This is a genomic window from Cupriavidus sp. UME77 (assembly GCF_014170355.1).
Lineage (GTDB): Bacteria > Pseudomonadota > Gammaproteobacteria > Burkholderiales > Burkholderiaceae > Cupriavidus > Cupriavidus basilensis.
The window spans coordinates 1-112,915 of sequence record NZ_LZZU01000043.1 but is presented as its reverse complement, the minus strand read 5'-3'; the positions used below and the strand labels follow the sequence as shown (position 1 = coordinate 112,915).

The 112,915-nt window shown below is 66.1% G+C and carries 105 protein-coding genes and 1 riboswitch (1 of these 106 cut by a window edge); of the genes, 37 read left to right on the top strand and 68 right to left on the bottom strand.

The genetic code is table 11. The features are described 5' to 3' along the window. Positions 1–597, top strand: the 3' portion of a protein-coding gene (locus A9975_RS15670; RefSeq protein ID WP_006160846.1) for an ABC transporter ATP-binding protein. Its footprint begins 102 nt before the window's first position; only the last 597 of its 699 coding nucleotides appear in the window; the start codon falls outside the window, past its left edge; its stop codon occupies positions 595–597. Positions 598–609: 12 nt separating this feature from the next. On the opposite strand, the gene pgi is transcribed toward A9975_RS15670, so the two are convergent. The 8 genes from pgi to A9975_RS15630 all read right to left on the bottom strand — a co-directional run bounded on the left by pgi (position 610) and on the right by A9975_RS15630 (position 10,873). Next, on the bottom strand, positions 610–2,244 hold the full coding sequence (gene pgi, locus A9975_RS15665) for a glucose-6-phosphate isomerase (RefSeq protein ID WP_183033609.1): 1,635 nt from the start codon (positions 2,242–2,244) through the stop codon (positions 610–612). A 238-nt stretch (positions 2,245–2,482) separates the two neighbouring features. Then, positions 2,483–3,445, bottom strand: a complete 963-nt coding sequence (locus tag A9975_RS15660; RefSeq protein ID WP_183033607.1) for a DMT family transporter — start codon at positions 3,443–3,445, stop codon at positions 2,483–2,485. Further along, positions 3,442–5,067: an NAD(P)H-hydrate dehydratase gene (locus tag A9975_RS15655; RefSeq protein ID WP_183033605.1), complete on the bottom strand. Its 1,626-nt coding sequence runs from the start codon at positions 5,065–5,067 to the stop codon at positions 3,442–3,444. The genes A9975_RS15660 and A9975_RS15655 overlap by 4 nt, the downstream gene beginning before the upstream one ends. Positions 5,068–5,069: 2 nt before the next feature. Further along, on the bottom strand, positions 5,070–6,359 hold the full coding sequence (locus tag A9975_RS15650; RefSeq protein WP_183033603.1) for a D-amino acid dehydrogenase: 1,290 nt from the start codon (positions 6,357–6,359) through the stop codon (positions 5,070–5,072). Between the two features lie 22 nt (positions 6,360–6,381). After that, positions 6,382–7,692, bottom strand: a complete 1,311-nt coding sequence (locus A9975_RS15645; RefSeq protein WP_150985769.1) for a TRAP transporter large permease — start codon at positions 7,690–7,692, stop codon at positions 6,382–6,384. Then, a complete protein-coding gene (locus A9975_RS15640) occupies positions 7,692–8,243 on the bottom strand; it encodes a TRAP transporter small permease subunit (protein WP_183033601.1) in 552 nt (183 codons plus the stop codon). Before A9975_RS15640 ends, A9975_RS15645 begins: the two co-directional genes overlap by 1 nt. A 178-nt stretch (positions 8,244–8,421) precedes the next feature. Continuing rightward, complete coding sequence (locus tag A9975_RS15635) at positions 8,422–9,384, bottom strand: TRAP transporter substrate-binding protein (protein WP_150985914.1); 963 nt, start codon at positions 9,382–9,384, stop codon at positions 8,422–8,424. A gap of 145 nt (positions 9,385–9,529) precedes the next feature. Beyond that, on the bottom strand, positions 9,530–10,873 hold the full coding sequence (locus tag A9975_RS15630) for an amidase (RefSeq protein ID WP_183033600.1): 1,344 nt from the start codon (positions 10,871–10,873) through the stop codon (positions 9,530–9,532). A gap of 306 nt (positions 10,874–11,179) precedes the next feature. On the opposite strand from A9975_RS15630, the gene A9975_RS15625 reads away from it, so the two are divergent. The 7 genes from A9975_RS15625 (at position 11,180) to A9975_RS15595 (ending at position 22,816) form a co-directional block, all read left to right on the top strand. Next, positions 11,180–11,824, top strand: coding sequence for a winged helix DNA-binding protein (locus A9975_RS15625; RefSeq protein WP_183033598.1), 645 nt, complete (start codon positions 11,180–11,182; stop codon positions 11,822–11,824). 106 nt (positions 11,825–11,930) lie between these two features. Continuing rightward, on the top strand, positions 11,931–15,581 hold the full coding sequence (locus tag A9975_RS15620; RefSeq protein WP_183033596.1) for a hydantoinase B/oxoprolinase family protein: 3,651 nt from the start codon (positions 11,931–11,933) through the stop codon (positions 15,579–15,581). Between the two features lie 59 nt (positions 15,582–15,640). Next, positions 15,641–15,814: a hypothetical protein gene (locus A9975_RS15615; RefSeq protein ID WP_183033594.1), complete on the top strand. Its 174-nt coding sequence runs from the start codon at positions 15,641–15,643 to the stop codon at positions 15,812–15,814. Positions 15,815–15,844: 30 nt separating this feature from the next. Beyond that, positions 15,845–17,785, top strand: a complete 1,941-nt coding sequence (locus A9975_RS15610) for an alkyl/aryl-sulfatase (protein WP_183033592.1) — start codon at positions 15,845–15,847, stop codon at positions 17,783–17,785. Positions 17,786–18,017: 232 nt separating this feature from the next. Continuing rightward, entirely contained in the window at positions 18,018–22,064 is a 4,047-nt protein-coding gene (purL, locus tag A9975_RS15605) for a phosphoribosylformylglycinamidine synthase (RefSeq protein WP_183033590.1), read from the top strand. Positions 22,065–22,265: 201 nt separating this feature from the next. Beyond that, complete coding sequence (locus A9975_RS15600) at positions 22,266–22,535, top strand: CopG family ribbon-helix-helix protein (protein WP_183033588.1); 270 nt, start codon at positions 22,266–22,268, stop codon at positions 22,533–22,535. Positions 22,536–22,540: 5 nt separating this feature from the next. Further along, positions 22,541–22,816 (top strand): type II toxin-antitoxin system RelE/ParE family toxin, encoded by a 276-nt coding sequence (locus tag A9975_RS15595; protein ID WP_183033857.1) that lies wholly within the window; start codon positions 22,541–22,543, stop codon positions 22,814–22,816. An 11-nt stretch (positions 22,817–22,827) separates the two neighbouring features. On the opposite strand, the gene A9975_RS15590 is transcribed toward A9975_RS15595, so the two are convergent. From A9975_RS15590 to A9975_RS15575, 4 genes are all read right to left on the bottom strand, one after another. Further along, positions 22,828–23,130 (bottom strand): hypothetical protein, encoded by a 303-nt coding sequence (locus A9975_RS15590; RefSeq protein WP_183033586.1) that lies wholly within the window; start codon positions 23,128–23,130, stop codon positions 22,828–22,830. A 255-nt stretch (positions 23,131–23,385) separates the two neighbouring features. Beyond that, positions 23,386–24,138 (bottom strand): molybdopterin-dependent oxidoreductase, encoded by a 753-nt coding sequence (locus A9975_RS15585; RefSeq protein WP_183033856.1) that lies wholly within the window; start codon positions 24,136–24,138, stop codon positions 23,386–23,388. Between the two features lie 29 nt (positions 24,139–24,167). Then, positions 24,168–24,815: a cytochrome b/b6 domain-containing protein gene (locus tag A9975_RS15580; RefSeq protein ID WP_183033584.1), complete on the bottom strand. Its 648-nt coding sequence runs from the start codon at positions 24,813–24,815 to the stop codon at positions 24,168–24,170. A 61-nt stretch (positions 24,816–24,876) separates the two neighbouring features. Next, the gene (locus tag A9975_RS15575; protein ID WP_183033582.1) at positions 24,877–25,518 is read right to left on the bottom strand and encodes a hypothetical protein; all 642 of its coding nucleotides are present in this window, start codon (positions 25,516–25,518) and stop codon (positions 24,877–24,879) included. 147 nt (positions 25,519–25,665) lie between these two features. Here A9975_RS15575 and A9975_RS15570 point away from each other — a divergent pair, with 147 nt between their 5' ends. Both A9975_RS15570 and A9975_RS15565 read left to right on the top strand, forming a co-directional pair. Continuing rightward, entirely contained in the window at positions 25,666–26,337 is a 672-nt protein-coding gene (locus A9975_RS15570; RefSeq protein WP_183033580.1) for a heavy metal response regulator transcription factor, read from the top strand. Beyond that, positions 26,334–27,758: a heavy metal sensor histidine kinase gene (locus A9975_RS15565; RefSeq protein WP_183033578.1), complete on the top strand. Its 1,425-nt coding sequence runs from the start codon at positions 26,334–26,336 to the stop codon at positions 27,756–27,758. The genes A9975_RS15570 and A9975_RS15565 overlap by 4 nt, the downstream gene beginning before the upstream one ends. 96 nt (positions 27,759–27,854) lie before the next feature. On the opposite strand, the gene A9975_RS15560 is transcribed toward A9975_RS15565, so the two are convergent. Then, positions 27,855–29,066, bottom strand: coding sequence for a globin domain-containing protein (locus tag A9975_RS15560; RefSeq protein ID WP_183033576.1), 1,212 nt, complete (start codon positions 29,064–29,066; stop codon positions 27,855–27,857). A gap of 301 nt (positions 29,067–29,367) precedes the next feature. Between A9975_RS15560 and A9975_RS15555 the strand changes: the two genes are divergently transcribed. Beyond that, positions 29,368–29,892: an Rrf2 family transcriptional regulator gene (locus tag A9975_RS15555; RefSeq protein ID WP_183033575.1), complete on the top strand. Its 525-nt coding sequence runs from the start codon at positions 29,368–29,370 to the stop codon at positions 29,890–29,892. 61 nt (positions 29,893–29,953) lie between these two features. On the opposite strand, the gene A9975_RS15550 is transcribed toward A9975_RS15555, so the two are convergent. The 6 genes from A9975_RS15550 to A9975_RS15525 form a co-directional block, all read right to left on the bottom strand. After that, a complete protein-coding gene (locus A9975_RS15550) occupies positions 29,954–30,391 on the bottom strand; it encodes a carboxymuconolactone decarboxylase family protein (RefSeq protein ID WP_183033574.1) in 438 nt (145 codons plus the stop codon). A 22-nt stretch (positions 30,392–30,413) separates the two neighbouring features. Beyond that, positions 30,414–31,979 carry a DHA2 family efflux MFS transporter permease subunit gene (locus A9975_RS15545; protein WP_183033573.1) on the bottom strand — a complete coding sequence of 522 codons (1,566 nt, stop codon included), beginning with the start codon at positions 31,977–31,979 and terminating at the stop codon, positions 30,414–30,416. Between the two features lie 110 nt (positions 31,980–32,089). Continuing rightward, a complete protein-coding gene (locus A9975_RS15540; protein ID WP_183033572.1) occupies positions 32,090–33,355 on the bottom strand; it encodes an HlyD family efflux transporter periplasmic adaptor subunit in 1,266 nt (421 codons plus the stop codon). Between the two features lie 66 nt (positions 33,356–33,421). After that, positions 33,422–34,948 carry an efflux transporter outer membrane subunit gene (locus A9975_RS15535; protein WP_183033571.1) on the bottom strand — a complete coding sequence of 509 codons (1,527 nt, stop codon included), beginning with the start codon at positions 34,946–34,948 and terminating at the stop codon, positions 33,422–33,424. 41 nt (positions 34,949–34,989) lie between these two features. Next, positions 34,990–35,427 (bottom strand): MarR family winged helix-turn-helix transcriptional regulator, encoded by a 438-nt coding sequence (locus A9975_RS15530; protein ID WP_174428401.1) that lies wholly within the window; start codon positions 35,425–35,427, stop codon positions 34,990–34,992. A gap of 139 nt (positions 35,428–35,566) precedes the next feature. Next, positions 35,567–36,433, bottom strand: a complete 867-nt coding sequence (locus A9975_RS15525; RefSeq protein WP_183033570.1) for a helix-turn-helix domain-containing protein — start codon at positions 36,431–36,433, stop codon at positions 35,567–35,569. A 114-nt stretch (positions 36,434–36,547) separates the two neighbouring features. Between A9975_RS15525 and A9975_RS15520 the strand changes: the two genes are divergently transcribed. Both A9975_RS15520 and A9975_RS15515 read left to right on the top strand, forming a co-directional pair. Beyond that, entirely contained in the window at positions 36,548–36,688 is a 141-nt protein-coding gene (locus A9975_RS15520; protein WP_183033569.1) for a hypothetical protein, read from the top strand. Between the two features lie 49 nt (positions 36,689–36,737). After that, positions 36,738–37,985, top strand: a complete 1,248-nt coding sequence (locus tag A9975_RS15515) for an NAD(P)/FAD-dependent oxidoreductase (RefSeq protein WP_255503274.1) — start codon at positions 36,738–36,740, stop codon at positions 37,983–37,985. Positions 37,986–38,168: 183 nt separating this feature from the next. Here A9975_RS15515 and A9975_RS15510 read toward each other — a convergent pair whose 3' ends face one another. After that, entirely contained in the window at positions 38,169–38,492 is a 324-nt protein-coding gene (locus A9975_RS15510; protein ID WP_150985789.1) for a hypothetical protein, read from the bottom strand. A 574-nt stretch (positions 38,493–39,066) separates the two neighbouring features. On the opposite strand from A9975_RS15510, the gene A9975_RS15505 reads away from it, so the two are divergent. Continuing rightward, positions 39,067–39,579 carry a copper resistance protein CopQ gene (locus A9975_RS15505; RefSeq protein WP_183033567.1) on the top strand — a complete coding sequence of 171 codons (513 nt, stop codon included), beginning with the start codon at positions 39,067–39,069 and terminating at the stop codon, positions 39,577–39,579. 258 nt (positions 39,580–39,837) lie between these two features. Further along, the gene (locus A9975_RS15500) at positions 39,838–40,404 is read left to right on the top strand and encodes a TetR/AcrR family transcriptional regulator (RefSeq protein ID WP_183033566.1); all 567 of its coding nucleotides are present in this window, start codon (positions 39,838–39,840) and stop codon (positions 40,402–40,404) included. A gap of 88 nt (positions 40,405–40,492) precedes the next feature. Here the strand turns inward: A9975_RS15500 and A9975_RS15495 are convergent, their stop codons facing one another. Then, positions 40,493–42,199, bottom strand: a complete 1,707-nt coding sequence (locus A9975_RS15495) for an MBL fold metallo-hydrolase (RefSeq protein WP_183033565.1) — start codon at positions 42,197–42,199, stop codon at positions 40,493–40,495. A 140-nt stretch (positions 42,200–42,339) separates the two neighbouring features. Next, positions 42,340–43,773: a flagellar filament capping protein FliD gene (fliD, locus tag A9975_RS15490; RefSeq protein WP_183033564.1), complete on the bottom strand. Its 1,434-nt coding sequence runs from the start codon at positions 43,771–43,773 to the stop codon at positions 42,340–42,342. A gap of 607 nt (positions 43,774–44,380) precedes the next feature. On the opposite strand from fliD, the gene A9975_RS15485 reads away from it, so the two are divergent. Beyond that, positions 44,381–44,644: a hypothetical protein gene (locus tag A9975_RS15485; RefSeq protein ID WP_183033563.1), complete on the top strand. Its 264-nt coding sequence runs from the start codon at positions 44,381–44,383 to the stop codon at positions 44,642–44,644. 135 nt (positions 44,645–44,779) lie between these two features. Here the strand turns inward: A9975_RS15485 and A9975_RS38110 are convergent, their stop codons facing one another. From A9975_RS38110 to A9975_RS15450, 8 genes are all read right to left on the bottom strand, one after another. Next, positions 44,780–44,923 (bottom strand): hypothetical protein, encoded by a 144-nt coding sequence (locus A9975_RS38110; protein ID WP_255503249.1) that lies wholly within the window; start codon positions 44,921–44,923, stop codon positions 44,780–44,782. Further along, the gene (locus A9975_RS15480; protein WP_255503248.1) at positions 44,911–45,192 is read right to left on the bottom strand and encodes a hypothetical protein; all 282 of its coding nucleotides are present in this window, start codon (positions 45,190–45,192) and stop codon (positions 44,911–44,913) included. Before A9975_RS15480 ends, A9975_RS38110 begins: the two co-directional genes overlap by 13 nt. 154 nt (positions 45,193–45,346) lie before the next feature. Next, the gene (locus tag A9975_RS15475; RefSeq protein WP_183033562.1) at positions 45,347–45,799 is read right to left on the bottom strand and encodes a MarR family winged helix-turn-helix transcriptional regulator; all 453 of its coding nucleotides are present in this window, start codon (positions 45,797–45,799) and stop codon (positions 45,347–45,349) included. Next, positions 45,796–46,020 carry a hypothetical protein gene (locus A9975_RS15470; RefSeq protein ID WP_183033561.1) on the bottom strand — a complete coding sequence of 75 codons (225 nt, stop codon included), beginning with the start codon at positions 46,018–46,020 and terminating at the stop codon, positions 45,796–45,798. Before A9975_RS15470 ends, A9975_RS15475 begins: the two co-directional genes overlap by 4 nt. A 14-nt stretch (positions 46,021–46,034) precedes the next feature. Continuing rightward, a complete protein-coding gene (locus A9975_RS15465; RefSeq protein ID WP_183033560.1) occupies positions 46,035–47,693 on the bottom strand; it encodes an FAD-dependent oxidoreductase in 1,659 nt (552 codons plus the stop codon). 81 nt (positions 47,694–47,774) lie between these two features. Continuing rightward, positions 47,775–48,200, bottom strand: coding sequence for a rubredoxin (locus A9975_RS15460; protein ID WP_183033559.1), 426 nt, complete (start codon positions 48,198–48,200; stop codon positions 47,775–47,777). A 58-nt stretch (positions 48,201–48,258) separates the two neighbouring features. Then, complete coding sequence (locus A9975_RS15455; RefSeq protein WP_183033558.1) at positions 48,259–48,963, bottom strand: alpha/beta hydrolase; 705 nt, start codon at positions 48,961–48,963, stop codon at positions 48,259–48,261. A 40-nt stretch (positions 48,964–49,003) separates the two neighbouring features. Next, on the bottom strand, positions 49,004–49,834 hold the full coding sequence (locus A9975_RS15450) for a dioxygenase (protein WP_183033557.1): 831 nt from the start codon (positions 49,832–49,834) through the stop codon (positions 49,004–49,006). A 153-nt stretch (positions 49,835–49,987) separates the two neighbouring features. Between A9975_RS15450 and A9975_RS15445 the strand changes: the two genes are divergently transcribed. After that, on the top strand, positions 49,988–50,884 hold the full coding sequence (locus A9975_RS15445; protein WP_183033556.1) for a LysR family transcriptional regulator: 897 nt from the start codon (positions 49,988–49,990) through the stop codon (positions 50,882–50,884). Between the two features lie 18 nt (positions 50,885–50,902). Here A9975_RS15445 and A9975_RS15440 read toward each other — a convergent pair whose 3' ends face one another. Continuing rightward, on the bottom strand, positions 50,903–51,760 hold the full coding sequence (locus tag A9975_RS15440; protein WP_183033555.1) for an IclR family transcriptional regulator: 858 nt from the start codon (positions 51,758–51,760) through the stop codon (positions 50,903–50,905). A 102-nt stretch (positions 51,761–51,862) separates the two neighbouring features. Here A9975_RS15440 and A9975_RS15435 point away from each other — a divergent pair, with 102 nt between their 5' ends. The 6 genes from A9975_RS15435 (at position 51,863) to A9975_RS15410 (ending at position 60,491) form a co-directional block, all read left to right on the top strand. Continuing rightward, the gene (locus tag A9975_RS15435; RefSeq protein WP_183033554.1) at positions 51,863–52,858 is read left to right on the top strand and encodes a tripartite tricarboxylate transporter substrate binding protein; all 996 of its coding nucleotides are present in this window, start codon (positions 51,863–51,865) and stop codon (positions 52,856–52,858) included. Between the two features lie 22 nt (positions 52,859–52,880). After that, positions 52,881–54,434, top strand: a complete 1,554-nt coding sequence (locus tag A9975_RS15430) for a class I adenylate-forming enzyme family protein (RefSeq protein ID WP_183033553.1) — start codon at positions 52,881–52,883, stop codon at positions 54,432–54,434. Then, positions 54,431–55,228: a citryl-CoA lyase gene (locus A9975_RS15425; protein ID WP_183033552.1), complete on the top strand. Its 798-nt coding sequence runs from the start codon at positions 54,431–54,433 to the stop codon at positions 55,226–55,228. Before A9975_RS15430 ends, A9975_RS15425 begins: the two co-directional genes overlap by 4 nt. 1 nt (position 55,229) lies before the next feature. Further along, complete coding sequence (locus A9975_RS15420; protein WP_183033551.1) at positions 55,230–56,084, top strand: SDR family NAD(P)-dependent oxidoreductase; 855 nt, start codon at positions 55,230–55,232, stop codon at positions 56,082–56,084. 355 nt (positions 56,085–56,439) lie between these two features. Continuing rightward, positions 56,440–58,029 carry a methyl-accepting chemotaxis protein gene (locus A9975_RS38455; RefSeq protein WP_304523883.1) on the top strand — a complete coding sequence of 530 codons (1,590 nt, stop codon included), beginning with the start codon at positions 56,440–56,442 and terminating at the stop codon, positions 58,027–58,029. Positions 58,030–58,115: 86 nt separating this feature from the next. Next, a complete protein-coding gene (locus A9975_RS15410) occupies positions 58,116–60,491 on the top strand; it encodes a DNA polymerase II (protein ID WP_183033550.1) in 2,376 nt (791 codons plus the stop codon). A 43-nt stretch (positions 60,492–60,534) separates the two neighbouring features. Here A9975_RS15410 and A9975_RS15405 read toward each other — a convergent pair whose 3' ends face one another. The 10 genes from A9975_RS15405 to A9975_RS15360 form a co-directional block, all read right to left on the bottom strand. Beyond that, a complete protein-coding gene (locus tag A9975_RS15405) occupies positions 60,535–61,533 on the bottom strand; it encodes an NADP-dependent oxidoreductase (RefSeq protein WP_183033854.1) in 999 nt (332 codons plus the stop codon). A gap of 57 nt (positions 61,534–61,590) precedes the next feature. After that, on the bottom strand, positions 61,591–62,400 hold the full coding sequence (locus A9975_RS15400; protein ID WP_183033549.1) for an oxidoreductase: 810 nt from the start codon (positions 62,398–62,400) through the stop codon (positions 61,591–61,593). Between the two features lie 116 nt (positions 62,401–62,516). Then, entirely contained in the window at positions 62,517–63,125 is a 609-nt protein-coding gene (locus A9975_RS15395) for a TetR/AcrR family transcriptional regulator (RefSeq protein ID WP_183033853.1), read from the bottom strand. 193 nt (positions 63,126–63,318) lie between these two features. Then, positions 63,319–64,329, bottom strand: coding sequence for a tripartite tricarboxylate transporter substrate binding protein (locus A9975_RS15390; protein WP_255503247.1), 1,011 nt, complete (start codon positions 64,327–64,329; stop codon positions 63,319–63,321). An 86-nt stretch (positions 64,330–64,415) separates the two neighbouring features. Next, positions 64,416–65,273, bottom strand: a complete 858-nt coding sequence (locus A9975_RS15385; protein WP_183033548.1) for an SDR family NAD(P)-dependent oxidoreductase — start codon at positions 65,271–65,273, stop codon at positions 64,416–64,418. Continuing rightward, on the bottom strand, positions 65,266–65,808 hold the full coding sequence (locus A9975_RS15380) for a carboxymuconolactone decarboxylase family protein (protein WP_183033547.1): 543 nt from the start codon (positions 65,806–65,808) through the stop codon (positions 65,266–65,268). Before A9975_RS15380 ends, A9975_RS15385 begins: the two co-directional genes overlap by 8 nt. Before the next feature lie 74 nt (positions 65,809–65,882). Next, positions 65,883–66,659 carry a citryl-CoA lyase gene (locus tag A9975_RS15375; protein ID WP_183033546.1) on the bottom strand — a complete coding sequence of 259 codons (777 nt, stop codon included), beginning with the start codon at positions 66,657–66,659 and terminating at the stop codon, positions 65,883–65,885. Then, positions 66,656–67,375, bottom strand: coding sequence for an SDR family oxidoreductase (locus A9975_RS15370; protein ID WP_183033545.1), 720 nt, complete (start codon positions 67,373–67,375; stop codon positions 66,656–66,658). The genes A9975_RS15375 and A9975_RS15370 overlap by 4 nt, the downstream gene beginning before the upstream one ends. Then, positions 67,372–68,940 (bottom strand): class I adenylate-forming enzyme family protein, encoded by a 1,569-nt coding sequence (locus A9975_RS15365; RefSeq protein ID WP_183033544.1) that lies wholly within the window; start codon positions 68,938–68,940, stop codon positions 67,372–67,374. The genes A9975_RS15370 and A9975_RS15365 overlap by 4 nt, the downstream gene beginning before the upstream one ends. 49 nt (positions 68,941–68,989) lie before the next feature. Further along, positions 68,990–69,997, bottom strand: coding sequence for a tripartite tricarboxylate transporter substrate binding protein (locus tag A9975_RS15360; protein WP_183033543.1), 1,008 nt, complete (start codon positions 69,995–69,997; stop codon positions 68,990–68,992). A gap of 294 nt (positions 69,998–70,291) precedes the next feature. Here A9975_RS15360 and A9975_RS15355 point away from each other — a divergent pair, with 294 nt between their 5' ends. Further along, positions 70,292–71,311: a LacI family DNA-binding transcriptional regulator gene (locus A9975_RS15355; protein ID WP_183033542.1), complete on the top strand. Its 1,020-nt coding sequence runs from the start codon at positions 70,292–70,294 to the stop codon at positions 71,309–71,311. Positions 71,312–71,368: 57 nt separating this feature from the next. Here the strand turns inward: A9975_RS15355 and A9975_RS15350 are convergent, their stop codons facing one another. The 3 genes from A9975_RS15350 to A9975_RS15340 form a co-directional block, all read right to left on the bottom strand. Continuing rightward, positions 71,369–72,001 carry a LysE family translocator gene (locus A9975_RS15350; RefSeq protein ID WP_183033541.1) on the bottom strand — a complete coding sequence of 211 codons (633 nt, stop codon included), beginning with the start codon at positions 71,999–72,001 and terminating at the stop codon, positions 71,369–71,371. 20 nt (positions 72,002–72,021) lie between these two features. Then, positions 72,022–72,105, bottom strand: a riboswitch (ZMP/ZTP riboswitch). Positions 72,106–72,175: 70 nt separating this feature from the next. Beyond that, positions 72,176–72,673, bottom strand: a complete 498-nt coding sequence (locus A9975_RS15345; RefSeq protein ID WP_183033540.1) for a VOC family protein — start codon at positions 72,671–72,673, stop codon at positions 72,176–72,178. A gap of 64 nt (positions 72,674–72,737) precedes the next feature. After that, positions 72,738–73,622 (bottom strand): LysR family transcriptional regulator, encoded by an 885-nt coding sequence (locus A9975_RS15340; protein ID WP_183033851.1) that lies wholly within the window; start codon positions 73,620–73,622, stop codon positions 72,738–72,740. 151 nt (positions 73,623–73,773) lie between these two features. Between A9975_RS15340 and A9975_RS15335 the strand changes: the two genes are divergently transcribed. Next, entirely contained in the window at positions 73,774–74,805 is a 1,032-nt protein-coding gene (locus A9975_RS15335) for an NAD(P)H-quinone oxidoreductase (RefSeq protein WP_183033539.1), read from the top strand. A gap of 161 nt (positions 74,806–74,966) precedes the next feature. Here A9975_RS15335 and A9975_RS37810 read toward each other — a convergent pair whose 3' ends face one another. From A9975_RS37810 to A9975_RS15285, 10 genes are all read right to left on the bottom strand, one after another. Next, on the bottom strand, positions 74,967–75,131 hold the full coding sequence (locus A9975_RS37810) for an aldo/keto reductase (RefSeq protein ID WP_370564708.1): 165 nt from the start codon (positions 75,129–75,131) through the stop codon (positions 74,967–74,969). A gap of 250 nt (positions 75,132–75,381) precedes the next feature. Further along, positions 75,382–76,785, bottom strand: a complete 1,404-nt coding sequence (locus A9975_RS15325; protein WP_183033538.1) for an MATE family efflux transporter — start codon at positions 76,783–76,785, stop codon at positions 75,382–75,384. Positions 76,786–77,125: 340 nt separating this feature from the next. Continuing rightward, positions 77,126–78,274, bottom strand: a complete 1,149-nt coding sequence (locus A9975_RS15320) for a hypothetical protein (protein WP_220810778.1) — start codon at positions 78,272–78,274, stop codon at positions 77,126–77,128. A 176-nt stretch (positions 78,275–78,450) separates the two neighbouring features. Further along, complete coding sequence (locus tag A9975_RS15315) at positions 78,451–79,524, bottom strand: 2,3-butanediol dehydrogenase (RefSeq protein WP_183033849.1); 1,074 nt, start codon at positions 79,522–79,524, stop codon at positions 78,451–78,453. 344 nt (positions 79,525–79,868) lie between these two features. Further along, positions 79,869–81,917, bottom strand: coding sequence for a sigma-54-dependent Fis family transcriptional regulator (locus tag A9975_RS15310; protein WP_183033537.1), 2,049 nt, complete (start codon positions 81,915–81,917; stop codon positions 79,869–79,871). Between the two features lie 263 nt (positions 81,918–82,180). Continuing rightward, positions 82,181–82,894, bottom strand: coding sequence for an orotate phosphoribosyltransferase (locus A9975_RS15305; protein ID WP_183033536.1), 714 nt, complete (start codon positions 82,892–82,894; stop codon positions 82,181–82,183). Positions 82,895–82,958: 64 nt separating this feature from the next. Then, a complete protein-coding gene (locus tag A9975_RS15300) occupies positions 82,959–84,212 on the bottom strand; it encodes a hydantoinase/carbamoylase family amidase (RefSeq protein WP_183033535.1) in 1,254 nt (417 codons plus the stop codon). A 73-nt stretch (positions 84,213–84,285) separates the two neighbouring features. Further along, positions 84,286–85,236: a dihydroorotate dehydrogenase gene (locus A9975_RS15295; protein WP_183033534.1), complete on the bottom strand. Its 951-nt coding sequence runs from the start codon at positions 85,234–85,236 to the stop codon at positions 84,286–84,288. After that, positions 85,229–86,077 carry a dihydroorotate dehydrogenase electron transfer subunit gene (locus A9975_RS15290; protein WP_183033533.1) on the bottom strand — a complete coding sequence of 283 codons (849 nt, stop codon included), beginning with the start codon at positions 86,075–86,077 and terminating at the stop codon, positions 85,229–85,231. Before A9975_RS15290 ends, A9975_RS15295 begins: the two co-directional genes overlap by 8 nt. Positions 86,078–86,130: 53 nt before the next feature. After that, on the bottom strand, positions 86,131–87,402 hold the full coding sequence (locus tag A9975_RS15285) for an MFS transporter (protein WP_183033532.1): 1,272 nt from the start codon (positions 87,400–87,402) through the stop codon (positions 86,131–86,133). A 439-nt stretch (positions 87,403–87,841) separates the two neighbouring features. Here A9975_RS15285 and A9975_RS15280 point away from each other — a divergent pair, with 439 nt between their 5' ends. Beyond that, positions 87,842–88,540 (top strand): TetR/AcrR family transcriptional regulator, encoded by a 699-nt coding sequence (locus A9975_RS15280; protein ID WP_183033531.1) that lies wholly within the window; start codon positions 87,842–87,844, stop codon positions 88,538–88,540. A 66-nt stretch (positions 88,541–88,606) separates the two neighbouring features. Here the strand turns inward: A9975_RS15280 and A9975_RS15275 are convergent, their stop codons facing one another. From A9975_RS15275 to A9975_RS15265, 3 genes are all read right to left on the bottom strand, one after another. Next, positions 88,607–90,028, bottom strand: coding sequence for a carotenoid oxygenase family protein (locus A9975_RS15275; RefSeq protein ID WP_183033530.1), 1,422 nt, complete (start codon positions 90,026–90,028; stop codon positions 88,607–88,609). A 282-nt stretch (positions 90,029–90,310) separates the two neighbouring features. Continuing rightward, positions 90,311–90,874, bottom strand: a complete 564-nt coding sequence (mug, locus tag A9975_RS15270) for a G/U mismatch-specific DNA glycosylase (RefSeq protein WP_183033529.1) — start codon at positions 90,872–90,874, stop codon at positions 90,311–90,313. Between the two features lie 13 nt (positions 90,875–90,887). Continuing rightward, on the bottom strand, positions 90,888–91,877 hold the full coding sequence (locus A9975_RS15265) for an SLAC1 anion channel family protein (protein ID WP_183033528.1): 990 nt from the start codon (positions 91,875–91,877) through the stop codon (positions 90,888–90,890). A 174-nt stretch (positions 91,878–92,051) separates the two neighbouring features. Between A9975_RS15265 and A9975_RS15260 the strand changes: the two genes are divergently transcribed. From A9975_RS15260 to A9975_RS15250, 3 genes are all read left to right on the top strand, one after another. Next, on the top strand, positions 92,052–92,960 hold the full coding sequence (locus tag A9975_RS15260; RefSeq protein WP_255503246.1) for a LysR family transcriptional regulator: 909 nt from the start codon (positions 92,052–92,054) through the stop codon (positions 92,958–92,960). A 358-nt stretch (positions 92,961–93,318) separates the two neighbouring features. Then, a complete protein-coding gene (locus tag A9975_RS15255; RefSeq protein ID WP_183033527.1) occupies positions 93,319–94,317 on the top strand; it encodes a hypothetical protein in 999 nt (332 codons plus the stop codon). Between the two features lie 511 nt (positions 94,318–94,828). Further along, positions 94,829–95,311, top strand: a complete 483-nt coding sequence (locus A9975_RS15250) for a GNAT family N-acetyltransferase (RefSeq protein WP_183033526.1) — start codon at positions 94,829–94,831, stop codon at positions 95,309–95,311. Positions 95,312–95,551: 240 nt separating this feature from the next. Here A9975_RS15250 and A9975_RS38560 read toward each other — a convergent pair whose 3' ends face one another. Further along, positions 95,552–95,818, bottom strand: a complete 267-nt coding sequence (locus A9975_RS38560; protein ID WP_220810777.1) for a DUF6228 family protein — start codon at positions 95,816–95,818, stop codon at positions 95,552–95,554. A gap of 216 nt (positions 95,819–96,034) precedes the next feature. On the opposite strand from A9975_RS38560, the gene A9975_RS15245 reads away from it, so the two are divergent. Beyond that, the gene (locus A9975_RS15245) at positions 96,035–96,187 is read left to right on the top strand and encodes a hypothetical protein (protein WP_183033525.1); all 153 of its coding nucleotides are present in this window, start codon (positions 96,035–96,037) and stop codon (positions 96,185–96,187) included. Positions 96,188–96,593: 406 nt separating this feature from the next. Here the strand turns inward: A9975_RS15245 and A9975_RS15240 are convergent, their stop codons facing one another. The 9 genes from A9975_RS15240 to A9975_RS15200 all read right to left on the bottom strand — a co-directional run bounded on the left by A9975_RS15240 (position 96,594) and on the right by A9975_RS15200 (position 104,428). After that, positions 96,594–97,409 (bottom strand): shikimate dehydrogenase, encoded by an 816-nt coding sequence (locus tag A9975_RS15240; RefSeq protein ID WP_183033524.1) that lies wholly within the window; start codon positions 97,407–97,409, stop codon positions 96,594–96,596. A gap of 44 nt (positions 97,410–97,453) precedes the next feature. After that, the gene (locus A9975_RS15235) at positions 97,454–98,431 is read right to left on the bottom strand and encodes a D-glycerate dehydrogenase (RefSeq protein WP_183033523.1); all 978 of its coding nucleotides are present in this window, start codon (positions 98,429–98,431) and stop codon (positions 97,454–97,456) included. A gap of 20 nt (positions 98,432–98,451) precedes the next feature. Then, complete coding sequence (locus A9975_RS15230) at positions 98,452–99,396, bottom strand: sugar kinase (protein ID WP_183033522.1); 945 nt, start codon at positions 99,394–99,396, stop codon at positions 98,452–98,454. Next, positions 99,393–100,181, bottom strand: coding sequence for a sugar phosphate isomerase/epimerase (locus tag A9975_RS15225; RefSeq protein ID WP_183033521.1), 789 nt, complete (start codon positions 100,179–100,181; stop codon positions 99,393–99,395). Before A9975_RS15225 ends, A9975_RS15230 begins: the two co-directional genes overlap by 4 nt. Next, a complete protein-coding gene (locus A9975_RS15220; RefSeq protein WP_183033520.1) occupies positions 100,178–100,912 on the bottom strand; it encodes an amino acid ABC transporter ATP-binding protein in 735 nt (244 codons plus the stop codon). The genes A9975_RS15225 and A9975_RS15220 overlap by 4 nt, the downstream gene beginning before the upstream one ends. Continuing rightward, the gene (locus tag A9975_RS15215) at positions 100,899–101,549 is read right to left on the bottom strand and encodes an amino acid ABC transporter permease (protein WP_183033519.1); all 651 of its coding nucleotides are present in this window, start codon (positions 101,547–101,549) and stop codon (positions 100,899–100,901) included. Before A9975_RS15215 ends, A9975_RS15220 begins: the two co-directional genes overlap by 14 nt. Next, positions 101,546–102,304: an amino acid ABC transporter permease gene (locus A9975_RS15210; protein WP_183033518.1), complete on the bottom strand. Its 759-nt coding sequence runs from the start codon at positions 102,302–102,304 to the stop codon at positions 101,546–101,548. The genes A9975_RS15215 and A9975_RS15210 overlap by 4 nt, the downstream gene beginning before the upstream one ends. A 55-nt stretch (positions 102,305–102,359) precedes the next feature. Continuing rightward, complete coding sequence (locus tag A9975_RS15205; protein ID WP_183033517.1) at positions 102,360–103,163, bottom strand: transporter substrate-binding domain-containing protein; 804 nt, start codon at positions 103,161–103,163, stop codon at positions 102,360–102,362. A 209-nt stretch (positions 103,164–103,372) separates the two neighbouring features. Further along, positions 103,373–104,428 (bottom strand): substrate-binding domain-containing protein, encoded by a 1,056-nt coding sequence (locus A9975_RS15200; protein WP_183033516.1) that lies wholly within the window; start codon positions 104,426–104,428, stop codon positions 103,373–103,375. 181 nt (positions 104,429–104,609) lie between these two features. On the opposite strand from A9975_RS15200, the gene A9975_RS15195 reads away from it, so the two are divergent. Both A9975_RS15195 and A9975_RS15190 read left to right on the top strand, forming a co-directional pair. Beyond that, entirely contained in the window at positions 104,610–106,172 is a 1,563-nt protein-coding gene (locus A9975_RS15195; RefSeq protein ID WP_183033515.1) for a tetratricopeptide repeat protein, read from the top strand. A gap of 34 nt (positions 106,173–106,206) precedes the next feature. After that, entirely contained in the window at positions 106,207–107,220 is a 1,014-nt protein-coding gene (locus tag A9975_RS15190) for a serine hydrolase (RefSeq protein WP_183033514.1), read from the top strand. Here the strand turns inward: A9975_RS15190 and A9975_RS15185 are convergent. Then, positions 107,210–108,130 (bottom strand): sterol desaturase family protein, encoded by a 921-nt coding sequence (locus A9975_RS15185; RefSeq protein WP_183033513.1) that lies wholly within the window; start codon positions 108,128–108,130, stop codon positions 107,210–107,212. The genes A9975_RS15190 and A9975_RS15185 overlap by 11 nt on opposite strands. Positions 108,131–108,394: 264 nt before the next feature. On the opposite strand from A9975_RS15185, the gene A9975_RS15180 reads away from it, so the two are divergent. The 5 genes from A9975_RS15180 to A9975_RS15160 all read left to right on the top strand — a co-directional run. After that, complete coding sequence (locus A9975_RS15180; RefSeq protein ID WP_183033512.1) at positions 108,395–109,315, top strand: hypothetical protein; 921 nt, start codon at positions 108,395–108,397, stop codon at positions 109,313–109,315. Between the two features lie 79 nt (positions 109,316–109,394). Then, positions 109,395–109,688, top strand: a complete 294-nt coding sequence (locus A9975_RS15175; protein WP_183033511.1) for an EF-hand domain-containing protein — start codon at positions 109,395–109,397, stop codon at positions 109,686–109,688. 46 nt (positions 109,689–109,734) lie between these two features. Then, the gene (locus A9975_RS15170; protein ID WP_183033510.1) at positions 109,735–110,448 is read left to right on the top strand and encodes a response regulator; all 714 of its coding nucleotides are present in this window, start codon (positions 109,735–109,737) and stop codon (positions 110,446–110,448) included. Then, on the top strand, positions 110,448–111,839 hold the full coding sequence (locus A9975_RS15165) for an ATP-binding protein (protein WP_183033847.1): 1,392 nt from the start codon (positions 110,448–110,450) through the stop codon (positions 111,837–111,839). The genes A9975_RS15170 and A9975_RS15165 overlap by 1 nt, the downstream gene beginning before the upstream one ends. A 224-nt stretch (positions 111,840–112,063) precedes the next feature. Continuing rightward, a partial coding sequence (locus tag A9975_RS15160; RefSeq protein ID WP_183033509.1) for a DUF4410 domain-containing protein occupies positions 112,064–112,915 on the top strand: 852 nt, incomplete at its 3' end.

Genomic DNA, 112,915 nt, shown 5'->3' with positions numbered 1-112,915 from the left:
GGCGAAACGCTGGCCATTGTGGGCGCATCCGGCTCGGGCAAGTCAACCCTGCTGGGCTTGCTGGCGGGCCTGGACCTGCCCACGACTGGCACCGTCAAGCTCAACGGGCAGGACCTGTTCCAGCTCGACGAAGACCAGCGGGCAGCGCAGCGCGGGCGCCATGTGGGCTTTGTGTTCCAGTCGTTCCAGCTTGTCGGGCACCTGAGCGCCCTGGAAAACGTCATGCTGCCGCTGGAGTTGCGCGGGGAGACCGCGGGCGTGCGCGAGCGCGCCGCCGACATGCTGGCCCGCGTGGGGCTGAGCGGGCGCCTTTCCCACTATCCGCGCACGCTCTCCGGCGGCGAGCAGCAGCGCGTGGCGCTGGCGCGCGCGTTTGTGGCCCGTCCCGACATTCTCTTTGCCGACGAGCCTACCGGGAGCCTGGATACGGCCACCGGGGAGGCCGTCATTGCGCTGATGTTCGAGCTGAACCGCGATGCCGGTTCCACCCTGGTGCTGGTCACGCACGATCGCTCCGTGGCGGCACGCTGCGGGCGCATCCTGACCATCGAAGCCGGCCGGGTTGCCAGCGACGAGTGGATGACCGCGCCGGTTTGATAAACCGCTGTGTCAGGCGTTGCCGAGCGCCGCGCGCGCGCGCGCAATCAGGCTGCCGGTAGATGCATCGTGCTGCCCGGCGGCGGCACTTTCCGCATGGTTAAGCTCGCCCTCGATCGGCTTGGCCAGGATCTTGCCGAGTTCCACGCCCCATTGGTCGAACGAGTTGATGTTCCAGACCACGCCTTGCACGAAGGTGCGGTGTTCGTAGAGCGCGATCAGCGCGCCGAGGGTATGCGGCGTGATGTCTTCCATCAGCAGCGTGTTGCTCGGCCGGTTGCCCTCGAACACCATGTGGGCGATACGGATCTCGTCGGTGAGGCCCGTGGCGCGCAGTTCCTCGGCCGTGCGCCCGAGCATCAGCGCCTCGGCCTGGGCAAAGCAGTTGGCCAGCAGCTTGGCATGATGGCCGGGCAGCTGGCGCGGCGGGCGCAGCGGTGCCACGAAATCCACCGGCACGATCTGCGAGCCCTGGTGGATCAGCTGGAAATAGGCGTGCTGGCCGTTGGTGCCGGCGGAGCCCCAGACCACCGGCGCGGTATGGGCACGCACGTGGCGGCCGTCAAGCTGCACCGATTTGCCGTTGCTCTCCATTTCCAGTTGCTGCAGGAAGGCAGGGAACAATTCGAGCGAGGTGGAGTACGGCGCCATGCAACTGGTCGGCATGCCGAAGAAGTTGCGGTACCAGATGCCGAGCATGCCCAGCACCACGGGCATGTTCTGCGCCAGCGGCGCGCTGCTGAAATGCGCATCCATGGCGCGGCCACCGATCAGCAGGTCTTCGAAGGCATCGAAGCCCACCGCCAGCGCAATCGACAGGCCGACCGAGGACCACAGCGAGAAACGCCCGCCGATCCAGTCCCAGAATTCGAACATGTGCGCCGGGTCGATGCCGAAGGTGCGCACCGCCTCCACATTGGTCGACACCGCGGCAAAATGGCTGGCCAGCTGGTCCAGGGCCACGCCTTTGTCGAGGAACCACTGGCGCGCGCTGCAGGCATTGGCCATGGTCTCGAGCGTGGTGAAGGTCTTGGAGCAGACGATCACCAGGGTTTGCTCGGGGTCGAGCCGCTCCAGGCATTCGGCCAGTTCGGTGCCATCCACGTTGGAGACGAAATGCATGCGCGGGCCGTTGCCGGCCAGGTGCGAGAGCGCGCGGCACACCATGCGCGGGCCCAGGTCCGAGCCGCCGATGCCGATGTTGATGACGTCGGTGATGCGCTTGCCGGTGAAGCCGGTCCAGTCGCCGCTGCGCACGCGCTGCGAGAACACGCGCATGCGATCCAGCACGGCGTGGATGGCGGGCATGACGGGCTCGCCGTCGACCTTGAACGTTGCGCCGGCGCCGGCGCGCAGCGCGATGTGCAGGACCGCGCGGTCCTCGGTGGCGTTGATGTGGTCGCCGGCAAACATGGCATCGCGGCGTTTCTGCACGCCGGCTTCATCCGCCAGTTGCATCAGCAATGCCATGGTCTGCGGCGTGATGCGGTTCTTGGAGTAATCGAGATACAGGCCTGCGGCTTCCAGCGAGAACTGCTCGACGCGTTGTTCCGCGGAGCCAGCGACAAACCACTCGCGCATCGGCGTTTCGCGAATGGCGTCGTGGTGTTGCAGAAGTGAGTGCCAGGCGTGGAGGTCTGTGGGCATGCGTACGGAAATCTTTGAAGGACAGCGCGGAAGTACCGTTTCAAGCTTGGTTTTTCGGCTAGATATCATTGCTCCCCGGCAGCCAGCCCGGCTGGCCTTGCGCGACGGTCAGGAGCCTCTCAAGTATAACGCGCCCATCTGGCACGACTCGGCGTTTTGGCGGCAAAAGACGGCATTAGTGCTTCCGAGGGGATCGATCGCCGGGCGCATGCCTTTGCGCGCCGGCGCTGTTCTTCCGTCAGCCGGGGCGCCCGAGCCGGCGCGCGACCGCCCGCAGCGCTGACTCGCCCCCCGCCACGCACACACCGCCCACGCAGATCACCGCCACGCCGAGCGCGGTGATCCAGTCCGGCAACTGGCCGAACGCCAGGTAGCCGATGGTCGTCGCCGACAGGATCTGCAGGTAGAGGAAGGGGCTGAGGAATGACGCATCCGCGTACTGGAACGCGCGAATCACAAAATAGTGGCCAATCGAGCCAGTGATGCCGGTGCTCAGCAGGAGCACGGCTTGCAGCGGCGTGGGTGCCGCTTCGAACCAGAAGAAGGGCACCAGCAGCGTGGTCAGGACGGCGCCGGTCACGCCGCTCTGGATCAGGGTGGTCATGGGCGCGTCATGCGCGGCGATGCGCCGCGTCAGCATCTGCATCAGCGCGAACACCAGTGCCGACAACAAGCCCAGCGCAATGCCGGCCCCGCTCAGCTCGCCGCCGGGGCGCACCACGATCAGCATGCCGACGAAGCCGATCGCCACGCCGCTCCAGCGGCTGACGCGCGCATGCGCGCTCGGTCGCTCGCCCAGCAGCCAGGGCGACAACGCCACCACGAACAGCGGCGCGCAGAAATTCAGCGCCGTGGCCTCGGCCAGCGGCATCAGCTTGAGCACGCTGAAGAACACCAGCGTGGAGACCAGCATCATGCCCCCGCGCAGCCACTGCAGGCCCGGTTTCACGGGGCGCCATTGCTGGCGCACGCGCGCCGGCCCCAGCAGCAGGAAGATCGCGGCCACATGGCCCACGTAGCGTACCCAGGCCACGCCCACCACCGGCAGGCCCTGCTGGGTCAGCGTCTTGCTGCTGGCATCCAGCAGGCTGAGGATCCATTGGCCGAGCACCAGCAGGGCCACGCCGGTCAGCAGCTGGCGCCTGGCCGGCGAGCCGCTGGCGGCCTGCAGGCGGGCGCCGCCATCGGTCGCCTTGCTCATGCCTGCTGCGCCCGCAGCAGGGCATTGAACAGGTCGCGCACCGGCAGGTAGAGCTCGCTCGCGGTCAGGCCGGCGGGGCCGATGCCCTGTGCCACCAGGTGGTCGGCGGCGCGCCCGTGCAGCCAGACCGCGGCCTGCGCGGCCTGCAGCGCCGGCATGCCCTGGGCCAGCAGGGCGCCGATCATGCCGGCCAGCACGTCGCCGGTGCCGGCGGTGGCCAGCCCGGCATTGCCGGTCGGGTTGATCGATAACGACACGCTGCCGAGCGCATCCGGTGGCGACGCGATCACCGTGCCCGAGCCCTTGAGCACGACCACGGCCTGCCATTGGGCCGCCAGCGATCGCGCCGCCGCCAGGCGGTCGCGCTGGATCTCGGCCACGCTGATGCCGGACAGGCGCGCGGCTTCGAGCGGGTGCGGCGTCATCACGCGCACCGGCGGGCCGCCGCCAAGCATGGCGGCAAGCGCGGGGTCCGCGGCCAGCAGGTTCAGCGCATCGGCATCCAGCACCAGCGCGGGCGGCTCGGTGGCGGCCACGCTGGCTTGCAGCAACTGCGCCAGCTGCTTGCGCGCCGCCGTGCCCGTGCCCATGCCCGGCCCGATCACCAGCGCGGACATATTGGTCAGCTCGATCTCGGCGATCGGGTGCAGCATCAGCTCCGGGTGCACGGGGTCGATCAGCGGCGCGGGCTGCGCCAGGAAAGCGATGTGCACGCGCCCGGCGCCAAGGTGCTGCGCGGCACGCGCGCCAAGCAGCGGTGCGCCGGTCATGCCGATGCCCCCGCCGATCACGGCGAGCGAGCCGAATGTGCCCTTGTTGGTGGCATGGCGGCGCGTGGGCAGCGCCGCTGCAAACGACGCCGGCACGTTGACCGTGGCGCAGGCAGGCTGGGCCGGCGGGTAGAGCAGGCCCAGCGGGGCGATATCGACCTCGCCCGCGCAATCGCGCCCGTCGAGCGTGAGCAGGCCGGGCTTGGCACCGATGAAGGTGAGGGTGCGGTGCGCGCGCACCGCTGGCGCGCCGGCGCCGGTATCGGCGAACAGCCCGCTCGGGATGTCGAGGGAGAACACGGGCAGCCGGGACTCGGCAAGGTGCGCGATCCACTGCGCCGTGAAGCCATCGGCGGCGCGGTTCAGGCCAATGCCGAACAAGCCGTCGACCAGCGCGCAGGTGTCCGGGGGAAACGGCGGCAGGGTGCCATGGCAGGCGGATTCCGGTATGGCGTGCAGTGTCACGCCGGCCGCGCGCGCCTCCAGCCAGGCACGCCCGGCGTCGGCGGGCAGGCGATCGGGCTCGGCCGTCAGCCACACCTGGACCTGGCGCCCGGCCTGGTGCAGGCGGGTGGCGGCCACCAGCGCGTCACCGCCGTTGTTGCCCGGGCCGGCCAGCAGCAGTAGCGGGCCCGCGGGCGCGTGGTGCGCCAGCCAGGCCGCCGCCGCGGCGCCGGCCCGGGACATCAGCGCGAAGCCGGGCAAGCTGGCCATGGCGGCCGCTTCGATGCGGCGGATGGCCGCCACGTCGTATAGCGGGATTGCGCTGTCGCTTGCCGCGTCCAGGGGTAGCCACGCATCGTCGGGCAGGGCAGCGGCAAGCGTGGGAGAAGTCGGGGCAGAGCTTTGCATGGTCAGCGTGGGCCTAAGCCGTAGCGGTCGGGGGTCAGGCCATCCAGGTCGATGCCGGGGCGATCGCCTGCGATCAGGTCGGCGGCAATGCGCCCGGAGCCGCATGCCATCGCCCAGCCGGTGGAGCCGTGGCCCAGGTTGAGGTACAGCCCGGGCACGGCCGTGGCGCCGATCAGCGGCGGGCCATCGGGCAGCATCGGGCGGGCGCCGGCCCACAGCGTGGCCGTGCCATAGTGGCCTGCGACCGGGAACCAGTCGCGCGCCACCTTGAGCAAGGTGTTGATGGCCGCGGGGCGCAGGTCGAGCTTGCGCGAGCCGAGTTCGGCGGTGCCGGCAATGCGCAGGCGGTTGCCCATGCGGGTGATGGCGACCTTGTAGGACTCGTCCATCAGCGCGCCCAGCGGCGCCTGCAGCTCGTCGCTGACCTGCACGGTGGCGCAATAGCCTTTGACGGGGTAGAGGGGGATGCGCAGGCCCAGCGGGCGCAACAGCGCGGCGCTAGCGATGCCTGCACTGACCAGCACGCGATCGGCGGTGAGTGTTTCGCGCGCGCTGTGGGCATCGCCGGCAGCGGTGCTGCGCAGGTCAAGCGAGAGCTTGCCGCCCGGCAACGGCCGCAGCGCGCTGGCGTCGCTGTCCATGACAAAGCGCACGCCCGCGGCCTCGGCCAGCACGCGCAGCCGGCGCACGAACATCGGGCAATTGCCGGATTCGTCCTCGGGGAGATGCAGTCCGCCGGCCAGCGGCGTGTCGGTGGTCAGGCCAGGCTCGATGCGCCGGCAGCCGTCGGCGTCGACCAGCCGGTGCGGTACCTTGTGCTCGCGCAGCAGGGCCAGCGCGGGCTCGGCGAGATCCCGGTCGCGCTGGGAACGGAACAGCTGCAGGTAGCCTTGAGACTGCTCGTAGTCGATCTGGAGCTGGCCGCGCAGCGCATGCAGGCATTCCCGGCTGTAGAAGGCCAGGCGCTGCATGCGCAGCTTGTTGATGCGGTAGCGCTCCAGCGTGCATTCGCCTAGCCAGCGCGCGATCCAGCGCCACATGGCCGGATCGGCGCTAGGCCGGAACAGCACCGGCGAGGTGCTGGCGAAGAGGTTGCGCAGCACCTTGCCCGGCATGCCGGGCGCCGCCCAGGGTGTGACATAGCCCGGCGCGATCACGCCAGCGTTGCCGAAGCTCGACTCCTGCGCCGGCGCCGCGCGCCGCTCGACCACGGTTACGTCGAAGCCAGCCTCGCGCAGGTACCACGCGGCGCACACGCCGATGACACCGGCGCCGATGACGATCACATGCATGGCGCTCCGTAGGTTACTTCAGTTACTTCAGCTCTTTTTGCATCACCACATCGGGCAGCCAGGTGACGATCTGCGGCCACACGGTGACGATGCCGATGGCCACCACCATCATCATGAAGAACGGCAGCGAGACCCGTGCTATGTAGTTGCTGTCCTTGCCTGTCATGCTCTGCAGCACGAACAGGTTGAACCCCACAGGTGGCGTCACCTCGGCGATCTCCACCAGCAGCACGATGAATATCCCGAACCATACCAGATCGAAGCCCGCGGCCTGCACCATCGGCAGCACCGTGGCGGTGGTCAGCGCGATCATGGAAATGCCGTCGAGCGCGGTGCCCAGCAGGATGTAGATCACGGTCAGCACGGCGATCAGCGCCCAGGGCGACAGGTGCATCGAGGCCACCCATTCCGCCAGCGCGCGCGGAATGCCAGTAAAGCTCATGGTCACCGACAGGAACGAGGTTGCACCCAGCACGAACATGATCATGGCGGTCAGCCGGGTGGCCGACATCAGGCTTTCCCAGAACGCCTTGCGCGTGAGCGAGCCGCCCACCCACGCCAGCGCCAGCGACGCCACCACGCCATAGGCGGCCGCTTCCGTAGCGGTGGAGTAGCCGGTGATCATGATCCACGTGATAAAGGCGATCAGCACGATGCACGGCATCAGCTGGCGGATCGAGGCGAGCCGCGAGCGCCAGTTGAAGACTTCCGCCTTCGGCGTCTTGTCCGGATTCGACAGCGCCCACACCACGATGTAGCCGGAGAACAGCAGCATCAGCAGCAGGCCGGGCAGGAAGCCAGCCAGGAACACGCGGATGATCGACACATCGGCCGAGACCGCATAGACCACCATGGTGATCGATGGCGGGATCAGGATGCCGAGCGTGCCGGCGCACGACAACGAGCCCAGGGTCACGCGCTCATCGTAGCCGCGCCGGGTCAGCTCGGGCAGCGCCGACTTGGCGATGGTGGCGCAGGTGGCGGCAGACGAGCCCGACACCGAGCCGAAGATGCCGCAGCCCAGGATGTTGACGTGCATCAGGCGCCCGGGGAGCCAGTTCAACCACGGCGAGAGCCCGTTGAACATCTGCTCGGACAGCTTGGTGCGGAACAGTATCTCGCCCATCCACACAAAGAGCGGCAGCGAGGCCAGCGTATACGACGCGCTGGACGACCACCACGCATTGGCCAGGTTGACCAGCGCATCGCGATCGGCAAACACCACCAGCCCCACCCAGGAGGTGACGGCAATGGCCACGGGAATCCACGCGCCGATGACCAGGAAGCCGATCATCACCACCAGCAGGATCAGGGAAATGAGGACGGTGCTCATCAGACGGTCTCCCCGAAATCGCCGGCGGCCAGCTTGGCTTCCTGCGCCAGCTGGTAACGCGGCTTTTGCTTGCGCGCCACGCGTGACAGTTCGTCCAGCACCGCCAGCATGAAGCCGGCGCAGCCCAGCACCGCAAAGCTCTGCGGAATCCACAGCGGCACCACGATCTGGCCCTGCGACACATCGCCGATCTCCCAGCTCGCCCAGGCGAAGCTGAACAAGGCCCAGGTCGCGTAGGCGGCGAACACCGCGCAGATGGTCAGCGAGATCAGCTCCAGCCACCAGCGCACGCGCGGCTTGACGGCCTCCAGCAGCATTTCCACGCGGACGATGCCGCCGTGCTGGAAGGTCTGGCCGAGCACGAGAAAGGCGGAGGCGGCGCACAGCCACGCAACGATGTCGTCGCCGCCCTTGAAGATAAACGTGGTCTCGCGCGAGAACGACATCAGGATCATGATGAGGCAGACCCCGAGGATGCATAGCGCGCCGAGCACGGCAAACAGGTCAAGCAGCCGGTCCAGCCAGCGCTTGTTGACGGAAGTGGCTTCCATGGCGAGTGGGGAGGGTTGATGCGGTGAAAAAGAGGGAGCGGGAGACTTGCGGCAGCAGGGCCACGGCGGCGGGCAACGCCGCCGTGGCCGGATACGGATCGCTTGCTTCTCGCTAGGGCACTGACGGCGGCGCCAACTACAGCGCCAACGACGGCAACGACGGCAACGACGGCAACGCCTACTTCTTGTATGCGTCCAGGATGGCCTTGCCGTCGTCGCCGGCGCCCTTGGCCCATTCTTCCACCATCACCTGGCCAAGCTTCTGCATGTCCTGCTTCAACTGGGGCGAGGGCGGCTGCACCGTCATGCCGTTCTTGCCGAGCACGGCCAGGTATTCACGTGTCTTTTGCTCCGAGATCTGCCAGCCGCGCTTCTCGGCTTCGGCCACCGTCTTGAGCAGGGCGTCCTGGGTTGGCTTGTCCAGCGCGGCAAAGGACTTCTTGCTGACCACCAGCATGTTCTTCGGCAGCCAGGCATCGACGGTGTAGAAGTACTTCACGCTCTCCCAGACCTTGGTGTCCACGCCCGTGGCGCCCGAGGACATGAACGAATTGACGGTGCCGGTGGCGAGCGCCTGCGCCAGGTCGGCAGCCTGGATGGTCACCGGCTGCGCGCCCACCAGTTCGGCGATCTTGGAAGTGGCGGGGTTATACGCGCGCCACTTCAGGCCCTTCATGTCGGCCGCGGTGTTGATCGGCTTGTTGGCGTAGATGCCTTGCGGCGGCCAGGCCACCGCGTACAGCAGCTTCATGCCTTGCTTGTCCAGCACCTTGTCGGTGACCGCGCGCGAGGCCTGCCACAGCTTGTAGGAGTCCTGGTAGCTGGTCGCCAGGAAGGGCACCGCATCCACGCCGAATACCGGGTTCTCGTTGGCCAGCAGAGACATCAGGATCTCGCCCATCTGCACCTGGCCGGTCTGCACGCCGCGCTTGATCTCGTTGGCCTTGAGCAGTGAGCCGTTGGGATGGATCACGATCTTGAGCTTGCCGCCCGTGGCCTTCTCCACGTCGGTGGCCATCTGCTGCAGGTTTTCGGTGTGGAGGTTGCTCACCGGGTAGCCGGTTGGCAGGTCCCACTTGGTATCCGCCCGCGCGGCCGACGTCATCACGGCGGAGGTGGCAAGCACCCCGCCCAGCAACATGCACTTCAGTGTGGCCTTCCCTTGCATCGATCTCTCCTGGTTGGTCGTTGCGGCTACGTATGTCTTGGTTTTTGTTCTGAAGTCGTCTTGCCCGCACCACCTGGCTCAGGGGTGGCGCGGGTTACCTCGGTCTGGCCCCGGCGCCTCAGGCGGCCGGCTTGATGATGGATTCCAATGCAATTGCCGTGCCCAGCAGTTGCGCGTCGCGCAGTGCACCGTGCGAGAGCATCAGGCCCACGGGCAACTCGTCCGGCTGGTGGCAGGGCAGCGAGATGGAGCAGCCATCGAGGAAATTGAACGCTGAAGTATTGCGCAGCAGCAGGGCGTTGGTACGGAAGAACAGCGCGTCGTCCGCCACCAGCGGGGCGATCGGCGGCGCCACCATCGGCACGGTGGGGCAGGCCACGGCATCGAAGCCTTCGATGCGGGCCGCAACCCGCGCGATCCAGTCGAGGCGGGCGCGCATCAGGTCCACATAATCGGCCGCGCTCATGGCCGCGCCGCGGTCGATGCGCGAGGCGACGCGCGGATCGTATTGCTCGCGCCGCGTGGCCAGCACGTGGCGGTGGATGGCATGCGCCTCGGCGGCGGTGAAGCCGCCGCCGGCGTTGATGGTGGCCAGCTCGGCCAGCTCCGGCAGGTCGATGTGCTCGATCTGCACGCCGGCCGCGGACAGCCGGCCGAGGGCGCGGTCGAACGCGCGCGCCACGGTGTCATCGAGGTCGTCGAGCAGGACCTGGCGCGGGATGGCCAGGCGGATGCCCGCCGCGGCCTTGATGGTGGGGAGCACCGCCTGGTCGGCGATCACGCTGTCCACGAGCACGCAATCCTGCACCGTGCGCGCCATGGCGCAGGCGGTGTCCAGCGTATAGGAGAGCGGGAAGGCGCCATCCAGCGGCACGCGCCGGGCGGTCGGCTTGAAGCCGGTCAGCCCGCACAGGGCGGCCGGGATGCGGATGGAGCCGCCGGTGTCGCTGCCCAGCCCCGCCACCGCCAGGCCCAGCGCCACGGACACCGCGGCGCCTGACGACGAGCCGCCGGGAATGCGCGCGACCTGCTTGTCCGCGGGGTTCACCGGCGTGCCGAAATGCGGGTTGATGCCCACCCCCGAGAAGGCGAACTCGGTCATGTTGGTGCGCCCGACCAGCGCCGCGCCGCTCTCGCGCAACCGGCGCACCACCGTGGCATCGGTCGTGGCCGCCAGCGCGTCGCTGCGCACCGGCGAGCCGGCGCGCGAGGCTTCGCCGGCGATGTTGAACAGGTCCTTGACCGAGACCGGCAGGCCTGCCAGCGGATGCAGCGGCTTGCCCGCCCGGCAGGCCGCATCGGCGGCCCTGGCGACCTGCGCGGCGGTGTCGAAGGTGGTGTGCAGGAACACGGCGTGTGCGTCCGGCTGTTGGGCGTGCTGCGCAGCCTGCTCGATCACGTCGGCGCGGGAGGTCGCGCCATCGCGAAGTTTTGTCTGTAATGTATGGATATCCGTGGGCATGGGGCTCGCGATCAGTCGCGCTCAGGAGGGGTCCGATCGAGTCTATCCAGTGCGTCCGCGCTGCGCAACCAGCCCGAGGCGGGGCACGCCTGCGTCCCCGCGATAGTGCGCAACCCGCGCTCCCCGCCCTTTTTTCGTGCAGAATCCACGGTGACATCCCCGATGTTTTGCTTGGATTTATTTCGTGTTTATCCTCATAATTTGTTAATAAACTGTCAAGCCAAATATGGTGGCCGGGACATCGGGGATACACCTAGTCATCCTTGTCGTTCCGTGCGTACACCAACCCCTGAAAGGAGTGAAGACATGGCGCGTAGGCCAGCAACTCAGCCAGCAACTCAGCCAGCAACTCAGCCAGCAACTCAGCCATCAAGCGAGCCAGTAGCCGATCACGCCGAGGGTGGCCAAACGCCCGCCAGAGCCGCGGCCAGCGCGCTGGCGCATCCGTCGGGCCCCAATATCGTTTCGTCTTCGCACCTGGTGTCGGAGCGCAGCCCGGAGCTGTCGGAGTTCGAGTTCGGCCTGAACACGGCCTACAACGCATACAGCCGCTGGGTGGTGCGCTGCATGGGCGCCTCCGGCGTGCGCGACCTGACCTTCCTGGACGTGCTGGTGCTGCATCACGTCAACCACCGGGCGCGCCCCAAGCGGCTCGCCGATATCTGCTTCGTGCTCAACGTCGAGGATACCCACCTGGTCACCTACGCGCTCAAGAAGCTGCAGGGCCTGGCGCTGGTGGAGGGCGAGCGCATCGGCAAGGAGGCCACCTACATCACCACCCCAGCCGGCACCGAGGCCTGCGCGCGCTACCGCGAGATCCGCGAGCAATGCCTGACCAGCAATTTCTCCGCCGGCAGTGCCGAGAACGTGGAGATCGGCGAGCTGGCACGGCTGCTGCGTGTGCTGACCGGCCTGTACGAGCAGGCCGCACGCTCGGCAACATCCCTGTAGCAACAAGGACACCGCGCGCGGCCGGCCTGCACCCCGGCCGCGCTGCCGCATGACCGCCCGTTTTTTCCCCGACATCTCCATCACGCCCTAGAAGGAAGCCCCCCGTATGCCGCAGTCGCTGCCATCCTCCGCTGCCGTAGTTTCGGACCGTCGCCGCTGGCAATTCTGGATCGATCGCGGCGGCACCTTCACCGATGTGGTGGGGCTTCGGCCGGACGGCACGGTGGTCACGCACAAGCTGTTGTCCGAGAACCCGGAGCAGTACAGCGATGCCGCCGTGGCCGGCATCCGCCACCTGCTGGGGCTGGCGCCGGGCGAGCCGGTCACGCCGGCGCAGGTGGAAGTGGTGAAGATGGGCACCACCGTTGCGACCAATGCCTTGCTCGAGCGCAAGGGCGAGCCGGTGGCGCTGTTCATCACGCGCGGCTTTCGCGATGCGCTGCGCATCGCCTACCAGAACCGGCCGCGCCTGTTTGACCTGAACATCGTGCTGCCGGAGCTGCTCTACCGCGAAGTGGTGGAGGTGGGCGAGCGCCTGGATGCGCAGGGAGAAACGGTGACGCCGCTCGACCAAGCCGCGCTGCGCGCAGACATGCAGCGCGTATTCGGCAGCGGCATCCGCGCCATTGCCATCGTGTTCCTGCACGGCTACCGCCAGGCGGCCCACGAGCAGGCCGCCGCGCGGATCGCCCGGGAGACCGGCTTTACGCAGATTTCCGTTTCGCATCAGGTGTCGCCACTGATGAAGCTGGTCTCGCGTGGCGATACCACGGTGGTGGACGCCTACCTGTCGCCGATCCTGCGCCGCTATGTCGGGCAAGTGGAGCAGCAGATGCCGGGCGTGCGCCTGCAGTTCATGCAGAGCAGCGGCGGCCTGACCGATGCACACCGCTTCCAGGGCAAGGACGCCATCCTGTCCGGCCCGGCCGGCGGCATCGTCGGCATGGTGCGCTCGTCGCAGAGCGCGGGCTTCGGGCGCATCATCGGCTTCGACATGGGTGGCACGTCGACCGATGTCTCGCACTTCAACGGCGCTCATCCCGTTGATTTCGAGCGCGTGTTCGAGACCAGCGTGGCGGGCGTGCGCATGCGCGCGCCCATGATGAGCATCCATACGGTGGCCGCAGGCGGCGGCTCCATCCTGCATTTCGACGGCAGCCGTTTCCGCGTCGGCCCCGATTCGGCCGGTGCCAACCCGGGGCCGGCGAGCTACCGGCGCGGCGGCCCGCTGGCGGTGACCGACTGCAATGTCATGCTCGGCAAGATCCAGCCGCGGCATTTCCCCGCGGTGTTCGGCCCGCGCGCCGATGCCGCGCTGGACCGCGACACAGTGGCGGCCAGGTTCGCGGCGCTGGCGCAGGCGGTAACAGAGGCGACCGGCGATCAACGCAGCGCCGAGCAGGTGGCCGAAGGCTTCATCGAGATCGCGGTCGGCAATATGGCCAATGCCATCAAGCAGATCTCCGTGCAGCGCGGCCACGACGTGACCGGCTACACACTGACCACCTTCGGTGGCGCCGGCGGGCAGCATGCCTGCCTGGTGGCGGACGCCCTCGGCATGCAGACCGTGTTCGTGCATCCGCTGGCGGGCGTGTTGTCGGCGTACGGCATGGGGCTGGCCGACCGCACCGCCATGCGCGAGCGCGCCGTGGAGGCGCGCCTGGACGACAGTGCATTGCCCGCGTTGCAAGCTACGCTCGATGCGCTGGCAAGCGAAGCGCGCAAGGAACTGCTGGAGCAGGAAGTCGCCGAGGCGCAGATCGATGTGGTGCGCCGTGCGCACCTGCGCTACGAGGGCACGGATTCGGCGCTGGTGGTGCCATTCGGCACCTTGCCTGCCATGCAGGCGGCGTTCGATGCCGCGTACCGCCAGCGCTATGCCTTCCTGATGCAGGGCAAGCCCCTGGTCGTGGAAGCCCTCTCGGTGGAAGCCATCGGCAGCAGCGAGCCGCCCGAGGAGAAACTGCCCGACGCGCAGCCGCGCTCCGGTGGCCCCGTGCCGGCGGAACTGGTGCGCATGTTCAGCGGCGGTGCCTGGCACGACACGGGCCTGTTCCCGCGCGATACGCTGCGCCCCGGCGACGTGCTGCCGGGCCCCGCCATCATCGCCGAGCGCAACGCCACCACGGTGGTGGAGCCCGGCTGGCAGGCCGAGCTGACCGCGCGCGACCACCTGGTGCTGACCCGCGCCGTGCCGCGTGCGCAGCGGCGCGCCATGGGCACCGACGCTGATCCGGTCATGCTGGAAGTGTTCAACAACCTGTTCATGTCGATCGCCGAGCAGATGGGCCAGCGCCTGCAGAACACGGCGTACTCGGTCAACATCAAGGAGCGGCTCGACTTCTCCTGCGCCATCTTCGATGCCGGCGGCAACCTGATCGCCAATGCCCCGCACATGCCGGTGCACCTGGGCTCGATGGGCGAGAGCATCAAGACGGTGATCGCGCGCAACGCCGGGCACATGGCCGATGGCGATGTCTACGTGCTCAACGACCCGTACAACGGCGGCACGCACCTGCCGGACGTGACGGTGATCACGCCGGTCTTCGACGAGGCCGGCGAGGAGATCCTTTTCTACGTCGGCTCGCGCGGCCACCACGCCGATATCGGCGGCATCACGCCGGGCTCGATGCCGCCGGACTCCACGGTGGTGGAGGAAGAGGGCGTGATGATCGACAACGTTCCGTTGGTGAAGGCCGGCGTGCTTGACGATGCCGGCATGCGCGCACTGCTGGCGGGCGCGCGCTACCCGGCCCGCAATATCGACCAGAACATGGCCGACCTGCGCGCCCAGGTGGCGGCCAACGCCAAGGGCGTGGAGGAGCTGCGCAAGATGGTGGTGCAGTTCGGCCTGCCGGTGGTGCGCGCCTATATGGGCCATGTGCAGGACAACGCCGAGGAAGCCGTGCGCCGGGTCATCACCGCGCTGAAGGACGGCGCTTATCGCTACCCGCTGGACAATGGCGCGCAAATCCAGGTACGCGTGACCGTGGACCAGGCCAGGCGCGAAGCCGTGGTGGACTTCACCGGCACTTCGGCGCAACTGCCCAACAACTTCAACGCGCCGCGCGCGGTCTGCATGGCGGCCGTGCTCTACGTGTTCCGTACGCTGGTCAACGAGGACATCCCGCTCAACGCCGGCTGCCTCAAGCCGATCAACGTGATCATCCCCGAAGGCTCCATGCTCAATCCGCGCTATCCGGCCTCGGTGGTGTCGGGCAATGTGGAAACGTCCTCGTGCATCACCAACGCGCTGTATGGCGCGCTGGGCGTGGTGGCGGCCAGCCAGGGCACCATGAACAATTTCACTTTCGGCAACGCACGCTACCAGTACTACGAGACCATCTCCGGTGGCAGCGGCGCGGGACCGGGTTTCGACGGCTGCGACGTGGTGCAGACCAATATGACCAACTCGCGCCTGACCGATCCGGAGGTGCTGGAATGGCGCTTCCCGGTGCGGCTGGAAAGCTATGAGATCCGGCCCGGCTCGGGTGGCGCGGGGCAGTGGCACGGCGGCAACGGCGGCATCCGCAAGGTGCGCTTCCTCGAGCCGATGACGGCGTCGATCCTGTCCAACAACCGCTTGCACGCGCCGTTCGGCATGGCCGGCGGCGAGCCTGGCGCGATGGGCCGCAACTACGTGGTGCGGGGTGACGGGAGCGAGCAAGCGCTGGGCCATGTCGGGCGTTGCGAGATGAAAGCGGGCGATGTCTTCGTGGTGGAAACGCCGGGAGGCGGGGGCTACGGCAAGGTGTAAGGGCCCGCCTGGCGAGGGTTTTTACCGATAACGTGAACGCAGGGTGCGACAAAGAATGAATGCCCAATTCCTGTTCAGGTTATTCGCGCCATGCACATCGCGGCGAAGCCGCCCTTTGCGTTTACAAGCGGGTTGCGTTCGGTCATTCATGGCAGGGCGTGCCGATTCATGCTGTGCTGACCGATCCCGGCGCTGTTGATGCCGCGATTGGCGGCGCGGGTTGGCTTGCCTGAGCATCGTCAACGAGCCACCAAGGAGATCCCATGCCGGACAACGCAAGCTGTGCCCACGCGGCCACGGCTGACTTTCATCGCCTGCTGGCGCGCGAGTTGCCGGAGCACGACGAGCAGGACTGGGAAGACGCGCAGCGCGGCTTTGTCGGCACCATCCCCAATGCCAAGGTGGCGCGCGCCAACGGGCACGGCGTGTGGAACATGGAGGCCTACGGCTTTCTCGACGCCGCCGAGGCGCCGGATACCGTCAACCCCAGCCTGTGGCGGCAGGCGCGCCTGAACCGCATCCACGGCCTGTTCCAGGTCACGCCGCGCATCTTCCAGGTGCGCGGGTTCGATATCGCCAATATCACCTTTATCGAAGGCGACACCGGCGTGATCGCGCTGGACGCGCTGACCTGCCCGGAGACCGCCGCAGCGGCGCTCGCGCTGTACCGGGCGCATCGCGGCAACCGCACGCTGCACACCGTGATCTACAGCCATAGCCACGCCGACCACTTTGGCGGCGTGGCGGGGCTGGTGGACGAGGCCGACGTGCGCGCCGGGCGGGTCCAGGTGATCGCGCCCTCCGGCTTCATGCACCACGCTATCGCCGAGAACGTGATCGGCGGCGTGGCCATGGCGCGTCGCGCGCAGTTCCAGTTTGGCCACACGTTGGCCAAAGGGCCGGCCGCGCAGGTGGATGCCGGCCTGGGCAAGACGCTGCCCATGGGCCGCTCGACGCTGATCGCGCCAACGCTGTCGATCGAGGCCGAGCACGAGATCCACGTGATCGACGGGCTGGAGATCGAGTTCCAGCTCACGCCTGAGACCGAGGCGCCCTCCGAGATGCACCTGTTCATCCCGTCCGAGGGCGCGCTCAACCTGGCCGAGAACGCTACCCACAACTTGCACAACCTGTGCCCGCTGCGTGGCGCCAAGGTGCGCGACGCGCTGGCGTGGTCCAAGTACCTGCACCGCGCGCTGCGCCGCTACGGCCCGCGTACCGAGGTGGTGCTGGCCCAGCACCACTGGCCGACCTGGGGCGCGGAGCGCGCCCGGCGCTTCCTGTCCGAGCAGCGCGACCTGTACCGCGTGCTGCACGACCAGACCGTGCGGCTGATGAGCCACGGCCTGAAGGCCAGCGAGATCGCCGAAGGGCTGCAACTGCCGGAGTCGCTGGCCAGGCGCTGGCACACGCGCGGCTACTACGGCACCGTGTCGCACAACGTCAAGGCGATCGTGCAGCACTACCTGAGCTGGTACGACGCGCATCCGGCCAACCTGCATGCGCTGCCACCGGTGGCCGCCGCGCGCAAGCACCTGGAATACATGGGCGGCATCGACGCCGTGATGGCCAAGGCCCGCGCCGACTACGAGCGCGGCGAGTTCCGCTGGGTGGCCGAGGTGCTCAAGCACGCGGTCTACGCGCATCCCGCGCACGCCGAGGCGCGCGAGCTGGCGGCTCGCGCGCTGGAGCAGATGGGCTTCCAGGCCGAATCGGCGACGTGGCGCAATGCCTACCTGCTGGCCGCGCGCGAGTATCGCGAAGGGCCGCCGCAGGCCAATCCGCAGGGGCCGCCGGCCAACGCGCTGATGGGCTCGATGAGCAACGAGCTGTTGTTCGACGCGCTGGCGGTGCGCATCCACGGCCAGCGCGCGCAGGGCATGGCGTGCCAGATCGGCTGGCAGTTCACCGACAGCGGCGAGCATTGGGTGAGCACGCTGTCGAACTGCGCGCTGAGCAGCCTGCAGGTGGAGGCGGCCGATGTGGCGGACAAGGCGGACAAGGCGGACGTGGTCATCGAGACCAGCCGCGACACGCTCGACGCCATCCTGACCCGGCGCTGGACGGCGGCCGAGGCCGTGGCGCAAGGCCGGCTCACGCTGCGCGGCGATGTGTCGCTGCTGCCGCGCTTCATGGGCTTGCTGGACCAGTTCAGCGGCAGCTTCCCGGTGGTGGACGCGGCCCCTTGGCCGGATTGGGTTTAGGTGATTTAAGTGGCTTGTGAGGCGCAATTGGCCCGGATGTCGCCCGGCCCGCGTGATGGCTGCGGAGCTTGTCCGGGCCACCACCGCCTTTTGTCCGTCAAGCCACCTCTGCTGCAACGCGGGAACCCCCTCTCGACAAGGTATAATCCCGGTTTCCCGCCAGCACGGCGCCCCAACCAGCGGCGCCGGCCGGTAGCAGCCCCTACCTCCTGCCCTCCCGACCGCTCAGACCATGGCGCATTTCTCGTGCTTCCCCGGTGCATTGGCGCTTTCCGCCTTTCGCCAGCAACGCCTGCTCACCGCCCTCAAGCAGATCGACGCCGACATCGAGTCGGTGCACGGCCAGTTCCTGCATTTTGTCGACACCGACGTGCCGCTGTCGCAAGACGACAGCGCCCGCATCGCCGCGCTGTTGACCTATGGCGCGCCTTTCGAGGCACAAACCGACGGTGATCGCTTTGTGGTGATTCCGCGCTTCGGCACCATCTCGCCGTGGGCCAGCAAGGCGACCGACATCGCGCATAACTGCGGCTTCGAGCACGTGCACCGCATCGAGCGCGGCATCGAGATCACCGTGATCTGCAAGAAGGGCCTGCTGCGCGGGCGCAAGACGCTGGACGCCGGCACGCGTGCCGCGGTGGCAGCCCACCTGTTCGACCGCATGACCGAAAGCGTGGTGGCTTCGCGTGAAGACGCCGCCGGCCTGTTCCAGGAACTGCCGGCCAAGCCGCTGCGCTTCATCGACATCTCCGGTGGCCGCGCCGCGCTGGCGCAAGCCAATACCGAAATGGGCCTGGCCCTGTCGGAAGACGAGATCGACTACCTGGTGGACGCCTACGCCAAGCTGGAGCGCAACCCGACCGACGTCGAGCTGATGATGTTCGCGCAGGCCAACAGCGAGCACTGCCGCCACAAGATCTTCAACGCCACCTGGACCATCGACGGCGTGCAGCAGGACAAATCCCTGTTCGCCATGATCCGCAATACCCACCAGCTCAACCCGCAAGGGTCGATCGTGGCGTACTCGGACAACTCCGCGGTGATGGAAGGCGATGTGGCCGAGCGCTGGTTCCCGCGCGGCACCGAGCAGAAGTACGGCCGCCATGAGGCGCTGACCCACACGCTGATGAAGGTGGAGACGCACAACCACCCGACCGCCATCTCGCCGTTCCCCGGTGCCTCCACCGGCGCCGGCGGTGAAATCCGCGACGAAGGCGCCACCGGCCGCGGCGGCAAGCCCAAGGCTGGCCTGACCGGCTTCACGGTCTCCAACCTGATGCTGCCCGACGCCGTGGAAGGCTGGGAAAACGCGCGCGACGCCGCCCAGCCGGTGGCGCACCGCAACCCGGACGACAAGGTGAGCGTGACCGGCAAGCCGGACCGCATCGCCTCGCCGCTGCAGATCATGACCGAAGGCCCGCTTGGCGGCGCCGCGTTCAACAATGAATTCGGCCGCGCCATCCTGGGCGGCTACTTCCGCGTCTACGAGCAAAACGTGGGCGGCACCGTGCGCGGCTATCACAAGCCGATCATGATCGCCGGCGGCATCGGCAATATCGATGCCGGCCACACGCACAAGAAGGCGCTGCCGGCCGGCTCGCTGCTGATCCAGCTGGGTGGCCCGGGCATGCGCATCGGCATGGGCGGCAGCGCCGCCAGCTCGATGGCGACCGGCACCAATACGGCCGACCTGGACTTCGATTCGGTCCAGCGCGGCAACCCGGAAATGGAGCGGCGCGCGCAGGAAGTCATCAACGCCTGCTGGCAGCTTGGCGACGACAACCCCATCCTGTCGATCCACGACGTGGGCGCGGGCGGCATCTCCAATGCCTTCCCCGAGCTGGTGGACGGCGCAGGCCGCGGCGCGCGCTTCGACCTGCGCCAAGTGCACCTGGAAGAGTCGGGCATGAGCCCGGCCGAGATCTGGTGCAACGAGTCGCAGGAACGCTATGTGATGGCGGTGGCGCCGGAGTCCTTCCCGCTGTTCCAGACCATGTGCCAGCGCGAGCGTTCGCCGTTTGCCGTGGTGGGCATCGCCACCGAAGAGCAGCAGCTGCAGCTGGTCGATGCGCATGTCGACGCGGCGCTCAAGGAACACTATGCCGTGAACATGCCGATGGACGTGCTGCTGGGCAAGCCGCCGCGCATGCACCGCGACGTCAAGCACGTGGAGCAAAGCCTGCCCCCGGTGGACGTGACCGGCATCGCGCTGGACAAGGCCGTGCGCGACGTGCTGCGCCACCCGACCGTGGCCAGCAAGTCGTTCCTGATCACCATCGGCGACCGCACGGTTGGCGGCATGAACGCACGCGACCAGATGGTCGGCCCCTGGCAGGTGCCGGTGGCCGACGTGGCGGTGACCACGCTCGACTACAAGGGCCGCGCCGGCGAAGCCATGACCATGGGCGAGCGCACGCCGCTGGCCGTGATCAACGCCCCCGCCTCGGGCCGCATGGCCATCGGCGAGGCGCTGACCAACCTGGCCGCCGCGCCGGTCAAGGACCTGGGCAAGGTCAAGCTGTCTGCCAACTGGATGGCCGCCTGCGGCGTGGACGGCGAAGACGCCAAGCTGTACGACACGGTGCACGCGGTCGGCATGGAACTGTGCCCGGCGCTGGGCATCAGCATCCCGGTGGGCAAGGATTCGCTGTCCATGCGCACCAAGTGGCAGGACGATGGCGTCGACAAGGAAGTGGTCGCGCCGGTCTCGCTGATCATCTCGGCGTTTGCCGCCGTGGATGACACCGACCGCACCCTGACCCCGCAACTGCGCACCGATGCGGGCGACAGCGTGCTGATCGCCATCGACCTCGGCCGTGGCAAGAACCGTCTCGGCGGCAGCATCCTGGCGCAGGTGACGCAGCAGGTTGGCAATACCACGCCGGACGTGGACAGCGCCGAAGACCTGAAGAACTTCTTCAACGTGATCCAGCGCCTGAACCGCGACGGCAAGCTGCTGGCATACCACGACCGTTCCGACGGTGGCTTCATGGCAGCGCTGGCCGAGATGGCCTTTGCCGGCCATTGTGGCCTGTCGCTCAACGTCGACATGCTGGCGCTGGACCCCGTGCAGGAACAGGACTTCGGCGACGCCAAGAACTGGGCGCAGCAAATCTCCGGCCGCCGCGACGAGCAGACCCTGCGCGCACTGTTCTCGGAAGAGCTCGGCGCGGTGATCCAGGTCCGCCAGGAAGAGCGCGATGCCGTGTTCGCGGTGCTGCGCGAAGTTGGCCTGTCGGCCTGCAGCCACGTGGTGGGCAAGCCCAATGCCACCGACCAGATCGAGATCTACCGTGACGCCAAGAAGGTCTTCGGCGCCGCGCGCAGCGAGCTGCAGCGCACCTGGAGCGAAGTCAGCTGGCGCATCGCGCGCCTGCGCGACAACCCGGCTTGCGCCGACAGCGAATACGATCGCGTGCTCGACGCGGCGGACCCGGGTATCTCGCCTGTCCTGACCTTCGATCCGGCGCAAGACATCGCCGCACCGTTCGTGGCCACCGGCGCGCGTCCGCGCGTGGCGATCCTGCGCGAGCAGGGCGTCAACTCGCAGATCGAAATGGCGTACAGCATGGACCGCGCCGGCTTCGACACGCACGACGTCCACATGAGCGACCTGATCGCCGGGCGCGCCAACCTGGCTGACTTCTCCGGCTTTGTCGCTTGCGGCGGCTTCAGCTACGGCGACGTGCTGGGCGCCGGTGAAGGCTGGGCCAAGACCATCCTGTTCAACGCGCAGATGGCCGAGCAGTTCGCGGCGTTTTTCAACCGCCAGGACACCTTCGCGCTGGGCGTGTGCAACGGCTGCCAGATGATGAGCAACCTGGCCCCGATCATCCCCGGCGCGGGCGCATGGCCCAAGTTCACCCGCAACCAGTCGGAGCAGTACGAAGCGCGCTACGTCACCGTGCAAGTGCAATCCTCGCCGTCGATCTTCTTCGCCGGCATGGAAGGCAGCCGCATCCCCATCGTGGTGGCGCACGGCGAAGGCTTCGCCGACTTCTCGCAGCAAGGCGACAAGAGCCAGGCCCAGGTGGCGCTGCGTTTCGTGGACAACCACGGCGCGCCGACGCAAACCTACCCGCTGAACCCGAACGGCTCGCCGGACGGCATTACCTCGGTGACCACCACCGATGGCCGCTTCACCGTGCTGATGCCGCACCCGGAGCGCGTGTTCCGCACCGCCACCATGAGCTGGGCGCCGGACGCCTGGAAGCAGGTGGAAGATGGCGGCAGCCCGTGGATGCGCATGTTCCGCAACGCGCGCAAGTGGGTGGGTTGATCGGCCTGCTGTTTTTCGCGCTGTAGAAAGGAAAAGCCCGCTTCGCGCGGGCTTTTCCTTTTGTCGATGCGGGATTCACTGAGCGGGTTGGCTGCCTCAGATAAGTGCTGAAAAATACCCAAACAAGACCTTTGGTTTGGACAGGCCATCATTAATCGCTATGATTCACTGTGATTCAACCCGCATCGAAAAGGACTACATATGGCCCAGACCGAAACCAAGGTGCTGACCGTGCATGTGCCGTTGCCACTGGCCGAGAAGGTCGATCAGTTGGCGACCCGCCTGGAGCGCTCGCGCGGCTGGATCATGAAGCAGGCCCTATCTGCCTGGATCGATCAGGAGGAAGAGCGCAGCCGTCTGACACGTGAGGCTTTGGCCGACGTGGATGCAGGTCGCGTTATCGATCATCAGGCCGTTCAGGCTTGGGCCGATGGTCTCGGCACGGACACGCCCCCGCCGGTCTCGCGCTGATGCTGATGGACCTTAAGTGGACCAGCAAGGCGCTCTCCGACCTGACTCGCCTGTACGAGTTTTTGGCCCCTGTGAATAAGCAGGCAGCTGCACGAACAGTCCAGGCTCTCGCCGCAGCACCTGCAAGTTTTCTGGCTCACCCACGCATCGGTGAGCAGCTTGATGAATTCGAACCCCGCGAGGTGCGGCGGATTCTTGTGGGGCACTATGAGATGCGCTATGAGATTCAGGATTCGACAATCTACGTGCTGCGGGTGTGGCATACCCGAGAAGATCGCTAAGACGACTTGCCTCAAGCTACCCGCCGCGTACTCCAGGCCTGATAAACGTAATACAACGGCCGCTGCGGATCCGATTGCCTGGCCGATGCCGGCGCCGCGCCGCGGATCTGCATGGTGACCAGCACCATGCGGGCGGCTTTCACGGGGGAGTAGCGGTCGCGCAACGGCAGCATGGGCAGCACGGCGCGCCATTCCGGGGGCAGGCCATCGTGGCTGAAGGTGCCGAGCGCGCAGTAGCCCCATCCTTCGGATGTGAGGTGCCAGAGTTGCCGGTAGGGGCTGCCGCCTGATGCCGATGATGCCACTGAAGCCATGGTCTCCCTCGTTCGCGTGCCGGTGCCCGCGGCGGGAGGTCAGGCGGGCTTGCGCTATCCAGGCTGCGTGTCGGCCAGGGTGGCGGCGGCACGCATGGCCTTGATATTACCCATGTGCGGCGACCGTGGGAATGCTCGGCGCGCTTTGGGAGTGCGGCAGCGCGCACACCACACGCCGTGTTTGGTGCCCGGCATACAGTGCATCACCCGGAGTTCGTCACTTGCCGGCGGCGGGGCTTTGTTGTCCTAGTTGTCCTACAGCCCGCTGAACCAGTTATACCCCTGGTCTTCCCAGTAACCACCCGGGTTCTCGTTGGTCACGAAGAGCGCGGCGATATGCTTGGGGTTCTTGAAGCCGAGCTTGGTCGGCACCCGCAGCTTGAGCGGGTAGCCATACCGGGCGGGCAGCGGCTCGCTGCCAAAATCCAGTGCCAGCATGGTCTGCGGGTGCAGCGCGGTTTCCATGTCGAGGCTGGAGTAATAGCGGTCCGCGCATTTGAAGCCGATATAGCGGGCGGTGGTGTCCGCGCCGATGCGCTCCAGGAAGGTGCGCAGCGCAACGCCGCGCCATTCGCCGATCGCGCTCCAGCCTTCGATGCAGATATGCCGCGTGATCTGCCCCGCCTGCGGCAGCGCGCGCAGTTGCGCCAGGCTCCATGCGCGCTTGTCGGCGACCAGCCCGGAGACTTCGAGGCGGTAGCCGGCACCGTCGACCTCCGGCACGTCGTACTCAGGATAGAAGGCGTTGAACGGGAAGGGCTGCGTGATCTGGCTGCGCGCGTAGGTGGGTGCGAGCCGGTTGCGGTTGAACAGCCAGGCCTGCACGCGATCGTTCCAGCGCGACATCGACCACAGCACCTTGTCCACGGCGTCGCCATCCTGCAAGGTGCAGCCCGCCAGCATGGACAGGGCGCCTAGCGAGAGCGAGGAGCGCAGCAACAGGCGTCGCTGGAGCTGCACGAGCTGGGGCTTGAAATCAGCCGCGCTTGGCGGCTCCGAGGCCGGCATGACGATCCGCTTGTCATCGTTGGGGGCGCTCATGCTTGGACATCTCCATGGCCAGCGCGCCCGGCGCGTCCGGTCAACATTGGCAACAAGGTGGCCGGCACCAGGATGACCAGCGCCAGGTGAATTACCACAAAACCCACGATCCCCGCCATGGCGAGGAAATGCACGTGGCGCGCAGTGTCGAACCCGCCAAACAGCGTCGCCAGCCAGTCCAGCTGCACGGGCTTCCAGATGGCCAGCCCGGATGCCACCACCAGCACGCCCAGCAGCAGCACCGCCACATACATCAGCCGCTGCACCGCGTTGTAGGCGCCGGGCCGATGCGGCAGGCGCAGCCGGATGGCAAGCGACGCGTCACGCAGGACGCCGCGCGCGCTCAGCGGCAGGAAGTGGCGCCGGAAATGCCGCGTGGCGAGACCATAAAGCAGGTAGACCAGGCCATTGGCGGCCAACAGCCACATGGCCGCGAAATGCCATGCGATCGAGCCGCCCAGCCAGCCGCCCACCGTCGCCCAGGCCGGGAATTTGAAGGGAAACAGCGGCGATGCGTTGTAGATCGCCCAGCCGCTCATCACCATGCAGGCCATGGCGAAGGCGTTGATCCAGTGCGTGGCGCGCACGACCAGCGGATGGACGATGGCGCGCCGCGCGGGGGCGGAGGAGGGGAGCTTGCGCATGACAGGGAACGTTGGCGGGACAGCAAGGATCCAGGCCGGACGGCGCCGGCCCGGGCGGGTCTTACATCGGGGGCACCACGCCTTGCTTGCCGGCCGAGATAAAGCGCGCGGTCAGCCCGCCGTCGGCGCCCTTGCTGGCAAACAGCACGATATGCGCGCCAGGGACCAGCAAGGAGCGGTCGCCGGGTTCCAGGTTGACGATGGGCACGTCGTTGGGGATCACGATGCGCTTTTCGCCGTCGGGGTACTTCACGGTGATGGTACGGCCGTTGCTGACCACCACGTTGCCCACGGTGCCGTTGGTCATGCTGCTGTTCTTGCCGAGGTCCCACGCACGGTGGCCCTCGCCGCTGCCGCGCATGCTCGGCGGGAACACGTGCACCTCGAGCGCCTTGAGCGAGCCATCCGCCTGCGGCACGGCGGCCGAGCCGATATAGCTGCCGGGCTTGATCTCATCGACCTTCGCCAGCGTCACCGCGCGCACCGCCGTGTCCTTGGTCAGGCCCACGTCCAGGTCCTGTCCCGACCGCGTGCGCACCTTCAGCGTGTCGCCGGCGAAGGCGGTCACGGTGCCGCGCACGCCGGTCGGCGTGGCGGCGGGAGCGGGCTGCGCCAGCACTGCGGGCGCAGCGGCAAACATGGCGCCGGCGAGCAGCGCCGGGGCCACCAAGGTACGCGTCAACATGCTCGAAACGATCTTCATCCTGGAACTCCTGGTGCGTGGAAAGTGCTACCTAGGTTAGGGTGATGGCCGGGTCGCTCGGGTGACTTTTTGATGACAAAAAAGTCATAAATCAGGGCTCCGGCCACCGCTAGAATGGCGGCATATCGTTGAATGGCATTGCGCATCATGAGCATCCTCGTCATCGAAGACGACCCCAAGACCGGCGATTACCTCAAGAAGGGTTTGCGCGAAAGCGGCTACGCCGTGGATCTCGCGCGCACCGGTACGGACGGTCTGCACATGGCGCTGGAACACGCCTACGACCTCGTCGTGCTCGACGTGATGCTGCCGGGCATCGACGGCTGGGAAATCATGCGCGCGCTGCGCGCGCGGCGCGACCTGCCGGTGATCTTCCTGACCGCGCGCGACCATGTCAACGACCGCATCCACGGGCTTGAGCTCGGCGCCGACGACTACCTGGTCAAGCCGTTTTCGTTCATCGAGCTGGTGCTGCGCATCCGCACGCTGCTGCGCCGCGGCGTGGTGCGCGAGGCGGAGCTGTTCGAATTCGCCGACCTCAAGCTCGATGTCCTGCGCCGCAAGGTGACGCGCCAGGGCGTGGAGATCGTGCTGACCAACAAGGAATTCCTGCTGCTGCACCTGCTGGTCAAGCGCCAGGGCGAGGCGCTGTCGCGCACGCTGATTGCCGCCGAGGTGTGGGACATGAACTTCGACAGCGACACCAACGTCGTCGACGTGGCCATCAAGCGGCTGCGCGCCAAGGTCGACCAGCCCTTCGACAAGAAGCTTATCCATACCGTGCGCAGCATCGGCTATACCTTCGGCGAGGGCGCGTGAAAGCCTGGTCCTCGCGCTCGCTGACCGCGCGCACCACGTTGTCGTTCGCCGCGATTGCCTGCGTGGTGATCGGCGCGCTGGGCGCGTATTTCTACCAGTCCGTCAAGACCTCGATGGAGGCCCGCGCCGATCTGCAGCTGATCGGGCGCGTGGCGCATTTCCGCCGGCTGGCCAGCGATGTGTACACCGTCGGCGAGCTCAAGGACCGGCCTTTGCTGTTCGAATCCATGCTCGGCGCCGAGCGCGACGTGCTGATTTTCCGCAAGCCGGGCGAGCCGCCGTTTATCCACGTCAACCCGGACAACCTGCCGGTGCCGGCAAAGCTTGAGGCCTCTGCGCCGGGCGACGGCGCCGGCCCGAGCGCGGCCAGCATCTTGCGCACCCGGCTGGACAACGGCGTGCCGGTGCACTGGGCGGCCGCGATGGCGCGCTCCAGCGAGGATGGCGGCGTGGTCGAGGTGATTGCCGCGCATCCCATGAGCAACGAAGTGCGGATGCTCGCCGCTTACCGCGACCGCGTGGTGCTGGCCGCGCTGGTCGGCATGCTGGCGGCGACCGCGCTCGCCTTCTTCGCCATCCGGCGCGGGCTCAAGCCGGTTGGCGGCATCGCCGCGCGCGCCGCCGAGATCAGCCCGGCCAGCCTGGCGGTGCGCCTGGACGAGCGGGATGCCCCCGCCGAGCTGCGCGGCCTCGTCGGCGCGTTCAACGCCATGCTGGACCGGCTGGCCGACGGCTACGAACGGCTGTCCCAGTTCTCCGCCGACCTGGCCCACGAGATCCGCACGCCCGTGGGCGCGCTGATCGGCCAGACCCAGGTCACGCTGAGCCAGTCGCGCCGGCCGGAGGAATACCAGGACGTCCTCGAGTCCAACCTGGAGGAGCTGAACCGGCTCGGCCATATCGCCGAGAACATCCTGTTCCTGGCGCAGGCCGACCATGCCGGGCTGGTTATCGAGCGCGCCCCGGTGTCGCTGCCTGACGAGCTCAACAAGATCGCCGAGTATTTCGAAGGGCCGGCGGACGAGAAGGCGATGACGTTCGAAGTGGAGGCGCTCAGCACGGTCTGGGCCAATCCGCTGCTGTGCCGCCGCGCCATCAACAACCTGGTGGTCAATGCCGTGCGCTACGGCGCGCCGGGCAGCGTGGTGCGGCTCAGCAGTACCGAAGAGCCTGACGGCATCGTCGTTGCGGTGGAAAACCAGGGCGAGGCCATCCCGCAAGCCCAGCTCGACCGCCTGTTCGACCGCTTTTATCGCGGCGATGCGGCGCGCAGCCGGGTCACGGAGTCCAACGGCCTCGGCCTGGCCATCGTGAAGGCCATCATGGTGCTGCACGGCGGCGGCGTGAAGGCCAGTTGTCCCGCGCCGGGGCTGGTGCGGTTTGCGCTGCGGTTCCCGCGGCAGCAAGGGTTGGCTGCCTGAAATTGTGGCGGCTGGCGCCTGCCAGCCGTGCGCGCGGGATCCCCGCGCGCTTCATTGCCGCTTCGTTGCTAGCGCTACAACAGCGATGCAACAGCGTTACAGCAGCGTATCCAGCAGATCCGGCCCAAACACCTCCCGGTGCACCCGGTCCGCCTTCACGCCACGCGCCTGCAGCGCCGCGCGCTGTGCCTGCATGAACGGCAGCGGCCCGCACAGGTAGAAGTCCGCATCCGCAAGCTCATCGTCGGCCAGAATCACATCGATATCCATGCGGCCGGGCAGGGCGGGTTGCGCCAGAAATTCCGCCGGCTCCTCGGATTCCAGGAAAAAGTGCGTGCGCAGCTTGGGCAGCTTGCGGGCGGCATGCTTGACGTCCTTCAGGTGCGCCACGTGCGAGGCCATGCGCGCGGCGTGGCCGAATACGACCTTGCGTGAAGGATTGCGCTGCGCGACGGTGTTCAGCGCGCTGATCATGGGCGTGACACCGACGCCGGCCGAGAGCAGCACGATGGGGGTGCTGGACTCGATGCGCGGGGCGAAGTCGCCAAAGGGCTGGCTGACCAGCAGCACGTCGCCTTCAAGGGCGTTTTCGTGCAGCCAGTTCGAGACCGCGCCGGCGGGCAGGTCCTCGCCATTGCCGCGGTCGCGCTTGACCGAGATGCGCCAGGTCTTGCCGTTGGGCGCGTCGGACAAACTGTACTGGCGCTGCTGGAAGGCGCCGGGGGTGAGTTCCACCACCACGGAGATGTACTGGCCGGGCAGGAAGTCGGCCAGCGTGGTGCCGCCCACGGCTTCGAGCGTGAAGGCGGTGATGTCGGCGCTTTGTTCTTCGCGCGCGACGATGCGCACGGGCTGGCGGTGATCGGGGCCGGTTTGCGCGCGCTCGTAGAGGCGGGCTTCCGCGGCGATCAGTTCGGCGGCGAGCAGCCAGTAGGCTTCGTCCCATGCGGCGACCAGCGCCGGGGTGGCGGCATCGCCGAGCACTTCGCCGATGGCGCCGAGCAGGTGGCGCGCGACGATGGCGTAGTGGCTGGGCTTGATGCCGACCGATGCATGCTTGTGGACGATGCGGCTGACCACCGGAGCCAGGGCGCTGTTGTCGCCATGGTTGGCGGCGTAGGCGAATACGGCGGAAGCCAGCGACTGCTGCTGCGAACCGTTGGCCTGGTTGCCCATGTTGAACAGGTTGGTCAGCTCGGGCCGATCGGCAAACATGTTGCGATAGAACGTCTGGGTAATGGCCAGGCCATGTTCGCGCAGCACGGGCACGCTCGCGTCGATCAGGGGTCTCGATTGTTCGGACAGCACGGCAACCTCCAAAGATGTGCGTGAAATGCAACAAAAAAGAAAAATGACTCCGCAACGTGGTGCGGTGGCGGCGTACGGTCTGGGTGCAATCCCGGCTCTGCCTGGACGCGGTCAGGTGTCGACGCCTTGAAACCGATTTTATTAAACATGCATTTGCAATGCAACATAAAATTTGCGGCAGCGCGCAAAGATGCATCTTTGGTCCATGTTAGACTGCGGCAACCGTCACACTGAGGCGCAATGCCTGCCGGAGCGCCATCCTGGCGACCTCATACACCATCGCCGCAAACCGGACTTTTCCATGAGACTGACCGACTACACCGACTACAGTCTGCGGACCCTGATCTATGTGGCGGTCCATCCGGGCGAACTGGTCACCATCCAGCACATCGCGGATGCGTTCGGCATTCCCAAGAACCACCTGATCAAGATCGTGCAAAAGCTCGGCCAGGCCGGCTTCCTGCATACGGTGCGCGGGCGCGCCGGCGGCATCGCGCTGGGGCGGCCGGCTTCGGAGATCAATGTGGGCGAAGTGATCCGGACCATGGAGTCGGATTTCAACCTGGTGGAATGCTTCCAGGGCGACGATAACCACTGCATCATCACCCGCGTATGCGGCTTGCGCGGCGTGCTGTCCGCAGCGTTGCGGGCTTATTTCGAGGTGCTGGACGCGTATAGCCTGCAGGATCTGGTGGAGAAGCCTGCGGCGCTCACCCGGGCGTTTGGCGACGGCGGCGCGGCCACCCTGACCGGCATCCCGGTCAAGAACGTGACGCGCAAGGCCAAGGCCTCCCAGGCGACCGCCGAGGGCGCCGGCGAGCAGTAAGCCCGCGTTGCGCCGGTGTCCCGGTTGGCGGGAGCGGCGCCGGGGCGAGGCCGGCCCGGGTTCAGGCCGGCGTCTTGCGAAACGAGATGGCGAAGCGGTTCCAGCTGTTGATCGTGGCAATCAGCAGGGTCAGGTCGACCAGCTCGGCGTCGCCGAAGTGGGGGCGAACCGCTTCCCAGACAGCATCGGGCACATGATCCTGGGCGACCAGCGTGACGGCTTCCGTCCAGGCCAGCGCGGCGCGCTCGCGGTCGGTGAAGAAGGGCGCTTCACGCCAGACCGACAGGGTGGCCAGGCGGCGGTCATTCTCGCCGCCCTTGCGCGCATCGGTGGTGTGCAGGTCGATGCAATAGGCGCAGCCATTGATCTGCGAGGCGCGCAGTCGCACCAGCTCTACCAGCGGTTTTTCCAGGCCGCTCTTGCCGATGCGTTCTTCCAGGCCGAGCACGGCCTTGATGGCGGCGGGGTTGGCTTTGTAGAAGTCGAGACGTTGTTCCATGGTTTGCATTCTACGTATCCCTTCAATGCGCGGCCGCGCCAGCGGCAGCATTGCCGCCCTTGGCTGGCTTGGTGAACCAGATCAGCGGAATGATCACGATGAAGATCACGCCCGAGATCCAGAAGATATCGTTCAAGCCAAGCATGGCGGCTTGCGTGGTGAGGTTGCGTTCGAAGAACGCCATCGCCTGGTCATGGCTGAAACCGGCCGTGGCCTGCAAGGCTTCCAGCGCGTGCACAAAGGCCGGGTTGTGCCGGCTGGCCTGCTCCGCGAGTTGCGAGTGGTGCAGGACATTGCGGTCGTTCCAGGCCGTGCTGGCCAGCGATGTCCCTACCGCGCCGGTGAACACGCGAACAAAGTTCGACAGGCCGGCGGCGGCCGGAATCTTGTCCGGCGACAGCCCCGACAGGATGATCGCGGTCAGCGGCACGAAGAACAGCGCGGTGGGGATGCCTTGCAACAACGTGGGCAGCACCAGCGTCCAGGTGTCCACGGTGGTGGTGTAGCCCGAGCGCATGAAGAACACTGCGGCGAAGCCGGCAAAGGCCATGGTCGCCAGCACCCGCGCATCGGAGCGCGGCATGATCTTGCCCAGCGCCGGCGCCAGTATCACGGCGAAGATGCCCAGTGGCGCGGTCACCAGGCCGGCATTCACGGCCGGGTAGCCAAGGTACTGCTGCATCCATTGCGGCAGCAGGACCAGGTTGGCGAAGAATACGCCGTAGGCTACCGAGATCGCCACGGTGCCGCCCAGGAAGTTGCGCCCGGCAAACAGCTTGAGATCGACGATCGGATGTTCCTCGGTCAGTTCCCAGATCACGAAGAAGATAAAGCTGATCAACGCAACGACACCCAGGCCCACGATCAGCGACGAATGGAACCAGTCGAGATCCTTGCCCTTGTCGAGCATGATCTGCAGCGCTGCCACCCAGGTGATGAGCGAAGCCAGGCCAACCTTGTCGATCGGCAGCGCGCGCTTCGGCGTTTCACGCGAGCGGTAGATGATCCAGGTGACGGCGGCGGCGAACAAGCCTACGGGAATGTTGATGTAGAAGATCCAGGACCACGAGTAGCGGTCGGTCATCCAGCCGCCCAGCGCCGGGCCGGCAATCGGGCCCACGGTAGCCGTCATGGCCCACAGCGCCAGCGCGGTGGAGCTGCGTTGCTTGGGATACGAGCCTAGCAGGATGGCCTGCGAGAGCGGAATCAGCGGGCCGGCCACGGCGCCTTGCAGCACGCGCGCGGCCAGCAGGATCGGCAGGGTGGGCGCAATGCCGCACAGCCAGGATGACAGCACGAACAGCAGGATGGCGCCGACAAACAGGCGTATTTGCCCGATGCGCTGGGTCAGCCAGCCTGTGAGCGGGATCGATACCGCGTTGGCGGCGGCGAACAGCGTGATGACCCACGTGCCTTCGTCCACCGACACACCGAGGTTGCCGGAGATGGTGGGAATGGCCACGTTGGCGATCGACGAGTCGAGCACGTTCATGAAGGTGGCGAGCGCTACCGCGAAGGTGGCTAGCACCAGCTTGCCGCCGGTAAGCGGCGGGGGCTGGAGCGGTTCGGCTGTGTTGGCGTTTTCCATGGTGAACTCGACGGGTTTCTGGCTGGTGTCGGCCGGCTCTTGCCGGATTTAGTTGCCATTTAAGAATCTGAGTTATCAGATAAATAACGAAGAAAAATCCTGGCAAGGCATTACAGGACAGCGCCCTTGGCCGGCTTTTCAGCCGTCTTCGCGGCAACCGCGGTGGCCTGTGCGCCCTGGCTGGATGCGCCCGAGGTGCTGTTCAGCGCGATGATGCGAGCGATTTCAGCATCGGCTTGCTCCCCATAGCCACGGTAGACATTGGTGCTGTAGGTGGTCTTCTTGACCGCGCCGAGTTGCGCGCCGCTGCGGTCCCTGGTGTCCACGTCGACCTGCATCGACAAGCCGATCTGCAGCGGGTGGGCACGCAGCTCCGCCGGGTCGAGCTCGATGCGGGCGGGCAGGCGTTGCACCACCTTGATCCAGTTGCCGGTGGCGTTTTGTGCCGGCAAGGCCGAGAACGCACTGCCGGTGCCGGCGGAGAAGCCCACCACGCGGCCGTGATAGCGCACGCTGCTGCCGTACACGTCCGCGCGCAGCACAACCGGCTGGCCGATTCGCATGTGCTGGAGCTGGACTTCCTTGAAGTTGGCATCCACCCACACGCCATCCAGCGGGACGATGGCCAGCATCGGCGCGCCCGGGGCTACGCGCTGGCCGACCTGTACCGAGCGGCGCGCCACATAGCCCGTGACGGGCGCCGGCAGCGTGTTGCGCGCCAGGGCGAGATGCGCGTCGCGCAGCTTGGCGGCGGCGGCCTGTACGGCAGGATGCTCGGCGACCGTGGTCTGGTCGGTCATGGTGCGGTTGGAGGCAAGTTGCTGGCGGGCGGCTTCGAGCGCGGCCTCGGCGGTCTTGACCGCGTCGCGGGCGTGGGCCACGTCTTCCGCGGACACGGCCCCGGTTTCCGTCACCTGGCTGCGGCGCTGGAAGTCGTCGCGGGCCTTGGCCAGGTCGGCCTGGCGCTGCTGGATCGCGGCCTGGTAGACGTTGTTGTTGACGTAGAGGGCGCTGACCTGGCGCACCGTTTGCGCGAGCTGAGCCTGGGCGTTGCCCAGCGCGACCTGCGCATCGGCCGGGTCGAGGTTGACCACGGCTTCGCCGGCCTGGACGATCTGCGTGTCGTCGGCATTGACGCTGATCACGGTGCCGCTGACCTGCGGCGTGAGTTGCACGAGGTTGCCGTTGACGTAGGCGTCGTCGGTGTCTTCGTGATGCACGGCGTAGGTGAAATAGTAGGCACTGTAGCCGCCGGCGGCAAGCAAGGAGGCTAGGCCCAGCGCGGCAAGCAGGCGCCTGCGGGTGGCCATCTTGCCGGCGGGGGCGGTGTTGCTGTTGTTGTCGGCGGTGGATTCGGTCTGGGTAGCTTCGGTCATGTTGATCACCTTGGTCGCTGTATCGGTGGTGTTATCGGCGTTGAGCGGTTGTTATGGCAATTGCGGCTACTGCGGCTGTTCGGGAGCGCCCGGGGCGGCGGCGCGAAGGACTGGCGGCGTGGCGGCCACCGCGGTGGCCGCCACGCCGGACGTATCCGTGTAGCCGCCGCCAAGAGACGCCGCCAGCGCGATCTGGCGGTCGCGGCGCGTCATGCGCAGCTGGGCCACGGCCTGGTTGCGGGCCAGCGCGCTGGTTTCCGCATTCAACACGGTGAGCTGGGTCGTCAGGCCCTGGCGATATTGCGCAAGAGCCAGGTCGCGGGCACGGCGGCTGTTCTGCTCGGCGCGCAGTGCATCGACCAGTTGCGCATCGATCGTGCGTATCTGGGCCAGTTGCGTCGCCACGTCGGTCAGGGCGCCGATCAGCGTCTGGTTGTAGTTCGCCACTGCCATGTCGAATTCCGCGTAGCGGCCCTTCAACTGCGCGCGCAGCGCGCCGGCATCGAAGATCGGCAGGTGGATGGCCGGGCCGGCGCTGGCGGTGCGGCTGGCGGCGGTGAGAAAGCGGCCAAAGCCAAAGGCATCCAGGCCAATCGCGGCGCTCAGGTTGATGTCAGGGTAGAAGCCGGCCTTGGCCACCTTGATGTCGTGGGTGCTGGCATCCACGCGCCACCGTGCGGCAACGATGTCGGGGCGGCGCGAGACCAGGTCGGCCGGGAGGTTGTCCGGCAGGCGTACGGCATCGCCGGGGCTCAGCGTGGGCCGCGCGAGGGCCAGCCCGCGGTCCGGGCCGCGGCCGAGCAGGGCGCCCAGCTGGTAGCGGGCATTGAGGATGGCGCCGTTGAGCGCCGTGACCGCTGCGTTGCTGGCGTCGAGGTTGGCGTCGGCGGTGCGCTGTTCCACTTCGGTGTCCAGGCCGGAGGCGGCGCGGGCGTGGGTGATGCGGGCCAGCGCACTGCGCTGCCTGACTTCGTCCTGGGCGATGTCGAGCAGGGCGTACAGGCGGGCCAGTTCGTTATAGGCGCGGGCCACGGCCGAGCTGACGGACAGGCGGACCTGCTCCGATTCCGCCTCGGCGGCGCGGCGGGCCGAGACCGATGAGGCCAGCGCTTCTCGGTTCTTGCCCCACAGGTCGAGTTCATAGGTGGCGCTGATCACGCCACGGTTTTCGGTCTGCCAGGAGCCCGCGACGGGCGGTGGCACCATGGCCGTGGCCGAGTACTGCTGGCGGGTCAAGGCGTAACCGGCGTCCACGCGCGGCAAGGTGTTGGCATTGGCGCCTTCGCTGTAGGCAGCGGCGGCGGCCAGGCGCGCCTTGGCCATGTCGATCGACGGGCTGCCTTCGAGCGCCTCGGCAATCAGCCCGCGCAGCTGCGCGTCGCCGAACTGGGCGGCCCAGTCCGCCGCGGGCCAGTGGCCTTGCTCGGCGGGCAGGCTGGCGGTGGTTTCCAGCGCGGTGGGCTCGGCGACGTGCTTGTCGCTGGAGATGCCCGCGTAGCTGGCGCAGCCGGCCAGCCAGGCGCTGAGCAGCAGGGGCAGGACCTTGGCGGAGCGCAGGGCGCGGCCGGTCGTTCGAGAAGTCTGCGTTTTCATTTTCTGATTTGTCAGATAAATGGTTAAAAAAAGACGCGCGCTCAGGCGGCCGAGAATTTGTCGAGCAGGCGCAACAATTCGTTGAACTCGCTCTTGCTGAAATCCTTGAGGCGCGCATTGAGCACCTCGGGGGCGATCTCCGGGATCTGGTCGGCAACGCTGTGGCCCTTGGCGGTGAGCTCCAGGTTCACCACGCGGCGGTCATCCACGCTGCGCGAGCGGGTCAACAGGCCCTTGTGCTCCAGCTTGTCGAGGATGCGGGTCATCAGGCCGGTGTCGATCACCAGCAGCTTGCTCAACTCAAACGGGGTGGTGGCCGTGCCGCGCGACAGCGACAGCAGGATGCCCATCTGCTGGGCGGTGATATCCAGTTCCTTCAGAGCAGCGTCCATCTCCATCAGCACAAGATTGCGGGCCTTGTTGAGATAAAAGCCGACGCTCTCTGTCAGGTTGAAAGTCCCCTTCGTGTAGTGCTTCATGGCTGCCTCCTGTCTTTCGTCCGCTGGCTGGATAATATTTGATAAGTCAGATAAATTCAAGGTCAGAATCTACATTGTTTAGCGTGTGCGGAGAGGGCGGCCGGCAGGTTCCGAATGTGCCGCTTGCCGGCGCGGATGGCTACGCATTCACCCCGCGGCTGGCGAAATACCGGGCCGGGGAATCGCCAAACGCTCGGCGGAACATGGCGATGAAGTTGCTTGGCGTGGCGTAGCCCAGTGCCTGCGCAACCTCGCCCACGGCCTCGCCGCGCGCGAGCCGCTCCAGCGCCAGTGTGAGCCGGGCCTGCTGCCGCCAGTTGGCAAAGCTCAGGCCGGTCTCACCCAGGAACAGGCGGGAAAGCGTGCGCGCAGACAAGCCGGCCCAGGCCGCCCATTCCACCAGGCTGCGGTGGTCGTCGGGCTGTGCCAGGATGGCGTTGCTGATCCGGCAGGCGCGCCGGTCGGTCGGTAGCGGCAGGTGCAGGGGTTGTTGTGGCGCCTGCCGGATCTCATCCAGCAGCACCGCAGTGATTCGTTCTTGTGCGGCGTCCAGCGTGAATGGCGAAGGCCACGACGCAGCGCGGCTGATCAGCGCGCGCATCACATCGCTGGTCCCTACCACGCAGGGCATGCTGGGCAGGTCCTGCGCCGCGGCGGGCGCGATCCACACATTCCAGCCGCTCAGCACGCCGCTGATCGTGACGCGGTGCATTTCTCCCGGCGGCATCCAGCCAGCCCGCTGGGCGGGCAGCAGCCAGGAGCCGCGCCGTGTGCGGACATGCACCAGGCCGTTGTCGATGCAGAACAGCTGGCCGCGCACGTGGCTGTGCCAGCCCAGCTCACGCGTGCCGAGCCGGAATTCGTTGTCCGCCTTATCGGCGCCGCGCATGGCGATCAGGGCCGGGCCGTCCGGGCGCTCGCTGGTGTCGGCAAAGGCGGCCAGCAGGCTTGCCGTATCCGCCGCCACGCTGGCGTAAGACGCACGATGGGATGGATGCGATGACATGGCTGGAATTCATTATTTATCGGCAGGATAACGATATCGAGTCTACCTGTTTCCGCCGGATACTTGTTGCCAAGGCGCCGCCATCCACACTTTCCCGCGCCGCAGGAGATCCACATGCTGCAGACCGCAATCCCCCCCGTACGGGCTATATCCGCAATACCCAGCCGCCAGATTTCGCTGGCCGCGCGGGCGCTGGACGAGACTGCGCTGGATGCGTCCGCGGATGCGCAGGCACCCGGAGCAGCCGCGCGTTGAGCGCTTCAGAACCAGCGTCATGGCCCAAACCGCGAAATTTTCCGTGTCTATGAAACCACTGCACATCACCATCGTCGGCGCTGGCCTGGGAGGCTTATGCCTGGCGCAAGGGCTCAAGCAGCGGGGCATTGCCTTCGATGTCTACGAGCGCGATGCCGCGCTGGCCAGCCGTACGCAGGGCTACCGCCTCCGGATCGACCACGCGGGCCAGCAGGCCTTGAAGGGCTGCCTGCCGGCGGCGTTGTTCAGCGTGTTCCAGTCGACCAGCGCCATCCCCGCCGCCGGCGTCAACATAGTGAACACCGGGCTCGAGGCCGTCAGCGGCAGATGGGTGGAGTCGTGGCGGCGTGCCCGTGGCGATGCGCCCGCCGCAGCGCAAGCAGAAGCGCAAGCGCAAGCCGATGCGCAGGTGGAAGACCTGAGCGTGAATCGCCAGACGCTGCGCGAAGTCCTGATGCATGGCATCGAGGATCGGGTGCATTTCGGCAAGGCGTTCGTGCGTTACCGTGAAGGCGACGACTCGCGCGCGCAAACGGGCTTCTCCGATGGTTCATCCACCGTATCGGACCTGCTCGTCGCGGCGGACGGCGTTAATTCAAGGGTGCGCCGGCGGCGCCTGCCGGGCGCGGCACCGGCCGATACCGGATTTGCCTGCCTCTACGGCAAGACCCATCCCACGCCTGCCACGCTGGAGCGGCTCTCCGGCTTGCTGCCAGCCAGGACGTCGATCGTCTTTGGCGATGGCGTGGCCGTCATCATCGATCCGATGCGGTTCCGCCCGCCGCCCGCGGGGTACCGTCTGAGCATGCCCGGCGACTACCTCTACTGGGCCATCGTCGGCGCGCGCGAAACCCTTGGCATCGGCTGGGAAGCCGGGGATGCGTTGCAACAGGACGCGCTTGCCGCGCGCCTCGAACGCATCACGGCGGGATGGCATGCCGGGCTGCGCCCGCTGTTCCAGCAGAGCGATCGTGCCTCGCTGGCCATGGTGCCCGTCAGGACGGCGGATGTGCCCGCTGCCTGGCCAAGCAGTGCCGTCACGGTGCTGGGAGACGCCATCCATGCCATGAGCCCGGCCGGCGGCCTGGGGGCAAACACGGCGCTGCACGATGCGCTCCTGCTATCGCGGCAGTTGGGCGAGGCCGCCGCCGGCCGCCGCTCGCTGCGGGCGGCCATTGGCGGCTACGAAACCGCGATGCGTGCATACAGCGCGCACGCCATCCTGGCGTCGCAGCGCGGGACAGAGGTGTTGCTGGGCGCCAGCTGCCGGCAAGCGGAGCGGGTCCTGGCCGGCTAGGCATGGAGATCGGGCAAGGGGGCGGCGTGACCTCACGCGCACAAGCGCACCCCGCGCGGCCAAGCGAAGGGGCCGCGCGCGGTGGCCGCTGCAAAGGTCCGAACCCGGGGCGCTATTGCCCAGGCGCGAGCATTGCCACGCGGCGGCGCGGCAACGTGGGTGGCCGCGCCTTTGGGCTGCTCGCTACTTCGATTTCGCGCCGTCCGTGTACGGGTCGGCCTTGCCGGCCTTGGCGCCATCCGTATAGGGATCAGCCTTGCCGGCCTTGGCCCCGTCCGTATAGGGATCGGGCTTGCCTTGCGTGGCATTCAGGTCCATTTGCGTGGATTGCTTCGCACCATCCGTGTACGGATCGAACTTGCCGGTTTTCGCCCCATCCGTATAGGGATCGGCCTTGCCGGCCTTGGCCCCGTCGGTGTACGGGTCGAACTTCTTCTGCTGGCCATAGCTCAAGCCTGAAGCCGTTGCGGCGGCGACAAGTAACGTCAACGTGAGTACTCTGCGCATCTCTTGCTCCGGTGGTAAGGAGGTGGTCGCCTATGGTTCAGCGAGGAGCGCCCGGGCACAGGCTGGCTGGAATAGCCGGCATCTGCGCCACGCCAGGCAAGCTGGGGCGGTAACCTCGGTGGGCCAGCGGGGCACGCAAGTGGAGGCGGCCCAGGGCGCATGAGTGCCCGCCCCGCGTCTGCCTATGCTGCGTCCCGCACAGTTCATCCTAGGAGTGAATCCGGGGAGGCCGTAGTAAAACGTTGTAAATCCTTGTTGCGCTCTTTCCTTTCGGCCGCGCCCTGTCCCATGTGCGCTTTGCGCGGTATCTTGGCCTTCTGGCATCCGATCTGAAAAACTCCTTGACTATCTATCTACCAGTAGATAATATTCACGACATGGAAGCCGCTGCTCCGCCCCAGCGAGAAAGCTGAAGCAGGAAAGAGGATCCAGCGCATCACCCGGGGAATCCCCGTTTTTTTTGGCCGGCTTATCTATCTACTAGTAGATAACAGGCAAGAGAAGCGAAGGGTTCCAAAGCGTACCGATTCGATTCCGCCCAAGCGCGGGTCCTCAAATGCAAATGGAGAACATCATGACCTCGAACCTCTTCGCCAAGAGCCTGATCACCGCCGCCGCTCTGGCTGCCGCGTTCGTTGCCGGCACCGCCCAGGCTTCGGGCCCGAAGGACAGCACGTTCTCGGGTGACAAGTACGGCTACGTGTTCCGCACCACCACGCCCGACGCCTTCACCGACGGCGCGCGCAGCGGCAAGTTCGACCCGTTCACCGAAGGCGCACGCGTCGGCAAGGCTGACCCGTACACGGACGGTGCCCGCATCGTGGCCGGCCTGGATCGTAGCGGCGTGTCGGCCAGCCCGGCCCGCAGCGCGGATGCTTATACCGATGGCGTCCGCAGCGGCAAGTTCGACCCGTTCACCGAAGGCGCACGCGTCGGCAAGGCTGACCCGTACACGGATGGTGCCCGCGTCGTTGCCGGCCTGGATCGTAGCGGCGTGTCGGCCAGCCCGGCCCGCAGCGTGGACGCCTACACCGATGGCGCGCGTGGCGGCAAGTTCGACGTGTTCAGCGAAGGCGCCAATGCCTGAGTGCGGCAAGGGCATCCCGGCGATCGCCGCCTGGATGTCCGATGGCGGTTGGGAAACAGAGTGAGAGTGAAATAGAGTAGGGGTGCATCATGAGTTTACGGGACAGCTTCCTGATCCTGGCCGGCTGGGTGGTTCTCTGCGTTGCCAGTGGCTCTGCCATCACCGTGGTGGCGCAAGTGCTCCCGGCGTGAGCCGGCTTGTTGCGACTGCACACGAAATTGGCTTGAGGATCTATCGATAGATAGATAAGATCGCGCTATGAAAACGCAATCCGTACGCGAACAACTGCTCGAACACACGCTGGTGCTTATCCGCCGGCGCGGCTTCAATGGTTTCAGCTATCGCGACCTGGCCGAGCTGGTCGGCGTGAAGACGTCGAGCATCCATTATTACTTCCCCGCCAAGGGCGACCTGGTGCTGGAGGCGGTGAAGGAATACAGCGCCCGCATCTCCGAGCGGCTGCGCAGCGTGGATTCCTCGCTTTCCCCCGCCGCGCAGGCGGAGGGCTACCTCAACTTCCTGCGTACCGCGGCCTGCGGCGACCAGATCTGCCTCGCGGGCATGTTGTCCACCGAGACGCTATGCCTGCCAGAGGCGGTGCACGCCGAACTCAAGGCGTTCTACCGCATGAACGAGAACTGGCTGATGGGGCTGATCGAGCGCGCGCAGAAGGAATACGGCAAGGTCTATCCGGTGACGCCTCGCGCACTGGCGCAGGTGATCTACGGCGCGCTGCAGAACGGCTTGATCGTTGCGCGGCTGTTTGGGGCGCCTGAGCGGCTGGAGTCCGCCGCCGAGCTGCTGATGGCTTCGGTATCCGAGTAGGACGAACAAGCAGCGCGCTGCTGGCTCCCGGCATGTGAAAAAGCCGACCTGACGAGGTCGGCTTTTTGTTTGCATCGCGCGCTGCGATTCAGCCTGCTGCGCTCTCCAGCACCTGCCACTTCTCGTCGGACTCCTGCACGCGTTCGTCCTGCACCAGCTTGAGCAGGTGCGCCAGCATCGAGCGCTTTGCCACGGGGAGCATGCGCTGCGGCACGTCGTCGTAGACGCGCAGGAGCAGGGCGTCGATGCTGGTTTCGCCGAGCTCTCGCAGCGCGTTGAGCACCTTTGCCTCGCGCTGCATGCGATGGCGGATCAAGGTGCGGATGGCATCCGCGGGCCGGGGCATCAGGAAGCCGTGGCCGGGCGCGAGCCATTCCAGGTCTTCGTCCTGCAACGCGGTGAGCGAGGCCAGGTACGCGCGCATGTCACCGTCGGGCGGATTGATCACGACGGTGGATCCCTGCATCACGTGGTCGCCAGTGAACAAGGTCTTTTCTTCCTCAAGCAGGAAGCAAAGATGATTGGATGCATGCCCCGGCGTGTGGACGACGCGCAGCGTGCAGCCTTCGCCCAGCGCCAGGCGCTCGCCGTGCGCCAGGATGCGCTCGGGCTGGAAGGTCTGGTCCTGGCGTGGCGTCTGCGGCGCGGGTCGGCCCAGCACCGCCGCGCCGGTGGCGGCCTTGAGCCTGGATGTCGCCGGCGAGTGGTCGATGTGGGTGTGGGTGGCCAGGATCCAGCGGATCGGGCCGGGCGCGGCCGCCAGCACGGCGTCCACATGGGCTTCGTCGTCGGGGCCCGGATCGATCACGGCCCATTCGTTGCGCGCGGGATTGCCCACAAAGTACGTATTGGTGCCGGGCCCGGTCATCGCGCTGCCATTGCCGGCCGTGACGCGCCAGATGCGTTCAGACAGGCGCACCGCGGCGCCGGTCGCCAGCTCATAGCGCGCATGGCCCTGGCCTTGCGGGTCGATGCGCTCGATCTCGGCATAGGCGGGTTCGCTGGGCAGCACGGGCCGCAGGCCGCCACTGCCCTGGGCCAGGCGCGGCATGATGCGCGCAATGTCGCGCAACTGTGCCGCGTGGTCAAAGCAGGCCTGGGCGGTGTCGAAGCGGGCAATCGACGCCAGCGTGCGCCGCGTGACGGCCACCAGCTTCAGGCCGCGCGCCGGATCGATGGCATCGCTCGGGCGTATCCAGAGATGCTCCATGGCCTCGTCGCCATCGTGCGTGGCGGACTGGCCGGCGGGCGCCACGGCCACGAAAAAGCGCGTGTCGAAACGCTTGGGCAAGCCGGGTGGCGTCAACCAGTGGCTGTGATACGCCAAGCGGTCCACCGCCAGGCGCACACCAAGCTGCTCGCAGAGTTGCGCCATGCCCGGCCCACCGCTGCGCGCCGACTGCCGCAGCCATGCCTGCTGCGTGGCATCGAGCGTGTCCAGCGCGATCAGCTTGCCACCGGCATCGCTCGCAAACAGCAGGCCGGCTTCCTCGAAACACTCGCGCACGGCTGCCAGGTAGAAATCCAGGCCGCCATCCGGCAGCTTGAGGCGAGCGCTGGCCGCGGTATCGTCCAGGCCGGTGCAGGCATCGTGCAGGGTTTTGTCCTGGGGGTCGAGCGTGCCGCCGGGAAAGACGAAGGCGCCGCTGCTGCGGTCGTCGTTGCGCTCGGGGCGGCGCACCAGCAGCACTTCCATGCCGGCCGCGCCATCGCGCACTACCAGGATGCTTGCGGCCTGGCGCAGGGAGGGGGGGCGTGAGGGAGGCGGGCTTCCGCTCTGTTCTTGTTCGCGCATGTGGGGCGGTTCCTGATTGACTGGCTAGGATCAGGGGACAGTGTAGCGGCATCGCACGGTTATGCCACCAAGGGAAAGCGAGACGGTAAGCCGTTGGCGGGGCCGTCCCGCGCTTGCGGGCAGGACGGCTGCGGTGGTGCTTACTGGTTGGAGGTTGTTTTGTTCATCGCCGCGAATTGCTGCGTGAGGTAGGACTTGGTGGAGTTCATCCGGTTGATCATCAGGTCAAGCTGCTGGAACTGCGCGCGATAGCGCGACATCGTGGCGTCGATCCCCGCGGAGGTTCGGCTGTAGGCGCTGTCGAGGTCCTTCAGGTTGGTGTTGAGGCCTTCGGTGGCCGTCGTCAGCGCGCCCTTTGTGGCGCTGAACGATTTCACCATTTCCGTCAGTTGATTGCCATAGCCGGACTTGCCGTCGGCACCGCTGAACAGCTGCGCCACGCCGGTCCGGTTGGTGGCGAGCGCCTTGTTCAGCTTGGCGGTGTCGAGCCCCATGGAGCCGTCGGCCTTGAACGAGATCCCGATCTGGGTCAGGTTGACCAGGCTGGAGTCGCTGGTGGCGGTCTGCGGCGCGTTGAACACGGAACGCAACTGGTTCTGGACCGTGCGCAGCGTAGCGTCGCCCAGCAGCGGCGACTGCGTGCCCTTGTTGGTCTTGTCGAAGGCGGACAGCTTCGCGGCGGTGCTTTGCAGCGTGTTGTAGGCCGTGACAAAGCTCTGCACGGCGGCAGCCATCGTCCCGGTGTCGGTGACGGCGGTCACCGTGCTGTCGCCCTTGCTCAGCAGGTTCAGCGTCAGGCCCGGCGCGGCGCCTTGCACCGAGTTGGTCGGGCTGCTCACGTCGATGCCGTTGATGTTCAGCTTGGCATCGAGTGCTTCGATGTTCTGCTTCATCGCCTTGGTGCCGGCCGGGTCATACGCCAGCAAGCCGGCAATGGTGCTGGGGTCGCCGGCGCCGTTGCTGTCCACGGAGATGCGCATGCTGGACTTGGCGCCCGTGGTGTTGGACGTCAGCACCATGCGGTACGGCGTGCTGCCGCCATCGTTGACGATGCTGGCGGTCACGCCGGCATTGGACGCATTGATCGCATCGCGGATGCCGGTCAGCGTGTTGTTGGTGCCGTTGATGTTGATAGAGGCGGGCTTGCCGGTGCCGGGCGTGAAGACGGCGCCCTCGGTGGTGCCGAATTCGATCGTGATCTTGGCGCTGCCCAGCAACTGGCCCGTGCTGTCGGTGATGCCGTTGGACACCAGCGTCTGCGACTGCGCCAGCTGCGACACCTTGACCGCATAGCTGCCTGCCAGCGCGGACTTGTCCGCCACGACGCCCAGCACGCCGGTGTTGCTGGATGTGGTGGTGCTGCTGTTGTACAGGCTTGCCGTGCCAAGCGCGCTGGCGGCATTCTGGAACGAAGCCAGCGCCCCTTGCAGCAGACCATAAGCGGAGAGCTTGGTGGTATGGACGGTGGCCTTCTTGGTCAGGGCGGTGAGCTTGGTCTCTTCCGCCTTTTGCAGATTGTCCAGCAAGGTGCTCAGGTCCAGCTGGGACCCGACTCCTATCGAGGAAATAGCCATGATTGCAATCCCTTAATTGCATGTTGGAGGAGGCCGGCCCGCCGAAGCGGCCCGGCTGGTCAGGAGAGCCAGTTGCGCGCGGATGATACGGCCGGCACGCAGGGCTTCCTCGGGCGAGGTACTGATCGATGGCGTCGCCATAGGCGTGCGCTGTATTGCGACAAGCCGCTGGTTCCTGGCAGGAAATCCGGTGCCCGTGGCCTGGCTGTCGCGTCGCCCTTGAGGTTGTCGACACGAGGGTAGATACGGATACGCCGGGGCAGCCGTGGGACGCCACTGGCCATTAAGATGCTGCTGATTTGACCCCGGCTCGCTGATCTGTCGGCTGTGGGCGCCGATCTTGTCCTCGTTTCGCGCTGAAGATGTGCGCATCGACCGAAAACCAGGGGGTAATCCCGATCGTGTGCTTCACTCTTCACGCTCAAGATCGTAGCGGCGTGGGCCTGGGGCCAATTGAGTGAATAAGGGGTGAAAGTCCGCGCATATCGTTTGGGTCGGCGCCGCGCACGGCGTGTCGCCAACCGCAGCGAAACCCATCGACGAGCCTGCAAAAAAATGCACTGCGGGACCGTCCATTTGCCATTAAGTTTGAGAGGGAGATGCCGATATGGACCGCAAGGGTTTGCTCGACGCAGCGACGGTACTGGAAGACCTGGCCGCTGGCCTGCAGCCGGACCCGGCGCGCCTGGCGGCGGGCGCGCAGGCGCTGGAGGCCATGCACGCCGACCACCCCTCGTGGCGCGACATGACCGACGCCGCATTCGGCCTGCAGGCGCTGGCCGCGGGCGGCGCGCTTGGCCTGGACGCGAAGGGGCGCGCACGCGCGGCCCGCCTGGCGGAGGTCGTGCGCAGCCTGGTCGATCCTTTGTAGGGCCAACTGGCGGTGGTGCCTGAGAGGCGGTTTCGAGATGAAGCGAAGCGGTACTGGCCAGGCGCGCGGCCGCAGACAGTACAAGGGGATCGGCCAAGGCCGCGCAACGACGCCAGCATCTTTTGGAAATGGTCTCTAAGCCAGCGACAGGACGATGACCGCAGCGCCAATGACGGCAACCAGATCCTCGATGACCGCCGCCGGCAGGCCCCTGCCGAATATCGCCGCAAGGCGCGCGCGCACAGCCGCTCCGCCGAGCGTGCCGATCACCGCGCCCACGGCGCCAAGAACGCCCCCGATAGAACACGCGCGCCGAACTGTGGCGGCACCTTGCGGCTCGGCGTGCCGGGCAGCTTGTCGGTGATGAGCTCCACCCCCGCCAGCACGCTGAAGATCCAGGGCGTGAACCGATAGCCCATGAAGGCAAGCCAGCTGCCCGACAGGTCCAGCAAGCCCGTGTGGACCGCCCAGCTGACGGCGGCAGGCGCCGTCATGGCGCGCAGGCCAGCCACGATGCCGATAAAAAGCGAGAGCAAGTACAGGGTCATGGCGTCTGTCCTTAATCAAGGCCGACAACGGTGGCATGGCTGACGCGGTGAGCTTAAGGCAGTGCCGTGCGCGGGCACGTGCGCTAACCCACATGGCGAAGCAAGCGGCCGAGTGAGGGGGGGCGTGGGCCAGGACCTTGGCCCAGCGCTGGAGCTACAGCATCGCCTCCACCTGCGCCAGCAGCTTGCCCAGCGCGAGCTCCATCACCGCGCGCTCCTGGGGGGAAAGCGCGGACATCAGCGTCTCGTGCCGGCTGGAGGCGATCCGCATGATCTTCTCAAACAGCGGCTTGCCCTCGGCGGACAGCGAGATCAGCACCGCGCGGCCGTCGGTGGGGGATGGCTCGCGCCTGACCAGGCCTTGCTTGATGAGGTGATCGGCCGCGCGGCTGGCCTGGCTTTTGTCCAGGTTGGCGAAGCGCGCAAGGTCGATGACCAGGAAGGGGCCGAACTCGCCGATGGCGGCGAGCGTCCTGGCTTCGCTAAGCGACAGGCCCAGCGTTTCCGAATAGGCCTGCGCGATGCCGCGGTCGAACTGCTTGACGATGCGGTGCAGGCGGTATGTGGCGAAGTCGGAGAGGGAGAGGGAGAGCTTGGGGTTCGTCATGATGCGCGGCCCGGCGAGTTGTCCGCCTCCGTTGCTTCGAAGCTGTGCGAGACCTCTTCGAGCAATCGCGTCGCATCGGCAAAGCCGGCATGGCGGCTGAGTGCCAGCAGCGCCACGCGGGCCAGGTAGAGCGGCGTGTTGTGCTCGCCGAGCGCGGTCATGCGGTAGCACATCGCCGTGTAGATTTCATCGAGCTCGGTCGGGCTCATGGTCGTTTGCATAGGGTTCTCCGGCTTCAGTCGATCTGCATGGCAAGGGCGATGGCGTTTCGCACATCGCCGGCGCGGGCTTGGCGCCAGCGGCCGCTGACGTAGCCATCCGGGCGGACCAGGTAGAGCGTGCCGTCGACGGCGTCCAGTGCGCGCCGCACGGCATCCTGTGGATCGGCCAGCCGTCCCGCCGCGGGCGCCGTGCCCGCAATCAGGTGGCAATCCAGTTCGAGGCCGCTGTCGCAAAGCTGGCGCAGCCCGGGCACGACGTCGTCCAGATCCTGGCCGGCGCCGGCGAAACATAACGCGGTGAAGCCTTTGCCGATGCAGCGGACCAGCGAAGCCGGCGTGCCGTGCGGGCCGACCAGCGGCATGTCAGGCAGCGTGGCGCCTGGCGCCGGACCGGCCTTGAAGGCAGGGTCATCCGTGGCGGCAATGGGCGAGTCGGCAAAGACCGCCGGACTGGTCTGGCGCGGGTTGATCAGCGAGCGCAGTTCCGCGTGCGCCGCCGATAGCCCCAACACGGCTTCACGCATCAAGGCAAAGGCAGGCGAGGGCGGAGCCATGAACTCCGTGCTCTTCGCGCCGAAGCGCATGTTCTCGCGCGCCGCCGCCACGCGCTCCGTGGAGTAGGACGGCAGCAGGCCGGGGGAGGCCTTGCCGCGCACGGCAAGGGCGAGCTTCCAGGCGAGGTTGAAGGCATCGTCGAAGCCGCTGTTCAGGCCGCGCACGCCGAAGATGGGCACCAGGTGCGCGGCGTCGCCGGCAAAGAGCGCGCGGCCGTGCACGTAGCTATCCAGCGTGAGGCACTTCGCGTTGTAGATCGAGATCCACAGCGGCTCCCAAGTCGCGGTCACGCCCATCATCTTGAGGTGGCTCGCTACGCGCGGCAGCACATTCTCCGGCTTGACGGCCTGCTCCGCATCCTCGTGCTCGCCGACCTGGTAGTCGATGCGCCAGACCTGGTCCGGCTGCTGGTGCAGCAAGATGGTGGAGCCGGGGTTGGATGGCGGATCGAACCACGCCAGCCGCTCGACCTCGCGCGGGGCGTCGATAGCGATATCCACGATGACGTAGCGGCCCTCGTACTGCATGCCGCGCAACGACAAGCCTAGCGCTTCGCGCACGGTGCTGCGGCCGCCGTCGGCTGCCACCAGCCAGTCCGCGCGCACCGTGTAGGCATGGTCGCCCGCGGCTACTGCCAGCGTCACGCCGTTGCTGTCTTGCGCGACGGCGGTAACGCGGTTCTGCCAGCGGATTTCGACTAGGTCCGGGTAGCGCGCGATGGCGTCGAGCAAGTATTGCTCGATGTAGTACTGCTGGATATTGACCATGGGCGCAAAGGACTGCCCGGGCTCGTGCGGCATGGTGAAGTGCAGCACCTCCTCGTTGCGGTAGTAGCTGCGGCCGCCCGTCCAGGCGAGGCCTTTGTCCAGGACCGGGGCGGCAGCCCCGAGCGCGTCGAGGATTTCCAGCGAGCGCCGGGAGATGCAGATGGCCCGGCTGCCTTCACAGGTGCCGTCGTCCGCTTCCAGCACCACGCTGGGGATGCCGTGGCGGGCCAGGGCCAGCGCGACCGCCAGCCCGACTGGCCCGCCGCCGGCGATGACTACCTGGCGCGGGGCATCCGTGCCGCCGGGGTGCGGCACCGGCAGGGATGCGGCGTGGACTTCGCGCTGGTACATGTCTTGTCTCCTGGTTGTGTGCGCAACCAGTTCAAGATAGCCCAATCTGGTTGCGTGCGCAACCAGATTGCCTGGCTCCGGTCAGAATTCCACCATCGCAAAGTCTTCCTTGCCCACGTCGCACAGCGGGCAGCGCCAGTCGTCGGGGATGTCTTCCCAGCGGGTGCCGGGCGCGATGCCGTCTTCCGGAAGGCCCGCGGCTTCGTCATAGACCCAGCCGCAGATGATGCACACCCATTGCTTGAACGCATCGGTGGCGGCGGATGCGGCCTTTGCCGCGATGGGGGCCTCCGGCTGCGCGGCGGCCTTCGCTTGTTCCGGCTCGTCCAGGCTGAAGACAAGCGGCGCCGCCGTGGCTTCGCTGCCGGGCGCCAGGCGCGCCTGCAGCAGTGCAAGCAGCGCCTGCGCCTCTTCCGTGGTCAGGTCGATCCAGTACGGATCGCCCGCGCCGTCGTTCAGGCGCTTCGGGGAAAACTGGATCTCTACTGCGGTGCCTTTCTTGTACATGCGATCAGGGGGCGGGGTATTGGGGTTTTCGGTTTTTTGGTTTTGTGCAGGGTAAGGATTAGACAGGAAAAAGCACGCTGGCGAGCCATTGCTGGAAATCGGCTACCACGTCGGCGGTCAGTTCATGGCCAATGGGGTAGCGTCGCGACCGATGCGGCACGCCCAGCGCGCCTAGCCACTGGTCAGCGCGCTCGGCCCACGCGACGGGCAGCTTGTTGTCGAGTTCGCCGTGCGCGATAAAGGCCGATAGCCCGGCAAGGGCCTCGCGCGGGGCGAGGTGCGGCTCGATCTCCGGCAGGATGCGCCCGCTCAGCACGGCAAAGCCGGCCACGTCGGCCGGCGCGCTCAGGCCAACGCTGGCGCTGAGGATGCCGCCCTGGCTGAAGCCGGCGATCACCGTGCGCGCGGGCAGGGCGCCATCCTGCGCACGGAGGGCACGGACGAAGGCAATCAGCTGCTGGCGGCTGCGCTCCGCCTGGGCTGCGTTGATGGCGGGCGCGCCACCGGCGAAGCTGACCTCGAAAAAGCCATGCTGGCCGGGCCCGAAGGTGAGCGGGCCTTGCACCAGCACCACTTCCACGCGCGGGTCGATACGGGTGGCCACCGGCGCGAGGCTGGCCTCGTTGCTGCCTACGCCGTGCAGCAGCAGGAGCCGCGCGGCAGGCGCTGCGGCCGCGGCCGCTGACGCCTTTCGCAAGCGATAACGCAGGCCGGTCGCCGGGTCTTCGGCCAGCGGGCCGATTTCATTGTGGGTGGTGTTCATATCGTCACGCGTGGCTGTGAGCAAGGGATCAGGCAGGGGATCAGGCCGCAATGGGCTGCGCGGCTAGCGGCCGGAATTGGCCGAGCACATACGATTCCATCGACAAGATCCCGTAGGTGATGCCGCCGTCGATCACCGCCAGCGGCTCGCCCGCCCTGGCCGCGCCGATGGCCACCAGCAGCGGCAGGAAGTGCTCGTCGGTCGGGTGCGCGCGCTCCGCATGCGGGGCCAGACGGCGGTAATCGATCAGCGGCTGCAGGTCGCCGGTGCGCATGGCGCAGCGCACCGCCTCGCGCACCCACTGCGTGAATGCGGCCACGTAAGGGGCATCGCCGCCGCCATGGCCGCGGAATTCATGGAGGTTGTGCGTCATGCTGCCGGAGGCGACGATCAGCACGCCCTGCTCGCGCAGCGGCGCCAGCGCACGGCCCAGCGCCAGCGCGCCGGCCGGGTCCAGCGGCTGCGGCAGCGACACCTGGAACACCGGCACCTGCGCATCGGGATACAGGTGGCGGATCGGCACCCAGGCGCCGTGATCCAGGCCGCGCCGCGGATCCAGTCCGGCGTTGAACCCGGCCTGCGCCAGCTGCGCCACCGTGCGCTCGGCCAACGCGGGGTGCCCGGCCGCCGGGTAGCGGATCTCGTACAGGGCACGCGGGAAGCCGCCGAAATCGTGGATGGTCTCGGGCTGCGCGCTTGCCGTCACGCGCACGCCGCCGCGCGTTTCCCAGTGGGGCGAGACCACCAGCACCGCCTTGGGCGCCGGCAGCGCGCGGCCTAGCGCGGCGAGTTGCGGGCCGGCCAAGCCCGGCTCGATGGCGAAGGTGGGCGCGCCATGGGAGACAAACAGGACGGGAAGTGCGGTCGACATCTCGGATTCTCCGGTGGCCACGGCAAAACGCGCGGCGTGCAACGACATAGGGAATCTTGCTAGTCTATTGATTCATATGGCGACAATAAACTGCCATTCGTGTGATATATAGTCCCGATTATCGAGACAATCAGTCGGAGCCGAGGCAACCCCGTGGACCGTGCCCTGGAAATGACCGTATTCACCGCCGTGGTCGACGCCGGCAGCTTTGTCGGCGCGGTCGAAGGCCTGCGCATGTCCAAGGCCGCGGTCTCGCGCCATGTGGATGCGCTGGAACAGCGCCTGGGCGTGCGCTTGCTGCAGCGCACCACGCGCCGGCTGTCGCTGACCGAGGAGGGGCGCATTTTCTACCAGCGCGCGCGCGAAGTGCTGGCGGCGCTGGATGATGCCGAATCCGAGATCACGTCGCGCACGCAGGAACCCAGCGGGCTGATCCGCATCAACGTGCCGCTCACGTTTGGCGTCCTTCACCTCGCGCCGCTCTGGAGCGCCTTCATGGCGGCGTATCCGCAGGTTGATCTCGATATCACCCTCAATGACCGCGTGGTGGATCTGGTCGACGAAGGCTACGACCTTGCCGTGCGCATTGGCGACATGCCAAGCTCCGCACTGATCAGCCGCAAACTGGTCGCAACCCGCATGGTGCTATGCGCGTCGCCTGGCTATCTGGCGCAGCACGGCGCGCCAACCCATCCGCATGAACTGGCCGCGCATCGCGTGCTGGCCTATACCAACTGGTCCGGGCGCGACGAATGGCAGTTCGATGGCCCGCACGGCAAGGTCAGCGTGAGCACCCGCGCCCGCGTGTACTCCAACAATGGGGACACCTGCCGCGCCATTGCGCTGGCGCATGGCGGCATCATGCTGCAGCCGAGCTTCATGCTCCAGGACGACTTGCGGCGCGGTGACCTGGTTGAACTGATGCCCGAGTTCCGCGCGATCGAGATCGGCGTCTACGCCGTGTATCCGACGCGCAAGCAGTTGCCGCTCAAGGTGCGCCGGCTGGTGGATTTCCTGGTGGAGGCGTTTCGGGATGTGTCTTGGGGTTAGGGGGGGCACCCATCGCTTTCAGAGCCCCTTGGGCAACAACGCCGCCAGCGATTCCCGCATGGCCCGCGCAATCAGCTGCTGCCGCTCGCGCGGCATGCGGGCCAGCGTGGAGGCCACGCTGATGCCCGCCACCGGTTCGCCGTCCGTGCTGTGCACCGCCATGCCCACGGCCAGCACGCCGCTGGTGGCGTGATTGCCGATCACGGACCAGCCGCGCTCGCGCGTGGCGCGCACCAGGATGTTCATGCGCTCGGGTGTCATGCCGCCATAGTGGCCCAGCGCCGCGGCATTGGCGGCGATGGATCGCGCCACGTCGTCTTGCGGCAGCGCCGCCAGCAAGGCCAGCCCGGCAGCGCCGACGCCCAGCGGCTGGCGCGTACCGACCTGGATCACGAGGATCTGCACCGGATGCGTCCCGACATGGCGCGCGATGCAGTGCGAGATCGCGCCTTCGCGCACGACGGCGAACGCGGCATCCCCGCAAGCGGCGCTCACCCGCGCCAGCACTGGCTGTAGCCTCGCCGCCAGGCCATCGGTGGCGTGTGGCTGCGCAAGCGCCGCCAGGCGCGGCCCCGCCACGTAGCGAAAGCGCCCGCGCTGCGCCACATAGCCGCTTTCCATCAAGGTAGCCAGCAGCCGGTAGACGGTGGCGCGCTCCAGCGCCGCGATGCGGCACAGGTCGACCACGCGCAGGCCTTCGCGGCCGCTGGCCAGCACCGCATCCAGCAATTGCAAGCCGCGCCGCAGCGTGCGGCTGCCGCCGTCTTCGGCGGACTCCGCAGCATCTGCAGCGTAGGGAAGGGGGCTGAGAGCCGCCTTGCCTTTGGCAGAAACGTCCGGCAGGCGGACGTTTTGATTGGCGGAGCGGGCAGGCATGGGGAAGAATTTCTCGGTCGATGGAAGCCACCCGCAGTATGCCGCAGCGCGGCCAGAAGGGGGCCAGCGACGGCATTGCACTGCCAAAACAGGAGACAAACCATGACCTTGCATCACGCATCGCGCCGGCGCCTGCTGGCGTTCGCGGCGGCCTTAAGCCTGGCGGGCGGCCTCGCGCTGCCGCTTCATGCCCAGCCCACTGCCTGGCCCACCAAGCCCATCAAGCTCGTGGTCGGCTACGCCGCCGGCGGCGCCACGGACGTGATCGCGCGCATCATCGCGCTCAAGCTGGGCGAACAGCTGGGCCAGCCGATGGTGGTGGACAACCGGGCGGGCGCCAACAGTAACGTGGGCGCCGAAGTGGTGGCCAAGTCCACGCCCGATGGCTATACGCTCTACGTCTACACCATCGCCAACACCATCAACGCGTCGCTGTACGACAAGCTTGGCTACGACCCGCAAAAGGACTTCGAACCCATCGGGCTGATCGCCAGGATTCCCAACATCCTGGTGGTGAACCCCAAGCTGCCGGTGAAAACCCTGGCCGACTACATCCGCTTTGCCAAGGCGTCGCAGGACGGCATTACCTTTGCCTCGTCGGGCAGCGGCTCGTCCATCCACCTGTCGGGCGAGATGTTCAAGATGCAGGCCCGGCTGAACATGCTGCACATCCCGTATCGGGGCAGCGCGCCGGCGGTGACCGACCTGCTGGGCGGGCAGGTGCAATCGATGTTCGACAACACGCCTTCGGCGCTGCCGCACGTGAAGGCGGGGCGGCTGCGCGCCATTGCCATCACCAGCGCCCAGCGCTCGCCGCTGCTGCCCGAGGTGCCGACCGTTGCCGAGTCGGGCTTTCCCGGCTTTGACGTGCAATCGTGGTTCAGCCTGGCCGCGCCCGCCGGCACGCCGCGGCCGGTGATCGAGCGCCTGAATTCGGCCCTCAACAAGGTGCTGGCCGCGCCCGACGTGCGCCAGCGCTTGCAGGATCTGGCGGCCACCCCCGAGCCCGGCTCGCCAGAGCAGTTGCGCCGCCTGATCGCGGCGGAAACCAAGCGCTGGCACGACGTGGTGAAACAGTCCGGCGCCAAGGCCGAATAAGAAACAAGGAGCGTTGCCTACCATGTACCCGATCGATTTCTTCTGGCGCGCCGCGGCGCGCTGGCCCGGCAACATTGCGATCGACGCCCCCGAAGGCGCGATCCGCTACGACGCGCTGGCCGCCCAGGTGGCCGCGCTGGCCACGGCGCTCAATGCGCTCGACAACACCCTGCAGAGCCGCGTGGGCATTTGCGCGAAGAACAGCGCCGAGCACATCGTCGCGCTCTTGGCGGTGCTGGCCTGCGGCAAGGTCTGGGTGCCGCTGAACCCCAAGAGCACCCAGCCGGAGATCCGCCGCATCATCGACGCCACCGAGCCCTCCATCCTGGTGCTCGATACGGCCTGCGCTAGCTTGCTGGAGGGCGCGGCCGGCGCGCGCATCTATTGTGGCTCGCCGCCGCCCGGGGAGAGGTCGGTGGCCGCGTTGATCGCGCAGCATGCCGGCGCATCGCGCCCGGCCTTTGCGCTGCCGGAGGATGCCACGCAGGCGATCAAGTTCACCGGCGGCACCACCGGCTTGCCCAAGGGCGTGATGCAGCCGTACCGCGCCTGGATGACCAACGTCTCCAACCAGATCCACGCCTGGGGCTTTGATGAGCACGAGCGCTACATCGTGGCCGCGCCGATCACGCATGGCACGTCGACCTACCTGTTGCCCATCCTGGCGCAGGGCGGCTGCCACGTGGTGCTGGCCGAGGCCGGCGCCGAGGCGGTGCGCACGGCGTTTCGCGAGCGCGGCGGCACCGTGTGCTTCATGCCGCCAACGCTGGTCTACATGCTGATGGCGCTGCCTGGCGCCGCGCGCGCGGACTTTCCCTGCCTGCGCCGCCTGATCTACGGCGGCGCGCCGATGCCGCCCGAGAAGATCCGCGAGGTGCGTGCCTTTTTCGGCCCCGTGCTGGGCACCACCTACGGGCAGACCGAGGCGCCGCAGAGCCTGACCGTGATGCGCCCCGCGGATTTCGAAGACGAGCGCAACTGGGCCGCCGTCGGCCTGCCCACCTGGTTCAGCGACGTGGCCATCATGTCCCCGGACGGCCGCCTGCTGCCCCCGGGCGAGGTCGGCGAGGTGGTGGCGCGCGGCGACCTGGTAATGAGCGGCTACTGGCGCCTGCCGGAGAAATCCGCCGAGACGCTGGTGGACGGCTGGCTGCACACGGGCGACCGCGGCCTGATCGATGAACGCGGCTACCTGTACCTCAAGGACCGGCTCAAGGACATGGTCATCACCGGCGGCTTCAACGTCTATCCGGTGGATGTGGAGAACGCGCTGGGCCAGCACCCGGCGGTGCACGAATGCACGGTGTTCGGCGTGCCCGACGAAAAATGGGGCGAGGCGGTGCAGGCCGCCGTGCAGCTGCGCCCCGGCCAGCATGCCACCGAAGGCGAGCTGATCGCCTTTGTGCGCGAGCGCCTGGGCCCCGTGCAAGCGCCCAAGCGCATCCACTTCCATGCGAGCCTGCCGCGCTCGGCCGTGGGCAAGGTGCTCAAGACCGCGGTGCGCGAACGCGCCATCGCCCCTTCGGCCCCTTCGGCCCCGACCCCTGCCAACGAATCCACTGCGAACCCATCATGACTTCCTCCGCTTCCTCCAAGCCCGTCACCCGCCTTTGCACCCATACCCTTACCAGCCTGCATTACCGCGACGCGGACCTGGTCGAGGACCTGATGGGCAAGAAGACCTTCACCGAGGTCATGCTCATGCAGATCCTGGGCCGCGAGCCGCGCCCGGTGGACCTGCGCATCACCGACGTGGTGCTGATCGTGCTGATGGAGCACGGCCTCACGCCCAGCGCCATCGCCACGCGGCTGATCTACATGAGCGCGCCCGAAAACCTGCAGGGCGCAGTATCCGCCGGCCTGCTGGCGGTGGGCAGCTCCTTCGTGGGCACCATGGAGAACTGCGCGCAGCTGCTCGACCGCATCGGCGCGGCCGCCGATCCCGATGCCGAGGCCATGGCGATCGCACGCCACTACAAGTCCATCAAGAGCCATGTGCCCGGCTTTGGCCATCACCTGCACAAGCCGGTGGACCCGCGCGCCTACAAGCTGCTGGAAATGGGCCGCGCCGAGCCCGACCTGGCCGGCGACAAGATCCGCGCGCTGGAGCGCCTGTCCAGCGCGGTGGATGCCGTGGCCGGCCGTCCCATTACCATCAACGCCACCGGCGCGGTGGCTGCCTTGCTGGGTGAGCTGGGCGTGCCCACGGCGGTGATGCGCGGCTTTGCCGTGATCTCGCGCGCGGCCGGGCTGGTGGCGCATATCGTGGAGGAGCAGCAAAGCCCCTCGGGCCGCTTTATCTGGGACACCATCGAGCACGCGATTCCTTACGTGGGCGAAGGTGGGCAGCAGCCGGGGGAGGGTGCGTGACATGACGAAGCCATCGAACGCAGGCGACAGCGCGGCGGCGGCACGCCCGCCCGCGTTGCCGCTCGATCTTTCGGGCCGCACGGTGTTTGTCGCCGGCGCGGGCTCCGCGGGGCCGGGCTGGAGCATCGGCCGCGCGGCCAGCGTGACCTACGCGCGCCTGGGCGCGCAGGTCTGCGTGGTGGATCGCGACGCGGCCTCGGCCGAGGAAACCACGGCGCTGATCCGGGCCGAAGGCGGCATCGCCGAGACCTTCACGGGCGATGTGTCCGTCGAGGCCGAAGTGGTGCGGCTCTTTGCCGCAGCGCGCGAGCGCTTCGGCATGGTGGACGTGCTGCATCACAACGTGGGCATTGGCAAGACCGGTGGCCCGATGGAAACCACCGCGCACGACCTGGACCGCATCCACGCCGTCAACGTGCGCAGCCTGCTGCTGGCCAGCCAGCAGGTGCTGCCCGACATGGTGGCGCGCGGGCGCGGCGCCATCATCGCCATCTCGTCGGTGGCGGGCATGCGCTACGTGGGCTACCCGCACCTGGCCTACAGCGTGACCAAGGCCGCCGTGACGCAGTTCACGCGCATGCTGGCGCAGCAATATGCGCCACATGGCGTGCGCGCCAACACCGTGGTGCCGGGGCTGATCGACACGCCGCGCATCGCCACCACGGTGGCGAAGATGTTCTCCGGCACCAGCCTGGACGAGGCGCGCCGTGCGCGCGCCGCGCAAGTGCCGATGGGCCGCATGGGCAGCGCATGGGACGTGGCCCACGCCTGCGCCTTCCTCGCCTCCGATGCGGCGGCCTATGTCACCGGCACGGAGCTGGTGGTGGATGGCGGCATCACCGGGAAATTCGTGTGACACGCAATCCGTCGCCCCATGTGCAGTAGTTGCTTAAAAGAAGGGATGACCGGCTAGCCATGTCCGCAGCGCGGATATTCGCGCTACGCCATTGCGCGAGGGACTAAAGAGCCACTCAACCTTGCCGATATGTATTCATCGGCATGAAGAATGCCGGCATTCCTTGCCGGCACGAGCCGATGTCTTCCTCCCGAAGCCGACGCTCGATCGGTTGCCACGACAAGCGAAGATCAGGCATCCGTGCAGGCGGCGTTGCCACGCACCCGCCTGCCGGTCTCTCGCTTGCTTATCCGGGATGGCTCTGGCCGATTACCTCTTGCATTCCTCCTTTCTTTTTCCAGGACGACGGACAAACATGCTTTTCAGTGACATGAAAATATCGACCCGCCTTACTGCCGGATTCGGCATTCTGGTTCTGTTGATCGCCTTCATGGGCGGCACATCGATCATCAAGATTCATATGGTGGAAGGTGCATTGCACACCGTCTTGAGCGATCACTACAGGAAAATCGCCGAACTCAATGAGATCAAGGGAAACCTGAACCAGGTCGCGCGCTCGCTGCGCAATATGGCGATCATGACAGTGGCGGCGGATATCGAGAAGGAACGTGCGCAGACAGCCGCCACGCAAAAGACCATTGCCGCCCAATGGGCCCGGCTAGAGGCCAAGATCATCTCTGACCAGGGTCGGGCCGAGATGGCCAAGGTGAGCGAGGCGCGCGGTGCGTACGGTGCGCTGCAGGACAAGTTCCTCGGGCTGGTGGCGGCAGGCAATGCCGACGAGGCCAGGAACATGCTGCTGGGCGAGTTGCGCCCGGGCCAGCTGGCCTATTTCGCCGCCGTGGAAGGCCTGATCCAGCATCAGGACAAACTCATGGAAGCGTCCACCAGCGAGGCCATCGACGCCGTCGAGCGCATGAAAGCCACGATCTGGGCTTCGGGTGCCGTCGCGCTGCTGGTCGCCGTTTGCATGGCCACATGGATCATCCGCGCCATTACCCGGCCAATCAATCAGGCCGTGCGGGTGTCGGCGGCCGTGGCCGCGGGCGACCTGAGCCTGCAGTTCGATGCCAGCGGCAATAGTGAAACCGCCAGGCTGATGCGCGCGCTGAAGGACATGCAGGCCAACCTGGTGCGCGTGATCGCCCACGTGCGCGAGAACGCCGAGGGCGTTGCCAGCGCAAGCCAGCAGATTGCCGATGGCAACCGCGACCTGTCCGGCCGTACCGAGGAACAGGCCAGCGCGCTGGAGCAGACCGCGGCCTCGATGGAGGAGCTCAGCTCCACGGTCAGGCAGAACGCCGACAACGCACTGCGGGCCAATCAGTTCGCCATTGGCGCCACCTCGGTGGCGCGCAAGGGCGGCGACGTGGTCGGGCAGGTGGTGAGCACCATGAAGGAGATCAACGACAGCTCGCGCAAGATCGCCGACATCATCGGCGTGATCGACAGCATCGCGTTCCAGACCAATATCCTGGCGCTGAACGCCGCCGTTGAGGCCGCGCGCGCCGGTGAGCAGGGGCGGGGATTTGCCGTGGTGGCGGGTGAGGTGCGCAACCTCGCGCAGCGCAGCGCCGAGGCGGCCAAGGAGATCAAGACACTGATCACTGCCAGCGTGGAGCGCGTGGAGCAGGGCACGGCGATGGTGGATCATGCCGGCGCGACCATGACGGAGATCGTTACGGCGATCAAGCGCGTGACCGACATCATGGGCGAGATCAGCGCAGCCAGCACGGAGCAGAGCGCGGGCGTGGCGCAGATCGAAACCGCCATGAGCCAGATGGACCAGGCCACCCAGCAGAACGCCGCGCTGGTGGAGGAAAGCTCGGCGGCGGCGGAAAGCCTGCATGCGCGGGCGCGGCAACTGGTGCAGGCGGTGGCCGTGTTCAAGCTCCATCCGGAGCGTGGAGGGCATGGTGGGCCATGCGGCCTGAGCGGGGCTTGAATGGGGCTTGAGCGGGGCCTGAGCGGGACCTGGCTGGCCAAGGACCAGTAAAATAGCCGGCCAGGGTGGGTTTTCAAAGGCGGCAGGTGGCACAACGACAACAGGGTTTTCTTCTGACTCGGCACTGGCGGGATACGGCCGCCGGGACAGAAGTCGAGTTCTGGCTGGCGACCGACAGTGGCCCCCGGCATATCCGCCTGGCGCATCAGCCCTCGGTGGCATTTATCCCGGCCGAGCAGCGCGAGACCGCCGAGGCGGTCTTGCGCAGCGAGCGCAATGTGGCGTTGCGCGAACTCCCGCTCGCGGATTTCCATCGCCGCCCGGTGCTGGGCCTGTACTGCCAGCACTACCGCCAGCTCACCAAGCTGGAAAAACTGCTGAAGGAAGCCGGCGTCAGCGTCTACGAGGCCGATATCCGCCCCCCGGAGCGCTACCTGATGGAGCGCTTCATCACCGCGCCCGTCTGGTTTACCGGCGAGGCCAACGCGGCCCACGGCGGGGGCCCCCTGCTCAGCGGCCAGATGAAGCCAGGGCCAGCCTATCGGCCAACGCTCAAGCTGGTGTCGCTGGACATCGAGACCACCGCCCACGGCGACCTGTACTCGATCGCGCTGGAAGGCTGCGGCCAGCGCCAGGTGTATATGCTCGGCCCGTCCAACGGCGACGACAGCGCGGTCGACTTTGACCTGGAGTACTGCGCCAGCCACCCGCTGATGCTGCAAAAGCTGAACCAATGGCTAGCCCAGCATGATCCCGATGCCATCATTGGCTGGAACGTGGTGCAGTTCGACCTGCGCGTGCTGCAAAAGCATGCGGATCGCTATCAGGTCCCGCTGCTGTTTGGCCGGGGAGGCAATGTGCTGGAGTGGCGCGAGCACGGCTTCAAGGACAACCATTTCTTTGCCTCCGCCGCCGGCCGCCTGATCATCGATGGTATCGAAGCGCTGCGCTCCGCTACCTGGAACTTCCCGTCCTTCAGCCTGGAGAACGTGGCGCAGGCGCTGCTAGGCGAGGGCAAGTCCATCGATAACCCGTATCAGCGGATGGCGGAGATCGACCGCCGCTTTGCCGAGGACAAGCCCGCGCTGGCCCGCTACAACCTCAAGGACTGCGAGCTGGTGACCCGGATCTTTGCCAAGACCGAGTTGCTGACCTTCTTGCTGGAGCGGGCCGCCGTCACCGGCTTGCCCGCGGACCGCAGCGGCGGCAGCGTGGCCGCCTTCACGCACCTGTACATGCCGCTGATGCATCGCCAGGGCTATGTCGCCCCGAACCTGGGCGAGGTGCCGGAGGGTGCCAGCCCCGGCGGCTTTGTCATGGATTCGCAGCCCGGGCTGTACGATTCGGTGCTGGTGCTGGACTACAAGAGCCTGTACCCGTCCATCATCCGCACCTTCCTGATCGATCCGCTCGGGCTGGTGGAAGGGCTGCAGGATCCGTCCGACGAAAGCTCGGTGCCGGGATTTCGCGGCGCGCGCTTCTCGCGCACCCGGCATTGCCTGCCGGCCATCGTCAAGCAGATCTGGCAAGGCCGGGAAGCGGCCAAGCGCGAAGGCAACAAGCCCTTGTCGCAGGCCCTGAAGATCATCATGAATGCGTTCTACGGGGTGCTAGGATCCAGCGTCTGCCGCTTTTTCGACCCACGCCTGGCGTCGTCGATCACCATGCGCGGCCACGAGATCATGCACCGCACGCGCGAGCTGATCGAGGCGCAAGGCTACCAGGTGATCTATGGCGATACCGATTCGACCTTTGTCTGGCTGAAGCAGCCGCATGCCGAGGAAGACGCCGACAGGATTGGCCGCATGCTTGTCCAGCAAGTGAACCAGTGGTGGCAGCAGCATCTGCAACAACAATACGGCCTGGAGAGCGCGCTGGAGCTGCAGTACGAGACCCACTACCGCCGCTTCCTGATGCCCACCGTGCGCGGCGCCGAGCAGGGCAGCAAGAAGCGCTACGCGGGGCTGGTCGCCAGGGCGGACGGCAGTGAGGAGATGGTCTACAAGGGCCTCGAGACGGTACGCACGGACTGGACGCCGCTGGCCCAGCAGTTCCAGCAAGCGCTTTATCAACGCGTTTTCAAGAAGCAGCCGTACCGGGAATACGTGCAGGACTATGTCCGCCGCACCATGAGCGGCGAGTTCGACGCGCAACTGGTCTACCGCAAACGCTTGCGCCGCACGCTCGAAGACTATCAGCGCAACGTGCCGCCGCACGTGCGCGCGGCACGCATCGCGGACGAGTTCAACCGCAAGGAAGGCCGTCCGCTGCAATACCAGGACGGCGGCTGGATCAGCTATGTGATGACAGTGGCCGGCCCCGAGCCGCTGGAAACCCGGCGCTCGCCCATCGACTACGACCACTATCTCACGCGCCAGCTGCAGCCGGTGGCCGACGCCATCCTGCCCTTCCTGGGCGATGCGTTCGAGACGCTGGTGACGGGGCAAAAGGCGCTGTTTTGAGGGGCCCTCAGGCGTCGGAGTTAAGCAGGCACGGCGCCTTCTATCAGATCTTGATGACAACCTTGCCCTTTGCTCGGCCTGTTTCGACGTAGGCCAAAGCCTCTTTGGTTGACGCGAATGGGAAAACCCGATCGATCACGGGCCTTATCGCACCTGCGTCGATGAGCCTGGCGATCTGGCCTAGCTGGTCTGCGTTGGCACGCATGAAAACAAATGAATAGCTGACATCATGGCGTTTCGCGGCTTGTCTGATGCGATGGCTCAGAAAGTGCATTGCCGCTTTCAGGAACCAGGAGGCGCCCATCTCTTTCGCAAAATCGGGGTCAGGCGGACCGGCGATCCCGATGAGTTTGCCACCCGGCCTGAGCACTCGCAGCGACTTCTCGAGTGCATTGCCGCCCTGCGTATCCAGTACCACGTCGTAGTCCTTCAGGATGGCAGCAAAGTCGTCTTTCGTGTAATCGATGACGATATCCGCACCGAGGCGCTTCACCAGTTCGATATTCCGCGCGCTCGTTGTCGTCGCGACAGTCGCACCCACATGCTTCGCCAGTTGAATGGCAAGGGTGCCAACGCCGCCCGAGCCAGCATGTATGAGCACTTTCTGCCCTTTCCTGAGTTGCCCTTTTTCGATCAGCGCCTGCCAGGCAGTCAATCCCACCAACGGGATCGAAGCCGCTTCTTCCATTGTGAGTGCCGTGGGCTTGAGGGCCACGGCATCCTCTTTGACCGCGATGCATTCCGCGAAAGTGCCGATGCGATCCTTGTGCGGTCGCGCGTACACCTCATCGCCCGGTTTGAATCGTCGTACGCGAGATCCGACGCGGACAACAACCCCGGCCAAATCGTTGCCCAAAATCAATGGCAAACGATAAGGCAGGATCAACTTGAACTCTCCGTTCCTGATCTTGGCGTCGAGAGGGTTCACGCCAGCGGCGTGAATCTGGATCAATACGTCGTCCTCGTGCAGCGCCGGGACCGGCATATCGCCAGCGCGTAAGCCATGTTTGCGCCCATATCGATCGACGACGAATGCCTTCATCATGGTTCCTTGTCAGTTTCTCGTTGCATCAGGTTGTTTCGCAGGCAGTAGCGCCGTCTACATTGCGAGCCGCAGATCTTTGCGAATACCGGCGTCTACCAAGCCCGCAGGCGCAAACCTGCGTAGCAATCGCAGGCGGACGGCGAGTCCACCGGCCGCATAGCGGAGTTTCGGATGCGCCGCGGTGGCGGCCTGCAGTACGGTCTCGGCCACAACCTCAGGGCCGTCAGCGCCCTCGACTACCTCCTTCACTCGCTTATCCACGGCCGAGCGCACCTCGCGGTACGCGTCGAGGGGGGCGTCGGGCGCCATGAAGTTCGCGTCGAAAGGCGTCTTGATATAGGCAGGCTCAATGACCGATACCCGGATGCCCATCGTGCGCAACTCATGGTCGAGCGACTCCGAGTAGCCTGCGACCGCGTGCTTGGTGGCGGAATACAGCGCCATGTAGGGCATGGGCAAGAAACCCAGCACAGAGCCGATGTTGATGATGCGGCCGCCACCTTGTTGCCGCATATGGGGCAACACGGCACGCGTCATGCGGATGATCCCGAAGAAGTTCGTATCGAAGATCGCGCGGGCCTGGTCAATCGAACTCTCTTCCGCAGCGGCAGGGGCGACACCGAAGCCTGCGTTGTTCACCAGCAGGTCGATGCGCCCGTGCAGGCGCAGTACCTCTTTGACGGCGGCTTCGGCTGATTCTTCGCGAGTCACGTCAAGTGGCAGCATCTCGAACGTCCGCTGGCCGGCCTGCGCGCCGCGCCGGCTGGTGCCGTAGACCTTGTATCCGGCCTTGGTAAGCCGCTTTGCCGTGGCTTCGCCGATTCCCGACGAGGCGCCCGTAACGAGGGCTATTTTGGTTTCCATGATGTTCTTCCGATATTGAGTGATGTCTCTACGTGGCGGGTCGGGCATTCATCTCTAAAAAATATGATGTTCATCATATTTTAGGTCAAGCGAAAACCGGCACCAGGCCGGCGGATTTACGCGTCAGTGGGCGCAAGTTTTTTCAATGCGGCGTCAAGAAAATTCTCCGACAGCTTGGGGTCGTCCACGGCACGCGCCAGCACCATGGTGCCAACCATGGTGGCAACCGTCATCAGTGCCTGTTCGTGTGCACCCGGCTGGCCCCAATCGGGCAACTGGCGCGCAACGACATCGATCATCTCCTTGATGCGGCGGGTGGCCGCGCGCCGCACGACCGGCGCCTGGCGCGGCATCTCCGAACCGAGGGCGGAGACAGGGCAACCAGTCTCTATGTCTTCACAATGCGCTTTCGACAGATAGGCGCGCACCATCGCCGGCAATGCTTGATCTGGCGGCACGGAGGCGGCGATATGCTCAGACAGGGCCACGGCTTCGGCACCGGCGCGGTCAGCGGCTTCGGCAAGCAGCACCTCGCGCGATGGAAAATGGGCATAGAAGCCGCCATGCGTCAGGCCGGCCTCCTTCATGATGTCGGCCACTCCTGTGCCGTCGTAGCCACTGCGCCGAATCGCGCGCGCGGCAACCTCGACGATGCGCTCGTGCGTGAGTTCCTTGCGGCTGACGGTTTTTCGATTGATGGGTGGCTTCTTCATGACGGCCATCATATAGCATTTCGGCGCCGTTTGCTGTACTGAGCCATGTCGATGGAGATCAAGGCGCCCCCCCAGGGCAGCGCTGAGCAGTGCAACTGTCAGTTCGGCGACATGAGGGTGCCCGATCGTCGCTTGATGAAGCGCACGCAGCAACCGCAGACGCCGTTTGTCAGCGCGACCCTGCGGACGTCAGCGATAGGCCCTCTCAGTCCAAGCTGATGCCGTTTGCCTTGGCGATGCCCTGCCAGAGGGACAAGTCGGTACGTACCGTCTGGGCAAACTGCTCCGCGCTTTTCAATGGCGGATCGACCAGGTTGAGTTGGACGAACCGGTCACGCAACTCCGGGGCGGACAGCGTGTTCAGGATCTCCCGGTGCACCGCCGCTATCACGCCGGCCGGCGTGCCGCGTGGGGCGAACACGCCATACCAGGCATCCGTATCGAAACGATAGCCTTGTTCGGTCATGGTCGGCAGGTCCGGCAGCGCCGGTCCCCTGTGCGAACCGGTGATGGCAATGCCGCGAAGCTTTCCGGTCTTGATCAGCGGCACCGAACTGGTGGCGTCGACGAAGGCCACCTTCACCAGCCCACCCTGCATGTCCTGGTAGATCTGGCCGATCGTCTTGTAGGGCACATGCCGGATGTCGAGCCCTTCCTGCCGCTTCAGGTACTCCATCACGAGCTGCCCGGTGGAGCCTGGGCCCCAGGTGGCATAGTCGTACTTGCCGGGATTCGCCTTGACGAGGGCAACGAACTCCTTCAGGTTGCGCGCGGGAAAATCCGGCGAGGCGACCAGATGGATGCCCCCCGAGAAGATTTGCGCCACGGCCACAAGGTCGCGCGTCACATCGAACGGCAGCTTGTGCAGCAGGGCCTGGCTGATGACGGTGGACGACGAGCTGGCAAATAGCAAGGTGTAGCCGTCAGGCGGGGCCTTGGCCACCGCGTCGACGCCGATGACGCCATTGGCGCCAGGCCGGTTGTCAACCACGACGGGCTGGCCCAGCGTGCGCGACAAGCGTTCGGCAAAGATCCGTGCAATGGTGTCGGGGCCGCTGCCGCCGGCGCTGGGCAGGATCAGGCGAACCGGTCGCGCCGGCCACGGCTGCGCGCTCGCCGGCGCCGCGCCGAGCGCAAGGCCAAGCGCCATGCCGAGGGTGGGTGCCAGGGCCAGGAAGCGGCCGAGTCCCAGGGTGTTCCAGCAATTCCGCATCATGTTTGTCTCCTGCATATTGTTGTGATGACGGGCCTGGCCATGGTACGGCCCAGGCCCGCTTGACCTGTACGCCGCTGCGCCTGCCGTCAGGCCGCGGCGCGTACGGCACCGATCGACAGACCGCCATCGACGATGAGCATCTGTCCGTTGACGTAGGAGGACTCGGTGCTGATCAGGTAGAGCGCGGCGTGGGCAACCTCCCAGCCTGTGCCCTGCCGGCCGAACGGCAGCGGGCGGGCTGCGCGCGAGGGCCGGGCGCGCGAGGCGTCGCGGCCCATCGGTGTGTCGATCAGTCCTGGTGCCAGCACATTCGCACGCAAGCCGTTGGGCTGGCCGGCGAATGCCACCGCGCGGCCCAGCGCGGTCAAGGCCGCCTTGGACGTCTCGTAGGCCGGCAGGCCGCTCAGCGGCGAGATCGCCGCCGTGGAGGCCACGAACACAATGGCGCTGCCCGCGGGCATGACGGCGGCGGCCTCCTGGGCGCAGAACATCGGGGCGCGCAGGTTGATGTCCTGGACCCGGTCCCAGTCTTCGGGCGTCTCCGCGCCAAAGCGATTCTGGTTGCCGATCCCGACGTTGACCACCAAGCCATCGAGCCCGCCCAGCGCGGCCACGGCCTGGGCCACCATGCGCGAGATCTGAGCAGGGTCCGCAACGTCGGCCTGGACCGGCACCGCGCGGCCGTCCTCGCGCAGGATCAGGTCGACCGTATCCTGCGCGGCGCCGGCATCCATATCGGCGCACGCCACGGCGGCGCCCTCGCGGGCGAACAGGATTGACATGGCACGTCCGTTGCCGACCGACGGCACCGGATCGACGGTGCGGCGTTGGCCCGCGCCTACCACCAGGATGCGGCGCCCGGCGAGCCGGCCGTCACGGCGCGGCACCCCAAGCGCGGGTGCAAACAGTTGTTGGTCCGGACGGCTTTCCAGGGATTCAGTCATGACGCAGCTCCAGTTTTTCCAGCGGCGGGTTTTCGATATCGACTTCGAGGTTTTCCAGCAGGCGCGACACCAGCATGTAGAAGCCGATGGTTGCCAGCAGCTCGACCATCATCTGTTCGTCCAGGGCCGCCGCAACCTTGGCGTAGAGCTGCGCCGGTGCCTTGACGTCATGCACCACGGCATCGGTGAATGCGATGACAAGGCGCTCGAGTTCGCTGAAGTCGCCGTTGGCATCCGGCCTGAGCACGGCATCGATTTTTTCTTCCGGCACACCGGCGGCGCGCGCCACACGCCGGTGCTGATGCACTTCGTAACTGGCGCCGCTGAGCGCGCCCACCCGCAGGATGACCAGCTCGCGCAGCGCGGGCGGCAGCGACGCCTCCGTCAGAATGGCGCGGCCGAGACCGAGGAAGCCGAGCGCGATCTCCGGCGCATGCGGCAGGACCCTGTACAGGTTGAGGGCGGGACGCCCGCGCAGTTGCTCGCCAAGGCGGCCGGGCACGTTGTCCACGTCGAAGTAAGGCAGTCTGGCCATGTTGTGTTGTCTCCGTTTCCTGCCGCGCGGCAGGTGATGTCGTGGTGGGAATAATGTAAATAGGAGTTGGCCGCCTACGGCAGCGCGTTGCGCGGGTCTTGTCGCAAGACCAGGTTCCATACCTGTTGGCCGACCGGCCGCTCGCGTTCCTCGATCAGGTGGGCGACCAGTCCCGCGCAGCGTCCGATCAGTGCCAGTCCCCGGCCGAACAGCGGGTCCAGCCCCATCTCGGCGAGGATGGCGCCGATGGCGCCGGCGGCATTGAGCGGCAGGGCGCCGCGCTTGCCGTCGCCGCAGGCGTCGCCAAGCGCAAGCGCTAGCCGGCAGTATTTGCCGTGAAAGCCGTTTGACCTGGCTGCCTCCATCAGCGCTGGCACTCGCGGGTCGCCCCGCGCATGAATCGGATGGCCCACGCCAGGTATCGGCTTGCCGGCAGCGCGGCAGGCAGCAACGATGCGCTGTGCCTGCGCCGCGATGGTGGCTTCGTCGGCATCGGCCGCCAGGGGCGCACCTTCCTGCAACAGCATCTGCGCCATGTTCTGCACCGTGCCGAGGAAGCGTTCTCCGGCTCCCAGCAGCCCGGCTGCGACCGCGCCTTGCAAGGATTCCGGCGCGCCGAGCCAGGTCATGCGGGCGCTGATCGCGCTTGGTGTCAGGCCGTGATCGACCGCGGTCACCAGCAGCGTGTCAATCATCCGCGCCTGCGCCGCGCTGGGCTGGCGGCCGAGCGCGACCAGGCAGAGCGTTTGCACGAAATCCAGCTTGCCGATCACCTCGGTGGCCAGGTCGAGTCCGCGCAGCGTGATGCGATCGGGTGTGGTGTAGCCGATTTCGGTGCGTACGCCGTTCATGCGCCCAGCCCCACGGTGATGCCGCCGCAGACGTGCAGCACTTGGCCGGTGACGAAGGACGCGCGTTCGTCGAGAAAGAACTCGACAGCGTGGACGATGTCCTCAGGTTTGCCGAGCCGCCTGACCGGCACGCCGCTCACAATGCGCTGCGTCAACGCATCCTGGGCCGGGTTGACGGAGCCGAATGCCGCCGTGGCGATGGGCCCCGGCGCGACGGCGTTGACGGTGATGCCGTGCGCCGCGAGTTCCAGCGCCCAGGTACGCGTCATGGCGTTCAGGGCGCCCTTGCTGGCCGAGTACGCCGTGCGCAGTTCCTTGCCCAGCGCGGCACGGCTGGAGATATTAACGATGCGGCCGTGGCGCGCCGCGCGCATGCCCGGCACCAGTGCCTGGGTGCATTGCAGCGCTGCCCGGACGTTGACATCAATCTGCTTGTCGAAGTCGTCAAGACTGGTTTCCTCCAGGCTCGCCGGCCGCAGCGTCGCCACGTTGTTGACGAGGCCGGTGAAGGCGAAGGTGGCCGAGGCTTTGCCAAGCGCGGCGGCGAGTTGCGCCGTGTCGGCCATGTCGACTTCGACGAAATGCGTCACACCGGTCTCGGGAGGCGCCACCCGATCGAAGTTCACTACCGTGTGGCCGCGCTCGCGCAGCGTCTTGCACAGGGCCCAGCCGATGCCGCCGGATCCGCCGGTTACCAGGATATCTGTTGGTGTCATGATGAGAGAGGCTCCTTGCCTAGTGGGTCGTAGCTGGCGTAGTTGCTGGCGTAGTCGCTTGCACTGGCGGCGAGCCGGGTCCTGACCTCGAGCTTCGAGACCTTGCCGTTGGCCGTGAGCGGAAGGGTTTCCACAAAATGGATGCGCTTTGGTGCCTGCACCGAACCCAGGCGTTCCTTGACGAATGCCTGCAACTCGGCAGCGTTGGTTGTGGCGCCGGGATGCAGTTGCACTGCCGCATGCACGGCCTCGCCCCAGCGCGGGTCGTCCATGCCGAGCACGGCGCAGCGGCACACCGCCGGATGAGCGCCGAGCGCGTTCTCCACGTCGCTGGGGTACACGTTGAAGCCGCCCGTGATAATGACGTCGCGCAACCGGTCTTTCAGGTACAGGTAGCCTTGCGCGTCCAGGTAGCCGCCGTCGCCCGTATGCAGCCAGCCATCGGCCAGCGCCTCGGCGGTCTTGCCCGGCTGGCGCCAGTAGCCGGACATGACGAGGTCGCCGCGCACCACGATCTCGCCGGTTTCCCCAGCTGGCAGCAGCTTGCCATCGCGCCCCATGATGGCGAGTTCGGTCAGGCAGGTGGCACGGCCGACGCTGCCGTGGCGGGCGGGATCGCGCAATTCTCCGGCGGGCAGGAAGGCAATGATGCCGGGGGCCTCGGTTTGCCCGAAGGAGGTCTCCAGGGTGCCGAAAATTTCAATGGCCTGGGCAATCCGGTCTGCGCGCATCGGCGCTGCCGCATAGATCAAGTGCCGCAGCGCGGACCAGTCCCGTTCGCGTACGCCGGGCTCGTCCAGCAAATCGTAGATCAGCGTGGGCGGCATGAACACCGCGGTGATGCGCTCGCGCTCCAACTGATCGAGCAGGGCGCGCGGCCTGGTCGAATCCGCCAGCACGATGGTGCCGCCACGTGCGAACACGGGTAGCAGGAAAGTGGACGTGCCATGGGTGATGGAGGCCACGGCGAGATAGCGCTCGTCATCGCGCAACTGCATCGCGGTGAGGATGGAAACCACCGTGGTGTTCCAGGACCGCAACGACTGCATGACCCCCTTGGGCGCACCGGTGGTGCCGCCAGTGAACTTGATGGCCTGCGTTTCGCCAAGCTCGCGCTGCACGGGTAGCGGGACGTGGCCGCGCCAGGCACAGAGCAGCGCGGCGATACTGTCCGGGCCGGATGCCTGCGGCCCGCAGCTGATCACGCGGGTGCCAGGCGTGTTAGTGCCGGATTGGCCGTGGCTGCTGTCTTCCAACACCAGGATGGACGGCTCGGTGAAGTCGACGATGCGTGCCCGTTCGTGGACCGAGGCGCGCGGATTCAGCGGCACCCAGCATTTGCCTGCGGCCAGCGTAGCCAGCAGCGCCAACACATGCTGCATGCTATTGCCGGCGCAAATGCCTACGCGCGATCCGGGCGTGGGGTCCAGTGCCTGGAAGGCCGCCGCGAGCGCCAGTACCTTCTGCGTCAGTTCGCCGTAGGTCAGCGATTCACCGGCCGCCTGCAAGGCGATGCGCGCCGGCGTGGCGCTGGCGGTCCTCAGCAGGTGGTGGATTGGTTGCATGCTGCCTTCCGTTGCGTCTCGTTGATACCGCTCATTCCGCTCATTCCGCTCATTCCGCCCGCGCTCCAGATACCTTTACGATCCTTGCCCATTTGCTCATCTCCTCATCGACGAATCTGGTAAATTCCGCCGCGCTCATCGGCTGGTTGCCCGCGTTCTTGGTGGTGCCGAGGTCGGTGACGGTGTCGGCGCCCATTTCGGCATAGCGCTTGCGCAGCGTTGCGCTTGTCACAGCCTGGCCAACCGCCGCATTGAGCCGGTTCACAATGTCGGGGGGCGTATGCGCCGGCGCGAAGATGCCGCTCCAGTTGCTGACGAAGTAGCCCGGCACGCCGGCTTCGGCAACAGTCGGCACATCCGGGAGCGCGGGCGAGCGATGCGCCGAGGTCACGGCAAGCGGGCGTACCAGGCCCTTGGCGATCAACGGCAGCGAGGTGGGCAGGTTGTCGAACATCAGCTGCACCCGCCCGCCCATCAGGTCGGTCTGTGCAGGCGAGCCACCGCGGTAGGGCACGTGCGTCAGTTGCGTGCCGGTCATATGCTCAAAGAGTTCGCCGGACATATGAATGCTGCTGCCATTGCCGGACGAGCCCATCATCAACTGGCCCGGTTTGCTCTTGGCCAGCGCAATCAGCTCCTTGACATTGCGCGCCGGCAACGTCGGGTTGACGACCAGTACATTGGCGCCGGAGGAGACCAGGGCCACAGGCTGGAAGTCCTTCTTTGGGTCGTAGGGAAGGTTGGCGTATAGCGTCGGGTTGATGCCATGGGTGCCGATCGTGCCCAGCAGCAAGGTGTAGCCGTCCGCCGGTGCATTGGCGACGACGGCCGCGCCGATGTTTCCGCCCGCACCGGCGCGGTTCTCCACCAGCACCGGCTGCCCGAGGCTTTGCGTGAGCTGCTGGCTGAGCAGCCGGCCGAAAATGTCCGCAGCGCCGCCGGGCGGGAACGGCACTACCAGGCGAATTGGCCGTGAAGGATAGGTTTCGGCCAGTACCGGCCCCGCCGTATGCAGGGCGAGCGCGGCCGCGACCGCACAGATCAGTCTGTGAAGCATGGGTTGTCTCCGTTGTCGTTGTCGTTGGTTGCCAGCGGCATGCTCCGGATGGAGCCACGCCGGGCTTACTGCGCTTCGCCAGGCCGGCCGTTCAGGGATCCACATGTGGCCTCGCCCGCACGGTCGGCGCCGTGGGGCGCGGCGAGGGGGCGCGAAGGACGGTCTTGCTGCATGGGATAGTTTGGCGCTGTCCGGGTTAGGTGAGCGGAAATGTGAAAACGATTTCCGTTTGTGCTAACTTATCAGGCAACAAATTTGGCGTCCAACTGTGGAACGTTTTCATTAGGGAAGACCATGACGCAAAAGATTTCCGTCAGGGATGTGGCTGAGGCGGCGGGGGTTTCCATCGGCAGCGTGTCGCGGGTGCTGAACGGCACCGGCTATGCCAGCCAGGCGCTGCGAGCCCGGGTGCACGCGGCGGTAGAGGCACTGAACTATGAACCCAGCTTTGCCGCCCGCCACCTGCGTACCGGGCGCAGCAAGACGGTCGGCTACCTGGTTTCGAATATCGGCAACCCGCTGCTGGCGGCGCATTTCAGCGAAGTCGAGAAGCACATGCAGGCCGCCGGGTACTCCATGCTGGTCGGCAATACACTGGATCAGCCACGGCGCGACCGCGAGCTGGTTGCGCTGTTCGAGACCCGCCGGCTAGAGGGCATCATTGCCGCGCCGAGCCTGGAGAGCGCGGACCCCGCCGACAGCCTGTTCAGCGCTTGCAGCTTACCGGTGGTGATTCTGGATCGGGAAACGCCTCTACCAATGGACACGGTCTATCTGGACCATCGTAGCGGCGTGAAGCAGGCTATGGCGTATCTGATTTCATTGGGTCACCGCCGTATCGCGTTGTTCGGGCCTGGCGAGCACATTCGTCCAGGGCGCGAAAAGCTGCTCGGCTACCGGGATGCCCTTGCGGAGGCGGGTTTGGTGTTCGACCCCGCACTAGTCTGTATGTCACGCTCGGCGATCGATTCATCACGCACCCAAATGGCGGCCATGCTCGCTCTTTCCGCACCCCCCACCGCAATCATCGGCCTGGGAACGCGCCTGCTCTCCGGCGCCATTTATGTTGCGCGCAAGGCGGGGCTGGATATTCCCGGAGACCTTTCGGTGATCGGCATCGGTACGCCGGAGACGCTTGAGTTGATGTATCCCCCGCTAACCACTCTACGCTTTGACATCGAGCGCGCCGCAGAGGCTGCCGCACATCTGATGCTTGACCGCTTGGGCGGGGAGGGGGGGACACAGCCACGTATCGTGAATGTGCCGCTTGACTTGGTTTTGGGGGAGTCGTGCGCCACGGCAGCGCCCAGGTAGGCCGGTGGGCTGTACAGCCGGCTGCTGCGCCGGCGTATTGGCAAGGTGTTGCTATTTCTATTTCTTGGATTCGTAGGCCATCCGCACCGCCAGACCGGTCAGAACGCTTCCCATCAGCCAGCGCTGCACCAATAGCCACTGCGGGCGTCCTGACAGGAAGGTGGATATAGATCCGGCCGTCACGATGATCAGTGCATTTACAGCGAGGCTGATCGAAATCTGAACGCTGCCGAGCGCCAGCGACTGGGTAAGAACACTGCCATGTCCTTCCGTAATAAATTGGGGCAGCAGCGACAGATACATGACGGCGATTTTTGGATTCGCCAGGTTGGTGATAAACCCCATGCTGAAGAGCTTCCTTGGGGTATCGACCGGTAGGTCGCGCACTGCAAACGCGGACCGTCCGCCCGGTTTGACCGCTTGCCAGGCAAGATATAGAAGGTACAAAGCGCCGCCAAGGCGAAGCGTGTCGTATGCGTAAGGTACCGCAAATACGAAAGCCGTAATTCCGAATGCCGCGCACAGCATGTAGAACACAAAGCCCAGAGCAACGCCGCCCAATGAAATGAGGCCTGCGCGTCTACCTTGGCAAATGGAGCGGGAAATTAGATAAATCATGTTCGGCCCCGGCGTTAAAACCATTCCCAAGGCCACAAGAGCGAACATGAGCAACTGTGCAAAATCAGGCATAACCCATCTCCAAGGATAGTAGGTAATGCCCAGGCGCGCGGCGGCTAGCAACCTCACGCTCCCCGATAGTGCCCTATCTGTATGCGCCAGTCACATGAGTGCAGAAATCATAGCACAGGAGAAAATGCTCTAGGCTACGGGAAGAATCATTGGCAACGCCGGGGACACGCTCCTTCAACTTGCGGATAGATTTTGGCCCAGCCGTGCTGCTTCTATCGCGGCGATGTCGATCTTTTTCATGGTCATCATCGCGTCAAACGCGCGCCTGGCCACAGCAGGATCGGGGTCGGATATTGCCGCCATGAGGGCGCGCGGGGTGATCTGCCATGACAAGCCCCAGCGGTCCTTGCACCAGCCGCATGCGCTTTCCTGGCCGCCATTGCCGATGATTGCGTTCCACAAGCGGTCGGTTTCGGCCTGGTCGTCCGTCGCGATTTGAAAAGAGAATGCTTCGTTGTGCTTGAAATACGGGCCGCCGTTCAGCCCAAGGCAGGGGATGCCGACGACGGTGAACTCAACCGTCAGGACATCGCCCTGCTTGCCGCCAGGATAGTCGCCCGGTGCGCGGTGGACGGCGCCGACAGAGCTGTCGGGGAACGTCTGCGCATAGAAGTTCGCGGCGTCAACGGCGCCACCTTCGTACCACAGGCAGATCGTGTTCTTGCTGGTCATTTCGCATCTCCTGATAAGTTGGCCACCCGCATCCGCGCAGCAGCCGCAGTGACGTCGCGCGTGACTATTTTGTGTGGGTTGCGTGATCTTCGAACGCGGAGACGATGCCGTCAATCATTGCCGTGATGCGCGCGGTATGCCGAAGGTCTTGATGCGTGACGAGCCAGATTTCGTAGACCGCCCCACGTGCGGGTTCCGGCCATATCTGCACGAGGCCGTCGTGTTCAGCCAGATGTATCGGAAGTTCACCGATGCCGAGTCCGGCCTTTACCGCGGTGCGCAGCATGAGGCTGGAATTGAAGGTCGATACGATGCGCCCCGCGTGTATCGGTTCGCCAGCAAGCGTCGGTGATCGATTCCCGGTCCAGTTTCCCTGATAGACGACAAGATCGTGGCCCGCGAAGGCGGAGCCAGCGGCGGGCTTGCCGTGCTGCTCGAGATAGGCACTCGATGCAAAGAGCGCCATGGGCCAGCGAGCCAGGCGCCGCGCGACAAGATCGGGATTTTCCGGCCTGACCGACCGGACTGCGATATCCGCTTCGCGCCTTGCCAGGTTCAGCATGCGCGTCGACGTATCCAGCAGGATGCGCACTTCGGGATGCGCGGCATGCAGGCGTTCGATGGCGGGAAGCAGGAATTGGAGCGCGATCAAGTCGGTGCTGGTGACTCTTACGTCCCCCGCAAGCCGTGTATCCGTGCCTTGAGTTCGTCTGACGAGTTCGTGTGCGGAGTGTTCCATTTTCTCCGCCGATCTCAGCGCGGCCTCGCCTGCGGCGGTCAACGCGTAACCGTCAGAGGTGCGCAGGAAGAGCGTTGCACGTAGGGCGTGTTCTAGCGCCGCGATCCGTCTTCCGACCGTCGCCTGATCCAGGTTGAGCGTCCTGGCCGCGCCACGGAGCGTCTTTTCGCGCTCCACCGCGAGAAACACTCGCGCGTCATCCCAGTTCATCGTGCCGCCCTCCTGATGCAAATTTGCATCTGTCACCATGAATAATGCTGCACATATTCATCAGCGTCGAGGCCTAGACTGAACGCAAGAGTTCCTCGTTCAATGATCCGCCCGGATCAATCGAGCCTCATCTTTAGAAAGAGTGATATCCATGTCTGCTTCAGCTTATCGTGTGCCGTCGTCCATGACAGCCATTGAGATCAAACAGCCCGGTGGTCCTGAGGTCCTGGTGCCGGCTACGCGCGCGGTGCCGATGCCGGCCGCCGATCAGGTTCTGGTCCGCATCCACGCAGCTGCCGTGAACGGTCCCGATGTTTTCCAGCGCAAAGGGCTCTATGATCCGCCCCCCGGGGCTTCCGACATTCCGGGGCTGGAAGTGGCAGGTCAAGTGGTTGCCGTTGGCTCCGACGTGTCCCAATTCCGGATCGGCGAACTGGTGTGTGCATTGATTCCCGGTGGTGGTTACGCAGAATATGCGGTCGCGCACGCCTGCAACACGATGCATATCCCCAAAGGCCTGACGTTGGTGGAAGCCGGGGCCATGCCCGAAACGTTGATGACGGTATGGCTGAACCTGTTCCAGCGCGGCAAGCTGGTTGCCGGCGAATCGGTGTTGATCCATGGCGGCGCGTCAGGTATCGGTACCACGGCGACCATGCTGGCGAAGGCATTCGGCGCGGCGAAAATCATCACGACAGTTGGCTCGCAGGCGCACCGGGAGGCCAGCCTGGCGTTAGGCGCAGACCTCGCGATAGATTACCGCGAGGAAGATTTCGTCGCCGCGGCGAAGCGGTTTACCGATGGAAGGGGCGTCGACGTGATCCTTGACATCATTGCCGGCGACTACGTGGCTAGAAACTATGACGCCGCAGCCCTGGACGGACGAATCCTCCAGGTGGGCGTGATCAAGGGGCCGGCGAAGGATCTCAACGTCTTGCCGATGTTGACGAAACGTCTGACGCATATGGGCTCGACATTGCGATCGCGCACATCCGCGGACAAGGCGGCCATCATCCATGAACTCGAGCGGCAGGTCTGGCCGTACATCGAGAGCGGCAAGATCAAGCCGGTTGTCTACAAGACCTTTGCGCTTGCCGACGCTCGCGGCGCTCACGAGCTGATCGATTCCGGCACACACTTTGGAAAGATCGTCCTTACGACAGGTGCCGATCTCATTGGCTGAGGCCTGGCTTGCCGCGAAAGCGGCAAGCGGCTTGCCGGGCTCGTGATGGACGTGAGGAAAAAGCGCCATTTTTAAAGGTCGCGGACGTCTCACGATCTGCTCGGCGATCGGCCGAAGTCGGTTCGAGAACGCACGGAGGTGGATCGCGCCATTTGCAAGCGCTAGCGCCTGTTCATCGCAAACCGTCGAAGTCTCCTGGCGCTAGCGTGAGGGCTGCTGCGTGCCAGATCGAGCTGTGCGAGCGTCACGTTCGAGATGCCGATATGGCGGATCTTTCCTATGCGCTGTAGATCGGCCAGGGCTCCGACCGACTCGGCAAATGGCACGTTCCGGTCAGACGCATTGCGCCGAAGCCCAATCGATGGACAGTCATGTCGCCGAGGGCAATCGTTCCGGCGAGCCCTGCACCATTCTGTTCCAAAGCCGCCTCCATCTAGCCGGGGTCGTCAATCGAAGCGATTGGCCTGTGGTCGGTTGTGCTTTCGCGCTGTGCGGTCTTCAACGCTGCATGGATCAAACTGCCGATAGCCACACCGAGGCAGGATGCCGGGCACCGAAGTCCGGTGAAGTTCGACATCACGCCAGGCGGCTGGCCTCGATGCGCGGGAACACCCGCGCCAGCGTGGCCCCGCGCGCGGCCATGAACAGCAGCAGCGCCGCCCATAGGCCATCGTTGCCGAACGGGCCGGCCAGCGTCAGCGCGGCCACCATGAACGCCGCGAACGACAAGGCCATCGAGTGCATCAGGTCGCGCGTGCTGGTGGCGCCGATAAACACGCCATCGAGCAGGAAGCCCCACACGGAAACCAGCGGCAGGGCGACCGCCCACGGCAGGTAGCGCACCGCCGCGTCGTGGACCGTCCGCTGGTCGGTCAGGCAGGCGATGATCCATTCTCCGGCGCCGGCATACACCAGGGAGAAGCACAGCGCGCCCACCGCACCCCAGATCATCGTGACCTGGACTGCGCGGCGGAAGGCGTGCCGGTCCCGGGTGCCGATGGCGGCGCCCACCAGCGCCTCGGCCGCATGCGCGAAGCCATCAAGCGCATACGCCATGAAGGTCTGGAAGTTGAGCAGCAGCGCGTTGGCCGCCAGGATCACGTCGCCTTGCCGGGCGCCCGCATGGGCGAACCAGCCGAAGCTGGCCACCAGGCACAGCGTGCGGATGAAGATGTCGCGGTTGAGGGCAACCAGCCGCTTCAGTTCGTGCGCATCGGCGACCACCGCCCAGCGCAGGGGCGCCAAGCCGTGTGGGCGCAGCCGCCAGAGCAGGGCGGCGCCCAGCACGAAGCCGCATGCATCGGCGGTGGCGGTGGCGGCGCCGATCCCCGCGATGCCCCAGTCGAACACATAGACGTAGAGCAGCACCGCGGCAATGTTCACCGCGTTGATGAAGAGCTGGACAAGCAGGCCGAGCCGCACGTGCTGGCAGCCCAGCAGGTAGCCGAGCACCACGTAATTGCACAAGGCGAACGGCGCCGCCCAGATCCGCGCATGGCTGTAGACCCGCGCGTGGTGCTGGAGTGTGTCGCTGCCGCCGATCAGGCCCAGCGCGCCGTGGATCAGGGGCATCTGTACGGCCAGCACGCCGAGCCCGATGACGGTGGCCAACATCAGGGCGCGTGCCAGCGTGGCGCGCAGTGCCGCGCCGTCCTGGGCGCCGTAGGCTTGCGCGACGAGCCCGGTGGTACCCATGCGCAGGAACCCGAAGCCCCAGAACACAAAGCTGAAGAACAGGCCCCCGGCGGCTACGCCGCCCAGGTAGGCCGGGTCCGGCAGATGGCCGGCAACCGCGGTATCGACCGCCCCCAGGATCGGCTGGGTCAGGTTGGCCAGGATGATCGGGAACGCCAGCGCCAGCACGCGGCGGTGCCAGTTCGAAGCGGGGAGGGCCGGCGGTGCGCAGGAGGCGCTGCCGCCGGCGGACGAAGCGGACGAAGTGGACGAAACGGCAGAGAGGGGACTATCGGCGTCTGGCACGTTGTGCAGCAAGGGCTGGGTGTTTGGGGTCGACCGTCATTATGGTCGATCCACTGCTTTGCTGCCTCGCCGGGGATCAGGAACGATGCCGCTCACCCACGCCGTATGTGCCGGGGATCAGGCGTTCACGCTTCTTCCACGACCGAAGCCTTGTTGCTGGTTGGGTGCGACTATGCCGTAGCGCTCCATTTGACGGTAGACCGTGGCGCGCGCGATGCGCCAGAGCTCGCTCATGTCCTCGCGGAAGACTTTCGCTCAGCAGGTGGCCGCGCAGATCCTGGGGCTTCCCGCCAGGCCTTGCCGGGGGGCGGGGGGCCGGCCAAGCCTTGCGGCAGGTAGATCAGCCGTTCTTCTTCGAAAGACCGTAGAACTCGAAATAGACGGCGTAGATCAGCATGACGTAGTTGAGCAGGTCGACCCAGGTAAGCGGATCGCCGCCAAAGTCGGGGACGATCTCCGCTTCATGCAGCACGGCACAGGCAAACCATCGCGTATAGGCAAAGAATGAGATCAGTCCAAGGCCCCAGCACGATGCCGCGCGTATGGCCCGGTTCGTGCCGGCGCCGAACCGTGTCGGCCAGTTGCCGGCAACGTTGGCCCAGAAGATCAGCCAGAAGGCAATCCATACGCCTAGCTGCGCGGGCCAGCTTGGAAGCATCGCGCCGATTTTCTCGACGGCGCCGGGCGGGATGAGGACCCATCTGAGCAATGCCAGATGCACGGCATAGAGCGCAGTGCCCAGCAGGAAGTTGCCGGCCAGCGCGGCGAGCGCCATATGGCTCTTCCGGGCCAGCCTGTTCCACGGCCAGTTGTCGAAGATCAGGAATGTTGTCAGCCACGCCACGATGACGGAATAGAACCAGCCGATCGCCACCGGCAACGGCAGCAGGATCGCATGCGGCGCGGTGGCGGCCGATACGCTGGGATAGATCAGCAGGAAATAGCCCAGGCCCGTGAGGCAACAGCCGGCGGCGATTTGAGCAAGGCCGCTAGCCGCGGGGCTCAGGCCGCTGTCGGACCACGGCCATCCGGCCATGCCCGTCGCCAGTATGCCAAAGCCGTAGAAGCCGATCAGCACGATCAGGCCGGCGGCGCCGTAGCCGACGCCGCCAAGGGCGCTGAATGCCGGATCCAGTGCGCCGTAGCCATGGACCAGCGCGGCGGGCACGGCGAAGGAGAGCGCCAGCGTCACGACCGTGGCGGCGCAGCCGCGCACGGGCTGCTTCAGCGCCGAGAATCCCGCCATGCCGAAATTGAAGCCGATGAAGACCAGCACCAGGATGCCCCAGAAGAGGTACATGCCAAATGGCTGGGGGGCGTATTTCCAGACGGCCTGGGCGGGGTCGGCGAACAGGCGCCACACGCCAAGGCTGATGCCGTGCACGATCAGGAAGACGGCCACGGAGAATGCCAATGGCCGCAGCGCCAATCCGGCAGGCGCGAGCGCGGGTGTGTCTTGAGCTTCGATATTGGGGCTGAGGGGTTCCATGACCGGCATGTCCAGTACGATGAAGGCCCGGCACGCGAGGCGCGCGCTGGCCGCTGCGCGACGCTGCATCGCGCGAGGCCCGCATGCCGGTGGGATGGGAGGGTGGCCGCGTTGGTCAACGCGGCGCGTTGGAATGAGCGGCCGTCAAGCCGTCAAGCCGTCAAGCTGTCCAGCGGTCAGGCCGGCAGGCTGGCAACCGGCTGGACGATGATCTTGACGTTGCCATCCTTGTTGTTGACGAGCTCTTCGAAGCCGTGCGACACAATGTCGGCGAGGGAGATCCGCCCGGTGATGAGCGGCTGCACGTCGATGCGGCCATCGGCGATAAAGCGGATCACGTCGGCGAATTCGCCGTTATAGGCGAGCGATCCGATGATTTCCTTCTCCGTCGATACGATCTCGAAGAAATTGAATGCGCTGGGCTCTTCGAAGATGCCCACCATCACGCATTTCCCGGCCTTGCGGATCACGTCGATGGCAAGCTTCGCCGTGGCTTTGTTGCCGATGCACTCGAAGGACACATCCGCGCCATAGCCGCCGGTCAGTGCCTTGACCTCCGCGATCGCGTCGCATTCCTTGGGATCGATGACGACGTTGGCGCCGACCTCCAGCGCCTTTTTCTTGCGCGCCGACGAGATTTCGAGCGCGATAATGCGGCCTGCGCCGGCCGCCTTCGCGCACATGATCGTGCACAGGCCGATGGTGCCGGCGCCGACCACCACAACCGTCTGGCCGACGATGTTGCCGGCTTTCTTCACGGCATGAAGCCCTACCGCCAGCGGTTCGATCAGTGCCCCCGCCTCGGTGGGGAAGTTCTCCGGCAGCTTGTAGAGCAGTTCCGCCGGCACGTTGACGTATTCCGCGAATGCGCCGTTGTTCATCAGGCCGGTGAACGCGAGACTCTCGCAGATGTTGTACAGGCCATGGGTGCAGTAATAGCATTTGCCGCAATGCTGGCAGGCATCCGCGGTGACGCGTTCGCCGACCTTGAAACCGGTCACGCCCGCGCCCAGTTCCGCGATCTCGCCACTGAACTCGTGGCCCAGAATGCATTGCCCCTTCAGTCCGGTGAGCGGGTGGGGATGGTCGACCGGGATAAAGACCGGGCCCGCGACATATTCATGCAGGTCCGACCCGCAGATGCCGCACCAATGCACGCGGATCTTTACCCATCCTTCGGCGGGCTTGTCCGGGACGCGTACCTCCTCGACGCGGACATCGTGGCGACCCCGCCATACGGCGGCCTTCATGCTGGACTGATGCACCGAACCTTCGTTGCTCACGGTTGTGTCTCCATCGTGGTTGTGGGGAATCGACGAAGGGCCATGCGGGTGCCGCGGGTCAGTGTGTGGCGTGGCCTTCGTGCAGGAAGGAAATCGCATGAACCATGCCAGTGAGGACGGCGGACGAAGGCGGGTGGCGAAGGCGCAGCGTGCGCTGCGCCGCAGCGTGGGGAGGGCTCAGGCGCAGGCGGGGTGAGGCGTGAGCCGCGCGGGATTATTGCTGCGATACGGCATGGCGCCGGCGATGGACCGGCGAGCTACGGCGCGGCCCGCGTGAGACGGGCCGGCTCGATCCGGTGAGACACCGTGCCTCAGTCCGCCTCGTCCGCCTCGTCCGCCTGGGACAAGGACAAGGGCGGCGATCCCGGCAAGGATGCCGAACCCGGGTAGACAATGCTGTACCTGGCCATCTTGCGGTAGATGGTCGCGCGGCTCATGCCCAGTGCCTTGGCGGTTTCCTTGACGCGCCAGTGGTGGCAGGCGAGCATCTGCGCGATGTGCTCCCGTTCGAGAAGCTCACCGGGGCTCAGGCCGGCACTGTCGAATGCCTGCGCGGTGACTGGCGGGCTCGAGGGCTGCGGTGCTCCTGGCGCGGCATCGGCCGGGCAGCGCAGATAGTCGGGAAGATCTTCGGCAACGATGACGCCTTGGGCTGCGGCCAGCGCGCATGCGTACCGCAATGCCATGCGCAGTTGCCGTACGTTGCCGGGCCAGCGATAGCGGCGGATGCATGCCATTGCCTCCTCGGACAGTGCGGACCGGGTGCCGTGCGCCTGGGCTTCATCCGCCAGGAAGAAGTCGACGAGCTCGCCCAGGTCAGTGCGATCGCGCAGGGCAGGCAGCCGGAACACGGCGCCAGTCAGGCGATAGTAGAGGTCTTCCCGGAAGGTGCCTTCGGAGACCATGCGCGCAAGGTCTCTGTGGGTGGCGCAGATCAGGTTGATATCGACCCGCACCGATTGCTCGGAGCCCAGCGGCACCAGTTCGTTCTCAGCCAGCACGCGGAGCAGCCTGGTCTGCAGCGGCAAAGCCATGTCGCCGATCTCGTCCAGGAACAAGGTGCCTCCGTGCGCCTGGAGTATTTTTCCCTTGAGACCCTTGCGCTTCGCGCCGGTGAATGCGCCCTCCGCGTAGCCGAACAGCTCGCTTTCGATCAGCGTATCCGGGATGGCCGCGCAGTTGACGGCGACAAACGGCTGCGTCGCGCGCAGCGAACCGCGATGCACGGCGAGCGCGAATGCCTCCTTGCCTGTGCCCGTCTCGCCTTGCAGCAGCACGGGAATACGCCGGTCGATGATCTGGAGCGCGCGGGCGAGATGCGACGAGACCTGCGGGTCGCCGGTGACCAGGCGATCGCTGGCGATGGCACGGGCCGCGGGCTCGGCGTGGCCGGTGGCCGGGTGTCCCGGCGACAGCGACAGCGTGCGCAAGGCCCGGCGCGGCGGGCGAAGTCTCGCGAAAAAGCGGTCCCCGCCACGGGTCAGGCGCAACGGGAACATCTCCAGGCCGCTGTTCAGGTCGATGACCTGGCCGGCATTGAGATCGAACAGATGCTGGACGTTCGCCGGAATCGCGGTGTACAGCGTGCTCAGCATGCTCCTTGTCTGCCGGTTCATCGATACGATGTTCCCGGCATCGTCGAATGCAATCAGCAGTTCGGGGTGCAGGCTCAGGTAGTCCTGGCTGCGGTGCAGGTACAGGGTCCACAGGTGGCCGGTATCGTGGAGCAGGTAGGCGTTCTCGATCATTTCCGCCGCCTGGCACACCCAGGCGTAGATCAGTTCCTGCGAGTCCCGGTTTTCACTGTTTCGCACGGCCGATACGTCCAGCACGCCGGTGAGTTCGCCGGCTGGTGAGATGATGGGCGCGGCGGTACAGGTCAGGCAGGTGAACGCTGCCCTGAAGTGATCCTCGGTGTGGACGGTGATGGGTTCCTTGTCGGCCAGCACGCAGGCCACACCGCTGGTCCCCTCGGCGTCCTCCGTGAAATAGCGGCCGTGATACAGGCCGTGCTGCCGGTATTCCTTGCGGCGGTCTTCCTGCCCACGAAAATCGATCAGTGCGCCGTCGGCATCGGCCACCAGCACGCAATACCCCGCCTTGCCGACGACGCCGTGCAAGCGCTCCACCACCGGGCTCGAAAAGCGCAGCAGGGCCTCGGCGCGATTGCGCCTGTCTTTCAGCTCCGTCGCACTGATGACGCGCGGGCCGGACGTATTTCCCGGATCCAGCTGAAAGGTATTGAGCGAGCGGGTCCAGGAGCGAAACAGGCGCGCCTGCGCCGCCGCTTCATGGAGTGACGCATTGTCGACCACGGACGAAACGCGTCGTGCGTGTTGCAGTGCATATGATTGCGTCATGCCAGCTTCCTCAACATGCGTCACTCCAATTGCAAGGTGCGTCAGCGTTCGACAGGTCGACACGGCTGCGTTGTATGCCACGATCACGCGGCACTGGTCTGCGTGCCGCGTCTTTTTAGCACATCCCGAACCGGCGCTCACATTGCAGTGCAGCATGGGAACGGCGTCAGGCGCGATTCATACCCTGCGCAAGGTATGAATCGCATCTCTCCCAGCGCCTTCCTTGGCGCCGACGAATCCGGCAACCAGATCCTGGGTGCGCGTTACGCCTTGCAGGGCATTGTCGTCGTTGCCGTCTCGCCCGCCCCGATGCCGCCGTGGTCCCGCGACCATCGGGCCGGGTCGGCCAGAAAACGCTGCAGTTCGTCAATGCCGCGGCTATCCACGTTGCCGCTGTCACGCGCGGCTTGCAGGATGTCGTGCCAGTTCGCGAGGGAATGGATCTTGGCCTGCCAGGGGGCGAGGGTGCTCTCGGTGGGGAACGTGCCGTAGTCGAACACCACGAAGATGTCCGTCACCACGGCGCCGGCGGCTGCCAGCGCCTCGCAGAAAATCCGCTTGGAGCGCGCGGCGGCCATCATGTCGTCCACCAGCAGCACGCGGTCGCCGGCGTTGACGGCTCCCTCGATCTGCGAGGCGGGCCCCAGGCCCTTGGCTTCTTTGCGCACGTAGAGCAGCGGGAGCGCCAGGGCTTCGGCCATCCAGGCGCCGAATGCGATGCCGCTCGATTCGGCGCCGACCACGGCATCGATGCCGCCGAGCCGGTTGCGTTCCCGCAGCAGGCTCAAGCCGCGCTGGATCAGCGCCCTGCGCAGCAGGGGAAACGAGATCAGCCGGCGACAGTCGATATAGACCGGGCTGGCCCAGCCGGAGGGCAGCCGGAACGGCTCGTCCGTGCGGAATTTCACGCAGCCGGCATCCAGCAGGGCCTGGCCTACCGACAAGGACAGGTCGGGTTGAGGGCGTAGTTGAGACATGCGGGGCTCCAATGCTTCAGTGCTTCAGTGCTTCAGTGCTTCAGTGTTTGTGCTCGGCCACGGCTCAGAGGCTCGCGATGGTGTCGTCCAGCACCTGCACGCCAAGCAGGAAATCATCGATGTCCATGGCCTCGTCCGGGTTGTGCGAGCCGTGTTCGTTGCGCACGAAGAGCATGCCGGTGGGGATGCCGGCGTTGGCAAACAGCGATGCATCGTGCCCGGCGCCGCTTGGTACTTGCTCAACCGGGACGTCACGTTGCCGGCATGCCTGCGTGAGTAGTTCGGAGACCCTGCCGTCCATGGTGGCCGGGGCCGATTCGATGCGGCGGTCGAACTCGAACCGCACGCCGCGGTCGCGCGAGATGGCCTTGCATTCCGTGCGCAGCAGTTGATAGAAGCCTTCCAGCGTTTCCACGCTCTTGCTGCGCGCCTCGAAGCTGAAGTTCACCATGCCGGGGATGCGGGAGATCGAATGCGCCTGCGGGCAGGTGCTGACCACGCCGGTGGTGACGACCAGGTCGATGCCGCGCTCCAGCAGCACGCGCCAGTGCTCGTCCAGCCGCGTGATCAGGTCGGCCACGGCAAACATGGCGTCCTTGCGCAGCCACCGTGGCACCGCGCCGGAGTGGCCGGCCTCGCCGACGCACTGGATCCGGCTGTGCCGCACATTGCCGCGGATGCCGGGCACCACCGCCACCGGCAAGCCGCGCGCGACCATCACCGGGCCTTGCTCGATATGCAGTTCCAGGTAGGCATGGACCTTGGCTTTGTCGAGCAGCGGCGCCTGCGCGCGGATCGCCTCGACATCGGCGCCGGCAGCTGCCATGCAGGCCGCCAGCGACTCGCCGGAATGCCGGTGGGCCAGCGCCAGGTCGTCGGCGCTGAGCTTGCCCAGCAGCGCGCCCGAACCCATGTACGCCTTGCCGAACCAGGCACTTTCCTCGCCCCGGAAGCCCACCACCTGCAGCGGCACGCGCGAGTGCCGGCCGGTACGCTTTTGCCGGAGCTGGCAGAGCAGGCCAGCGACAATCCCCGCCAGCCCGTCGAAGTTGCCGCCTTGCGGGACGGAGTCCAGGTGGGAGCCGACCCACGTCGCAGGCGCGCCCGCGTCGGCTTGCGGCAGGCGGAAGACGAGATTGGCGGCGCGGTCGGCCTGCACGTCCAGGCCGTGGCGCAGCGCGAAGTCCCGCAGGTAGGCGGCCGCCGCGGTCTCGCCCGCGCCGTAGCTGTCGCGGGTCACGCCAACGCCATCGGACGACAGTTCGCGTATGTCCTTGAAGAGCTGTTCGGCGACCGGCTTGAGTTCCAGAATTTCCATGACACGTTTGTTGATCGTTGCAGTGACGCGCCAGCGGCATGTGCTGGCGCGAGTGGCTTTTTGCCGAGGTCGCTCAGCCGGATTGCTGCGCGAAGCGCAGCCAGCGGTCGCTCAAGTGCTGGTCGAGCCGGACCTGGCCCACCAGGTCGCGCAGCGCCCCGGTGCCGGTTTCCTGGCAATAGTCCTGCAGCCCGTCGATGATCTTCTGCATGACGCCGGGGTCCCGGAAGGACGCCGTGCCGACCTGGACGGCGGCGGCGCCGGCGAGCATGAACTCGACGGCATCCTCGGCGTTCTGGATGCCGCCGCAGCCGATGATGGGGATGCGCACGGCGCGATAGCACTGGTGCACCAGCCGCAGGGCAATCGGCTTGATGGCCGGGCCGGACAGGCCCCCCATGACGTTGCCCAGCTTGGGCTTGCGGGTACGCACGTCGATGGCCATGCCCAGCACCGTGTTGCCCATGACGATGGCGTCGGCGCCGGCGTCTTCCGCCGCCCGGGCCACGGCCGCGATCTGGCTGGCGTTGGGCGTGAGCTTGACCCAGACGGGGTGGCGCGTGCGCCCGCGGATGGCGCAGACCGCCTTGTAGGTGGTCTCGGGCAGCATGGCAAAGGCCATGCCGTCGGCTTCCAGGTTGGGGCACGAGATATTGGCCTCGATGGCGGCAACCTCGGGCAAGGACAGCTGCTCGCACGCCAGGGCGAACGCCTGCGCCGTATCGGCTGAGATCGACACCACCACCGGCGTGTTGTAGCGGGTGTAGGGCGGCAGCACGCATTCGCGGTAATAGTCGAGCCCCTTGCTCGGGATGCCGATGGCGTTCAGCATGCCGCCATAGGCCTCGGCTACCCGTGGCGTGGGATTACCGGCCCGGGACCTGGGGGAGACGCTTTTGATCACCAGTGCGCCAAGCTGGTTGAGGTCCAGCGCTTCGCGGTACTCGATGGCGAAGCAGCCGGAGGCAGGCATGACCGGGTTGCGCAGCGTCAAGTCGCCAACCCGAACGGTGAGATCAGCCAAACTCCACCTCCCCGACGACTTCACGAATGGAAAACACCGGGCCTTCCCGGCAGACCCGCAGGAATTGCTTGTCGCCATCGCAATCGAACAGCCGCACGCAGGACAGGCACACGCCCATGCCGCAGGCCATGCGCTGCTCCATGGCGACTTCGCCCACCACCTCGGGATGATCGGCCAGCACGCGCTGAAGCAGCATCAGCAGGCGGTGCGAGCCGCAGGTGTAGACCGCGTCCGGCCGCTGCTGGCCGACCAGGCCGCGCATCAGGACTTCCATGGCCTCCACCGACGAGGAGCCATCGGCATCGAACACGCTATGCACCTGGGCGTTGGCCCCGCGCAGGAATTCGTGCTCCATCAGGTCGTCGCGGGTGCGGGCCGACATCACCGCGGTAATGGCGACGCCAGCATCGGCTGCCTGCTGGATCAGCGGCGCCATGGTGGCCAGGCCCACGCCGCGCGCCACCACCAGGATCCGCCTGAAATCCGGCCTGAAGGTGAAGGTGTTGCCGAGCGGGCCGACGATCTCCATGTGGCCATCCACCGGCAGTCTGGCCATGGCGCGCGTGCCCACGCCGGTTACGTTGTAGAGGAACTCGATGCGGCCCGCTTGCGGCCCCGCGCCATAGACGCTCATGGGGCGCAGCAGGAACGGCTGTTCGGTGTCGGTGGTGGGGCAGCGCAGTTGGTAGAACTGCCCGGGCTTCGTGATCCTGGCAATGGGCGAATCGGCTTCCAGGCGGATGTGCTTGTAGCGCTGGTTGACCCACGAATGTTCGACCACGCGGCAGCGATAGGACGCTACCGTGGCGATGCTGTCCGGGCTGCACAAGGTTGCAGGCATGATGACTCCAGAGTCCTGACCAATACGGTATGGGGCAATGCAATGCGAGCCGCCTAATCCAGCTCGACGCCCTTGAGCTCGGGGATGAGGAAGATCGTGGCGATCATGTCCAGCACGTAGATGCTGGCCAACAGGGCAATGGCCACCTGGAAGGAATAGGCTGTGGCAAGGGCCCCGACCACGATGGGCCCGAAGCCGCCCACGCCACGCCCGATGTTGAACAGGACGTTTTGCGCGGTAGCGCGCGCCGCGGTGGGATAGGCTTCCGAGATCAGCGCGCCGTACCCACCGATCATGCCGTTCACGAACAGGCCCATGACCGCGCCGGCCCAGAGCATGGTGACGGGGTCGGACATCTGCGCATACGCGATCACCATCGCCACCGCGCCAGCCTGGAAGATCAGGAAGCTGGGCTTGCGCCCGATGCGGTCGGCCAGTTGGCCAAACACATAGACGCCGACCATCATCCCCACGATGGTGACCGAGGTCCACATGGCGGACTTGGTCAGCGAGAAGCCCAGGGCTTTGGACAAATAGGTCGGCAGCCAGATCATGATGCCGTAGTAGCCAAAGTTCTGGACCGAGCACAGGATCACGATGCCGAGGCTGGTCCGCGTGGTGCGGCCATCGGCCACCAGCAGCTTGAACGCGCTCGGCTTGTTCTTGTCCTGGGCCTTGTCCTGGGCCTTGGCATGGCGCACGAACACTTCCGGCTCATGCAGCCGGTTGCGCACGAACCAGGCCACCAGCGCTGGCACCACGCCCAGCAGGAACATGCCGCGCCAGCCGATATGCGGCAGCAGCAGCGGCGTCAGCAAGGATGCCAGCAGCACGCCGCTCTGCCAGCCCAGCGCCACGTACGACGACACCCGCGCGCGCTTGCTGGCGGGCCAGGCTTCCGCGGCCAGCGCCATGCCGATGCCAAACTCGCCACCCAGGCCGATGCCAGCAATGGTGCGGTAGGCCAGCAAATCCCAGAAGCCCTGCGCGAACGCGCACAGGCCGGTGAAGACCGCAAACAGCACGATGGTCCAGGTGAGCACGCGCACCCGCCCGTAACGGTCGCTCAGCGCGCCGAAGAGGATGCCGCCGGCAACCGCGCCGATCAGCGTCCACGTCACCAGGGCGCCGGACTGTCCGGTGCTCAGGCTCAAGGCCACGCTGATGGCGGGCAGCATGAAACCGAGGATGAGCAGGTCGAACCCATCCATCGCGTAACCGAGGGCCGAGCCCGCCAGCGCCTTCCAGGCGTAGGGCGAGGCCCGGTCGGGTCGTAGGGGCGGGGCGTCGGACGTGGGGACCGATGCGCGAGCGTTGGCTTCCATGGGGCGTTCCTCTGAGCCTTTGTTGAGCATGTGCGCCGGCCGGCGGGCTGTGTCGTCGACGGGTAGCGCCTTTTGGTTCACTTCCTGTGCGGATCACCGCCGCTGCCGGCCGGCCCCGGTTGCGGGACCTCGCAGGCAAGCCGAAATCCGTCTCAATTTGTAGACCATGTGGCGAAAAAAATAGCCGGATGGATCTGGCTGCAGGCACTACTCTGCAAATAGCCTTTTAGCCTTTGCCATACGGCAACTGTCTTTTTTTTTAGATTACGCGTGAGAAATCGTGTTTGCAAGGGATTTTTATGCGCCAGTGGTATCCCGGTGCCGCAGCCGCAGGCACCTCGTACCCGTTCTCAGTAGCTATGGCGGCACAATTGTCTAATTATTGAGAAAATGGTGGGCATTCATGCCGCGGCCCGGGCATTTGATAAACTCCGCCTCCATGAAAAAACCAGCAACTGCACGCGGCGACACCCCGGTAAAGCAGGGCCTGTCCCAAGGTGGCACCACCAAGCCGGAAGGGCAGTGGCACCATGGCGACCTGCGCGCTTCGCTGATCGCCTGGGGCACCCATCTGCTCGATACCGAGGGGATCGCGGGCATGAGCATGCGCACGGCAGCCAAGCTGGCTGGCGTCTCGCCGGGCGCGCCGGCCTATCACTTCAAGGACAGGAACGGGCTGCTGGCCGCCATTGCGGCCCAGGGGTTTCGCGACCTGGTGGCGTATCGCCGCCAGAGCGTGGAGCGCATCGACCCTGCCGATGCGCAGGGCCGGCTGCGGGCGATCATGCTCGCCTACGTGGCGTTCGCCCAGGCGCATCCCGCGCGGTTTCACCTGATGTTCGGGCCGGAGATCGCGGACCGGGAGCAGTATCCGGAGCTGACGGAGGCGGGCGCTGCCTCGTTCCAGGTGCTGCGCGGCGCCATCGGGCCAGTGCTGCAAGCGCCAGGCGTCGGCGAGCTCACCGAAGAACAGCTGGCGTTCTCCGTGTGGGCTGCCACCCATGGCCTGGCCACGCTGACCATCGACCGCCGCCGCCTGCCTGTGGCATCCACGCACAAGCCCACGGCCGAGCAGATGGCCGATGTTGTCGTGCAGTTCTGCCTGGCGGCGTTGCGGGGATCGGCAACGCCGCGCTAGGCCGGGGGCCTGGCCCGGTCAGCCCACCAGCACCTTGCGCCGCGTGCATCGCGGCACGCGTGCGCCTCAGTCGGCGGGACGCCAGTTGCCGTGGAAGCCGGCGGGCACGCGATGCGACAGGTGCACCAGCGCCACCGGCCCCGCCGCCAGCGCCTGCGCGTTGAAGATGGCCATATCGCTGCGGTTTTCCGCGGCGCGCCAGATCACGGACAGCAGCCAGCCGTCGCCCTCGTCGGCATCCGCATGGCGCGGGACAAACACGGGTTCGCCGCATTTGTCGCCGGCCGGCGGCTGGTACTGCGCGACCTGCCCGGAGGCCAGGTCGATATGCGCCAGGCCGCTGCGCAGGCTGTCGCCCTTTGCGGAGGCGGAGATGTCGCCGCTGCAGTAGTAGCCGTGCCGGTAGGGCAGCATGGCAAAGCGCTCGTCCAGGCGCGGAAACTCGCCCGGCGTATCGCATAGCGGCTGCTCGCGATACGTGCCGGATTTCCCCGCCAGGTCGAAAGTCCAGCGCACCAGGCTGGCCACGGGTGCGCCGTTGGAGAGCGGGCGTCCGTCCGGGCCGGGGAACAGCGGTGGCACGTCGTACTTCATCATGTCGCAGACGATGCCGCCGTGCGGCGTGTCGAAGGCGTTCATCGGATGGAAAACGTAGCACGGATCGCCGGTGAACCAGCGCACGTCCGCCGCGGTGCCGTCGCGCGGCAGGATGCCGATGTGCGTGCCTTTGTCCGGCTCCCACGCATAGGCCGGCTGGCCGTTGGTGGCGCGCTCCATCGACCCCGTCAGCGGGAAGATGGGAAACAGGATGTGGGTGCGCGTCACCACGAAGTCATGCACCATGCTCGGGAACGGCGCCACGATATGCACGGAGCGCAGCAGCTTGCCCTGGCTGTCTGCCACATGCAGCATCAGGTCCGGCGTGAACGGGCCGCGGGCCCCGTAGCCGAAGAAGACCATCTCGCCGTTGACCGGATCGATCTTGGGGTGCGCGGTCATGGGCCCGGAGAATTTCCCATCGAAGGTCTGGTAGCCGCGCGGCGCCAGCGATACCGGGTCCACTTCGAACGGCATATGCGCTTCTTCCAGCGCCAGCAGGCGAGCGCCATGCCAGACCACGTTGGTATTGGCCACGGTGGAGTTCAGCTCAATCAGCCTGGGGTCCGTCAGATGCCGGCTTGCCAGCGAGCCCGACAAGCCTTCGCCGTTCTCGTTTTCCATGACCCATTTCGGCGTGCGGATCCAGCGGTTGCGGTAGGACACGCGGCCCTTCTCGAAGTGAAACGCGTGCAGCATGCCATCGCCCGAGAACCAATGATATTTGCCGCGCGGCGCGAACTGCGGATTCGGCCCGTTGCGGTAATAGGTGCCGTGCAACCCGGCGGGCACTTCGCCGGTGACCGGCAGGTTGGGCGCGTCGCACTCGGCGTGCAGCGGCGCGAAGTAGCCGGACAAATAGGGCTCGTCGGTGGGGAAGGCGATGGCCATGGGTGCTGTCTCCGATCGGTTGGTTTTGCGTCGCGCCCGCCAGGCGGCGCGATCGATTCTTTTTTAACTATGCAGTGATCAGTTGTGGACTCTAGCAGGCGAATCATGACGCTGCAAGGAGGTTTTACGCGAGTGGAGGGGGACGGCAGATGGCGACCCGCGGGGGTCGCGGGTTGGGGAGCCAGGGAGCCAGGGAGCCAGGGAGCAAGGGGGCGAGACGGCCACCGCGATCCCGACACTTTCCGACGCGCTGTGGTTTGCGGTCTATTGCGCAAACCAGGCCTATAGAGAGGCGTACGCGAGGTACAACGCTCTATAAGCCCCAACGAGGTCATCGAGGCTGAACGAGCGGTTCAAACCGCTCGGATTTGGAAGGAGCCACACTGCCGACCCACCGAACATAGCGTTCTGGCGTCCCCACAACACGTGCCGCTGACCTGAAATCGCCGCGTATGCGGCCTTCCCCAGGAAGGCGATACAGGTGGGGCGATGTAGTTCGATTTTCCCCAGCAACGCCGAAGTCGATGCATGGAATTCGTGCGGTGAAAGCTGGTCGGCCCGCGCCGTAGGCCGGCCAACGGCAGTTGTCAATCCGCACCGATGGGCGAGCAGGTCCCGGTCATCTTCGGGGCGCATCAGCGCTGGCGTGAAACCCGCCAGATGCAAGACTCGCCAGAAGCGGTTGCCATTTCCCTCAAAGTGGTGGCCGGTTGCCGCCGCTTTCCTGCCGGGATTGATTCCACAAAAGACGACTGCCAAACCTTCCGATATCACGTCCGGTAGCGGTGGCGATGGTGCGCTGTCTGTGGGGTCGGAGAATACACGCGGGTCCTGAACTTCGGTCATCTCGTTCGCCGTTTCAACCGCCGAGCAGCTTACCGTTAAGGAGAATGTGCAGCGTTTTGACAAAGAGAACCACAATCGCGAGCGTCAGCATGGCGAGCAGGATGATGGCAATCGCCTTCACGGGCCAGGCCTGGACGAACATCGCATATTTCAGCGACGCAATCGCCAGCGCCGCCATTGGAAAGCTGATTGCCCACCAACCCGAAGCGAACGGCATTCCCCTGCGAAACACCTTGGGCGCCAGTGTGAGGAAGACGAAAAGGCCGAAGTAGAACAGCAACCCGGAGAAGGTGTCGACCTGCTGCGTAAAGTTGGTGTACGCAAGAAAGCCCACTTCGAACGGCGCCATCAGGATCAGCAGCGAAGGGACCATGCTGGCGGGCAGCGGCTCGTGGTGAATCATTCGCGACATGATCATCGTAAAGAACAAGAGGGCAATCATCGTTCCCACGGCCAGCGCGAACAGGTTGACTTCATGCGCCCACGGCATCGGCATGGTTCCGCCGGCAACGACGATATCCAAGGTGGCCACACCCGGGATGAACCAGGCGGGAACCGCGTGCGCAGCGTCGATCTTTCCCCGCAGCAGACGGCCCGCAATCGCAAAGCAGAGCGCAAGCGTGAAAACGGTACCCACCGTCCACATGACTTCTGAGAGTGTCTGGCTCATTGGCGCAACGACCGAGGAAAGCAGCAGGATGGCGATCGTGATCGTGCCGAAGAAATTGCCGGCGACGGGATGCCGGTACTCGGCGAGCACCGCCTCAGGATGTTTGACTGCCTTGACGAGATAGCCCACGCCCAGCACGACGAACACCACCAGGGCGAGGATGCCGGCTGCATCTGAGATCAGCGGACTTACCCCAAACTCGTGGCTGGCCTGGCGCCATGCAATGGACAGGCCGGCAATGCCCATGACCGACGCAAACAGGTTAACGGGCAAATTTCTGATGGAAGCGGTGATTCGCAAGGACTGCGGATGGGGACTCGAAAGCGTTGACACAGCACATTCTCCAGATTTTGGGGGACCTGAGACGTGGCGGCCCAGAGCTGCCAATCGAGAAGCCTCAAATCGTTCGCCGCCTCGTTTGCCGGGGAGGTGCGGCCGATAATATGCTCTTCCACCGGTCAAGATAATCTGCCATTATTGGGAATCATCCTCCCAGAAACTGAGAACATGGCTGATCGCTTCGAATCCATGTCGATCCTGGTGGCTGTGGTCGAAGCCGGCAGTTTTTCTGCTGCGGCGCGCCAACTCAAGATTCCGCTTGCAACGGTGAGCCGCAAGGTCGGAGACCTCGAGCTACACCTGAAAACCCGACTCCTGCATCGCTCCACCCGACAGCTTTCCCTCACCGAAGCCGGGCAAGCGTATGTCGCCGCATGCCGGCGCATTCTGGAGGAAGTGGGGGAGGCGGAGCGTGCGGCGTCGGGGGAGTATGCGGCGCCCAAAGGCGAGATCGCCATCACTGCACCGCTCGTCTTCGGGCGCCTGCACGTTTTGCCCGTGGTCGCGGAGTTCCTCAAGACCTATCCGGACATCGATGTGCGGATGGTGCTGACAGACCGCGTGGTGCCGCTTCTTGAAGCGCACGTCGATGTCGCCTTGCGGGTTGCCGAACTGCCCGACAGTAGTTTCGTCGCGGCACGGATTGGCACAGTGCGCCGGGTGGTGTGCGCAAGCCCGGCCTACTTCGCCGAGCACGGCATGCCGACAAGCCCCCTTGATCTCACCGCGCATGCATGCATCACGTTCGAACGGATGGCCTCCAGGCAGGTTTGGACCTTCATGTCGGGCAAGTCGGAGATCGCGGTGCCCGTCCGCTCGCGGCTTGCCGTCAGCACCGCCGAAGCCGCGGTCGATGCGGCGGTGGCCGGCGTCGGGATCACGCGCGTGGTGTCCTATCAGATGGCGAGCGCGTTGCGCGCCGGCGCGCTCAAGATCGTGCTCGCACCGTTCGAGCCGCCGCCGTGGCCCATCAGCCTCGTTCACACCGGACAGGGCATCCTGCCGCTGAAATTGCGCGCTTTTCTCGATTTCGCCGCGCCGCGCCTGAAGGCTCGGGTGGTGGAGGCCGAGGTCTGACGTTTGCAGGCCGAGGATGCTAGCGCGTAGCAAGTGGGTCGGGAAGAGACGACTGGGTTGCAGCGGGCAGAGGTCCCGTCCCGGCTCAAAAGCAGGCACTCGCGCTCAAAGACAAATGATTGCGTTCCAGCTAGCCGTAAGGCGTGTGTCTCGATGTGCGAGGCGGGCGAACGTCTTGGGTGGGCCGCGGGAATCGAGGTAGCCATTTGCATCTCCCCAGCCCCCCCCCAATAGTTGGGTTATCGATTTTCCCGGACTTATTGCATAAAGAGCTAGAATTGCGATGCTTTAGATTTCGAGTCAGAAAATCTATCGCACTAAAAATTAACAATAAGATTGAAGGGAAATAATGAAAACGATGAGTAAGTTTTTTGCCAGCCTCCTGCTGGCAGGGTCTCTTGCCGCCTGCGGCGGCGGCGGCGGTGACGACGGTGCTGGCAGCTCGCTGAGCATCAATGCTACGGGCAGCGCTCCGCAAGCGACGAGCGTCGGTGCAGGCCAGACCGCATCCATCAACATCAAGTCGGGCGACTTCGTCACGCTGCAGGCGACCGAGCCGGTCAAGTGGCAAGCCGTGATTACCAGCACCAAGACGACGGTTACCAACCAGACGCTGACGGACACGGTATGGTCAGGCAACCTGATCAGCCCAGACGGTGACAGCATCGTTCTGACGGCCGCACTCGCCAGCAATCCCAACAAGGTATTTACGCTGAAGCTGGCGATTGCCGCATCGACGCGTTATTCGGCAATTGCGCCAACGGTCGGCGAGGTAACGACGTTCAAGGAAACCTCGGTAACGATCGGTGGCACCAGCAACGTCAGAAACATTGCATACACGACTTCGGCCGTCAACAACGGCGTGTTCACCATCAATGCCGTGAATCTGGCCGACAACTCGGCTTTCCGCAACTACACGCAAGATGGCGACCGCAATCGTCTGACCCAGACCTACCCGGCGACCAACAACGTCTGCACGTATACGCCCAAGCGTGGCCTGTACAATTTCCCGCTGTATGTGGGCAAGACGTGGAACAGCACGTGGCAATACGCTTGCCTGGTGGGCGGCGTACCCGGTTATCATGAAGACGCCAGCGTGGTGGGCAATGTGGAAGGTATCGAGTCGGTGACGACGGCCGCCGGTACGTTCAATGCACTGCGTATCAGCTATGTGATCTCGTACGCCAACTCGAACGATCCGGCTGGCTTCACGACCTATAACGAAACCATCAAGACATGGTGGTCGACGGAGCTGGGTCGTATTGTGAAGTGGCAAGATACCTATGGTTATCCGACCAGCTTCTCGGATCCGACTTACCTGAGGACTTACACGCAGGAACTGACCAGCGTGAAGTAACAGAGTGAGATGTAAGGAAAATGGCCAGCACGAGCTGGCCATTCAGATTGTTGACAAAGGTCACCCTGGTACAGGGTGGCCTTTGTTCATAATGGCGTGATGCTAAAGACGCCAATGCCTACCAGCACGAGCAACGCTGCGGAGTGTCTGCTTCGGAGCAACCTGACCGGCTGCAATGGGTCGAAGGACTAAACCGCTCGCGCGGTAAGGGCTACGGCCATACGGCGGCGGTCAGGGAGAGGCCGGTCACAAGGTTCTATGTTGGCGAATGAGGCAATCCGCCTCGTTCTTCAACAGGAGCGGACCCTGACATTGACAATCCGCATAGCGTCCACCATTATCCGGGGATGCCCCACATACGCCAGATGAACATGATGTGCTTCTCCATGACCGCCTTCGGCGGGCCATGAAGTCGTACGCGTCCAGGATTCAGCGTATAACTCGAAGCCCCGCCAACAATGACGGGGCTTTTTCGTTCTCCGTCACTGATGGCTTTGAACGGAGAATGGAAATGCTGGAGATTCGACGAGCCAGGCGAAGCGATGCCCAGGCGGCATTCGATATTCGCCGTCTGGCGATACAAGATCAATGCGGCGCCGCCTATACCCCGGAGCAGGTCCACGCGTGGACGGCCGTACCGCTCATGGAGTGGTATAGAGACCTGGTGGAAAATCATTTTCATCTGGTCTGCATCCAGGGGAATCCCGTCGCCACAGGCATGCTCGACCTCGAAAAGAGAGAGTTGGGGGCAATCTTTGTCCACCCCGACTTCATGCAGCGCGGCGTGGGCATGAAAATGGTGACCCACCTCGAATGCCTGGCGCGCCAGGCCGAGTTAACCGAGATCAATATCGAGGCCACGTTGAACGCCGCCGCCTTTTACCGGCGTTGTGGTTTCGTCGGTGATGAGCCGTCTATCTATCAATCCCCCTCGGGACTTCGGCTGGCCTGCATGCCCATGGTGAAGAAGCTTGCGTTGGCTACTTCCGAATGACTCGCTTGGGTTGGGGATTCAACTGGTGGATTGGACGGTTGAACCCGCGACGCGTGCGGAAGCTCGGAGCAGAGTCGGGGCGATCGAGCGCCAGCCGGCGACGAACTTCCGGGTTTAGTTGCAGATGCAACCGCTCGCTCTCGCCCTCGGACGAACATTCGGAGGTCGGCTTTACCCTACGGGCTCTCAGGTAGCAACCGAAAGACACCTTCTGGGATATCGACGCAGGTCTTCAGGCCGTCAAGCCGAAAACAAGGAGCGAACGTCGTCAGCGATGCGATCGAGGCTACCTGCTTCAAGGTTCAGGACGGCTGCGGCAGTGTAATCGCCATCGTCTACGCTCATTTTCACGACCAGAGTTACCTTGCCCAAGGATGTCATCGTCGCGATCAAAGACAACTCGCCGTCAATCGCCTCCCAGCTTTTCTGGCCATGCCATCCGGTCCAGCATCTAGCCATATCATCGAATAGAGTGGTAGGGGGGGCCGTTATGATACGTAGACGCAACGACTTCGCCTATGAAGGGCGTCCCCGCTATTCTTGCTAGAAACCGAATTTCGTCCTGGTCCCGGCTTTGGACGGTGAAGGCTAGTGTTGCACAGGTTTCGCAAGACTTGATTTCGACCATATCGTTTAAGTGCAGAATCAGCTCGAAGGTCCGCCAGCCTAGCATGTTGAACGACTGCTCTCGGCAAATCCGAAGGTCCCTTACGGGACGAGCCAATGACGACCGGGCTCACGCAGGACGCCTGCCAGAAGCGGTCGTTCGACATCGCCGTCGAGATCGACGAAAATCGCTGGTTTCGCATCGACAAAGGTGAAGTCAAACGTGAGCGGAACATCAGACAGGATACGAGAGAAGGTTCAGGCGGCTGAATATGACGACGCCTATTCTATCGGCCGTAGGGCATTGGAGAATTCTCCCTCCGACCACGAAGTGGCTCTCGCGTTGCGCATTTTGACCGCAGAACTAAGACGGACTTGCATGGACCTGGCGGTACGGAAGATGGACTATGGTCGTGAATATGACGCGCTTGAATATCTGCTGAGAGAGGCGAGCAAGCTGACCGGTCAAGACATGTACGGGCGCACAATACTCTCGCTACCGAGTCAGTAGCTGCCTCTTGTGCCGAAAAAGCAGAAAGCGTCTTCCACAGAACGGCCGATGCGGGAATAGGCAACGGTTCCGCTACCGGGTTCCTTACCGCGAAGCCCGCACGGTTCGCAGCAATTGACTACCCGTAACGGCGAGCGTCAGAGGCAAGCTGTGCGCGCCGGGCGGCTAGGACAGGCGCGCGATCTCCTCCAGCAGTGCCGCCTCCATCGCCTCGATCGGCGCGCGTGCGCAGCCGGTGTAGTACTCGACCTGGGCGCAGGCCTGGTGCAGCATCATGCGCGTGCCGTCGATGGTGTGGCAGCCAAGCGCGGCGGCATCGCGGATCAGCTTGCTCCTGACCGGGATAAAGGCGGCGTCCATGACGGTCAGGTGGGCGGCGAGCTGCCCGGCCACGGGGTTGACATCGGGTGCGCGAAAGCCGGCGGCCGTCGCGTTGGCGAGCATGTCGAAGTCTGCCGCCCGGAAGTCAAGCAACGCGCCGCCAAAGCGCAGGCCAATCGACGCGGCCAGTTCCTCGCCGCGCGCCGCGGTGCGGTTGAATATGGTCACCTCGGCGCCGGCCTCTCGCAGTCCATAGGCCATGGCACGCGCCGCGCCGCCCGCGCCCAGCAGCGCGATGCGCTTGCCCGGCAGCGCGGTCACCTCCTGAAAGGCACGCACGGCGCCGATGCAATCGGTGTTGTAGCCGGTCAGCACGCCATCGATATTGTTGATGGTATTGACCGCGCCGATGGCGCGCGCGGTCTCGTCGAGGTGGTCCAGGTGAGGGATCACGGCTTGCTTGTGCGGCATCGACACATTCATGCCGCGCACGCCCAGCGCCCGGATCGATTGCACGGCGCCGGGCACGTCCTGCACGCCGAAGCAGACGAAGGTGTAGTCGATCTCCAGGGCCCGGTAGGCTGCGTTGTGGATGCGCACATTGAAGGTGAAGGGCTCGCCCATGATCGAGCCGCACAGCGTGGGAATGGAACGGGGCATTGCGGATGGTCCTTGCGGGGAAATCGGGTGGCGGTCCGGCAGGCCTAAGCGGCCATGATTGTCAGGTCGAAGCGCGCGGCGGGTGGCCGGCCGGCCAGCGCGTCCAGCAGGTTGCGCGTGGCCAGTTCCGCCATGGCGCGGCGGGTTTCATGCGTGGCTGAGCCGATGTGGGGCAGGGCTGTCACCCTCGGATGGCAGCGCAGCGGCGAATCCTGCGGCAGCGGTTCGGTGGCAAAGACATCGAGCCCGGCGGCGCGCAGGTGGCCGCTGTCGAGCGCCGCGAGCAGCGCGTCTTCCTGCACGATCTGGCCGCGGGCGCCGTTGACAAAGATGGCCCCCGGTTTCATCAGCGCGAACTCGCGCTGCCCCATCAAGCCGCGCGTGGTGTCGGTCAGCGGCAGCGTGACGGCGACGATATCGGCGCGCCGCAAGGCGTCGTCGAGTTCCGTACGGGTGGCGCTCCCCACGAGATCGGGCGGTTCGGCCGCAGTCTCGTTGACGTAGAGCACCTCCATGCCGAAGCCAAGCGCCGCGCGGCGCGCCACCGCCTGGCCGATACGCCCGAAACCGAGGATCGCCAGCGTCTTGCCGTGCACGTCCCAGCCGAACAGGCTTTCACCGATATTGGCGGCCCAGCGGCCCTCGCGCACATGGGCGGCGAGCTCGACCAGGCGGCGGCTGGCTGCCATGATGAGCGCGAAGACCGTGTCGGCGGTGGTCTCGGTGAGTACGCCGGGCGTATGGCAGAGCGCAATGCCGCGCTGGCGCAGGCAGGCGAGGTCGTAGTTGTCGACCCCCACCGAAATGCTCGAGATCACTTCCAGTTGGCGGGCTTCCGCCAGTTCGGCCGCGCCTAGCTTGACGCTGGAGCCGATCAGGCCGTGCGCGTTTGCCAGCGCGGCGCGAAAGGCCGGCCGTTGCGCCGGCTGGCGCGGGTCGGCGACGATCACGTCATGCTCCGATTCGATCCGGGCGAGCAGGTCGGGCGGAATGGGACGGAACACCAGTACATTCTTGCGCATCGCAAATCCTTGCTGTGACTTCACAGGTTGCTGGCCGCCAGCAGGGCATGGGTCGGCAGGCCTTCGGTATCGCCGCGCACCTGCACCGCCCGCGCGCCGATCCATGCGCCGCGCCGGACGGCGTCGGCCACCGGCCGGCCTTCCAGCAGCGCGCTGATGACGCCCACGGCAAAGCCGTCCCCTGCGCCGACGGTGTCGACGACCCGCTCGACGCTGAACGCCGGGACATGGCCGGTGCCGGCTTCGCCATCGAAGTAGGCGCCTTCAGCGCCCAGCTTCACCACCACCAGCCTGGCGCCGCGCCCACGGTAAAAGGCGGCGATGCGTTCGGGTTCGGCATGGCCGGTCAGGAAGCGGCCTTCCTCGATGCCGGGCAGCACCCAGTCGCACTGTTGGGCCAGGTCGTTCAGTGTCTCGCGCATCAACTCGGGCGTGGCCCACAACGCGGGGCGCAGATTGGGATCGAACGAGATCGTGCGGCCGGCAGCGCGCATGGTGGCGATGGCCTGGCGCGTGGCGGCCTGCGTGCCTTCGGCCAGCGCGGGGAACACGCCGGTGACGTGCAGGTGCCGTGAGCGCCGCAGCCACTCGTCGTTGAGATGGCCCGGGTTCATGCGGCTTGCGGCCGAGCCACGGCGGTGATATTCCACGGGTGGATCGCTGCCGTCGTCGACCCGTCCCTTGAACTGGAAGCCAGTGCGCTCGCCGCGCTCGCACACCACCTGGCTGCAATCCACGCCTTCGCGCCGCATCTCACCGAGCAGGTAGCGCGCCATCGAATCATCGCCCAGGCGGCTGGCCCAGCCGACCTTCAAGCCCAGGCGCGACAGGCCGATGGCCACATTGGTCTCGGCGCCGGCGGTGCGCTTGTGGAAGGTCTGCACGCCTTCAAGCGGCCCGGCTTCACCGGCCACCAGCATCAGCATGGCCTCGCCCAGCGTCACCACATCCAGATCGGGGCTCATGCGGGGATCTCCACCGAACGCAGCAGTTCGACATGGTTGCGCGTGACCTGCACCAGGTCTTCGCCTTGCAGCGGAAACTCGATGGCGCGCGCAACGCCGGCGGGCAGGCGGCGCAATACGCTGCGCCATGGCGCAGCCGATTGGTCCAGCGGCACCGCAACCCACTTGGTGGGCGTGCGCAGCACGCCTTTGCAGTGCACATAGCCCACCTGGGAGGCGAAGGCCTGCGCGGCGTCGAGGGGATCTTCGCCCGTCCAGTGCCAGTTGCCCATATCGAAGGTCATCGGCACTGTCTTGCCGAGGGCCGTGGCACGCGCGAAGAAGTCGCGCAGCGGGGGTACGGTGCCGGCGCTGGGGGTCTGGTCGTTTTCCACGACTAGCTCGATGCCGCCGTGCCGCAGCCACGGGAGCAATCCTTCAAGCGCAGTGCCTTCGCGATAGCCACCCAGCGACATCTTGACCCGGCCGGCACCAAGCGCCAACGCGGTCGTGAAGGCGCGGTCGAGCGCGGCGAGGTCGAGGCTGCCGCTTTCGCTCCAGAGGCCTTCGGGGCCAGACCAGACCACGCTTAGCCCGTGCTGCTCGGCGACCTCGCGCTGTTCCCTGACTTCATCCTTGTGTCCGCGCTGGAGTTCGCCGCGGTATTCCACGCCGTCCGCACCTGCCGCCGCGGCAATCCGCGCCAGGGCCGCTTGCCCGTCGCGTTGGGCGAGGTCGGCGCCATAGGCCGTGAGCGAGATCAGCACCGGCGGCTGGAACGCACCATCTTGTTGCCGCCGGGTCATTTCAGGGCTCCCGCGCTGAGGAATTGCTGCAGTTCCGGGGTCCGTGGCTGCGCGAACAGTGCCTTTGACGGGCCCGCCTCATGCACCTCGCCCTGGTGCATGAAGATGGTGGTATGCGCCATGCGGCGCGCGAACTCCATCTCATGCGTCACCAGCACCATGGTCATGCCGGAAGCGGCCAGGTTCTCCATGACGCGCAGCACCTCCGCCGTCAACTCCGGATCGAGCGCGGAGGTGACTTCGTCGAACAGCATCACCTTGGGTTCCATCGCCAGCGAACGTGCAATGGCCACGCGCTGCTGCTGGCCGCCCGAGAGCTGCTCGGGGTAGCAGTCCTTCTTGTCCAGCAAGCCGACCTGGGCCAGCACCTGGTCGACGATGCCATCGATCTTGTCCGAGGACATCTTCTTGACGATGGAAGGCGCCAGCGCAATGTTCTCGCCCACCGTCAGGTGCGGAAAGAGGTTGTAGCTCTGGAACACCATGCCTACGTCGCGGCGCAGGTCGAGCAGCCGCTTCCTGTCGTGATCCAGCTTGTGCCCGGCGACCGTGATATTGCCGGCATTGATGGTTTCCAGGCCGTTCAGGCAGCGCAGCATGGTGCTCTTGCCGGAGCCGCTGCGGCCGATGATGGCGACCACCTGGCCCGGCTCGATGGCAAACGACACGCCCTTCAGGACTTCGACGGGGCCATAGGATTTGTGCACGCCTTGTGCTTCAACGATGGGCATGGAGCCTCCTTTCCATGCGCCTGGCTGCCGAAGAAAGCGGGAAGCAAAGCGCGAAGTAGATAAGTGCGACGACGACGAAGACCGCGAAGGGCTGGAAGGTCGCGTTGTTGATCAACTGGCCGGCGCGGGTGAGTTCGATGACGCCGATGATGGAAGTGATCGAGGTGTTCTTGACCAGCTGGACCGAGAAGCCCACCGTGGGCGGCAGGGCCAGCCGCACGGCCTGCGGCAGCACGACATGGCGCAGTTGCTGCCAGCGGGTGAGGGCGAGCGCCTCGCTGGCCTCCCACTGCCCTTGCGGCACGGCCTCGATGCAGCCCCGCCAGATCTCGCCAAGATACGCGCTGGCGTAGATCGACATCGCCAGCATGGCCGCCACCATCGGCGACAGCTTGAGCCCGAGCACGGAGAGGCCGTAGTAGCTCAGGAACAGCACGATCAGCACCGGCGTGCCTTGCACGATCTGGATATAGACCGTGCTGGCGAGGCGCAGCAGGGCGCTTCTGGAGGTTCGCGCCAGCGCGACCAGGAAGCCGGCCAGCGTGCCGCCGACGAAGGCCAGCAAGGTCACCCACAGCGTCCAGCGTGCTGCCAGGAGCAGGATTTCAAGATGATTCCAGGAGAACTCGGTGATCATTTCGCGCTCCCTGCAACGGCCGGCGTCAGCGCCGCGTGCGCCAGGGGCGCAACGCGGGCAGTGCGCGCGGCCTTCCTGGCGCGCGCCACCACGCGGCGCCGCCTGAACACCAGATTGCCGATCAGGGCAAACATGGCGCGCAAGAGCAGTGCCAGCCCGATGTAGATGAACATGACGAGGATGTAGCTCTCGAAGGTGCGGAAGGTCTGCGAATCGATCTGGCTGGCGACCGCCGTCAGCTCTTCCACCGAGATCGCCGATACCACGCTCGAAGTCAGCATCATCAGCGTGAACTGGCTGGTCAGCGCCGGATAGACCTTCTCGAAGGCCGGCACCAGGGCGACGTGGCGGATCAACTGCCAGCGCGTCATGCCCAGCGCGGCGGCGGCTTCGAGCTGCGAGCGGTGAACCGCCTGCAAGCCGGCCCGGATGATCTCGGTCGAGTAGGCACCGAGGTTGACCGTCATGGCAATCACCGCGGCGGTGATGGCATCGATCTGCAGGCCGATGGTAGGCAAGCCGAAGAAGATGATGAAGAGCTGGATCAGGAAGGGCGTGTTGCGGATCGCCTCGACATATACCCTGGCGGCGCGCTGGAGCCAGGGGCCGCCAAACGCTGACGCGATGGCGCCGGCGGTACCGACCAGCGTGCCAAGCAGGATCGAGCCAAAGCTGAGCGCCAGCGTCATGGCCGCGCCGTCCGCAAAGCGGTCCAGCTGCGACAGCACCGGGCTCCATTCAAATTGATAGTTCATGCGGGTCTCCTGGCGCGCGGGCTGACGCCCGCGCGCAACGTCGGACGTGCCGGGGTCAGAACGTTTGCAGCGCGGGCAGCGCCTTGCCGGTCCACTTCTGCGCAATGGCGTCGAGTTCGCCATTGAGCTTGACGTAGGAGATGGTGGTGTTGAGCCATTGGCGCAGCTCGAAGGCGTCCTTGCGCACGGCCATCGAGTTCGGTTGCACCGAGAACGCGAACTTGGCATCGAACTTGCCGGCGCCGCGTGCCTTCATGATCTCGTTGCCGGTGGTGCTGGGCAGGGCAATGGCTTCGACCTGGTTGCTGATCAGCGCTTGCGCGCAGGTAGCGTCGTCCTCGAAGCGGACGATGCTCATGCCGGGCACCGCCAGGCGGGTCAGCGCCGTGTCTTGCGTAGTGCCGCGCGTCACGCCAACCTTCTTCTTCCCAAGCTCAGCCAGCTTGGCGTACTTGGCCGCGACCGGCGCGAAGATGGTCAGCTCGAACGCGCTGTAGGGCGAGCTGAACATGATGGCCCGCGCCCGCTCGGGCGTCGGCGCCAGGGTAGCGACGAGGAAATCGACCTTGCCGGCTTCCAGCGCCGGAATGCGGCTGGGAGAGGTGAGCGGCACGATATCGACCGGCACGCCGAGGTACTTGCCCAACAGGTTGGCCACGTCGACATCGTAGCCGGCGGGCTTGCCGGTGGCGTCCGTGGTGCCGAAGGGCGGCGCGCCCGTCACCACGCCGATGGTCACCTTGCCCCTCTTGACGATCTCGGCGACGGTCTGTGCCTGGACGCCGGCCGAGGCGCTGGCCAGGACCAGCAGCGTGAGCACGGGCGCCGCAATCTGGCGCAACAAGCGTTGGATAGTCATCAATGTCTCCTGCACGTTCTGTGGAAAGCGTCGCTGGCGTCGCAGCGATCGGCAAGTGCGGTTCTGAAACCGGTTTCAGGATTATAGGAAACCGGTTTCAGAACTCCAGCAGTGGAAACCCTTACGGATGAAACTGGGGGATGGCGCGGGGGGAGAGGGTGGGCGTTCGTTACGCCGTCGCGTCGCCAGGAACCACTGCCGGGTTCCTGTCAGCCGCGGCGCGTCGACCCGCGCTTGACCAGGGTGCCAGGCAACAGGACCTGGCGCGGCGCAAGCTGCGCGCCTTGCAGGCGTTCGATCAGGCAGTTGGTTGCGGCGCGTCCGATATCGTCGGTGGGCTGGGAAATGGTGCTGAGGCCGGGGCCGATCAGGGCAGCCCATTCCGGATCATCGAAGCCGATCAGGCCGAGGTCGGTGCCCAGTTGCCAACCCAGCCTGGCCGCGGCTGCGGCCACGCGCAGCGAGATCACCGCATTGGCCGCCAGCACGGCTACCGGCGCCCCGCCGGCGTCGCGGCGCAGGGCGCGCAGCGCTTCGTCCAGGGCGGCGTCGTCACCGGTACGGGCTTCGAACACGCTTCCGCCAAGCGAGTCCGCATGCTCAGCGATGAAGTTTTGGAAAGCCCGGGCGCGCTCGTTGCGCGAGCTGATGGCCTTGATCGGCTCGCTGATGAAGAGCAGGCGCCGGTAGCCGGCTTCGAGCAGGTGGCCGGCAGCCTCGTGGACCGCGGAGAGGTTATCCAGGGCTACCAGGTCGACTTCCGCGTCGCCGACCTTGCGGTCGACCAGCACGACCGGCTTGCCCAGTTGCGCGGCATCGGCAAGGGCGCCGCCGTCGTGGCCCAGCGTGTGCAGGATGAAGCCCTCGACCCGGTAGGCTGACAGCGAGCGGATGGCTTCGCGTTCCAGTTGCTCGTCATTGCCCAGGTTGAACAGCATCACCATGTAGCCCGCGTCGCGGCAGGCCTTTTCCACACCACGCAGCACGGCCACCGAGAACGAATTGGAAACGTCAGCCACCACCAGTCCGATCAGGCGCGACTTGCCGCGCTTGAGCGCCTGCGCCATGGGACTCGGGCTATAGCCCAGCGCGCGCACGGCCGCGGCCACGCGTGCCTCCACGTCGGCGGACAACTGCTCGCCGCCCCGGTTCAGGTAGCGCGATACCGTTGCTTTCGAGACGCCCGCATGGTTGGCAACGTCCTGGATGGTGAGTTTCTCTGCGGGCTTCAGGTCGGACTTGGCTTGTGTCACAGCGCGTGGCATGGGAAGTTGGTCTCGGTGAAACCAGTTTCAGGATTATGCATCGTGCGTCCCCGGCTTGCCAGCACCGCGGGTCGGGCGGCGATTATGCGCTTTGTGGAGGCGCAGGGGGGACGGAGGAGGATCTGGCCGCGACTGCGCGATAATGGCCGCCTTGCTATCAAAATGAAGGGCAGAAGGGGTAATGGATCAGCATTTCACCGCGCAGCTCGAAGCCGCCCAGCGCCACTTCGACGCTGGCCAGCTGGACGCGGCAGCGCAATGGCTTCAGGAAATCATCGACGCGGACCCGCATCACGGCGATGCCCTGGAAGGGCTCGCCTACATCGCCGCGCGCAAGCAAAGCCCCGCGGCCGCGGCCGGATACTTCGACCGCGCCCTGGCTGTCCTCCCGGCCCAGCCGGAGCGCTGCCATGCCGCCGGCCTGGTGCACCAGGCTGCGGGCAATCATGTGCGCGCCGTTGCCCTGCTGGAACAGGCCATCGGGCTGGCCCCGCGCCAACTGCCGTCCCTGCACGCGGCGGCGATGTCGCTGTCCGCGCTGGGCGAGCACGGGCGCGCGCTGGAAATGCTCAAGCGCGCCGCCGCCCTCAGCCCGGGCTCCTGGGAGATCCACTACAACATGGGCCGTGCCCTGGGCCTGCTGGACCAGTACGATGCCGAGATGGCGGCGTACCGGCGCGCGATCGAGCTCAAGCCTGATTGCGCCGACGCCTACACCAACCTCGGTGTCGCGCTGGGCGAGTCGCATCGCTTCGATGAAGCGCTGCGCATGTTCAAGAAGGCCATCCAGATCGCCCCGAACAATCCCGGCGCGCGCGCCAACCGGGCCGGCACCAACCTGCTGCTGGGCGAGTTCGAGCACGGGTGGCGAGAGTACGAATGCCGCTGGCACATCGGGATCCAGCGGCCGCACGGCCTTGGGGACAACCTCTGGCTCGGCGACTCGCCGCTTGCCGGCAAGACACTGCTGCTGCATTGCGAGCAAGGCTTTGGCGACACGCTGCAGTTCGTGCGCTACATCCCGTTGCTGGCGGACACTGGCGCGCGGATCGTGCTGCGCGTGCAGGAACCGCTGCGTGCCTTGCTGGCGGATTTCCCAGGGGTCAGCGCGGTGATCGGCCAGCGCGAGGCGGTGCCGGCGTTCGACTATCACTGCCCCTTGCTGAGCCTGCCGTACGCGCTCTGGAAGGTGACCACCGCCATCCCCGCGGCCACGCCGTACCTGTACGCCGATGCCGCGCGCCGCGCCAGGTGGGCAGCCTGGCTCGGCGAGGACACGCGCCGCCCGCGTGTTGGCGTGGTGTGGAGCGGCAGCTCCACGCACCTCAACGACCGCAAGCGGTCGATATCCCTGCGCGACCTGGCCCCGTTGTTCGAGGCCGATGCCATGTTCGTCTCGCTGCAGAAGGAGGTCAGGGCATCCGATCTCGACGCCTTGCGCGCGCTGAGCGCGATGCGCGATCCGTCTGCGCAGCTGGAAACGTTCTGGGACACCGCCGCCTTGATCGCCGAGCTCGACCTGGTGATCTGCGTCGACACGGCGGTGGCGCACCTGGCCGGCGCACTGGGCAAGCCGGTGTGGATCCTGGTGCCGTTCACCCCGGACTGGCGCTGGCAGCTTGCCCGCACGGACAGCCCCTGGTATCCGACCGCACGGCTGTTCCGCCAGCCAGCCAGGGACGACTGGCGCTCGGCCATCATGGCGGTGAGTACGGCGCTCCGGGACTTCACGGGCACGACCTGATTATCTGATTCCTTGTCAAGCGGAGTGAGGCAACATGGGCTATGGAAGGGCATCGCTGGACATGCGCCTTGCGCATCTGCTGGCCGACAAATCAGTCACCGGGGCCTGCCTGGCGCACGTGCGCGAGGACTCGGTCGAGGTGGCCGCCGCCGGCGTGAGGAGCCACGACACCGCCGAGCCGGTGGATGCCAGCACCGTGTTCGGCGCGGCATCGCTCACCAAGCCGATCGTCTCGTACGCCTTGCTGCAGCTTGTCGACGCCGGCGTGCTGGATCTTGACGAGCCGCTGTCGCGCCCGGCCCAGCCGATCGTGCCGGACGATGCGGCCTCGGCGCGCATCACCATGCGCCACGTGCTCACGCATACCTGTGGCCTGCAGAACCTGCGCGACAAGCATCCGCTGCGGCTGCACTTTCCTCCTGGCGCGTGGTTCAGCTACTCCAGCCTGGGGTTCACTTTTCTGCAGTCCGCCGTGGAGGCAAAAACAGGGGAAACCCTGGAGGCGATCCTGCGGCGCCTGGTGTTCGAGCCGCTCGGGATGCGCTCATCGAGCCTGGAGTGGCAGGATCGGTTCCTCACGAATGTGGCCAACCCGCATGAGGCGGCGCAGCGGCTCGACTTGCATCGCCCGCCCGCGGCGAGCGCCTCCTATTCACTGCAGACCACGGCCGGCGACTACGGCGCTTTTGTTGCCGCCGTGCTCCGGGGCGACGGGCTCAGTGCCTCGACCTGGCAACAATGGCTGACGGCTAGCGTCATGGTGCCAAAAGGAGAAATCGTCTACCTCGATGGCGCGCCGGCTGTCACGGAGCCGGACATCGGCTGGGGGCTGGGTTGGGGCGTCGAGCCCAGCCGGGGCACGTTTTTCCAGTGGGGCAAGATGCAAGGCGTGAGGGCATTCGTGATGGGCAGCACCGAGCAGCGCGCGGGCGTCGTGCTGCTCACCAACTGCAACACAGGCTTGCGGCTGATGGAGGATGCCACCCGCGCGGCGCTGCCCGGTGAACACCCTGCGGTTCGCTGGCTAGCGCAAGGGGTCAGCGAGTAGACGCAGGCCGTGGCTCGGCGCAGTGGCGCCGGCGCAGGTTCTCCGTGGTCTCGCCAGTGCCATCGGCGCGCCAGCCGGGCGGCAGCATCACGTAACGGATGGCGGTCCATGCATTGCCGGCCGACGCGATATCCCGCGCGAGGCTGACCCAGTGCTCGAACTGATTGACGAGCGGGTTGCGCGTACGCGTCGGCGTTACCAGGCCGTAACGGCACGGTTCGTCGGCGCGTTCCTCGACGTAGGTGCCGAACAGGCGATCGAACACGATCAGCACGCCGCCGTAGTTGGCATCCAGGTAATCGGCATTCGACGCGTGGTGCACGCGATGTGCCGACGGCGTGTTGAACACGTATTCGAGCCAGCCGAGCTTGGGCATCCACGTGTTGTGCAGCCAGAACTGATACAGCAGGTTGAACATCAGCGTGGCGAGCACGACCTCAGGGCGCACGCCAAGCCAGACGAGCGGCGCGAAGAACATCGCCGAGCCGCTCAGCTTGCTGGTCCAGCCAAGCCGGTAGGCCGACGACAGCGTCAACTGGTTCGGCGAGTGATGGACCGCATGCGTGGCCCAGAAAAAGCGGATACGGTGCGACGCGCGGTGATACCAGTAGTAGCAGAACTCCTGGCCGACAAACAGCAGCAGGGCCATCAGCGCGCTGTTGATCGTGACGGTAAAGAGGCGATGATCCCAGGCGAAGGCAAAGATCGGCGTTGCCAGCGAGAGCGGCAGCAGCGCGAACAGCTTGCCGCCGACCAGGTCGGCCAGCGACAGCCATGTTTCATTCCAGTCGAATGGCGCGGCGCTGTTGCGCAGCTTTCGGGTCAGCACGAACGCCTCGATGAGCGAGACGGCGACGATGAACGACGTGGCTGACGCGACATAGAGCGCGATGTTTCCAGTGGTGTGCATGATGGGCGCGGAACAGGTTGCGGTGGGACGCGTCGTCTGCGGCAGTGACCGCCGTCGCGTCGGGTGAGGCCACTGTAGTGGGCGGCCGCCGCCAGAACCAGACGGAAAATATGTCGCCCGATGTCAGCCGATCCGCCTGCCCGGCCGGTGTAACACCGCGACATGTTTTCCATGGCGAATGTTTCGCGCCCTCGTCCTATAGTTCGTCCCGTTGCCAGGCCGCAGTGCGTGACCTGACCCGAACCCGAACCCGAAGGACATCCCATGAAACTCCATCACGTTGTCACAGCGGCCGCCTCGCTGATCCTCCTCGCCAGCACCCCGGCCTTCGCCGGCTGGTCGGGCCACGGCACGGCCTACACGCCGCACGGCGTCTACAACGGCGCGCATGCCGGTTCCTGCGCAGGCGCAAGCTGTTCGCACGCTGGTGGCGTCGCCGGCCCCTATGGCGGGATCGCGACCAATACCGGCACGGTGACCCGTACCGCGCCGGGGCAGTTCTCCAACTCGGGCACGGCGACCGGGCCCAACGGCCGCTCGGTACAGCACGCTGGCGACACCAGTTGCGCCGGCGGCACCTGCTCGCACACGGGCAACCTCACCGGGTCAAACGGCCAGACTGCCTCCACGGCGGGCAGCGTGACGCGTGATGCGCCGGGCCAGTATTCATCGTCGGGCACGATCACCGGCTCGAACGGCAACACAGTCAGCCACGCGGCATCGACCACTTGCGCCGGCGCGACGTGCGCCCGTTCGGGGACGGTGACCGGCGCGGACGGCGGCACCGTCAACCATTCGGGCACCGCGACGCGCGTGGCGCCGGGTGTCGTGACGACGGGCGGCGGCACGACGGTGGTGCATGGCGGCACGGTGACCACCGTAGGCGCCACCGTGGCGGTTGGCACCGCGCGGGTGGTCGTCACGCCCGCGCCAGTGGCCTATGTGCCGCCGCCTCCGGTGGCCTACGTACAGCCCGCGCCGGTCTACCTGCCGCCCGCGCAGCCCCCGAAGGCAGTCTACGTCGCCCCGCCGGCGCCCAAGGTGGTGGTGGTTGCGCCGCCGCCCCCGCCGCGGGTCGTGTATATGACGCCGCGTGCCGTCTACGTGGCACGGGCGCCGCGTGCGGCGGTCATGGTGCCCGGACATTGGGTCGGCCGCGTCTGGGTGCCTGCGCACTGGGCCTGACAGTCATCAGCCCTACCTGATCGATGCGGATCGATTACCGCCGCCGGCATCGAATGTCGGCTACACCACGGAGAACACCATGAAGCAGATGATTGCGGTTTTGATTTTGTGTATTGTTTCCGCAGGCGCATCCGCGCAGAGCGTCGCGCCACCAGCGGCCGGCAGCGCGCGGGTGGAGCGTGCGATGCAGCAATTGCAGATGCGCTTTGCCAATGCCAACACGACGCGTGACGGCAAGCTGACCCGGGAGCAAGCGGTGGCGGGCATGCCGATGGTCGCCAGCCATTTCGACGAGATCGACACGCAGCAGGCCGGATACGTCACGCTGGCGCAGATCGAGGGGTTCATGAGACAGAAGGCAATGGCCCGCTGATCACCGCGGGTCTCAGGGGATTCGCGGTCCTTGCCGGAGACGCGCCATGGAGCAGGTGAACAGGATTATCGTGCTCGATGATGAGGCCGAGCTGCGCAACATGCTGCAACGGTTCCTGACCGGGCACGGCTTCCAGGTGCGCGCGGTCGCCGATGGCAAGCGGCTTGACCGCTACCTGCAGCGCGAGCCGTACGACTTGCTCGTGCTGGACCTGATGATGGAACCGGAAGATGGCCTGGCCATTTGCCGGCGGCTGCGCGCCGAAGGGCAGACGCTGCCCATCCTGATGCTGACCGCCAAGGGCGATCCGGTCGACAGGGTGGTGGGGCTTGAGACCGGCGCCGACGACTATCTCGCCAAGCCATTCCTCCCGGACGAACTGGTGGCACGGATCCGCGCGCTGCTGCGCCGGCAGAAGATGGCGGCTGGAGATCCGACCGTGACCTCGCAGACCTTGCACTTCGGCGATTTCGCATTCGATGTCGGCAAGCAGATGCTGCAGCGCGGCGGCGAGCCGGTCGAAGTGCACTCCGCGCAGATGCTGCTGCTGCACGCGCTCGGGTCGTCGCCAAACCGCCCGGTGAGCCGCGAGAACCTGCTGGCGCGCGCCCGCGGCCGCGACCATGACGCCCTTGACCGTAGCATCGACGTACAGATCCTGCGGCTGCGCCAGATCGTCGAAGACGATCCATCCAAGCCCCGTTTCATCAAGACCGTGTGGGGCGTTGGCTATATGCTGGTCGCTGGCGTCGGGCCGTGATGCGGCTCGCGCTGCCCCGTTCGCTGCTCGCGCGCAACATCGCCCTGCTGGTGGCGCTCGTGGCGCTGACCCAGGTCAGCTCGCTCACCGTGTTGCTGCATTTCGTGCAGCGCCCGCACATCGAACGTGCGGCGATCATCTTTTCCGACTACGTGAAGACGCTCGACCGCGTCTTTGCCGCCATGCCGCCCGAGCAGGGCCGCGCGGCGGCCGCACGGCTCGGGGCGCGGGCGCAGCCGCCGGAGCAAGGCGTAGAGGCGCCGCATGCCAGTCCGCTCCACGTCTTTCGTACCTACCAGCGCGACGTCTTCATGGAGGCATTGCAGCGCTACCTGCCGCCGGACATGGCGGTGCGATGGCAGACGGGGAAAGGCGAGAGGGAGGGGGAAGGGGAGGAGCTATGGATTCGCGTACACGTGGATGGCGCGCCCCTATGGATCGCCTTGCCGATGACCGAAGATGCGCAGGCGAGCGGCGTCACCACCGCGCTGGCGTTGTCTGCGGCCTTCGCGTTGCTCGCGGCGCTCACGGGCTACCTGATCCAGCTGCACATCAACCGTCCGCTGCAAGATCTGGCGCGCGCGGCACGCCACGTCAGCGCCGGCGAAGCCCCCGTGCCTCTGCCCACCAGCGGGCCGACGGAAATCGCCCAGGTGAGCAGCGCGTTCAACCAGATGACGCAGGCATTGCAGCAGGCGGAGGCGACACGCGCGCTGATGCTGGCCGGCGTGTCGCACGACATCCGCACGCCGCTCACCAAGCTGCGTTTGGCGATGGCCATGGCAATGCCGCGCGGCGCCGCCGATCAGTTCGTGGCATCGGCGGAGGGCTATCTCGATCAGATCGACACGATCCTCCAGCAGTTCATGGACTACGCGGGCAGTGGCGAACGCGAGGTGCCACAGCCTGGCGACCTCAATGCGCTCGTTAGCCAGCTCGCCGCGGATTATGCCGGGCTTGGGCACGAGTTCGGGCTTTCGCTCGGCACCGTGCCGGCGCTTTCGTTCCAGCCGGTGGCCCTGATGCGGCTGCTGATGAACCTGATGCACAACGCGGTCGTCTACGGACGAAGCGGCTTGTTCGTGCGCACCTGGGCCGAAGGCAATACGGTCTACGCCGCCGTGTGCGACCGGGGCAGCGGCATCAGCGCGCAGGAGCTGGAGCAGCTCAAGGCGCCCTTTAGCCGCGGGGGCAACGCGCGCGGCCATTCGGGCGGCACCGGCCTTGGCCTGGCGATCGTGGAGCGCATTGCGCGCCTGCACGGCGGCTCCTTGCAGTTCCGCGCCCGCGAGGGCGGGGGGCTGGAAGCGGTTGTGGCGTTGCCGCTGCACCGGCCACCGGCCTCAGGCGAAGCCGCGCATTCCGTACGCACGGGCCCGGCGCAAGGGTGACATCGCGCGACATATTTCCTGCATGGCGCGTGCAGCCGGTTCCTCCCATACTTGCGTCTGCGGGTTGCGGCTCACACCGATAGCAGATGAGCCGCTCGCAAGCAGGCGTGATCTCCGATGGTTTCTGATCCTGTGGATCGAATGATTGTCGGTGACATCTTCTCGGCAATTTTTCGGCAATCGGCAGCAATTGGCGGCACGATGGAGCCGATGACAGGAACAACATGCGGAATTCATACTCACTCCTAAGGCACAACGCCACGCGTCTGGCGATGACGGCATTGGCGGCAGGATCGCTCTTGATGGCGGGCTGCGCCTGGGGCGTCACCGGCGTGACTCAGGCCAGCGCCATGCCGCCGGCACAAGTGCAGGCGGACATCATCTATGTGCAGGCCTTCGATGCCAGCCCGGATCAGGTGAAACTGGACAGCGGCATGGCTCAGAAGCTCAAGACGATGGCCGCCGGCGGTTCCGCCGCCAGCGAGCAGAGCCAGGCGGCGCGCGAAGCCAGCGAGCAGGTGTCCAATGAGATCGTGCGCCAGCTGCAGTCCCAGGGACTGCACGCGGTACGCGCGGACGGCCCCGCGCCCGCGCACAGCAATGCGCTGATCGTCGAGGGAAGCATCCAGAAGATCGACGAGGGCAAGCGTCGGCGCCGCTTGCTGATCGGCCTTGGCGCAGGCAAGAGCGAGGTCGGCGCGTCGGTCCAGATCCTGTACAAGCCGGCGGACGGTGCGCCCATGCCGCTGCAGAGCTTCGCGGCCGAGGCCAACAGCGGCCACATGCCGGGCGTGGCTGAAACCGCCGGCGTCGGCGCCGCCGCGGGCCATCTCGCGATGTCCGCCACGGCCGGCGCGGGCGTGCATGGCGTGTCCGGGGTCAAGAGCGAGGTCGGCGCGTCGGTCCAGATCCTGTACAAGCCGGCGGACGGTGCGCCCATGCCGCTGCAGAGCTTCGCGGCCGAGGCCAACAGCGGCCACATGCCGGGCGTGGCTGAAACCGCCGGCGTCGGCGCCGCCGCGGGCCATCTCGCGATGTCCGCCACGGCCGGCGCGGGCGTGCATGGCGTGTCCGAG

Bases quoted from the DNA above. Each gene is read 5' to 3' on its own strand.
- A9975_RS15535 (WP_183033571.1), bottom strand. From the start codon at position 34,948: ATGAAAACGCAGACTTCTCGAACGACCGGCCGCGCCCTGCGCTCCGCC.
- A9975_RS15395 (WP_183033853.1), bottom strand. From the start codon at position 63,125: ATGATGGCCGTCATGAAGAAGCCACCCATCAATCGAAAAACCGTCAGC.
- A9975_RS15420 (WP_183033551.1), top strand. From the start codon at position 55,230: ATGACGAAGCCATCGAACGCAGGCGACAGCGCGGCGGCGGCACGCCCG.
- A9975_RS15170 (WP_183033510.1), top strand. From the start codon at position 109,735: ATGGAGCAGGTGAACAGGATTATCGTGCTCGATGATGAGGCCGAGCTG.
- A9975_RS15450 (WP_183033557.1), bottom strand. From the start codon at position 49,834: ATGTCGACCGCACTTCCCGTCCTGTTTGTCTCCCATGGCGCGCCCACC.
- A9975_RS15340 (WP_183033851.1), bottom strand. From the start codon at position 73,622: ATGAACTGGGATGACGCGCGAGTGTTTCTCGCGGTGGAGCGCGAAAAG.
- A9975_RS38455 (WP_304523883.1), top strand. From the start codon at position 56,440: ATGCTTTTCAGTGACATGAAAATATCGACCCGCCTTACTGCCGGATTC.
- A9975_RS15370 (WP_183033545.1), bottom strand. From the start codon at position 67,375: ATGACACCAACAGATATCCTGGTAACCGGCGGATCCGGCGGCATCGGC.
- A9975_RS15495 (WP_183033565.1), bottom strand. From the start codon at position 42,199: ATGCGCGAACAAGAACAGAGCGGAAGCCCGCCTCCCTCACGCCCCCCC.
- A9975_RS15650 (WP_183033603.1), bottom strand. From the start codon at position 6,359: ATGCATGTGATCGTCATCGGCGCCGGTGTCATCGGCGTGTGCGCCGCG.
- A9975_RS15245 (WP_183033525.1), top strand. From the start codon at position 96,035: ATGACGACCGGGCTCACGCAGGACGCCTGCCAGAAGCGGTCGTTCGAC.
- A9975_RS15585 (WP_183033856.1), bottom strand. From the start codon at position 24,138: ATGCCGGCCTCGGAGCCGCCAAGCGCGGCTGATTTCAAGCCCCAGCTC.
- A9975_RS15190 (WP_183033514.1), top strand. From the start codon at position 106,207: ATGGGCTATGGAAGGGCATCGCTGGACATGCGCCTTGCGCATCTGCTG.
- A9975_RS15275 (WP_183033530.1), bottom strand. From the start codon at position 90,028: ATGGCCATCGCCTTCCCCACCGACGAGCCCTATTTGTCCGGCTACTTC.
- A9975_RS15285 (WP_183033532.1), bottom strand. From the start codon at position 87,402: ATGGAAGCCAACGCTCGCGCATCGGTCCCCACGTCCGACGCCCCGCCC.
- A9975_RS15290 (WP_183033533.1), bottom strand. From the start codon at position 86,077: ATGCCTGCAACCTTGTGCAGCCCGGACAGCATCGCCACGGTAGCGTCC.
- A9975_RS15625 (WP_183033598.1), top strand. From the start codon at position 11,180: ATGGCGCGTAGGCCAGCAACTCAGCCAGCAACTCAGCCAGCAACTCAG.
- A9975_RS15600 (WP_183033588.1), top strand. From the start codon at position 22,266: ATGGCCCAGACCGAAACCAAGGTGCTGACCGTGCATGTGCCGTTGCCA.
- A9975_RS15360 (WP_183033543.1), bottom strand. From the start codon at position 69,997: ATGCTTCACAGACTGATCTGTGCGGTCGCGGCCGCGCTCGCCCTGCAT.
- A9975_RS15485 (WP_183033563.1), top strand. From the start codon at position 44,381: ATGGACCGCAAGGGTTTGCTCGACGCAGCGACGGTACTGGAAGACCTG.
- A9975_RS15240 (WP_183033524.1), bottom strand. From the start codon at position 97,409: ATGCCCCGTTCCATTCCCACGCTGTGCGGCTCGATCATGGGCGAGCCC.
- A9975_RS15250 (WP_183033526.1), top strand. From the start codon at position 94,829: ATGCTGGAGATTCGACGAGCCAGGCGAAGCGATGCCCAGGCGGCATTC.
- A9975_RS15260 (WP_255503246.1), top strand. From the start codon at position 92,052: ATGGCTGATCGCTTCGAATCCATGTCGATCCTGGTGGCTGTGGTCGAA.
- A9975_RS15500 (WP_183033566.1), top strand. From the start codon at position 39,838: ATGAAAACGCAATCCGTACGCGAACAACTGCTCGAACACACGCTGGTG.
- A9975_RS15365 (WP_183033544.1), bottom strand. From the start codon at position 68,940: ATGCAACCAATCCACCACCTGCTGAGGACCGCCAGCGCCACGCCGGCG.
- fliD (WP_183033564.1), bottom strand. From the start codon at position 43,773: ATGGCTATTTCCTCGATAGGAGTCGGGTCCCAGCTGGACCTGAGCACC.
- A9975_RS15315 (WP_183033849.1), bottom strand. From the start codon at position 79,524: ATGAAGGCCGCCGTATGGCGGGGTCGCCACGATGTCCGCGTCGAGGAG.
- A9975_RS15180 (WP_183033512.1), top strand. From the start codon at position 108,395: ATGAAACTCCATCACGTTGTCACAGCGGCCGCCTCGCTGATCCTCCTC.
- A9975_RS15355 (WP_183033542.1), top strand. From the start codon at position 70,292: ATGACGCAAAAGATTTCCGTCAGGGATGTGGCTGAGGCGGCGGGGGTT.
- A9975_RS15540 (WP_183033572.1), bottom strand. From the start codon at position 33,355: ATGACCGAAGCTACCCAGACCGAATCCACCGCCGACAACAACAGCAAC.
- A9975_RS15595 (WP_183033857.1), top strand. From the start codon at position 22,541: ATGGACCTTAAGTGGACCAGCAAGGCGCTCTCCGACCTGACTCGCCTG.
- A9975_RS15575 (WP_183033582.1), bottom strand. From the start codon at position 25,518: ATGAAGATCGTTTCGAGCATGTTGACGCGTACCTTGGTGGCCCCGGCG.
- A9975_RS15390 (WP_255503247.1), bottom strand. From the start codon at position 64,329: ATGATGCGGAATTGCTGGAACACCCTGGGACTCGGCCGCTTCCTGGCC.
- A9975_RS15280 (WP_183033531.1), top strand. From the start codon at position 87,842: ATGAAAAAACCAGCAACTGCACGCGGCGACACCCCGGTAAAGCAGGGC.
- A9975_RS15400 (WP_183033549.1), bottom strand. From the start codon at position 62,400: ATGGAAACCAAAATAGCCCTCGTTACGGGCGCCTCGTCGGGAATCGGC.
- A9975_RS15230 (WP_183033522.1), bottom strand. From the start codon at position 99,396: ATGAGCCCCGATCTGGATGTGGTGACGCTGGGCGAGGCCATGCTGATG.
- A9975_RS15465 (WP_183033560.1), bottom strand. From the start codon at position 47,693: ATGTACCAGCGCGAAGTCCACGCCGCATCCCTGCCGGTGCCGCACCCC.
- purL (WP_183033590.1), top strand. From the start codon at position 18,018: ATGGCGCATTTCTCGTGCTTCCCCGGTGCATTGGCGCTTTCCGCCTTT.
- A9975_RS15645 (WP_150985769.1), bottom strand. From the start codon at position 7,692: ATGAGCACCGTCCTCATTTCCCTGATCCTGCTGGTGGTGATGATCGGC.
- A9975_RS15205 (WP_183033517.1), bottom strand. From the start codon at position 103,163: ATGACTATCCAACGCTTGTTGCGCCAGATTGCGGCGCCCGTGCTCACG.
- A9975_RS15185 (WP_183033513.1), bottom strand. From the start codon at position 108,130: ATGCACACCACTGGAAACATCGCGCTCTATGTCGCGTCAGCCACGTCG.
- A9975_RS15615 (WP_183033594.1), top strand. From the start codon at position 15,641: ATGCCCAATTCCTGTTCAGGTTATTCGCGCCATGCACATCGCGGCGAA.
- A9975_RS15320 (WP_220810778.1), bottom strand. From the start codon at position 78,274: ATGGAACCCCTCAGCCCCAATATCGAAGCTCAAGACACACCCGCGCTC.
- A9975_RS15525 (WP_183033570.1), bottom strand. From the start codon at position 36,433: ATGTCATCGCATCCATCCCATCGTGCGTCTTACGCCAGCGTGGCGGCG.
- A9975_RS15590 (WP_183033586.1), bottom strand. From the start codon at position 23,130: ATGGCTTCAGTGGCATCATCGGCATCAGGCGGCAGCCCCTACCGGCAA.
- A9975_RS15255 (WP_183033527.1), top strand. From the start codon at position 93,319: ATGAGTAAGTTTTTTGCCAGCCTCCTGCTGGCAGGGTCTCTTGCCGCC.
- A9975_RS15235 (WP_183033523.1), bottom strand. From the start codon at position 98,431: ATGCGCAAGAATGTACTGGTGTTCCGTCCCATTCCGCCCGACCTGCTC.
- A9975_RS15620 (WP_183033596.1), top strand. From the start codon at position 11,931: ATGCCGCAGTCGCTGCCATCCTCCGCTGCCGTAGTTTCGGACCGTCGC.
- A9975_RS15660 (WP_183033607.1), bottom strand. From the start codon at position 3,445: ATGAGCAAGGCGACCGATGGCGGCGCCCGCCTGCAGGCCGCCAGCGGC.
- A9975_RS15215 (WP_183033519.1), bottom strand. From the start codon at position 101,549: ATGATCACCGAGTTCTCCTGGAATCATCTTGAAATCCTGCTCCTGGCA.
- A9975_RS15640 (WP_183033601.1), bottom strand. From the start codon at position 8,243: ATGGAAGCCACTTCCGTCAACAAGCGCTGGCTGGACCGGCTGCTTGAC.
- A9975_RS15630 (WP_183033600.1), bottom strand. From the start codon at position 10,873: ATGCCCACGGATATCCATACATTACAGACAAAACTTCGCGATGGCGCG.
- A9975_RS15515 (WP_255503274.1), top strand. From the start codon at position 36,738: ATGAAACCACTGCACATCACCATCGTCGGCGCTGGCCTGGGAGGCTTA.
- A9975_RS15425 (WP_183033552.1), top strand. From the start codon at position 54,431: ATGACTTCCTCCGCTTCCTCCAAGCCCGTCACCCGCCTTTGCACCCAT.
- A9975_RS15555 (WP_183033575.1), top strand. From the start codon at position 29,368: ATGAGACTGACCGACTACACCGACTACAGTCTGCGGACCCTGATCTAT.
- A9975_RS15520 (WP_183033569.1), top strand. From the start codon at position 36,548: ATGCTGCAGACCGCAATCCCCCCCGTACGGGCTATATCCGCAATACCC.
- A9975_RS15510 (WP_150985789.1), bottom strand. From the start codon at position 38,492: ATGCGCAGAGTACTCACGTTGACGTTACTTGTCGCCGCCGCAACGGCT.
- A9975_RS15460 (WP_183033559.1), bottom strand. From the start codon at position 48,200: ATGTACAAGAAAGGCACCGCAGTAGAGATCCAGTTTTCCCCGAAGCGC.
- A9975_RS15430 (WP_183033553.1), top strand. From the start codon at position 52,881: ATGTACCCGATCGATTTCTTCTGGCGCGCCGCGGCGCGCTGGCCCGGC.
- A9975_RS15435 (WP_183033554.1), top strand. From the start codon at position 51,863: ATGACCTTGCATCACGCATCGCGCCGGCGCCTGCTGGCGTTCGCGGCG.
- A9975_RS15200 (WP_183033516.1), bottom strand. From the start codon at position 104,428: ATGCCACGCGCTGTGACACAAGCCAAGTCCGACCTGAAGCCCGCAGAG.
- A9975_RS15300 (WP_183033535.1), bottom strand. From the start codon at position 84,212: ATGGAAATTCTGGAACTCAAGCCGGTCGCCGAACAGCTCTTCAAGGAC.
- A9975_RS15375 (WP_183033546.1), bottom strand. From the start codon at position 66,659: ATGAACGGCGTACGCACCGAAATCGGCTACACCACACCCGATCGCATC.
- A9975_RS15440 (WP_183033555.1), bottom strand. From the start codon at position 51,760: ATGCCTGCCCGCTCCGCCAATCAAAACGTCCGCCTGCCGGACGTTTCT.
- A9975_RS15455 (WP_183033558.1), bottom strand. From the start codon at position 48,963: ATGAACACCACCCACAATGAAATCGGCCCGCTGGCCGAAGACCCGGCG.
- A9975_RS15220 (WP_183033520.1), bottom strand. From the start codon at position 100,912: ATGCCCATCGTTGAAGCACAAGGCGTGCACAAATCCTATGGCCCCGTC.
- A9975_RS15475 (WP_183033562.1), bottom strand. From the start codon at position 45,799: ATGACGAACCCCAAGCTCTCCCTCTCCCTCTCCGACTTCGCCACATAC.
- A9975_RS15350 (WP_183033541.1), bottom strand. From the start codon at position 72,001: ATGCCTGATTTTGCACAGTTGCTCATGTTCGCTCTTGTGGCCTTGGGA.
- mug (WP_183033529.1), bottom strand. From the start codon at position 90,874: ATGACCGAAGTTCAGGACCCGCGTGTATTCTCCGACCCCACAGACAGC.
- A9975_RS15225 (WP_183033521.1), bottom strand. From the start codon at position 100,181: ATGACCCGGCGGCAACAAGATGGTGCGTTCCAGCCGCCGGTGCTGATC.
- A9975_RS15405 (WP_183033854.1), bottom strand. From the start codon at position 61,533: ATGAAGGCATTCGTCGTCGATCGATATGGGCGCAAACATGGCTTACGC.
- A9975_RS15345 (WP_183033540.1), bottom strand. From the start codon at position 72,673: ATGACCAGCAAGAACACGATCTGCCTGTGGTACGAAGGTGGCGCCGTT.
- A9975_RS15570 (WP_183033580.1), top strand. From the start codon at position 25,666: ATGAGCATCCTCGTCATCGAAGACGACCCCAAGACCGGCGATTACCTC.
- A9975_RS15470 (WP_183033561.1), bottom strand. From the start codon at position 46,020: ATGCAAACGACCATGAGCCCGACCGAGCTCGATGAAATCTACACGGCG.
- A9975_RS15175 (WP_183033511.1), top strand. From the start codon at position 109,395: ATGAAGCAGATGATTGCGGTTTTGATTTTGTGTATTGTTTCCGCAGGC.
- A9975_RS15610 (WP_183033592.1), top strand. From the start codon at position 15,845: ATGCCGGACAACGCAAGCTGTGCCCACGCGGCCACGGCTGACTTTCAT.
- A9975_RS15655 (WP_183033605.1), bottom strand. From the start codon at position 5,067: ATGCAAAGCTCTGCCCCGACTTCTCCCACGCTTGCCGCTGCCCTGCCC.
- A9975_RS15545 (WP_183033573.1), bottom strand. From the start codon at position 31,979: ATGGAAAACGCCAACACAGCCGAACCGCTCCAGCCCCCGCCGCTTACC.
- A9975_RS15385 (WP_183033548.1), bottom strand. From the start codon at position 65,273: ATGACTGAATCCCTGGAAAGCCGTCCGGACCAACAACTGTTTGCACCC.
- A9975_RS15210 (WP_183033518.1), bottom strand. From the start codon at position 102,304: ATGAACTATCAATTTGAATGGAGCCCGGTGCTGTCGCAGCTGGACCGC.
- A9975_RS15550 (WP_183033574.1), bottom strand. From the start codon at position 30,391: ATGGAACAACGTCTCGACTTCTACAAAGCCAACCCCGCCGCCATCAAG.
- A9975_RS15195 (WP_183033515.1), top strand. From the start codon at position 104,610: ATGGATCAGCATTTCACCGCGCAGCTCGAAGCCGCCCAGCGCCACTTC.
- A9975_RS15505 (WP_183033567.1), top strand. From the start codon at position 39,067: ATGACCTCGAACCTCTTCGCCAAGAGCCTGATCACCGCCGCCGCTCTG.
- A9975_RS15335 (WP_183033539.1), top strand. From the start codon at position 73,774: ATGTCTGCTTCAGCTTATCGTGTGCCGTCGTCCATGACAGCCATTGAG.
- A9975_RS15380 (WP_183033547.1), bottom strand. From the start codon at position 65,808: ATGGCCAGACTGCCTTACTTCGACGTGGACAACGTGCCCGGCCGCCTT.
- A9975_RS15580 (WP_183033584.1), bottom strand. From the start codon at position 24,815: ATGCGCAAGCTCCCCTCCTCCGCCCCCGCGCGGCGCGCCATCGTCCAT.
- A9975_RS15530 (WP_174428401.1), bottom strand. From the start codon at position 35,427: ATGAAGCACTACACGAAGGGGACTTTCAACCTGACAGAGAGCGTCGGC.
- A9975_RS15635 (WP_150985914.1), bottom strand. From the start codon at position 9,384: ATGTTGCTGGGCGGGGTGCTTGCCACCTCCGCCGTGATGACGTCGGCC.
- pgi (WP_183033609.1), bottom strand. From the start codon at position 2,244: ATGCCCACAGACCTCCACGCCTGGCACTCACTTCTGCAACACCACGAC.
- A9975_RS15310 (WP_183033537.1), bottom strand. From the start codon at position 81,917: ATGACGCAATCATATGCACTGCAACACGCACGACGCGTTTCGTCCGTG.
- A9975_RS15305 (WP_183033536.1), bottom strand. From the start codon at position 82,894: ATGTCTCAACTACGCCCTCAACCCGACCTGTCCTTGTCGGTAGGCCAG.
- A9975_RS15480 (WP_255503248.1), bottom strand. From the start codon at position 45,192: ATGACCCTGTACTTGCTCTCGCTTTTTATCGGCATCGTGGCTGGCCTG.
- A9975_RS15165 (WP_183033847.1), top strand. From the start codon at position 110,448: ATGCGGCTCGCGCTGCCCCGTTCGCTGCTCGCGCGCAACATCGCCCTG.